The 112,432-nt window shown below is 66.5% G+C and carries 105 protein-coding genes (1 of these 105 cut by a window edge); 51 read left to right on the top strand and 54 right to left on the bottom strand.

The annotated features are described in order from the left end of the window. Window positions 1-275 precede the first annotated feature (275 nt). The 3 genes from zupT to AC5P7R_RS17860 form a co-directional block, all read right to left on the bottom strand. Window positions 276-1,085: a zinc transporter ZupT gene (zupT, locus tag AC5P7R_RS17850; RefSeq protein ID WP_019660453.1), complete on the bottom strand. Its 810-nt coding sequence runs from the start codon at window positions 1,083-1,085 to the stop codon at window positions 276-278. 86 nt (window positions 1,086-1,171) lie between these two features. After that, the gene (locus tag AC5P7R_RS17855; protein WP_019660452.1) at window positions 1,172-1,588 is read right to left on the bottom strand and encodes an energy transducer TonB; all 417 of its coding nucleotides are present in this window, start codon (window positions 1,586-1,588) and stop codon (window positions 1,172-1,174) included. Then, entirely contained in the window at window positions 1,585-1,935 is a 351-nt protein-coding gene (locus tag AC5P7R_RS17860; protein ID WP_021203009.1) for a 4a-hydroxytetrahydrobiopterin dehydratase, read from the bottom strand. The genes AC5P7R_RS17855 and AC5P7R_RS17860 overlap by 4 nt, the downstream gene beginning before the upstream one ends. Before the next feature lie 90 nt (window positions 1,936-2,025). On the opposite strand from AC5P7R_RS17860, the gene AC5P7R_RS17865 reads away from it, so the two are divergent. Then, window positions 2,026-2,625 (top strand): NfuA family Fe-S biogenesis protein, encoded by a 600-nt coding sequence (locus AC5P7R_RS17865; RefSeq protein WP_021203010.1) that lies wholly within the window; start codon window positions 2,026-2,028, stop codon window positions 2,623-2,625. A 10-nt stretch (window positions 2,626-2,635) separates the two neighbouring features. Beyond that, window positions 2,636-4,402 carry a hypothetical protein gene (locus AC5P7R_RS17870; RefSeq protein ID WP_021203011.1) on the top strand — a complete coding sequence of 589 codons (1,767 nt, stop codon included), beginning with the start codon at window positions 2,636-2,638 and terminating at the stop codon, window positions 4,400-4,402. 102 nt (window positions 4,403-4,504) lie between these two features. Here the strand turns inward: AC5P7R_RS17870 and AC5P7R_RS17875 are convergent, their stop codons facing one another. Further along, a complete protein-coding gene (locus AC5P7R_RS17875) occupies window positions 4,505-4,918 on the bottom strand; it encodes a barstar family protein (RefSeq protein ID WP_021203012.1) in 414 nt (137 codons plus the stop codon). Further along, window positions 4,918-5,370, bottom strand: coding sequence for a guanyl-specific ribonuclease (locus tag AC5P7R_RS17880; RefSeq protein ID WP_188249599.1), 453 nt, complete (start codon window positions 5,368-5,370; stop codon window positions 4,918-4,920). The genes AC5P7R_RS17875 and AC5P7R_RS17880 overlap by 1 nt, the downstream gene beginning before the upstream one ends. A gap of 221 nt (window positions 5,371-5,591) precedes the next feature. On the opposite strand from AC5P7R_RS17880, the gene AC5P7R_RS17885 reads away from it, so the two are divergent. Further along, on the top strand, window positions 5,592-6,203 hold the full coding sequence (locus tag AC5P7R_RS17885) for a superoxide dismutase (RefSeq protein WP_005410310.1): 612 nt from the start codon (window positions 5,592-5,594) through the stop codon (window positions 6,201-6,203). Window positions 6,204-6,334: 131 nt separating this feature from the next. Here AC5P7R_RS17885 and AC5P7R_RS17890 read toward each other — a convergent pair whose 3' ends face one another. Next, the gene (locus AC5P7R_RS17890; protein WP_021203014.1) at window positions 6,335-7,183 is read right to left on the bottom strand and encodes an endonuclease/exonuclease/phosphatase family protein; all 849 of its coding nucleotides are present in this window, start codon (window positions 7,181-7,183) and stop codon (window positions 6,335-6,337) included. A 163-nt stretch (window positions 7,184-7,346) separates the two neighbouring features. Here AC5P7R_RS17890 and AC5P7R_RS17895 point away from each other — a divergent pair, with 163 nt between their 5' ends. Together AC5P7R_RS17895 and AC5P7R_RS17900 are read left to right on the top strand one after the other, a co-directional pair. Further along, window positions 7,347-8,912: a POT-type proton-dependent oligopeptide transporter gene (locus AC5P7R_RS17895; RefSeq protein WP_478435928.1), complete on the top strand. Its 1,566-nt coding sequence runs from the start codon at window positions 7,347-7,349 to the stop codon at window positions 8,910-8,912. A 7-nt stretch (window positions 8,913-8,919) separates the two neighbouring features. Further along, window positions 8,920-9,546, top strand: a complete 627-nt coding sequence (locus AC5P7R_RS17900; protein WP_478435927.1) for a rhomboid family intramembrane serine protease — start codon at window positions 8,920-8,922, stop codon at window positions 9,544-9,546. A 41-nt stretch (window positions 9,547-9,587) separates the two neighbouring features. Here AC5P7R_RS17900 and AC5P7R_RS17905 read toward each other — a convergent pair whose 3' ends face one another. After that, the gene (locus AC5P7R_RS17905) at window positions 9,588-9,749 is read right to left on the bottom strand and encodes a hypothetical protein (protein WP_167692790.1); all 162 of its coding nucleotides are present in this window, start codon (window positions 9,747-9,749) and stop codon (window positions 9,588-9,590) included. A 209-nt stretch (window positions 9,750-9,958) separates the two neighbouring features. On the opposite strand from AC5P7R_RS17905, the gene AC5P7R_RS17910 reads away from it, so the two are divergent. The 5 genes from AC5P7R_RS17910 to AC5P7R_RS17930 all read left to right on the top strand — a co-directional run bounded on the left by AC5P7R_RS17910 (window position 9,959) and on the right by AC5P7R_RS17930 (window position 13,217). Beyond that, window positions 9,959-10,261, top strand: coding sequence for a GNAT family N-acetyltransferase (locus AC5P7R_RS17910; RefSeq protein WP_019660442.1), 303 nt, complete (start codon window positions 9,959-9,961; stop codon window positions 10,259-10,261). Between the two features lie 37 nt (window positions 10,262-10,298). After that, a complete protein-coding gene (locus tag AC5P7R_RS17915; RefSeq protein ID WP_134732265.1) occupies window positions 10,299-11,180 on the top strand; it encodes a DUF3298 and DUF4163 domain-containing protein in 882 nt (293 codons plus the stop codon). A gap of 19 nt (window positions 11,181-11,199) precedes the next feature. Further along, entirely contained in the window at window positions 11,200-12,315 is a 1,116-nt protein-coding gene (gene cfa / locus AC5P7R_RS17920) for a cyclopropane fatty acyl phospholipid synthase (protein WP_478435926.1), read from the top strand. A 150-nt stretch (window positions 12,316-12,465) separates the two neighbouring features. Then, on the top strand, window positions 12,466-12,873 hold the full coding sequence (locus AC5P7R_RS17925; RefSeq protein WP_227853555.1) for a hypothetical protein: 408 nt from the start codon (window positions 12,466-12,468) through the stop codon (window positions 12,871-12,873). After that, complete coding sequence (locus AC5P7R_RS17930) at window positions 12,849-13,217, top strand: hypothetical protein (protein ID WP_227853556.1); 369 nt, start codon at window positions 12,849-12,851, stop codon at window positions 13,215-13,217. Before AC5P7R_RS17925 ends, AC5P7R_RS17930 begins: the two co-directional genes overlap by 25 nt. 63 nt (window positions 13,218-13,280) lie before the next feature. Here AC5P7R_RS17930 and AC5P7R_RS17935 read toward each other — a convergent pair whose 3' ends face one another. Next, window positions 13,281-15,449, bottom strand: coding sequence for a M3 family metallopeptidase (locus AC5P7R_RS17935; RefSeq protein WP_459390061.1), 2,169 nt, complete (start codon window positions 15,447-15,449; stop codon window positions 13,281-13,283). A gap of 130 nt (window positions 15,450-15,579) precedes the next feature. On the opposite strand from AC5P7R_RS17935, the gene AC5P7R_RS17940 reads away from it, so the two are divergent. Then, the gene (locus tag AC5P7R_RS17940) at window positions 15,580-16,059 is read left to right on the top strand and encodes a glutathione peroxidase (protein WP_111104338.1); all 480 of its coding nucleotides are present in this window, start codon (window positions 15,580-15,582) and stop codon (window positions 16,057-16,059) included. Between the two features lie 34 nt (window positions 16,060-16,093). On the opposite strand, the gene AC5P7R_RS17945 is transcribed toward AC5P7R_RS17940, so the two are convergent. The 5 genes from AC5P7R_RS17945 to AC5P7R_RS17965 all read right to left on the bottom strand — a co-directional run bounded on the left by AC5P7R_RS17945 (window position 16,094) and on the right by AC5P7R_RS17965 (window position 21,244). Next, window positions 16,094-16,651, bottom strand: a complete 558-nt coding sequence (locus AC5P7R_RS17945) for a TlpA disulfide reductase family protein (RefSeq protein ID WP_227852243.1) — start codon at window positions 16,649-16,651, stop codon at window positions 16,094-16,096. Window positions 16,652-16,761: 110 nt separating this feature from the next. After that, entirely contained in the window at window positions 16,762-17,541 is a 780-nt protein-coding gene (locus tag AC5P7R_RS17950) for a ferredoxin--NADP reductase (protein ID WP_478405367.1), read from the bottom strand. Between the two features lie 80 nt (window positions 17,542-17,621). Beyond that, window positions 17,622-19,493, bottom strand: a complete 1,872-nt coding sequence (locus AC5P7R_RS17955) for an ABC transporter ATP-binding protein (RefSeq protein ID WP_188249598.1) — start codon at window positions 19,491-19,493, stop codon at window positions 17,622-17,624. 368 nt (window positions 19,494-19,861) lie between these two features. After that, on the bottom strand, window positions 19,862-20,311 hold the full coding sequence (locus AC5P7R_RS17960) for a carboxymuconolactone decarboxylase family protein (protein WP_019660434.1): 450 nt from the start codon (window positions 20,309-20,311) through the stop codon (window positions 19,862-19,864). 36 nt (window positions 20,312-20,347) lie between these two features. Next, entirely contained in the window at window positions 20,348-21,244 is an 897-nt protein-coding gene (locus AC5P7R_RS17965) for an RNA polymerase sigma-70 factor (protein ID WP_478435923.1), read from the bottom strand. 148 nt (window positions 21,245-21,392) lie between these two features. Here AC5P7R_RS17965 and AC5P7R_RS17970 point away from each other — a divergent pair, with 148 nt between their 5' ends. The 4 genes from AC5P7R_RS17970 (at window position 21,393) to AC5P7R_RS17985 (ending at window position 24,525) form a co-directional block, all read left to right on the top strand. Further along, the gene (locus AC5P7R_RS17970) at window positions 21,393-22,910 is read left to right on the top strand and encodes a fumarate hydratase (protein WP_134732275.1); all 1,518 of its coding nucleotides are present in this window, start codon (window positions 21,393-21,395) and stop codon (window positions 22,908-22,910) included. 117 nt (window positions 22,911-23,027) lie between these two features. Beyond that, window positions 23,028-23,423, top strand: coding sequence for a hypothetical protein (locus AC5P7R_RS17975; protein ID WP_111099277.1), 396 nt, complete (start codon window positions 23,028-23,030; stop codon window positions 23,421-23,423). A 74-nt stretch (window positions 23,424-23,497) separates the two neighbouring features. Further along, window positions 23,498-23,833, top strand: a complete 336-nt coding sequence (locus AC5P7R_RS17980) for a hypothetical protein (RefSeq protein ID WP_019660430.1) — start codon at window positions 23,498-23,500, stop codon at window positions 23,831-23,833. 56 nt (window positions 23,834-23,889) lie between these two features. Then, complete coding sequence (locus tag AC5P7R_RS17985; protein WP_478435921.1) at window positions 23,890-24,525, top strand: glutathione S-transferase family protein; 636 nt, start codon at window positions 23,890-23,892, stop codon at window positions 24,523-24,525. Between the two features lie 111 nt (window positions 24,526-24,636). On the opposite strand, the gene arsC is transcribed toward AC5P7R_RS17985, so the two are convergent. The 3 genes from arsC to AC5P7R_RS18000 form a co-directional block, all read right to left on the bottom strand. Continuing rightward, a complete protein-coding gene (arsC, locus tag AC5P7R_RS17990) occupies window positions 24,637-24,978 on the bottom strand; it encodes an arsenate reductase (glutaredoxin) (RefSeq protein ID WP_019660428.1) in 342 nt (113 codons plus the stop codon). After that, window positions 24,978-26,132, bottom strand: coding sequence for a phospholipase A (locus tag AC5P7R_RS17995; RefSeq protein ID WP_019660427.1), 1,155 nt, complete (start codon window positions 26,130-26,132; stop codon window positions 24,978-24,980). The genes arsC and AC5P7R_RS17995 overlap by 1 nt, the downstream gene beginning before the upstream one ends. A 119-nt stretch (window positions 26,133-26,251) precedes the next feature. Next, entirely contained in the window at window positions 26,252-26,737 is a 486-nt protein-coding gene (locus AC5P7R_RS18000; RefSeq protein ID WP_478435920.1) for a DUF456 domain-containing protein, read from the bottom strand. A gap of 236 nt (window positions 26,738-26,973) precedes the next feature. Here AC5P7R_RS18000 and AC5P7R_RS18005 point away from each other — a divergent pair, with 236 nt between their 5' ends. Continuing rightward, window positions 26,974-27,183 (top strand): cold-shock protein, encoded by a 210-nt coding sequence (locus AC5P7R_RS18005; RefSeq protein ID WP_005410290.1) that lies wholly within the window; start codon window positions 26,974-26,976, stop codon window positions 27,181-27,183. Window positions 27,184-27,256: 73 nt separating this feature from the next. Here the strand turns inward: AC5P7R_RS18005 and AC5P7R_RS18010 are convergent, their stop codons facing one another. Together AC5P7R_RS18010 and AC5P7R_RS18015 are read right to left on the bottom strand one after the other, a co-directional pair. Next, complete coding sequence (locus AC5P7R_RS18010) at window positions 27,257-27,733, bottom strand: glycine zipper 2TM domain-containing protein (RefSeq protein WP_478435919.1); 477 nt, start codon at window positions 27,731-27,733, stop codon at window positions 27,257-27,259. A gap of 136 nt (window positions 27,734-27,869) precedes the next feature. Beyond that, window positions 27,870-28,304 (bottom strand): cytochrome c, encoded by a 435-nt coding sequence (locus tag AC5P7R_RS18015; protein WP_459390064.1) that lies wholly within the window; start codon window positions 28,302-28,304, stop codon window positions 27,870-27,872. Window positions 28,305-28,383: 79 nt separating this feature from the next. On the opposite strand from AC5P7R_RS18015, the gene AC5P7R_RS18020 reads away from it, so the two are divergent. Beyond that, a complete protein-coding gene (locus tag AC5P7R_RS18020) occupies window positions 28,384-29,211 on the top strand; it encodes a tRNA threonylcarbamoyladenosine dehydratase (RefSeq protein ID WP_019660424.1) in 828 nt (275 codons plus the stop codon). 110 nt (window positions 29,212-29,321) lie between these two features. Here the strand turns inward: AC5P7R_RS18020 and AC5P7R_RS18025 are convergent, their stop codons facing one another. Together AC5P7R_RS18025 and AC5P7R_RS18030 are read right to left on the bottom strand one after the other, a co-directional pair. Next, complete coding sequence (locus AC5P7R_RS18025; protein ID WP_019660423.1) at window positions 29,322-30,095, bottom strand: TatD family hydrolase; 774 nt, start codon at window positions 30,093-30,095, stop codon at window positions 29,322-29,324. Beyond that, window positions 30,092-30,310 carry a DUF6116 family protein gene (locus AC5P7R_RS18030; RefSeq protein ID WP_019660422.1) on the bottom strand — a complete coding sequence of 73 codons (219 nt, stop codon included), beginning with the start codon at window positions 30,308-30,310 and terminating at the stop codon, window positions 30,092-30,094. The genes AC5P7R_RS18025 and AC5P7R_RS18030 overlap by 4 nt, the downstream gene beginning before the upstream one ends. Before the next feature lie 163 nt (window positions 30,311-30,473). Between AC5P7R_RS18030 and AC5P7R_RS18035 the strand changes: the two genes are divergently transcribed. The 9 genes from AC5P7R_RS18035 (at window position 30,474) to AC5P7R_RS18075 (ending at window position 40,095) form a co-directional block, all read left to right on the top strand. Further along, complete coding sequence (locus AC5P7R_RS18035) at window positions 30,474-31,316, top strand: glycine zipper 2TM domain-containing protein (RefSeq protein ID WP_026347069.1); 843 nt, start codon at window positions 30,474-30,476, stop codon at window positions 31,314-31,316. 123 nt (window positions 31,317-31,439) lie between these two features. Further along, window positions 31,440-31,982, top strand: a complete 543-nt coding sequence (locus AC5P7R_RS18040; RefSeq protein WP_019660420.1) for a GNAT family N-acetyltransferase — start codon at window positions 31,440-31,442, stop codon at window positions 31,980-31,982. A 176-nt stretch (window positions 31,983-32,158) separates the two neighbouring features. Further along, window positions 32,159-32,815, top strand: a complete 657-nt coding sequence (locus AC5P7R_RS18045) for a glutathione S-transferase family protein (protein WP_031269994.1) — start codon at window positions 32,159-32,161, stop codon at window positions 32,813-32,815. Window positions 32,816-32,877: 62 nt separating this feature from the next. Then, complete coding sequence (locus AC5P7R_RS18050) at window positions 32,878-35,157, top strand: thiamine pyrophosphate-dependent enzyme (protein WP_134732283.1); 2,280 nt, start codon at window positions 32,878-32,880, stop codon at window positions 35,155-35,157. A gap of 3 nt (window positions 35,158-35,160) precedes the next feature. Continuing rightward, window positions 35,161-37,104 (top strand): asparagine synthase (glutamine-hydrolyzing), encoded by a 1,944-nt coding sequence (gene asnB, locus AC5P7R_RS18055; protein WP_021203034.1) that lies wholly within the window; start codon window positions 35,161-35,163, stop codon window positions 37,102-37,104. A gap of 66 nt (window positions 37,105-37,170) precedes the next feature. After that, the gene (locus AC5P7R_RS18060) at window positions 37,171-37,731 is read left to right on the top strand and encodes an NADPH-dependent FMN reductase (RefSeq protein ID WP_021203035.1); all 561 of its coding nucleotides are present in this window, start codon (window positions 37,171-37,173) and stop codon (window positions 37,729-37,731) included. A 212-nt stretch (window positions 37,732-37,943) separates the two neighbouring features. Beyond that, the gene (locus AC5P7R_RS18065) at window positions 37,944-39,374 is read left to right on the top strand and encodes a replicative DNA helicase (RefSeq protein ID WP_019660415.1); all 1,431 of its coding nucleotides are present in this window, start codon (window positions 37,944-37,946) and stop codon (window positions 39,372-39,374) included. 263 nt (window positions 39,375-39,637) lie between these two features. Further along, window positions 39,638-39,850, top strand: coding sequence for a hypothetical protein (locus tag AC5P7R_RS18070; RefSeq protein WP_021203037.1), 213 nt, complete (start codon window positions 39,638-39,640; stop codon window positions 39,848-39,850). Then, window positions 39,847-40,095, top strand: coding sequence for a hypothetical protein (locus AC5P7R_RS18075; protein WP_031269996.1), 249 nt, complete (start codon window positions 39,847-39,849; stop codon window positions 40,093-40,095). Before AC5P7R_RS18070 ends, AC5P7R_RS18075 begins: the two co-directional genes overlap by 4 nt. 145 nt (window positions 40,096-40,240) lie before the next feature. Here AC5P7R_RS18075 and lpdA read toward each other — a convergent pair whose 3' ends face one another. The 6 genes from lpdA to purB form a co-directional block, all read right to left on the bottom strand. Next, window positions 40,241-41,677, bottom strand: a complete 1,437-nt coding sequence (gene lpdA, locus AC5P7R_RS18080) for a dihydrolipoyl dehydrogenase (protein ID WP_019660412.1) — start codon at window positions 41,675-41,677, stop codon at window positions 40,241-40,243. A 63-nt stretch (window positions 41,678-41,740) separates the two neighbouring features. Then, on the bottom strand, window positions 41,741-42,940 hold the full coding sequence (sucB, locus tag AC5P7R_RS18085; RefSeq protein WP_019660411.1) for a dihydrolipoyllysine-residue succinyltransferase: 1,200 nt from the start codon (window positions 42,938-42,940) through the stop codon (window positions 41,741-41,743). A 41-nt stretch (window positions 42,941-42,981) separates the two neighbouring features. Next, window positions 42,982-45,813, bottom strand: a complete 2,832-nt coding sequence (locus tag AC5P7R_RS18090) for a 2-oxoglutarate dehydrogenase E1 component (protein WP_478435918.1) — start codon at window positions 45,811-45,813, stop codon at window positions 42,982-42,984. A 187-nt stretch (window positions 45,814-46,000) separates the two neighbouring features. After that, window positions 46,001-46,897, bottom strand: a complete 897-nt coding sequence (locus AC5P7R_RS18095) for a GNAT family N-acetyltransferase (RefSeq protein ID WP_021203039.1) — start codon at window positions 46,895-46,897, stop codon at window positions 46,001-46,003. Between the two features lie 11 nt (window positions 46,898-46,908). Next, on the bottom strand, window positions 46,909-48,324 hold the full coding sequence (locus tag AC5P7R_RS18100; RefSeq protein ID WP_019660408.1) for a ribosomal protein uL16 3-hydroxylase: 1,416 nt from the start codon (window positions 48,322-48,324) through the stop codon (window positions 46,909-46,911). Between the two features lie 758 nt (window positions 48,325-49,082). Continuing rightward, entirely contained in the window at window positions 49,083-50,450 is a 1,368-nt protein-coding gene (purB, locus tag AC5P7R_RS18105; protein ID WP_111101755.1) for an adenylosuccinate lyase, read from the bottom strand. A 292-nt stretch (window positions 50,451-50,742) separates the two neighbouring features. Between purB and AC5P7R_RS18110 the strand changes: the two genes are divergently transcribed. Beyond that, entirely contained in the window at window positions 50,743-52,170 is a 1,428-nt protein-coding gene (locus tag AC5P7R_RS18110; RefSeq protein ID WP_021202710.1) for a class II fumarate hydratase, read from the top strand. 105 nt (window positions 52,171-52,275) lie between these two features. Here AC5P7R_RS18110 and AC5P7R_RS18115 read toward each other — a convergent pair whose 3' ends face one another. The 7 genes from AC5P7R_RS18115 to AC5P7R_RS18145 all read right to left on the bottom strand — a co-directional run bounded on the left by AC5P7R_RS18115 (window position 52,276) and on the right by AC5P7R_RS18145 (window position 56,864). After that, the gene (locus AC5P7R_RS18115) at window positions 52,276-52,701 is read right to left on the bottom strand and encodes a hypothetical protein (protein WP_134732531.1); all 426 of its coding nucleotides are present in this window, start codon (window positions 52,699-52,701) and stop codon (window positions 52,276-52,278) included. Between the two features lie 106 nt (window positions 52,702-52,807). Then, window positions 52,808-53,413, bottom strand: coding sequence for a YggN family protein (locus AC5P7R_RS18120; protein ID WP_021202712.1), 606 nt, complete (start codon window positions 53,411-53,413; stop codon window positions 52,808-52,810). 30 nt (window positions 53,414-53,443) lie between these two features. Then, window positions 53,444-54,331, bottom strand: a complete 888-nt coding sequence (locus AC5P7R_RS18125) for a DUF4097 family beta strand repeat-containing protein (protein ID WP_021202713.1) — start codon at window positions 54,329-54,331, stop codon at window positions 53,444-53,446. A gap of 25 nt (window positions 54,332-54,356) precedes the next feature. After that, a complete protein-coding gene (locus tag AC5P7R_RS18130; protein ID WP_019660402.1) occupies window positions 54,357-55,385 on the bottom strand; it encodes an ABC-2 transporter permease in 1,029 nt (342 codons plus the stop codon). After that, complete coding sequence (locus AC5P7R_RS18135; RefSeq protein WP_019660401.1) at window positions 55,382-56,257, bottom strand: ABC transporter ATP-binding protein; 876 nt, start codon at window positions 56,255-56,257, stop codon at window positions 55,382-55,384. Before AC5P7R_RS18135 ends, AC5P7R_RS18130 begins: the two co-directional genes overlap by 4 nt. Then, window positions 56,257-56,616: a GntR family transcriptional regulator gene (locus tag AC5P7R_RS18140; protein ID WP_006453095.1), complete on the bottom strand. Its 360-nt coding sequence runs from the start codon at window positions 56,614-56,616 to the stop codon at window positions 56,257-56,259. Before AC5P7R_RS18140 ends, AC5P7R_RS18135 begins: the two co-directional genes overlap by 1 nt. A gap of 2 nt (window positions 56,617-56,618) precedes the next feature. Continuing rightward, entirely contained in the window at window positions 56,619-56,864 is a 246-nt protein-coding gene (locus tag AC5P7R_RS18145; RefSeq protein ID WP_032955307.1) for a hypothetical protein, read from the bottom strand. A gap of 365 nt (window positions 56,865-57,229) precedes the next feature. Here AC5P7R_RS18145 and AC5P7R_RS18150 point away from each other — a divergent pair, with 365 nt between their 5' ends. The 6 genes from AC5P7R_RS18150 (at window position 57,230) to AC5P7R_RS18175 (ending at window position 63,314) form a co-directional block, all read left to right on the top strand. Continuing rightward, window positions 57,230-57,817, top strand: coding sequence for a glutathione peroxidase (locus tag AC5P7R_RS18150; RefSeq protein ID WP_019660400.1), 588 nt, complete (start codon window positions 57,230-57,232; stop codon window positions 57,815-57,817). Window positions 57,818-57,913: 96 nt separating this feature from the next. Beyond that, window positions 57,914-58,891, top strand: a complete 978-nt coding sequence (locus tag AC5P7R_RS18155) for an FKBP-type peptidyl-prolyl cis-trans isomerase (protein WP_019660399.1) — start codon at window positions 57,914-57,916, stop codon at window positions 58,889-58,891. Between the two features lie 23 nt (window positions 58,892-58,914). Then, window positions 58,915-60,264: a UDP-glucose dehydrogenase family protein gene (locus tag AC5P7R_RS18160; RefSeq protein ID WP_019660398.1), complete on the top strand. Its 1,350-nt coding sequence runs from the start codon at window positions 58,915-58,917 to the stop codon at window positions 60,262-60,264. Next, complete coding sequence (locus tag AC5P7R_RS18165; RefSeq protein WP_019660397.1) at window positions 60,257-60,496, top strand: SlyX family protein; 240 nt, start codon at window positions 60,257-60,259, stop codon at window positions 60,494-60,496. Before AC5P7R_RS18160 ends, AC5P7R_RS18165 begins: the two co-directional genes overlap by 8 nt. 10 nt (window positions 60,497-60,506) lie before the next feature. Next, window positions 60,507-61,193: a DUF2058 domain-containing protein gene (locus AC5P7R_RS18170; protein ID WP_021202714.1), complete on the top strand. Its 687-nt coding sequence runs from the start codon at window positions 60,507-60,509 to the stop codon at window positions 61,191-61,193. Between the two features lie 48 nt (window positions 61,194-61,241). Then, window positions 61,242-63,314, top strand: coding sequence for an acyltransferase family protein (locus tag AC5P7R_RS18175; RefSeq protein WP_134730879.1), 2,073 nt, complete (start codon window positions 61,242-61,244; stop codon window positions 63,312-63,314). A gap of 12 nt (window positions 63,315-63,326) precedes the next feature. Here AC5P7R_RS18175 and AC5P7R_RS18180 read toward each other — a convergent pair whose 3' ends face one another. From AC5P7R_RS18180 to AC5P7R_RS18195, 4 genes are all read right to left on the bottom strand, one after another. Continuing rightward, window positions 63,327-64,511: an MFS transporter gene (locus AC5P7R_RS18180; RefSeq protein ID WP_478418770.1), complete on the bottom strand. Its 1,185-nt coding sequence runs from the start codon at window positions 64,509-64,511 to the stop codon at window positions 63,327-63,329. 79 nt (window positions 64,512-64,590) lie between these two features. Next, on the bottom strand, window positions 64,591-67,275 hold the full coding sequence (metH, locus tag AC5P7R_RS18185; RefSeq protein WP_134735626.1) for a methionine synthase: 2,685 nt from the start codon (window positions 67,273-67,275) through the stop codon (window positions 64,591-64,593). After that, on the bottom strand, window positions 67,272-68,366 hold the full coding sequence (locus tag AC5P7R_RS18190) for a homocysteine S-methyltransferase family protein (RefSeq protein ID WP_495214125.1): 1,095 nt from the start codon (window positions 68,364-68,366) through the stop codon (window positions 67,272-67,274). The genes metH and AC5P7R_RS18190 overlap by 4 nt, the downstream gene beginning before the upstream one ends. Window positions 68,367-68,379: 13 nt before the next feature. Next, the gene (locus tag AC5P7R_RS18195) at window positions 68,380-69,309 is read right to left on the bottom strand and encodes an ArsR/SmtB family transcription factor (protein WP_019660391.1); all 930 of its coding nucleotides are present in this window, start codon (window positions 69,307-69,309) and stop codon (window positions 68,380-68,382) included. A gap of 153 nt (window positions 69,310-69,462) precedes the next feature. Between AC5P7R_RS18195 and AC5P7R_RS18200 the strand changes: the two genes are divergently transcribed. Beyond that, window positions 69,463-70,611, top strand: coding sequence for an acyl-CoA dehydrogenase family protein (locus tag AC5P7R_RS18200; protein WP_021202719.1), 1,149 nt, complete (start codon window positions 69,463-69,465; stop codon window positions 70,609-70,611). 45 nt (window positions 70,612-70,656) lie between these two features. On the opposite strand, the gene AC5P7R_RS18205 is transcribed toward AC5P7R_RS18200, so the two are convergent. Then, the gene (locus tag AC5P7R_RS18205; protein WP_021202720.1) at window positions 70,657-71,574 is read right to left on the bottom strand and encodes a hypothetical protein; all 918 of its coding nucleotides are present in this window, start codon (window positions 71,572-71,574) and stop codon (window positions 70,657-70,659) included. 289 nt (window positions 71,575-71,863) lie between these two features. Between AC5P7R_RS18205 and AC5P7R_RS18210 the strand changes: the two genes are divergently transcribed. Next, window positions 71,864-72,157 carry a hypothetical protein gene (locus AC5P7R_RS18210; protein WP_019660388.1) on the top strand — a complete coding sequence of 98 codons (294 nt, stop codon included), beginning with the start codon at window positions 71,864-71,866 and terminating at the stop codon, window positions 72,155-72,157. 152 nt (window positions 72,158-72,309) lie between these two features. On the opposite strand, the gene AC5P7R_RS18215 is transcribed toward AC5P7R_RS18210, so the two are convergent. Genes AC5P7R_RS18215 through AC5P7R_RS18225 form a run of 3 tightly spaced genes read right to left on the bottom strand, consistent with a single transcriptional unit; the run spans window position 72,310 to window position 77,423 of the window. Further along, window positions 72,310-75,483 (bottom strand): multidrug efflux RND transporter permease subunit, encoded by a 3,174-nt coding sequence (locus AC5P7R_RS18215; RefSeq protein ID WP_021202721.1) that lies wholly within the window; start codon window positions 75,481-75,483, stop codon window positions 72,310-72,312. Window positions 75,484-75,498: 15 nt separating this feature from the next. After that, the gene (locus AC5P7R_RS18220; protein ID WP_021202722.1) at window positions 75,499-76,767 is read right to left on the bottom strand and encodes an efflux RND transporter periplasmic adaptor subunit; all 1,269 of its coding nucleotides are present in this window, start codon (window positions 76,765-76,767) and stop codon (window positions 75,499-75,501) included. Next, window positions 76,767-77,423 (bottom strand): TetR/AcrR family transcriptional regulator, encoded by a 657-nt coding sequence (locus AC5P7R_RS18225; protein ID WP_019660385.1) that lies wholly within the window; start codon window positions 77,421-77,423, stop codon window positions 76,767-76,769. Before AC5P7R_RS18225 ends, AC5P7R_RS18220 begins: the two co-directional genes overlap by 1 nt. A gap of 251 nt (window positions 77,424-77,674) precedes the next feature. Between AC5P7R_RS18225 and AC5P7R_RS18230 the strand changes: the two genes are divergently transcribed. The 3 genes from AC5P7R_RS18230 to AC5P7R_RS18240 all read left to right on the top strand — a co-directional run bounded on the left by AC5P7R_RS18230 (window position 77,675) and on the right by AC5P7R_RS18240 (window position 84,611). Further along, window positions 77,675-82,651, top strand: coding sequence for an NAD-glutamate dehydrogenase (locus AC5P7R_RS18230; protein ID WP_021202723.1), 4,977 nt, complete (start codon window positions 77,675-77,677; stop codon window positions 82,649-82,651). Window positions 82,652-82,845: 194 nt separating this feature from the next. After that, window positions 82,846-83,619, top strand: a complete 774-nt coding sequence (locus tag AC5P7R_RS18235; RefSeq protein ID WP_134730874.1) for an NAD kinase — start codon at window positions 82,846-82,848, stop codon at window positions 83,617-83,619. 47 nt (window positions 83,620-83,666) lie between these two features. After that, on the top strand, window positions 83,667-84,611 hold the full coding sequence (locus AC5P7R_RS18240) for a 5'-nucleotidase (protein ID WP_021202725.1): 945 nt from the start codon (window positions 83,667-83,669) through the stop codon (window positions 84,609-84,611). 61 nt (window positions 84,612-84,672) lie between these two features. Here AC5P7R_RS18240 and AC5P7R_RS18245 read toward each other — a convergent pair whose 3' ends face one another. From AC5P7R_RS18245 to asnS, 12 genes are all read right to left on the bottom strand, one after another. Then, window positions 84,673-85,224 (bottom strand): DUF2939 domain-containing protein, encoded by a 552-nt coding sequence (locus tag AC5P7R_RS18245; RefSeq protein ID WP_111098202.1) that lies wholly within the window; start codon window positions 85,222-85,224, stop codon window positions 84,673-84,675. Window positions 85,225-85,266: 42 nt separating this feature from the next. Next, window positions 85,267-86,247: an aldo/keto reductase gene (locus AC5P7R_RS18250; protein WP_134730872.1), complete on the bottom strand. Its 981-nt coding sequence runs from the start codon at window positions 86,245-86,247 to the stop codon at window positions 85,267-85,269. Next, window positions 86,247-86,933: a DUF2461 domain-containing protein gene (locus AC5P7R_RS18255; RefSeq protein WP_134730870.1), complete on the bottom strand. Its 687-nt coding sequence runs from the start codon at window positions 86,931-86,933 to the stop codon at window positions 86,247-86,249. Before AC5P7R_RS18255 ends, AC5P7R_RS18250 begins: the two co-directional genes overlap by 1 nt. Further along, window positions 86,930-88,369: an exodeoxyribonuclease I gene (gene sbcB / locus AC5P7R_RS18260; RefSeq protein WP_111098200.1), complete on the bottom strand. Its 1,440-nt coding sequence runs from the start codon at window positions 88,367-88,369 to the stop codon at window positions 86,930-86,932. Before sbcB ends, AC5P7R_RS18255 begins: the two co-directional genes overlap by 4 nt. Then, the gene (locus tag AC5P7R_RS18265) at window positions 88,369-89,736 is read right to left on the bottom strand and encodes an FAD-dependent oxidoreductase (protein WP_021202730.1); all 1,368 of its coding nucleotides are present in this window, start codon (window positions 89,734-89,736) and stop codon (window positions 88,369-88,371) included. Before AC5P7R_RS18265 ends, sbcB begins: the two co-directional genes overlap by 1 nt. Window positions 89,737-89,767: 31 nt before the next feature. After that, window positions 89,768-91,042 (bottom strand): kynureninase, encoded by a 1,275-nt coding sequence (gene kynU / locus AC5P7R_RS18270; protein WP_019660376.1) that lies wholly within the window; start codon window positions 91,040-91,042, stop codon window positions 89,768-89,770. A gap of 167 nt (window positions 91,043-91,209) precedes the next feature. After that, the gene (locus AC5P7R_RS18275) at window positions 91,210-91,731 is read right to left on the bottom strand and encodes a 3-hydroxyanthranilate 3,4-dioxygenase (protein WP_026347065.1); all 522 of its coding nucleotides are present in this window, start codon (window positions 91,729-91,731) and stop codon (window positions 91,210-91,212) included. Window positions 91,732-91,750: 19 nt separating this feature from the next. After that, window positions 91,751-92,413 (bottom strand): carbonate dehydratase, encoded by a 663-nt coding sequence (can, locus tag AC5P7R_RS18280; protein ID WP_005417406.1) that lies wholly within the window; start codon window positions 92,411-92,413, stop codon window positions 91,751-91,753. A gap of 72 nt (window positions 92,414-92,485) precedes the next feature. Further along, the gene (locus AC5P7R_RS18285) at window positions 92,486-93,124 is read right to left on the bottom strand and encodes an FMN-binding negative transcriptional regulator (protein ID WP_021202731.1); all 639 of its coding nucleotides are present in this window, start codon (window positions 93,122-93,124) and stop codon (window positions 92,486-92,488) included. Between the two features lie 7 nt (window positions 93,125-93,131). After that, the gene (locus AC5P7R_RS18290; RefSeq protein ID WP_019660373.1) at window positions 93,132-93,446 is read right to left on the bottom strand and encodes a hypothetical protein; all 315 of its coding nucleotides are present in this window, start codon (window positions 93,444-93,446) and stop codon (window positions 93,132-93,134) included. 7 nt (window positions 93,447-93,453) lie between these two features. Beyond that, the gene (locus tag AC5P7R_RS18295; RefSeq protein WP_005417403.1) at window positions 93,454-93,753 is read right to left on the bottom strand and encodes a hypothetical protein; all 300 of its coding nucleotides are present in this window, start codon (window positions 93,751-93,753) and stop codon (window positions 93,454-93,456) included. Between the two features lie 30 nt (window positions 93,754-93,783). Next, complete coding sequence (gene asnS / locus AC5P7R_RS18300) at window positions 93,784-95,178, bottom strand: asparagine--tRNA ligase (RefSeq protein WP_134730866.1); 1,395 nt, start codon at window positions 95,176-95,178, stop codon at window positions 93,784-93,786. Window positions 95,179-95,306: 128 nt separating this feature from the next. On the opposite strand from asnS, the gene AC5P7R_RS18305 reads away from it, so the two are divergent. The 6 genes from AC5P7R_RS18305 (at window position 95,307) to zipA (ending at window position 101,648) form a co-directional block, all read left to right on the top strand. Next, window positions 95,307-95,645 carry a HesB/IscA family protein gene (locus AC5P7R_RS18305; RefSeq protein WP_019660371.1) on the top strand — a complete coding sequence of 113 codons (339 nt, stop codon included), beginning with the start codon at window positions 95,307-95,309 and terminating at the stop codon, window positions 95,643-95,645. A 221-nt stretch (window positions 95,646-95,866) separates the two neighbouring features. Beyond that, entirely contained in the window at window positions 95,867-96,304 is a 438-nt protein-coding gene (gene rpsF / locus AC5P7R_RS18310; protein WP_005410228.1) for a 30S ribosomal protein S6, read from the top strand. An 11-nt stretch (window positions 96,305-96,315) separates the two neighbouring features. Then, complete coding sequence (gene rpsR, locus AC5P7R_RS18315; protein ID WP_002804494.1) at window positions 96,316-96,546, top strand: 30S ribosomal protein S18; 231 nt, start codon at window positions 96,316-96,318, stop codon at window positions 96,544-96,546. A 104-nt stretch (window positions 96,547-96,650) separates the two neighbouring features. Beyond that, complete coding sequence (gene rplI / locus AC5P7R_RS18320) at window positions 96,651-97,100, top strand: 50S ribosomal protein L9 (protein WP_021202733.1); 450 nt, start codon at window positions 96,651-96,653, stop codon at window positions 97,098-97,100. A gap of 260 nt (window positions 97,101-97,360) precedes the next feature. Beyond that, entirely contained in the window at window positions 97,361-100,864 is a 3,504-nt protein-coding gene (smc, locus tag AC5P7R_RS18325; RefSeq protein ID WP_495214128.1) for a chromosome segregation protein SMC, read from the top strand. Between the two features lie 46 nt (window positions 100,865-100,910). Beyond that, window positions 100,911-101,648: a cell division protein ZipA gene (gene zipA, locus AC5P7R_RS18330; protein WP_019660368.1), complete on the top strand. Its 738-nt coding sequence runs from the start codon at window positions 100,911-100,913 to the stop codon at window positions 101,646-101,648. 95 nt (window positions 101,649-101,743) lie between these two features. Here zipA and AC5P7R_RS18335 read toward each other — a convergent pair whose 3' ends face one another. Continuing rightward, the gene (locus AC5P7R_RS18335; RefSeq protein ID WP_021202734.1) at window positions 101,744-102,868 is read right to left on the bottom strand and encodes a pyridoxal phosphate-dependent aminotransferase; all 1,125 of its coding nucleotides are present in this window, start codon (window positions 102,866-102,868) and stop codon (window positions 101,744-101,746) included. Between the two features lie 280 nt (window positions 102,869-103,148). Between AC5P7R_RS18335 and ligA the strand changes: the two genes are divergently transcribed. From ligA to AC5P7R_RS18370, 7 genes are all read left to right on the top strand, one after another. Then, window positions 103,149-105,620: an NAD-dependent DNA ligase LigA gene (ligA, locus tag AC5P7R_RS18340; protein WP_180832425.1), complete on the top strand. Its 2,472-nt coding sequence runs from the start codon at window positions 103,149-103,151 to the stop codon at window positions 105,618-105,620. A 47-nt stretch (window positions 105,621-105,667) separates the two neighbouring features. Further along, on the top strand, window positions 105,668-106,153 hold the full coding sequence (locus AC5P7R_RS18345; protein WP_019660365.1) for a GNAT family N-acetyltransferase: 486 nt from the start codon (window positions 105,668-105,670) through the stop codon (window positions 106,151-106,153). Then, entirely contained in the window at window positions 106,150-107,106 is a 957-nt protein-coding gene (gene epmA, locus AC5P7R_RS18350) for an EF-P lysine aminoacylase EpmA (protein ID WP_021202737.1), read from the top strand. The genes AC5P7R_RS18345 and epmA overlap by 4 nt, the downstream gene beginning before the upstream one ends. Window positions 107,107-107,247: 141 nt before the next feature. Continuing rightward, on the top strand, window positions 107,248-107,976 hold the full coding sequence (locus AC5P7R_RS18355) for a DUF3011 domain-containing protein (RefSeq protein WP_021202738.1): 729 nt from the start codon (window positions 107,248-107,250) through the stop codon (window positions 107,974-107,976). 47 nt (window positions 107,977-108,023) lie between these two features. Continuing rightward, the gene (mtnA, locus tag AC5P7R_RS18360; RefSeq protein ID WP_111102642.1) at window positions 108,024-109,088 is read left to right on the top strand and encodes an S-methyl-5-thioribose-1-phosphate isomerase; all 1,065 of its coding nucleotides are present in this window, start codon (window positions 108,024-108,026) and stop codon (window positions 109,086-109,088) included. A 261-nt stretch (window positions 109,089-109,349) separates the two neighbouring features. Further along, window positions 109,350-112,064: a DNA gyrase subunit A gene (gyrA, locus tag AC5P7R_RS18365; protein ID WP_478435916.1), complete on the top strand. Its 2,715-nt coding sequence runs from the start codon at window positions 109,350-109,352 to the stop codon at window positions 112,062-112,064. Between the two features lie 131 nt (window positions 112,065-112,195). Further along, window positions 112,196-112,432: the beginning of a membrane-bound PQQ-dependent dehydrogenase, glucose/quinate/shikimate family gene (locus AC5P7R_RS18370; protein ID WP_495214131.1), read on the top strand. It continues 2,292 nt past the right edge of the window; 237 of the gene's 2,529 nt are visible here — the first part of the coding sequence; the start codon lies at window positions 112,196-112,198; the stop codon falls past the right edge of the window.

The raw sequence follows: 112,432 nt of genomic DNA on the forward strand, positions 1-112,432 counted from the left end.
GCCCGAGCGACTCGGCCAACTCCACGGCTTGGTGCTTGAACTCATCGGTATAGCTACGACGGGTGATACGGGACATAAGGGACCTCCAGGTGCGATCAAAGTATCGCTTCTTGGCGTCCGCTGACGGGGGGCCAGATCAGTAAGCGCCATGGATGGCGCGCCCAAGCCCCCAAGGATGGGTTTACGGCGTCCCCCGCAAACCCACCTCGGCCGGCCCAACCCGGAATGTCGCTCCGCCAGCCGCGAGGGGGCTCAGCCCGTTGGCCGGGAACCCCTCACCACTTGAACAGCACCAGGCTGATCGCCAGGGTGCCCATGCCGGCCACCAGGCCATACACGGTTTCGTGGCCCTTGGCATAACGCTTGGCCGCCGGCAGCAGCTCATCCAGCGCAAGGAACACCATCACGCCGGCGATCAGTCCGAACACCCAGCCAAACGTGGCGTGCGACAGCGATCCTGACAGCAGCCAGTAGCCCAGCGCCGCGCCCACCGGCTCGGCCAGGCCGGACAGCAGGCTGGCACTGAATGCATAGGCCTTGTTCTGGGTGGCGAAGTACACAGGCACCGCGATCGCGATGCCCTCGGGGATGTTGTGGATGGCAATGGCAAAGGCCAGCGGCATGCCCACCGACGGGCTTTCCAGCGTGGCGAAGAAGGTCGCCAGCCCTTCCGGGAAATTGTGCGCTGTGATCGCGACCGAGGTCAGCAGCGCGACCCGCTTCAGGTACTCGCGGCTGTTTTCGCGGAACGCGGGGTCCTGCTTGTCCAGGCTGTCATGCGGATTGGGAATGAAGTGATCGATCAGCACGATGACGATCACGCCCAGCAGGAACGCCAGGGTGCCGTAGGTGAAGCCGCTGCGCTCGCCATAGGCCAGGGCGAACGATGCGATGGACTTGTTGAGGATTTCCGAGAGCGACACATAGACCATCGCACCGCCGGCGAAGGCCAGGCCAAAGGCCAGCAGGCGCGGGTTAGGGCGGCGCGAGAACAGCACCAGCAGGCTGCCGATGGCGGTGGCCAGGCCGGCCGCGAGGGTGACCGCCAGCGCGATCCAGACGTTTTCAGGGGGAATCTGCAGCATTTGCCGACGCGGTCCTGGTCAACAGACAACCGCCCCGGATGAGCCCGGGGCGGGTAGGGCGAGGCGGGCCTTGTCGGGGCGCGCGATCAGCCGCCGCGGCGCAGGCGCTCTTCGATCGCGAAACACTGGTCCGGCTTCGGCTGCGGCGGGTTGAAGCTGACCGGCACCTGGATGGTGGCCGGCACGGCAGCGCCGTTACGGGTGGCAGCCTTGAACTGCCAGCCCTGCACGGCCGTTTTGGCCAGTTCGTCCAGCTGCGGGTTGCCGGCGCCGGTCAACAGGGCGACCTCGCTTGGCTTGCCGTCGGTGCCGATGGTCACCTTGAACGTGCTGGTGCCACCCACGCCCATGCAGGCCAGTTCAAGCGGGTACTGCGGCGGCGGCGTCTTCACCGCGGCCACCTCGGTCGGCGCGGTCGCTGGCGGCGCCGGCGGCTCGGAGGCACCACAACCGGCCAGGCCGGTCGCAGCAATCAGGGACAGGCTCAGCAAACGTACGTTCATGGCAGTTGCTCCGTCAGGGCCGAAGTCTTTGCCGCGCAGATGAAGTCGTTCTCGCTCAGGCCGCCCACATCGTGGGTGGAAAAGCGCACCACAGCGCGGTCGTAGTGCACGCCCAAGTCCGGATGGTGGTCCTCGCGGTGGGCAATCCAGGCCAGCGCGTTCACGAAGGCCATGGTGGCGTAGTAATCCTTGAAGCGGAAGGTGCGCGTCAGGGCCTGCCCGCCCTCGCTCAGCTCCCAGCCGGGAACCTGCGGCAGCAGTTCGGCCAGGCGGGCCTCGCCAAGCTTGTGGTCGCTGCCTTTGCGCGGCACGCAACGGGCCTGGGCCAGTGGAATCAGGTCGGCCATGGGAATCTCCACCTCGTGTTGACTGAACAATGCGCCGGACGGTGTATAAACCGAATGAGCGGCTGACGCGTACTTGGCTAGAATAGCCTGATGATCCAGATCTCCGACACTGCCCAGACCCACTTCCGCAAGCTGATCGAACGCGAGGGCGTGCCCGGCATGGGCGTGCGCCTTAGCGCGGTCGACCCCGGTACCCCGCGCGCCGACGCCCGGCTGGAGTTCGCCGAACCGACCGACCTGCTCGGCGATGAGTGGGCGGTGGACTGCGAAGGATTCACCCTGTACGTCGATGCCGGCAGCGTCGGCTGGCTGGACGGGGCCGAGATCGACATCGTCGCCGGTACCGCCGGCACCCAGCAGCTGACCATCAAGGCGCCGCGCATCAAGGGTGAAGCGCCCGGTGATGCGGCCTCGCTGGTCGAGCGCGTGCACTGGGTGGTGGAGAACGAAGTCAATCCGCAGCTGGCCTCGCATGGCGGCAAGGTGGCCGTGCAGGAAGTCTCGGCCGACGGCGTGGTACTGCTGCGCTTCGGCGGTGGCTGCCAGGGCTGTGGCATGGCCGATGTGACACTGAAGCAGGGCATCGAAAAGACCCTGATGGGCCGCGTGCCGGGCGTGACCGCCGTGCGCGACGCGACCGACCACGACAGCGGCCACGCGCCGTACATACCGCGCGACAACGTCGCCTGATCGCTGACGCGTGCCTCTGACCCGGGCCGAGCAACTCATCGATCTACTGCTGGCGCGCCAGCAGCCCCGCGCCGTCCTCGAGAAGACCACGCGCCTGCCTTATGGCTGGGCGCTGTGGCTGCGCTCGCTGGGGCCGCTGCCGCGGCCGTACCACGCGCGCGACGTGATCGCGGTATTGCTGCCCCGACCGTTGCCGGGGCCACCCGGTCAATCGCCGCAGCTGTCGCCGTGGCAGGCGCTGCGCCGCTTGTTCTGGCAGGACTGGGACGCCGCGCCGCGCGACCAGCGCTGGATGCGTTGGGTCTCGGCCTTGGCCAGCGCGCTGCTGCATCTGCTGTTCTTCATGCTGCTGCTGTGGGTGGCGGTGATCCGCACCACGGCACCGGAAGCGGAGGGCGCCGAAGGCGAGCGCTTGCAGGTGGAGTTCGTCGGTCGCGCTACCCAGGAAGGCGGCGGCGATCAGCCAGGTGCGGAAGCGGCGGCCGCTGCACCGCCGGGCCAGGTTGCAGCTGGCCAGAACGCAGGGGCCGCAACGGCGCCTGAGCCGCGTCCGGCGTCCGCGTCGGCAGCTGCGTCCGCACCCGCTCCGGCTGCAGTGGCCAGCGTGCCGCCGCCGCCCACCGAATCCGAGCCGGCGCCGGTCGCGGCACCGCCGCCGTCTCCGGTGCAGGCCACCGAAGTAGCCGAGGCCAGTGCGGATTTCGTGGTGCCGCCGGTGAGCGTGCCGCGTACCGAGGTCAGCATCGTGCCGCGTGACACCACGCCCACGGTGCGCGAGCGCAGTGTGCAGCCGGTGCAGGTGCCGCCGGCCCCGGCCGCACTGCGTGCGCCGGAGATCGCGGTGCGGACGCCGCAGCTGCGTGACATCCCGGTGCAGGAGCGTGAAATCAGTACGGTCGATGCACCGGCGATATCGCAGCCGCTGCGCACGGCCGATGTACAGGTCCGTGTGCCGCAGCGCGATGTGCAGGTGCGCGAGCGCGAAGTGCAGGCCGTGGTCGATCCGCAGGTGCGGATGGCTGCTGTGGCCGGGCGCGAGCCGACCGTGCGAGCGCCGGCAGGCCGTGACCTGCAGGTGCGCGAGCGCGAAGTTGCGTCGGCACCCGCGGCGGCGCCTTCAACGTCCAGCGGCAGCGCGCCAGCGACAACGGCCGCGCCTGCGGCCAGTGGCAGTGCGCGCCAGGCCGAAAGCAGCACGCCACGGCCGTCCGCCTCCAGCACGAAACCGGCCCAGGCTGGAGCGCGCCCGGCCCCCGATCCGGGCAACTGGGCCACGCCCGCCAAGGGCGATGACTGGGGGGCGTCGAGCCGCAAACAGGACGGCGCCGACAAGGGCGCCCGCCAGGCCAGCGCCACCGGCAAGGGCAGTGGCCTGTTCAACGCCGATGGCAGCGTCCGCGTGCCGGGCCAGGAAGGCGATGGACGTGCCGAGCGCGGTGCGCCCGGTGGTGCCAACGATGGCTGGAGCAAGGAACGCATCGCGCAATCGGGCACCTGGTTGAAGCGACCGCCTTACGACTACACGCCCACGTCATTCGACAAATACTGGGTCCCGCAGGAATCGCTGCTGGCCGAGTGGGTGCGCAAGGGAATAAAGGCAATGGAGATTCCGTTGCCGGGTACCAATACGAAGATTTCCTGCGTGATCTCGATCCTGCAGGCCGGTGGTGGCTGTGGCCTTACCAATCCGAACATGCAGGACCAGCCGGCCGTGGCGCGGCCACCGCCGGACATTCCGTTCAAGAAAGAACTGCAGGAAGATAACGGGAGCCGGTAGGCTAGGGAGCGCGCCACGCCCTGGCAGGCTCGCTTGGGTAGGTGTCAATCTTGGTTGGCACAGAAGCGCCTACCAAGGTCGGCATCCACCACGGCAGTGACCTTACGCGCTCTGCGACAGGAACACCCAGAACGGGACGTCGCGGCCAAGCCAGTCGCGGCTGGTCTCGTCCATCACGTCCAGCAGGGTGTCGAAGTCCTTCTGCGCGGTGGCGCGCAGCGCGTCCACGTCGCACAGGAACAGTGCATAGCCGTTGGCTGGCAGCCATTGCAGGTCGCGTAGATTGTCCGACAGCGCATCCCAGTTGCCGCCGAAACCGGCCGGAAAATCCAGCTGCGCGGCCAGCCGTGCGAGCAGGGTGCGCTTGTCGGCCACCCCTTCCAGATCGATGCGGATCACCTTCAGCCCGGCATCGCGCATTGCGGCGGCCAGGGCGCCGATGTCGTCGCTGTCGATGGTGTAGACACCGGCATTGTTGATGTCGTGCAGGCCGAGGCCGAAATCGTCATGGCTCATCACTGCGCTCCCTGGGCCGGTACGGTGAAGCTGCGGAATGATTCGTAATGGTCGTCGGTGTAGTACCACGCCTCCGGCGGATCGCCGCCGGTGACGATGCGGCGCGTGCCACGGGTGCGCGCTCCGGGGGTGTCCACGGTGTATTCGCGGTAGTAGCCGCGCGGACGCTGCGGTAACTGCTGTTCGCGGTTGCCGAACGTGCTGCCATCCTGGCGGTGCGGGAACGGCCCGCCGCGCTGGATCAGCGCGATCGTCTGCCGGGCTTCGGCGGGCAGGAAGGCGGGCAGACCGTTGCCCTTGCCGGGCGTGGCCGTGGCCGGTGCGCGCGCGGCAGGCGCACCCTGCAGGTCCGGCGCGAACTGCGGCGCCGGCGGGCGCTGCATGAAATGGTTGACTATCAGGCCGAGCAGCAGCAGGGCGATGGCGGTGATCAGCAGCCGGGGGTTGCGCATGGGCAAGGGAGCGGGCGAGGGTGGTGCTCGCACTGTAGCGCCTGCGCGCTGCACGGCGCATGAGGAAGGGGCTGCGTCACCGCCGCGTAACAATTGCCGTCGTGCTCACCGGCGGGACGCAATTTCCTTTACATCCCCCTTGGTAATCTGCCGTTCTGTCCCCATCATTCACCGCGCACCGCCCGACAACGTCGGGTGCCCTCGCAATCAGGAGATGCACCATGGCCTATACCCTGCCCAAGCTGTCCTACGCCTACGACGCGCTGGAACCGCATATCGATGCGGCGACGATGGAAATCCATCACACCAAGCATCACCAGACCTACATCAACAACGTCAACGCGGCGCTGGAAGGCACCGAGTACGCTGACCTGCCGGTCGAAGAACTGGTGAAGAAGCTCAAGTCGCTGCCGGAGAACCTGCAGGGTCCGGTGCGCAACAACGGTGGTGGCCATGCCAACCACTCGCTGTTCTGGACCGTGATGGCTCCCAATGCTGGCGGCAACCCGGTGGGCGACGTGGCCAAGGCCATCGACAAGGACCTGGGCGGCTTCGACAAGTTCAAGGACGCCTTCACCAAGGCGGCGCTGACCCGTTTCGGCAGCGGCTGGGCGTGGCTGAGCGTGACCCCGGACAAGAAGGTGGTGGTCGAAAGCACCGGCAACCAGGACAGCCCGCTGATGGAAGGCAACACCCCCATCCTCGGCCTGGACGTGTGGGAGCACGCGTACTACCTGAAGTACCAGAACCGTCGCCCGGAATACATCGGCGCGTTCTTCAACGTCATCGACTGGAACGAAGTCGAGCGCCGTTACCAGGAAGCGATCGCCTGATCGCGGTGATGGGATGAATGGAGAAGGCCGGGGAAAACCCGGCCTTTTCTGTTGCAGCAATCATTCGGTAGTGCCGGCCGCTGGCCGGCAATCGTGTGATCCCCGGGGAGCCGGCCCGCGGCCGGTACTCCCTATTCGGCGGTGGCCGTATTGCCTTGCAGGCGCAACGTGGCCATCACGCCCAAGCGCAGGCCGGGCAGGTCGCCGTCGGCCGGCAGCAGGATCGGCTGCTGGCGGATGCCATCGAAATGCTTGACCTGGAAGAGCACATCCAGACCATGGCCAGTGCTGCCCCCGCCACTGGCCGCAGGCGCCTCGGCGCGGCCGCCGGGATTGCGCCGCGCCGGCTGGAAGCCCGGCGTGCTGCGCACCAGTTCCATCGTGTTGGCCGAGAAGTCGCCGGCGATCAGGCTGGGCATGCCCTCGGCGGTGGCACCAATCCAGGTCATCAGGTCGCTGGTCTGGTGCTGGCGCGCGGCGGCCTCGTCCGGGTCGGGGCGGAGCCGTGCCACATAGATGTTGACCAGCGCCTCGCCCAGCTTCAGCCGCATCATGCCGGCCGCGCTGAAGGTGCCGGGAGGATGCAGCAGGGTCACGCCGTCCTCGCTGACCGGCAGCCGGGTCAGCATCGCGTTGCCATGCCGCAATGTCTGGCTGGGTGGATCGGCGGTAACGAAGTCGCAGCTGTAACGCAGCCGGCTGGCCAGCCAGCAGGCCGGGTTGCGGCCCTGCTGCTGCAGCACCTGCTGCACCGAGATCACGTCCGGCTGCAGGTCGGTCAGCAACTGCGCGACCTGCTCGCGGCGCAACTTCCATTGCGCATCATCGTGGCTGGGCAGCTCCAGCGCGGCCACCGTCAGCTGGCGGGAGCCGCTTTCGCTGGCCGCCGTGGCCGGTGCCTGCGGCCGCGCCTGTGCCTGCAACGCCATCAGCAGCATCAGGCAACTGAGCAGGAGACGGGCGGGGGGGAGGGGGCGCATAACGATAAGTTTACGCTTTTGTCGTGCAGGTGCCGTGACTTCCGGCACGGAGCGCGGTTGCCTGCCATGGATGGGCACCGTTGTCATGCAGCCCTGCAGCGTGCTTCGCAAGGCCCGGTTCCGGTAACCTTGCGCCTTTCGCTTTGCAGGAATGCCTTACAGGATGAGCCACGACGCAGTTGCCCCCATCGCCGGCCAGGGAAAGATGCCGCGCCAGATCCCGTACATCATCGGCAATGAGGCCTGCGAGCGGTTCAGTTTCTACGGGATGCGCAACATCCTGGTGCAGTTCCTGATCACCTCGCTGCTGTTGCAGGAAATCACAGCCGAAGGCCGTGCCGGTGAAGCCAAGGACATCATGCACAGCTTCATGATCGGCGTGTATTTCTTCCCGCTGCTCGGAGGTTGGCTGGCCGACAGGTTCTTCGGCAAGTACCACACCATCCTCTGGTTCAGCCTGGTCTACTGCGCCGGCCATCTGTGCCTTGCCCTGTTCGAGAACAGCCGCGAGGGCTTCTTCCTCGGCCTGGGCCTGATCGCCCTGGGTGCCGGTGGCATCAAGCCGCTGGTGGCCTCCTTCATGGGCGACCAGTTCGACCAGAGCAACAAGCACCTGGCCAAGATCGTCTTCGACGCCTTCTACTGGATCATCAACTTCGGCTCGCTGTTCGCCTCGCTGCTGATCCCGCTGGCGCTGAAGAACTGGGGCCCGCAGTGGGCGTTCGGCATCCCGGGCATCCTGATGTTCATCGCCACCTTCGTGTTCTGGCTGGGCCGCAAGCGTTACGTGCTGGTGCCGCTGCCACCGAAGGACCCGCACTCGTTCGCCAACGTGGTGCGCACTGCGCTGACCGCACGCGCGGCCGGCCAGGGCCGCCCGGGCCTGGTGATCGCCGTGCTCGGCCTGGTGCTGGCAGCGGCGTCGTTCGGCCTGGTCGGTTCGCTGGGCATCGTGATCTGCCTGTGCCTGGCGCTGGTGGCCATTCTCGCCGGCATCGGTGGCGGCACCTGGTTGCAGCTGGACCGGGCCCGTGGCCAGCATCCAGCCGAAGCCGTGGAAGGCGTGCGCTCGGTGCTGCGCGTGCTGGTGATCTTCGCGCTGACCACGCCGTTCTTCTCGCTGTTCGACCAGAAGGCCTCGACCTGGGTCCTGCAGGGCCAGCAGATGCAGATGCCGAGCTGGTTCAGCGCCTCGCAGATGCAGGCGCTGAACCCGCTGCTGGTGATGATCCTGATTCCGTTCAATAACCTGGTGCTGTACCCGGCCCTGCGCCGCTTCGGCTTCGAACCGACCGCGCTGCGCCGCATGACCGCCGGCATCGCCTTCAGTGGCCTGGCCTGGATCGTGGTCGGCGGCATCCAGGTGGTGATGGACGGCGGCAACGCTTTGTCGATCTTCTGGCAGATCCTGCCGTATGCATTGCTGACCTTCGGTGAGGTGCTGGTCTCGGCCACCGGCCTGGAGTTCGCCTACAGCCAGGCGCCGCAGGCGATGAAGGGCGTGGTGATGAGCTTCTGGAACCTGACCACCACCATCGGCAACCTGTGGGTGCTGCTGTCGAACGCTGCCGTGCGCAACGACGCGGTGACCCACAAGATCGCCAGTACAGGCCTCAGCGAGGCGGCATTCCTGATGTTCTTCTTTGCCGGTTTCGCCTTCGTCGCGGCGTTGGCCTTCGGTTGGTACGCGAAACGCTATCGTATGGTCGACAACTACCGTAGCGCCTGAGCCTGACATGACCCCCGTCAATCTGCTGTTGATCGCTATTACCGCCATCGTGTCGTGGATGGCGTTCAACAATCGCAAGCTGGCCGACCGCCTGATCCTGTGGCCGCCGGCCATCGACCGTCACCGCCAGTACGACCGGCTGGTGACCTATGGCTTCATCCACGCCGACTGGTCGCACCTGATCTTCAACATGATCACCCTGTTCTTCTTCGGGGGATTCATCGAGAGCGTGATGGTGCAGCTGACCGGCAGCTACCTGACCTACCCGGCGTTCTACATCGGCGCGCTGCTGGTCTCGATCCTGCCCAGCTACCTGAAGAACCAGAAGAACCCGAACTACCTCAGCCTTGGCGCGTCCGGGGCGGTATCGGCGGTGCTGTTCGCCTTCATCCTGATCAAGCCGTGGTCGATCATCCTGGTGTTCTTCATCCCGGCACCGGCGATCATCTATGCCGCGTTCTATGTCGGCTACAGCATCTGGATGGACAAGCGCGGCGGCGACCGCATCAACCACAGCGCGCATCTGGCCGGTGCGGCGTTCGGCGTGATCTTCATGCTGGCCATGCAGCCGAGCATCTTCAACCACTTCCTGCGCGAACTGTCCAACCCGACCTTCCGCCTCGGCGGCGGTTGAAGCGGGTAGCGGGGCGAATCGGTGACGATTCGCCCCGGTTTTCAGAGCGTGTGCTGCTGGCCGTAGGTATCCAGCAGGCGGGCGAACACTTCCTCGCCGATGCGCTGGAAATCCTGGTCTTCGGTCTGCCCTTCCACCGCAAGTTGCAGCAGGCCCTCCAGCAGGGCGCGGTCAGTATCTGAATGGGAATCGCTGGGGTGCATCGGAGCCTCCGCGGGGGTGCGCATGGTCAACGGTCGCAAGGGGCGTGCCAAGCTGGCCGTACCCCTCCACAGGCGATAGCGGCCGTCAGCGCTCCAGCTTGAGGGTCGCAAACTGACGTGAATGGATCAGACTTGCCCCTGTTCAGGCTTCACGCGATCATGGCGCCCGGCTGCGCACCATCCACGCAGTCGCCGCAGGAGACAGTTCCATGGCTTCGGTCACGCCCCCCGGTCTGGCCTATGAGGTCGAACACGACCTGGCCAACCATCGCTTCACCGCCCGTGTGCGTGGACAGCTGGCGGTGCTGGACTACCAGATCAAGCGCAAACGCATGGTCATCACCCACACCGAGGTGCCTGAGCCGATCGCCGGCCGTGGCATCGCCGGTGAGCTGACCCGCGTGGCACTGCGTTTCGCCCGCGAGCAGAAGTACAAGGTGGTGCCGGCCTGTTCCTACGCCGAGGCGTTCCTGCAGCGGCATGAGGAGTATCACGACCTGCTCGCTGGCTGAACGCCGGCGGGCCACGCTTCAGCCATGGCAGGCAATGATGTACAAACATGAACAGGGGATCCCGATGAAGATTGGAAACAACCGGCCACTGCGCGGCAGTGCGTTGGCCGGCGTGGTGGGCGTGCTGTTGCTGGCCGGTTGCCAGCGTGAAAGCGAGCCGGCACCGGCGGCTGAGGCGGCTCCCGCCGTCGAGGCCACCGCCGCAGCCGAAACGCCGGCCACGGAAGCGCCGCTGGACCTGCGCGACGTGATCGAGAACAACGAGCGCGAAGTGGTGGGCATCAGCTACCCGGCCGGCATCGACCGTTATCCGGGGTTGGCCCGTGCGCTGCAGAACTATGCGACGAGTGCGCGCAGTGACCTGCAACAGGCGTTGGACGGGCTCGGCAACGACAAGCCGACCATGCCCTACGAGCTGTCGCTGAGTTTCGAGAAACTGCTGGAAACCCCGCAGCTGGTGGTGGTCAGTGCTGATGGCAGCCGCTACACCGGTGGCGCCCACGGCGAACCGCTGGTGGCGCGCTTCGTATGGCTGCCGCAGCAGCAGCAGATGCTCAGTGCCGACAAGCTGGTGACCGATGCCAAGGGCTGGAAGGTGATCAGTGAGTTCGTCGCCGACCAGCTGCGCGAACGCGTGGCCACGCGGCTCAGCGGCGAGGACATGGACCCGGCCCAACTGCAGGAATCGCTGCGCAACGCATCGCGCATGATCGCCGACGGGACTGGCCCGCAGGCCGACAATTTCAGCCAGTTCCAGCCACTGACCGACGACAAGGGGCAGATCACCGCGCTGCGCTTTGTTTTCCCTCCGTACCAGGTGGGTCCATACTCGGACGGCACCCAGACCGCCGATGTACCGGCGGCGGTGCTGTTGCCGCACGTGGCCAGGGACTACGTGGAGCTGTTCGCACGCGGTTGACCGCAGTGGAGGAGGTGGCGTGGATACAGGGTTGCAGGAGCGGGTCGCCGGCCTGCTTCACGAAGCCGGGGTCCGCATCGGCGGTACCCAGCCGCAGGACATCCAGGTGCATGACCCGCGCTTTTTCGCGCGGGTCATGGGCCAAGGCTCGCTCGGCCTGGGCGAGAGCTACATGGAAGGGTGGTGGGATGCGAACGTCCTGGACGAATTCCTCGTCCACCTGATGCAGGCGCACCTGGATGAACGGGTGCACGGCTGGCGCGAAGTGGCCGATGCGCTGAAGGCGCGCCTGTTCAACCTGCAGGCGGGGCAGGGCAGCTACGAGGTCGGGCGCCGTCATTACGACCTGGGCAACGATCTCTACCAGGCCATGCTGGGCCAGCGCCTGGTCTACAGCTGCGGCTATTGGCGCAACGCCGATGATCTCGACGCCGCACAGGAAGCCAAGCTCGACCTGGTCTGCCGCAAGCTGGGCCTGCGCCCGGGCCAGCGCGTGCTGGACATTGGCTGCGGTTGGGGCGAAGCGCTGAAGTTCGCCGCTGAGCGCTACGGTGTGAGTGGCGTCGGCGTGACGATTTCGCAGGAGCAGGCCGGGTTCGCGCGGAACCTGTGCGCGGGCCTGCCGATCGAGATCCGATTGCAGGACTACCGCGAGCTGGACGAACCGTTCGATGCGATTTTCTCGATCGGCATGTTCGAGCACGTCGGTGACAAGAACTACGCGGGCTTCTTCGAGGTGGCCAAGCGTTGCCTGTCGCCGCGCGGCCTGCTGCTGTTGCACACCATCGGCACCAACATCTCCCGGCATCGCACCGATCCGTGGATCGCGCGCTACATCTTTCCCAACTCGATGCTGCCGTCGGCGGCGCAGATCACCCGGGCGTTCGAAGGCCGTTTCGTGCTGGAAGACTGGCACAACTTCGGCACCGACTACGACCTGACCCTGCAGGCCTGGCGGCGCAACGTGGAAGCGGCGTGGCCACGGCTGGATGCGCGCTATGACGAGCACTTCCGCCGCATGTGGCGCTTCTACCTGGCCGGGTCGATGGCCACCTTCCGCTGCCGCCATGCGCAGTTGTGGCAGCTGGTGCTGTCGCCGGAAGGCGTGCCGGGCGGGTACGTGGCGCCACGGTAGTGTTGCGTCGGGAGAGAGGGATAGATCAGGCCTGATACGACACTCATTGACGCCAAATCCGTGTGTTACACGGTCTGCTCTGCGCGTGGGCGTCGTCGACGCTAAGCTGTTGGGTCGGCGGGATTACCGCATTCCTGAAGGCGTTGCAGCATGGGTTGGGACATCACCTACCATCCAGTCGCGGACTCGGAAATCCGTGGCCTCTATTTCCGTGCGCTGGAGGACGCGACGCTGGTTGAGCCGCTGCAGCAGCAATTCCGGATCGAGCCGTTCTACATGGAGCAGCTGCAGGAACGCATCGACGAGGCTCGCTCGATCAGCGCAGACGTGCCCTTCGAGAAGGGGCATGCTTTGTACCTGGCGATCGTGGCCGGTCACCTGCGCCGGTATCACTATCTTCGCGGGAGCGCCCTTTCGTTCTTCATCGACGATCCGGTGGTTGCCCGCTATTTCGCGGACTGGCGGCAACTGGTGCCGCCACAGTGGGCGGACGCCGCTGCAGGCAACCACCTGCGCGAAAACTACGGTGGTGGGTGTTCATCACGCATGACCGGCTGAAGCAGATGCGCGCGGACTACGCCGGGGACAATGACCTGCGCGCGCGTCTGCACGAGCTGTTCTCCGATGGTCGACTGGCCGTGTTCTGGAGCGTTGTCGATGATGCCATCGGCAATGGATGCGGATTGCTGGAAGCAAGCGAGGTGGTCGAGCCGAATCCGATGGACCTCAACGCATCGACCAGCATGAGCAATCTGCTCAACTGCGCCCCCGATGGCGCGTTGCTGTACGCAGAGGCCGTCGCGGCGGAGCTGGCGCAGTTCGTGCCGGAAACCCTGGATACGGATACGGCTCCGGCGGCAAACACGCAGAAACGATGGTGGGAACGATTGTTCCGGCGATGACCTCAACGAAAAAAACCGCCCGGTCTCCCGGGCGGTTTTCGTTTCACGCTAGCGCGCAGGCGATCAGTTGCCGGCGCCGGTCAGGCCACGCTTTTCCAGCAGCGGTTCGATCTGCGGCTCGTGGCCGGCGAAATCGCGGAACAGCTGCATCGCGTCGACGCTGCCACCCTTGGACAGCAGGGTGGCGCGGAAGTGGTCGCCGTTCTTGCGGCTCAGGCCACCGTTGTCCTTGAACCACTTCTGGGTGTTGGCGTCGAGCACTTCCGACCAGATGTAGGCGTAGTAGCCGGCCGAGTAGCCACCCATGATGTGGCTGAAGTACGGGGTCTTGTAGCGCGGCGGCACCGGCGCGTAGTAGATGCCGTCCTTCTCCAGCGCGGCGCGCTCGAAGGCCATCACGTCCTTGGCGGCCGGCACCTGGTCGGCACCGATCTGGTGCCAGCGCTGGTCCAGCATCGCTGCACCCAGGTACTCGGTGGTGGCGAAGCCCTGGTTGAACTTGGCCGCCGCCAGCACCTTGTCCAGCAGCGCCTGCGGCATCGCCGAACCGTTCTGGTAGTGCTTGGCGTAGTTCTTCAGGATGACCGGGTTGTCGGCCCACATCTCGTTCACCTGCGAGGGGAACTCGACGAAGTCACGCGGCACCGAGGTGCCCGAGAAATACGGGTACTTCACATTGGAGAACATGCCGTGCAGGGCGTGGCCGAACTCGTGGAAGGTGGTGTTCACCTCGTCCCAGGTCAGCAGGGTCGGCTGGCCGGCCGGCGGCTTCGGGATGTTCAGGTGATTGGCGACCACCGGCTTGAAGCCGGTCAGCTTCGACTGCGAGACGTAGGAGTTCATCCACGCGCCGCCGCGCTTGGAGGCGCGTGCGTACGGGTCGAAGATGAAGATTGCCAGCTGGCTGCCGTCGGCGTCGAACACGTCGTAGACGGTCACGTCGTCGTGGTAGACCGGCAGGTCTGTGCGCTGCTTGAAGGTCAGGCCGAATTCCAGGTTGGCGGCATGGAACACGCCGTTCTCCAGCACGTTCTTCATTTCGAAGTACGGCTTCAGCTGCGACTCGTCGAAGTTGTACTTGGCCTGGCGCACCTTCTCGCTGTAGAAGGCCCAGTCCCACGGTTCCAGCTTGAAGGTCGGCTTGCCTGCGGCCTTCTGTTCCTGGTCGATCATCGCCTGCAGGTCGGCGGCTTCGCGCTTGGCGTTGGCCACCGCGGCCGGGGCCAGCTTGCCCAGCATCGCGTTGACCGCTTCCGGCGTCTTGGCGGTCTGGTTGGTCAGGTTGTAGGCGGCGAAGTTCGGGAAGCCCATCAGCTTGGCCTTGTCGGCACGCAGCTGCATGATGCGCGAAACCAGCGCGGTGTTGTCGAACTCACTGCCGCGGCTGCCGCGGCTGACCGACGCTTCGTAGATCTTCTGGCGCAGGGCGCGGTTGGCCAGGTTGGTCAGCGGCGGCTGGCCGGTGGTGTTGAGCAGGGTGATTACATACTTGCCTTCCAGGCCCCGGGCCTTGGCGGCTTCGGCGGCGGCGGCGATCTGCTCCTTGGACAGCCCGTCCAGTTCCTTGACGTCGTCGACGGTGATCGCCGAGGCGTTCACTTCCGACTGCACGTTCTGGCTGAACCTGGTGCCCAGGCTGGCCAGTTCGGCGTTCATCTCCTTCAGCTTGGCCTTGTCGGCCTCGGACAGCTTGGCGCCGGCGCGCACGTAGTTGTCGTAGTACTTCTCGACCAGGCGCACGCCTTCGGCGTCCAGGCCCAGCTGGCTGCGGGTGTCATACAGCGCCTGGATGCGGGCGAACAGCTTGCCGTTCAGCGCGATCGCATCGCTGTGCGCGGCGAACTTCGCCGAGTAGTCGGCCTGCAGCTTCTTGCGGGTGTCATTGGTGTCGGCGCCGACCAGGCTGAAGAACACGGTGGTCGCACGGTCGAGGATGTCACCGCTCTTCTCCAGGGCGATGATGGTGTTGTCGAAGGTCGGCTTGGCCTTGTTGTTGGCGATCGCTTCCACTTCCTTCAGCTGCTGCGCCATGCCGGCGTCGAAGGCCGGGGCGAAGTCGCTGTCCTTGATCCTGTCGAACTGTGGGAAGTGCAGCGGCAACGGGCTTTCGGCAAAGAACGGATTGGCCTGCTGGGCGGCGGTGCTGGCGGCCGGGGTAGCGGCGCCGGCCGAGAAGGCGGGCAGGGCAAGGCCGAGGGACATGGCCACGGCAAGGGCAAGGCGAGTGGTCAAGGTAGGAACTCCGGTAAGGCAAACAAGGGCCCGAGGGTAACCCGGCCGGCGGCGCTGGCACTTGTGTCAAAAGGCATGTTGCCGGGGCCGGGCGCGGGTACCATGCATCCACCGCCCACGGCCCGCCATCATGACCAGCGCCTACGATTTCAGCTTCCGTGACCTCGACGGCCAGCCGCAGGCGCTGGATCAGTACCGGGGCCGTCCCTTGTTGCTGGTCAATGTCGCCAGCCGTTGTGGCTTCACCCCGCAGTACACCGGGCTGGAACAGTTGTGGCAGAACTACCGTGAGCGTGGCCTGGTGGTGATCGGCTTCCCATGCAACCAGTTCGGCGCGCAGGAGCCCGGCGACGCCGCGCAGATCCGCCAGTTCTGTTCGCTGGATTATCCGGTCAGCTTCCCGCTGTCGGAGAAGATCGAGGTCAACGGCGAGGGGGCTGATCCGTTGTGGGCCTGGCTGTCACGCGAGAAGCGCGGCCTGCTGGGTAGCGCCCGCATCAAGTGGAATTTCAGCAAGTTCCTGGTCGATCGCCAGGGGCGGGTGGTGTCGCGGCATGCGCCCACCACCAGGCCGGAGCAGCTGCGCGACGAGATCGAAGCGCTGCTGTAACACGCCTTGTTCGCGCAGGAGGCGATGTATGTAGTCAGTGCCCCAGCGCTGCTGCGCCTGCCTCGCGGTTGCGCACTTCTTCCGGCAGTGCATCGATCACCTGTTGCATGATCTGCGGCAGGCTGGCCTCGCTGTAGCCGCGGTGGGCATGGGCGACGGTGCCGTCGCGGCCGACGATGAACATGTGGGGTACTGCGACGATGCCGAATTGCTCGGCCAGCGCGCCGCCGGGATCATGCAGGTACTCCAGCTTCGGCCAGTCGCGCTGACGGATCAGACGGCTGACTTCCAGTCGGGGTTCGCCCCAGTTGACCGCGTAGACCTTCAACGCGTCCTCGCCGACCACCTGTTGCAGATGGGCCAGGATCGGAAGTTCCTTGCGGCAGGGGCCGCACCAAGAGGCCCAGAAGGTCACGATCACGACCTTGCCGCGCTGCTCGGCCAGATTGACCGGATTGCCCTTGCGGTCGTTGCCCAGTGCCTGCGGCGGCACGTCGCCACGGGCGGGCGGCGCAGCCCACGCCGGAGCCGCCGCCAGCAGAAGACCGGCAATCGCCCACGCCCGCATCCGGTGCGGGATCCATGTGTCCATCATCCGTGTATTCCCCAAGAGGGCCATCGGCCCGTGTGTGGCGGACCATGCCGGCAATGCGCAGGGTATGCAACAGGTCGGGTGCAGAGGCGGGGTCGGTGCCCTGCGCTTTACTTCTCGACGAACGCGCGCTCGAAGACATAGTGGCCCGACTGGCCGATGCGCGGCGAAACCTGGAAGCCACGCGCGTCGAGCACGGTGCGCAGATCAGCCAGCATCTGCGGACTGCCGCAGATCATCGCACGGTCGTTTTCCGGGCTCAGTTCCGGCAGGCCGAGGGTGCGCTGCATCTGGCCGCTTTCCATCAGCGAGGTCAGGCGGCCCTGGTTGGCGAAGGGCTCGCGGGTGACAGCCGGGTAGTACAGCAGCTTGTCGCCGATCATGTCGCCGAGGAACTCGTGCTCACGCAGTTCCTTCTCGAAGTAATCGCGATAGGCCAGGTCCTTCTCGTAGCGCACGCCGTGGCACAGGATCACCTTCTCGAAGCGCTCGTAGGTTTCCGGGTCCTTGATCACTGACAGCCACGGCGCCAGGCCGGTGCCGGTGCCCAGCAGGTACAGGTTCCTGCCGGGGTGCAGGTCGCTGATCAGCAGGGTGCCGGTGGGCTTCTTCCCGACCAGCACCTTGTCGCCCGGCTTGATGTGCTGCAGGCGCGAGGTCAGCGGGCCGTCCTGCACCTTGATGCTGAAGAACTCCAGCTGCTCTTCCCAGTTGGCACTGGCGATGGAGTAGGCACGCAGCAACGGGCGCGCCTCGGTTTCCAGGCCGATCATCACGAACTGGCCGTTCTCGAAGCGGAAGCCGCTGTCGCGGGTGGTGGTGAAACTGAAGTAGGCGTCGGTCCAGTGGCGGACCTCAAGCACCGTTTCGGCGCCAAAAGCGGTGGACATGGGCGTATCTATCAAAAGTCGTCGGGGGTGATTCTATCTCAAATGAGACAGGTTCTCATTGGGCAGAACGAGAGGCGTTCTCAGCGATAACCCGCCGCCTGCAGCTCGAACAGCTCGGCGTAGCGGCCACCCTGTGCCATCAGCTGCGCGTGGGTGCCGCTGGCCTCGATCCGGCCGTCGGCCAGGACCAGGATGCGGTCGGCCATGCGTACGGAGGAAAAGCGGTGGGAAATCAGCACTGCGGTGCGATTATCCGCCAGTTCCCTGAACCGCTGGAACACCTCGAACTCGCTGCGCGCATCCAGCGCTGCGGTTGGCTCATCCAGGATCATCACCTGCGCATTGCGCATCCACGCGCGGGCAATGGCGATCTTCTGCCATTGGCCACCGGACAGGTCCACGCCCTGCTTGAAGCGGCGGCCGATCAGCTGGTCGTAACCGCCGGGCAGGTCGTCGATCACGTCCTCGGCCATGCCGCGCCGCGCGGCGTCGGCGATGCGTGCCTGGTCGTCCATCGCCTCGACCTGGCCGACGCCGATGTTCTCGCCGGCGCTGAGGTTGTAGCGCACGAAGTCCTGGAAGATCACCCCGAGGTTGGCGCGCAGGTCGTCCAGGTCGTAGTCGCGCAGGTCACGGCCATCGAGCAGGATGCGGCCCTCGTCCGGCTCGTACAGCCGCGCCAGCAGCTTCACCAGCGTGGTCTTGCCCGCTCCGTTCTCGCCGACCAGGGCCAGCACTTCGCCGGCGTGCAGCTGGAAATCCAGATGGCGCACCGCCCACTGCTCGGCATCGGGATAGCGGAAGCCGACGTTCTCGAACACGAAGCCCTGGCGGATCGGCTGCGGCACGCGCACGGCGCCTTCACGCGAGTGGATTTCCGGCTGGATCTGGAAGAACGAGAACAGGTCATCCAGGTACAGCGCCTGGCTGGCCACCTGCGAGAACCCGATCAGCAGGCCTTCCAGCAGCTGGCGCAGGCGCAGGAAGCTGCCGGCAAGGAAGGTCAGGTCGCCGATCGAGAAGTCGCCGCGCACCGTGCGCCAGGCGATGTAGGCATAGGCGGTGTAGTAGCCCAGCGTGCCCAGCGCGGCCAGCAGCGTGCCCCAGAACGCACGCCGCCGGGCGAGCGCCCGGTTGGCCTGGAACAGCGCCACCGACAGGCGCCGGTAGCGTTCCACCAGGAAGCGGTGCAGGTTGTAGATCTTCACTTCCTTGGCCGTTTCCACGCTGGCACCGAGCTGGCGCAGGTAGTCGAGCTGGCGGCGCTCGGGCGTCCACTGGAAATTGAGGCTGTAGCCGGCCGCGTTGAAGTGCGATTCGCCGATGAAGGCCGGCACCAGCGCCAGCGCCAGCAGCAGGATCAGCCACGGCGCGTAGACCAGCAGGCCGACGGCGAGGCTGGCCACGGTGATCGTGTCCTGCACCTGGCCGAACAGCTGGCTCATCAGGTTCATCCGGCCCATGGTCTGGCGCCGCGCACGGTCCAGCTTGTCCTGCAGGTCCGGATCCTCGAAGTCCTCCAGATCCAGCGTTGCCGCGTGTTCCATCAGCCGGATGCTGGTGACGTTGGCGAACAGCTCCGAGAGCAGGGCATCGGCGTAGCTGACCAGGCGGCCGAGCAGGTCCGAGCCGATGGCCAGGCCGAATTCCAGCGCCAGCAGGCCCAGCAGTGGGTTGAGCAGACCACTGGACAGCGCTTCGCCCAGCGGCGGGAAGCCGGCATCGTGCTGGCTCAGGTGCAGGGCGCTGTCGATGATCAGCTTGCCGACGTACAGCATTGCCACCGGCAGCAGCGCACGGATCAGGCGCAGCCCAAGGCTGGCGAGGGTCAGGACGGGACTGGTCTGCCAGACCATGCGCAGGAAAGGCGGCAGGTTGCGCATCGCCCTGAAGCGCTGGCGCAGGCTGGGTTTCTTCGCGGCGTCAGCGCCAGCGGTGGGGGTAGCAGGCATGCGCGTATTGTGCGCGTCGGACGCGTGCAGATGGGGTCAGTGCAGCCGTGTGGCCGGCACCGGGATCAGATCCCTTTGCAAAGGGATCTGATCCAGCCCCCCGTATCCACGCATGGCGTGGATCTACCGTGTCGACCAAGGTCGACACCTGCCAACAGCAGTAGAAGTCTGTCGAGGGCGGGGTGGGTCAGGTCGCAGGGGCGTGAGCCGCACGGATGCGGCGACCGAGCTTACATGGACGTACTTGCAGCGTCCCCTGCGACCTGACCCACCCTGCCAACCCGCAGAAGAGCCAGCTTCTGCCGTTGCTCCAGCTGTTGCTCTGGCCTCTGCGGGTGCCGGGCGGCAGCCCGGCCAACAGGCCCCTTTTACGGCAGCGGCGGCAGCAACCCTGCACCCAGCCGGTTCCACGCATTGATCACCGCAATGCCCATGCTCAGGTCACTGATGCCCTTCTCATCGAAGTGCGGTGCCAGTGCATCGAACGCCGCCTGCGACGGCGCACCGTCGGTCAGCCGGGTCAGCGCCTCGGCCCAGCCCAGCGCCGCACGTTCACGGGCATCAAAGAAGCGGCTTTCGTGCCAGGCGGGCAGCGTATCGAGCTTGCGCGGCTCGATGCCGCCCTTGCGCAGCGCAGTGCCGTGCATGTCCATGCAGTAGCCGCAGCCGTTGAGCTGCGACACGCGCAGGAACACCAGTTCCATCAGGGTCGGATCGACCGAGCTGTCATGCACCGCCTGGCTGGTGGCCAGCAGGCCCTTGAAGGCCTCGGCGGCCAGGCGGGTGTAGGGGACGCGGGGAGAGGCATGGTTCGACATCGTGGGCTCCACGGCGGCCACAGTGGCCGCCTTTCACTACCAGGACGCCGTACCGTCGCCGCGCGTGACAACGTCCGGCAGCTTCTCCGGATTCAACACGCTGTACACGTTGGCGATGCGGCCATCGACCACTTCGATGGTGGTGATCGAGTGCAGGTGGTCGCCCTGGAAGCGCAGAATCGCCGGCTCGCCATTGACGCAGCCCAGGTGGGCCGGATGCACCGCGCCACGGCGGGCGATGGCCCAGAACAGGCGGCCGATGCGCTCGGCACCCAGCAGTGGGCGGATCGCTGCGGTAACCACGCCGCCACCGTCGGAGACCAGTTGCGCGTTGGCGTGCAGCAGGGCTTGGATCGCCTCGCTGTCGCCGCGCTGCGAGGCGTCCATGAAGCGCGCCAGCAGCTGCCGGTGCTGGCTGGCATCGGCGTTGAAGCGCGGCCGCCGGGCCAGCAGGCGTTGCCGGGCACGGTGCACCATCTGCCGGCAGTTGGCCTCGCTGTGACCGATCAGCTCGGCGATCTCGCGATAGTCGTGGTCGAACGCCTCTTTCAGCAGGAAGGCGGCGCGTTCTTCGGGGCCGAGTTGTTCGAGCAAGGTCAGGAAGGCCACCGAGACATCGTCGGCCAGCGCATGCAGCTGGGCCGGGCCGGGCGCCGGGTCAGGCTCCAGCGTGACGGCCAGCGGCTCGGCCAGCCACGGCCCGACATACTGCGCGCGCTCGCGCTTGGCCGCACGCAGCCGGTCCAGGCCGAGCCGGGTGGTGGTGGTGACCAGCCAGGCCTCGGGGTCGCGGACGCCGGCCGGATCGGCGCCGGACCAGCGCAGCCAGGCATCCTGGACCACGTCTTCGGCGTCGGCGCGGCTGCCGAGCAGGCGATAGGCCAGGGCCATCAGGCGCGGGCGGTGGGTCTGGAAAGCGGTTTCGGCGTTCATGTGGGCAAGGACGCGCCAACGGGGCGGGGCGTGACAGGGCTTCTGGATCTGATCTTGCCGGCCAGCGCCCAGCACGACCACCCCGGGGCCGGGGGAGGGGGTAAAATGGGCGGATTACCCCCGCCAGCCTCGAGCAAGCGAGCAAGCCGTGACATCGATCAAGCAGGAAGACCTCATCCAGTCCATCGCCGACGCGCTGCAGTACATCTCGTACTACCACCCGGTCGACTACATCAAGAACCTCGCCGCTGCCTACGAGCGCGAGGAGTCGCCGGCCGCGAAGGAAGCGATGGCCCAGATCCTGATCAATTCGCGCATGTGCGCCGAGGGCCACCGCCCGATCTGCCAGGACACCGGCATCGTCACCGTGTTCTTGGAAATCGGCATGGACGTGCGCTGGGACGACGCCACCATGGGCGTGGAAGAGATGGCCAATGAGGGCGTTCGCCGCGCCTACATGCACCCGGACAACAAGCTGCGCGCCTCTGTGCTGGCTGATCCGGCCGGCAAGCGCATCAATACCAAGGACAACACTCCGGGCGTGGTCAACGTCAAGGTGGTGCCGGGCAACACCGTCGACGTGATCGTCGCCGCCAAGGGCGGTGGTTCGGAAGCGAAGACCAAGTTCGCCATGCTCAACCCGTCCGACTCCATCGTCGACTGGGTGCTGAAGACCGTGCCGACCATGGGCGCCGGCTGGTGCCCGCCGGGCATGCTCGGCATCGGCATCGGTGGCACCGCCGAGAAGGCGATGCTGCTGGCCAAGGAAGCGTTGATGGAGCCGATCGACATCACCGAACTGCAGGCCCGGGGCGCGTCCAACCGCATTGAAGAGCTGCGCCTGGAGCTGTACGAGAAGGTCAACGCGCTTGGCATTGGTGCGCAGGGCCTGGGGGGCCTGACCACCGTGCTCGACATCAAGATCAAGGATTACCCGACCCACGCGGCCAACCTGCCGGTGGCCATGATCCCGAACTGCGCGGCCACCCGCCATGCGCACTTCACCCTGGATGGCAGCGGCCCGGTGATGCTGGACCCGCCGTCGCTGGAAGACTGGCCGAAGCTGACCTATGACGCGTCCAAGGGCACCCGCGTGGACCTGGACACGATCACCCCGGAAGACGTGGCCAGCTGGAAGCCGGGCCAGACCCTGCTGCTCAACGGCAAGCTGCTGACCGGCCGCGACGCCGCGCACAAGCGCATGGTCGACATGCTCAACAAGGGCGAGGAACTGCCGGTGGATCTGAAGGGCCGCTTCATCTACTACGTCGGCCCGGTAGATCCTGTGCGCGACGAAGTGGTGGGCCCGGCCGGCCCGACCACGGCGACCCGCATGGACAAGTTCACCGAGCAGGTGCTGGCGCAGACCGGCCTGCTGGGCATGGTCGGCAAGGCCGAGCGCGGCCCGGCCGCCATCGAAGCGATCAAGAAGCACAAGTCGGCCTACCTGATGGCCGTTGGTGGTTCGGCCTACCTGGTGTCCAAGGCGATCAAGGCGGCCAAGGTGGTCGGTTTCGGCGACCTGGGCATGGAAGCGATCTACGAGTTCACCGTGCAGGACATGCCCGTGACCGTGGCCGTCGATTCCACCGGCGAATCGGTGCACAAGACCGGCCCGCGCGAATGGCAGGCCCGTATCGGCAAGATTCCGGTGGTGGTGGAGTAATCCTTCCGCCCAGTGTTCAGACAACGGCGCCCGTGTGGCGCCGTTGTTGTGTGCAGCCTGCCTGCGCGTGGCCTGCTCTGCTAACGTACTGGCTGGCGTTCTGGAAGGGAGTCCATCGTGCTGCAGTTGCCGCGTGTTTTCGTGTTGCTGGTCGCTGCGCTGGCGTGCAGCGCCTGCGGGCCACGTTACTTCGTCGAGCCTCCCACCCACGAAGCGGGGAAGATCTGCGCGTCGGTCTGCGAGAACCGGAAGGCAACGTGCGACTTCCACAACCGCGCCCTTGCCGAGTCGGATCAGCGCAGCTGCGAAAGCGAGAAGAGCCGGGTCATCAGCCGTTGCAGTGATATCGCCGATGACAAGCAGCGGCACAACTGCGAAGGGGGCAACGGTGCCGGCAACTACTGCGGTCCCCCGGTGCTTCCTTCATGCGGCGCTCCGTACGCCCAATGCCTGCTCTCCTGCGGCGGCACCGTGAATGACGTTCGCACCGACACCGGTGTTCCCGTGTACTGATCGGGGCGCGCGTCGGGCCTGCACGAGCAACCGTAGTCTGCTAGGGTCGGCACATCCCTGCACTGGATGTGCCCATGCGCCTGCATCGATCCGTCGCGACTGTGTTCCTGCTGGTCCTGGCCGGCTGCAGCACAACGTCCTCCTATGAAGGTGCGGATTTCTCCGCCTCCTCGCAGTGCCGCGTGCAATGCCAGGCCGATTATCGGAGCTGCATGGCGCGGGGGAGTATCGGCAGCAACGACTTCAGCTGCGAACAACAGATGGTGCCGGCGCCGGACAAACGCTGCAAGGACGTTGCCAATCCCGAACTGCGCCGTTCCTGTGAACTGAAGACACACGACTGCGCGATACGCACGCCGATCATGTCCTGTAGCGAAGGCCGCGATACCTGCATGAGCCGCTGCGGTTGAGCAACGATTGCCCGTGCAGGGCATAATCGGCCGATTCATCCACCCGGGACTTGCGCATGAGCACCACGCTGTATGGTTCGACCAGCACCGCCGCCCTGGTGGTGCACTGGCTGCTGATCGAACTCGGCATCGAGCACGAACTGGTGCTGCTGGATTTCGACGCACGCGAGCACAAGTCGGCCGAGTACCTGGCACTGAATCCGGCCGGCGTGGTGCCGACGTTGCTGATCGATGGCCTGGTATTGACCGAGGCGGCGGCCATTGCACTGTACCTGGCCGATCGTCATCCGGAGGCCCGCCTGCTGCCCCCGGTGGGTACGCCGCAGCGCGCCGATGCCTACCGTTGGATGTTCTGGTGTGCCAATACGCTGCAGCCGGCCTATCGAGCATGGTTCTATCCACACGAAATGGCGGGCGAGGCGAATATCGAGGCCAGCCGCGGGATGGCACGGCAGCGCCTGGAAGCGGCCTGGCAGCATGTGGCCGCGCACCTGCATGCACATGGCCCCTACCTGCTGGGCGCCACGCCCTGCGTGGCCGACTACATGCTGGTGATGCTGATGCGCTGGTCGCGCAACATGCCGAGGCCCAGCGACACCTGGCCGGCGCTGAAGGCGCATGCCACGTCGATGAAGGCGCGCCCGGCGTTCGCTGAGGTGTATCGCCGCGAGGGCATCACCGACTGGCAGTAGCCCGTTCTGCAGCGCCGAGCCACGCTCGGCTGCATTCACGGGTGGCACGCGAGCAGCAGCCGGGCAGCAGCCGGGCAGCAGCCGGCCAGGGCTCGGCTCTGGCAGTGCGGGTTACAGGATCTCCAGCACCGTTTCCGGCGGCCGGCACAGCCGTGTACCCTTGGGCGTGCGCACCACGGGGCGGTTGATCAGCCGCGGGTGTTCGGCCATCGCGGCCAGCAGCGTGGCCTCGTCCGCATCCTCCAGGCCAAGTTCGGTGAACTGCGCCTCCTTGTTGCGCACCAGCGCCCGCGCGTCCAGTCCGGATTCGGCCAGCACCTGGCGCAGCGTGGCCGCATCGGGTGGGTTGCCCAGGTATTCGATCACCTCCGGATCGAAGCCTGCATCGCGGATCAGCTTCAGTGCGCCGCGCGAGTTGCTGCAGGCCGGGTTGTGCCAGATCGTCACGTCCATCAGAACCACTCCAGCAGGGACACACCCACGCCCACGTAGGTGGCCTTGTGGTTGTAATCGATCAGGCTTTCGCCGTAGCCGTCGAAGACCTGCACATGGCCGCGCAGCAGGTTGCTGATCGGGAAGCCGTAATCCAGCTGCAGGGCGCCGTGCGAGCGGCTGCCGGTGCGCAGCGAATGGCGTGCCATCAACGAGACTTCGTGGCCGTTGCGGTTCCAGGTCAGGGTCGCGTCACCGCGGCCCATGTAATCCTCGATGTCCGGGTTGTTGTCATCGCTGCGGGTTTCCGGGATGCGGTACCAGGGGCGCAGCACCAGCGCCCAGTTCTCGCGGTCCAGGCCGATGTTGAGCATGACCCGGTTCCAGCTGCGCGACAGTGGGTCGGCCCGGCCATTGGACTGGTGGTTCAGCGCGATGCCGGTCATGCGCCCGCGCCAGCCACCGATCGAGTAGCCGTTGCGGAAGACCATCATCACTTCCGGTTCGTAATTGGTTTCGCGGAAGGGGCGCGAATCCTCGCTGTTGTAGGCCTGCCAGCGCGAGCTCTGGGTGTAGCCGGCCCAGATGTCGCCGTTGTCGCCGAACAGGTTTTCGGCGATCTTGGTCTTGAAACTGATCTGGAACTTCAGCTCGGCACTGTCCAGCACCTGCGGCGTGGTGACCGTGTTGGCCGGATTCGGCGAATGCGGTGTGGTGTTGCGGTCGCTGGTCCAGAACGCAGGCAGCAGGTACACCGGCTTGTAGGCGCGCAGCTGGAACGGGCCGAGCTTGGAGTCCTCGGCCAGTTCCCAGCGGCTGTCCAGCAGTGAGCCCCGGCCAGCGTTTGCCAGCGCGCTGTCGGGCTCTGCTGGGCGGAGCAGATCACTGACCCGCTCGCGCAGTTTCTCTTCGCCCTGGCTTACGCGTGCAGTCTGTCGTTCTTCGCGACGGGCCTGTGCTGCTGCCTCGGCGGCAGCGTCGGCCTCGGCGGTGGACTGCGCGGAGCGCCCGAACTGCCGGTCATAACAGGCCAGGCGGGCAGCGTCTGTGGTAATCGCCGCACATGCGGCCGGCGAGGCTTCGGCGCTGGGCGCGAACTCCTGCGCAGCGAGCGGAGCACTGGCCAAGGCCAGCGCCAGCGGTGCGAGGCGGGGAAGCAGCGGGGGGAGGGTCATTCCAGCAGGCCCTTCGGTGAATACGGGAGTCGCACAGTGTGGCGGCTGTACCGGGTCGCGGCCAGCCCCCACGGTTTATGCACGCCCACCGCGTGCGTGCGGCGTGAAGGCGGTGCCGATTACAGGAACCACGCGAAGGCGAACAGGCCAAGCATCGCGATCACTACGGCCAGTTTCAGCGCCAGGCCGAGCAGGATGCCGAGCCAAGTGGCCAGTCCCACCCTGGTCGAGCGGCCCAGCTCGCGGGTGTGCCAGTACTCGCCGAGCAGGGCGCCGAGCAGTGGGCCCGCAAACAGGCCGATGGGCATGAAGAACAGCCCCACGATGCTGCCGGCGAAGGTGCCCCACAGCGCCTTGCGGCTGGCACCCACCCGCTGTGCACCCACTACGGTGGCCAGCACGTCCGCCAGCAGCGAGAGCACGGTCAGTACGCCCAGCGCAACCAGGGTCGGCCAGCCGACGTGGACGAAGCCGTCCGCCCAGGCCGCCAGCAGCAGTCCGATGAACACCAGCGGGATGCCGGGCAGGGCCGGGAGGATGACGCCCGCGATGCCGGCGAGGACAAAAATGACCGCTAGCAGATACAAGATGAATGAGAGTCCCATGCTGTCCCGTATGGTGGCCTTTTTGGGGTTGACAGTGAAAGATTTTGCCAGTTGCTTTTTCGTTTTGGGCGGGTTAAGTTGCAGTCGCTGAGCTTGGCAAGGTCACCGTGGATCGTGGCCTGATGAAGCAAGATCTTCCCGATCCGCTGCATCGATGCACCTCGCTTCCCCCTTGCTTGTCAGCCGCCCACCAGGCGTTTCCAACAACAAGAGAGAGTCACCAGGGAGTTAGTGAGATGTCTGATCGCGAGACCGGTACCGTCAAGTGGTTCAACGATGCGAAGGGCTTCGGCTTCATCAGCCGTGAAAACGGCGAAGACGTGTTCGTGCACTTCCGCGCCATCCAGACCCAGGGCTTCAAGAGCCTGAAGGAAGGCCAGAAGGTCACCTTCACCGTCGTGCAGGGCCAGAAAGGCCTGCAGGCCGACGCCGTGCAGCCGACCTGATCGCGCTGCAAGCCGTCGCATGAAAAAGGCCCGCGCAAGCGGGCCTTTTTCTTTGCGATCGGCCCGGTGCAGATCAGCGCAGGATGACCTTGCCGTTGACTACGCGCACGTAGGTGTTTTCGCGGATGCCGCCGAGGTCGCGCTGGTTGACCACGATGGTGCGGCCATCGTCCATGCGCACGCTGATGTCGTAGGTATCGCTGGTGACGTTCTTCTGGATCTGGTTGCCCGCCAGCGCGCCGCCGACCGCGCCAGCAGCGGCGGCGATGTTCTTGTTGCCACGGCTGCCGCCGGTGTGGTCGGAGATCTCGTGGCCAGCCACCGCGCCGACGATGCCGCCGAGGATCGCGCCGGTCGCGCTGGGCGCAGTGCGGCCCGAGGGCACGGTGTTGATGCGGGTGACGATGCCGCAGTCGGCACAACGGCCCTGGTTGTAGCCGCCGTTGTTGTAGCCGTTGTTGTAGCCGCCACCGCCATAGCCGGGGGAGGTGGCACAGCCAGCCAGGGCGAGGGTAGCGATGGCGCTGGCGGCGATGAGCTGGATCTTCATGGGGCGTCTCCTGGCCGTGAAGGCGGGTGCGTTGGGTGGTACTGCGTCGTGCAGCAGGGTGGACGAATCGTCCCCTTTTGAACGTGAACAAGGCGCCAACCGCGCAGCCCTTGCCCGGCTGCAGGATGAATGCGGCTCAGCGGAAGTCCTGGTGGCAGGCGCGGCAATCGGCCTGCACCGTTTCCACCACCTGCGCCAGGGCCGTGCAGTCGTTGGGCGGCGCGGCCAAGGCGGCATTGAGGCTGCCGCGCAGCTGGCTGGCATGCTGCTGGAACTGCGCGCTGTCCTTCAGCCCGGGGAAGGCAAGATCCAGGTCGTTGGACAGCAAGCGCATTGCCTGCAACCGCGGCACGCTGTCGGCCAGGCTGCAGCGGTTCTGCTGCTGGGCCTGCAGCAGCAGCTGCGACTGCCGTTGCATCACCTGCATCAGGCTGTCGGGGAACGGGTCGCGGCGGGACTGCAGGGCACGGCCGACCATCACCGTGGCGACCAGCCCGATCAGCAGGCCCAGGCCGAGCACGAACAGGTAACGGTAGGCAGGGGACGGGCGGCGGGGCGGGCTGGCGTTCATGGCAGGCTCTCCGGCGTGCAACGGTGGGTCCGATGCCGGCGCGCAGCAGGTGCCGGCAGGTGCACGTTAAAATAGCGGCATGAACGAACTGGTCAAACAACGCTTCGCCGGCATCGAACGGCTGTATGGCGTGGGCGCACTCGAGCGCCTGCAGGGCAGCCGCGTGGCGGTGGTGGGCATGGGCGGCGTCGGCTCGTGGGTGGTGGAGGCATTGGCCCGCTCTGCGGTCGGCCACCTGACCCTGATCGATGCCGATGACATCTGCGTGTCCAACACCAACCGGCAGCTGCCGGCGATGGAAGGCAACTACGGCCGCAACAAGGCCGAGGCGATGGCCGAGCGTTGCCGCGCGATCAACCCGGACATCGAGGTCGATGCCGTGCAGGCATTCCTGACCGTGTCGAACATGGCCGAGTTGCTGGACCGTGGCTTCGACTTGGTGATCGATGCCTGCGACAGCTTCCGGGTCAAGGTCGAGACGATCGCCTGGTGCCGTCGCCGCAAGCTGCCGCTGCTGACCGTGGGGGCTGCCGGTGGTCGCACCGATCCGACCCTGGTGCGCATCCGCGATGTCTCGCGCACCGAGCACGATGCCATGCTGGCACTGATCCGCAAGAAGCTGCGCAGCGAGTTCAACTTCCCTAGGAATGCCAAGCGCTACTTTGGCGTGCCGGCGGTGTATTCGCTGGAGAACGTGAAGTACCCGCAGGCCGATGGCAGTGTCTGCGGCATCCGGCCGAACCTGGGCGCCGATGCGGCATTGAAGCTCGATTGTGGTGCAGGCCTGGGGGCAGCGACCCACATCACCGGTGCGTTTGCCTTCGCCGCAGTGGGCAAGGCGCTGGAAATGCTGCTGGAGCCGAAGAAGGTGAAGGCCGACGTGGCTGAAGCCCACGCCGACGCATGACGGTAGACGCCGGCCGCTGGCCGGCATTGCCGTTGATCGTCGCCGATTCGATCAACACGCAAGTGCAGCCGGTAGCGCCGGGCCCTGCCCGGTGGCGGGTCCGCCGCCCGTTACAACGCTGGCAGAGCGAACAGCCGTCGCGCGTTCTCCGTCGTGGCATGTGCAACGGCTTCAACGTCCATTCCGCGCAGTGCCGCGACATGGCGGGCGATGACCGCCAGCCGTGCCGGTTCGTTGCGCTGGCCGCGGATGCCGGCGTCAGGCTGGTCGGGCGCGTCGGTCTCCAGCAGCAGCTGTTCCAGCGGCATCCCGCGCACCAGGCGCTGCAGCCGTTGCGCGCGTTCGTAGGTCAGCGGACCACCGAGACCGAGCAGGAAGCCCTGCCGGTGCAGCTGCGCAGCCTGTTCGGGGCTGCCGGAAAAGCTGTGCACCACGCCGCGCAGGCCGCCGATACGGCGGATCGCGGCGATCACCGCGTCCACCGCGCGTCGCGCGTGCACGATTACCGGCAGCTCGAACTCGCGGGCCAGTTGCAGCTGACCGATGAAATACGCCTGTTGCGCCTCCTCATCCAGCCCCTCGACGAAGAAATCCAGCCCGCATTCGCCGATCGCACACGGGCGTTCGCGCTCGATCCATTCGCGCAGCAGCGGCAGATGGTCGGGCCGGTGCTCGGCCAGGAACATCGGGTGCAGCCCGTAGGCCGGATGCAGCCCCGGCGCCTGCTGGCAGACCACGCGCAGCTTCGGCCAGCTGGCCGCGGTCACCGCCGGCACCACCTGCAGGCGCACGCCAGCGGCCTGCGCGCGCGCGATCACGGCGCTGCGGTCACTGTCGAACTCGCCGGCATCGAGGTGGCAGTGGCTGTCGACCAGCGGGCTCAACGCTGTTCCAGCGACGGCGCAACCGTGGCAGCGTGGCGGCTTTTCCAGTTGGCCAGCAGCAGGGTGCCGAAGCCGAGCACCAGCTCATCGACGAACGGGATCGGGTCCGGGATGAACAGCGTCAGCACGAACAGGCCCGCTGTAAGCTTGAACAGGGTGGGGTAGCGCAGCCGGCGGGCCCATTGCAGTACCGGCAGCAGCATCGGGTTGGCCATGGCGGAAATCCTCGTGGGGAATATGCAAACGCTACCACGGGCCCAGCATTTCCCGATGCTGAATGGGTTACAGGAATGAGCAGGAAATGTGGAGATTCCGTTCAGGCAGCGCATGCTGCAATCTGGTTCGAGAACGTTGCGGATGGTCCGCAAGGAGCAGGTCATGAAAAGCACAACTACAACTGTCCTGGTCGCAGCGGGCGCGCTGCTGGTCGGTGGCATCGCCACCGCCGCCTTCATGAAGAGTGGCGACAAATCGCCCGATTCCATCAGCGCCACCACCCCCAATGGCGAGTCGCGCCTGGTCGACGGCAGTGCCACCGACGATGGCGCACGTGGTGACAGGCTCGACCCGTCTGCGCCGCGTGGGCTGGAATACGCCGACGTGCTGAAGGTCGACCCGATCACCGAGAAGCAGAAGGCCTACGCCACTGTGATCGGCACCGATCCGGTGCGCGAGACTTCCACCACCCAGACCCCGCACGAGGTGTGCCAGGACGTGACCGTGCAGGAACGCCTGCCGGAGCGTGATGGCAACGTCGGTGGCACCGTGGTCGGCGCCGTGGTCGGCGGCCTGCTCGGCAACCAGGTTGGCGGCGGCAACGGCAAGAAGGCCGCGACCGCCGCAGGCGCGGTGGCCGGTGGCTTCATCGGCAACCAGATCGACAAGCGCCACGTGGGTGGCCGCGTGGTCAACCGCACCGAGCGCCAGTGCCACACCGAGACCGCCACCTCCGAGTCGAGCCGTGTTACCGGCTACAACGTGACCTACCGCAACGAAGACGGCACCACCGGTACCATGCGCATGGCCAGCAAGCCGGGCAACCGCATCGCCATGGGCACCAATGACGTGGTGAAGGGCTACAACGTGACCTACCGCTACGACGGCGCCGAGAAGACCGTGCGCATGGACAACAAGCCGGCCAGCGATCGCCTGCCGGTGGTCGATGGCCAACTGGTCACGCAGACCGCTGCTGCCGGCGCCACTGCGGCCACGCGCCAGTAATCCAGAATACGTGCTGTACCCGACGGGCCGGCGCATGCCGGCCCGTTTCGTTGTGAGCGCGGGCATTCATCCGTGTGGAGGCCGAATCCACCATCATGGTGGCCCCTTCGACATGGAGTCGGCATGAGCATCTTCGACCTGCGCCTGGAAACCGAGCGCCTGATCCTGCGCCCGCTGCGGCGCGAGGACTACGAACCCTATCTGGCGTTCTGCGCCGACGAGGAAACGATGCGCACCCTCGGTGGCGTGCAGCCGCCTTCGGTAGCCTGGCGCGGCTTCTGCAGCCTGGCTGGCGCCTGGCAGCTGTTCGGCTTCTCGATGTTCAGCGTGATCGAAAAATCCAGCGGGGACTGGATCGGGCGGATGGGCCCCTGGCAACCGCAGGACTGGCCGGGTACCGAGGTCGGCTGGGGCATCCGCCGCGCCAGCTGGGGCCGGGGCTATGCGCCGGAAGCGGCGGTCGCGGCGATCGACTGGGCCTTCGACACGCTGGGTTGGCACGAGGTGATCCATACCATCGCCGAGAACAACGACAACTCGCGGGCGGTCGCGCGCAAGCTCGGCAGCAGGTTGCTGCGCATGGGCGAATTGCCGCCGCCGTACAACGACAAACCAATGCAGATCTGGGGCCAGTCGCGCGAGCAGTGGCGGCAACGCGCGCGCTGAGCGTTGCCTGGTAGTGCCGGCCGCTGGCCGGCAACCATGTTGCGGCAGCATTCGTGCAATCGCCGGCCCGCGGCCAGCGTTACCTGGTTGCCATGCTGCATCCGCGCTTGGCATTCCCTGGCGCACTTGCCAGACTGCACGCAGCCGGCCGCCGGCCGGATCCGATGGAGCAGGCAATGGTGGAAGAGCGCGTCCCGCTGACGGTGCATGGCATGTCGGTCTCGGGCAATTGCCACAAGGTCCGGCTGCTGCTTGAGCAGCTCGGGAGCCGTTACCGCTGGGTGGAAGTGGACAGTGCCCATGGCCAGACCCACACGCCCGAATTCCTTGCGCTCAACCCGAATGCCAAGGTGCCGCTGATCGTCCGCGACGACGGCCGCGTGCTGACCGAATCCAACGCGATCCTGTTCTGGCTGGCCGAAGGCACGCCCTACCTGCCCAGCGATGGCTGGGAGCGTGCGCAGGCGTTGAGCTGGATGTTCTTCGAGCAGTACACGCACGAGCCGTGCGTGGCGGTAGCGCGCTTCATCCGGGGCTGGACGGCGCCCGACTCGCCACGCCGCGCCGAGCTGCCACGGTTGCACGAGCGCGCCGCCACCGCGCTGGCGGTGATGGAGCAGCACCTTCGCCAGGCGCAGTGGTTCACCGGCAGCAGCTACGGCATCGCCGATATCGCCCTGTTTGCCTACACCGACGTGGCAGGCGAGGGCGGCATCAGCCTGGAGCCATTCCCCGAGGTGCGCGCCTGGCTGCAGCGCGTGCGTGCGCAGCCGCGCTTCCTGCCGATGCCGGCGGTGACCGCCGAGGTGCGCTCGCGTTTCGAGGCGGCTTGATGCCCACAGGGTAGCGCCCGGTATTGCCGGGCGGAACGCAACAACGACACGGAGGGTGTTCGATGTTCGCTGTGGTTCCGGATCCGATTCCCGCACGCATGCGGGGGCTCAACCGCGCCGAGGTGTGCGACGTCAATTTCCTTGAGGCGGTGCGCGGGTGGCGCGGGACGCCGCGCCCGCGACCCGCGGCAGATGCTCCGATCCTGCCCGGCAGTACGCTCACCGCTGCCGCCTTCGATGAACTGTTCGACTCGCAGCTGGCCAGCCGCCAGCTGGACCTGATGGCGCGCGTGCTGCGCGTGCAGAACAAGGTCTTCTACACCATCGGGTCGTCCGGCCATGAAGGCAACGCGCTGCTGGCGCGGGCCTGCCGGCACACCGATCCTGCCTTCCTGCACTATCGTTCCGGCGCCTTCATGGCCGAGCGTTCGCGCCAGGTGCCGGGCATCGACCCGTTGCGCGATGCTGCGCTTTCCTTCGCTGCCTGCGCCGATGATCCGGCCAGTGGTGGCCGCCACAAAGTGTGGGGCAGCAAGCCGCTGTGGGTGCTGCCGCAGACTTCGACCATCGCCTCGCACCTGCCGAAAGCGCTGGGCACCGCGCTGGCCATCGAGAGTGGCAAGCGGCTGGCGCAGGCGCTGCCGGTTCCCGCCGACAGTATCGTGCTCTGCTCGTTCGGCGACGCCTCGGCCAATCACGCTACCGCGCAGACGGCGTTCAACACCGCGATGTGGGCGGCCTACCAGAAACTGCCGGCGCCAATCCTGTTCGTCTGCGAGGACAACGGCCTGGGCATCTCGGTGAAGACCCCCGATGGCTGGATCGCCGAGCGCTTCAGCCACCAGCCGGGGCTGGACTATTTCTTCGCCGATGGGCTGGACCTGGCCACCGGGCACGCCCAGGTGCAGGCTGCGGTGGAACACTGCCGGCGAACGCGGCGACCGACTTTCCTGCATCTGCGCACCACGCGCCTGATGGGCCACGCCGGCACCGACTTCGAAGTGGAATGGCGGGCGTTGCCGGAGCTGTGCGCGGCCGAGGCGCAGGATCCGCTGCTGCGCTCGGCGCAGATCGCACTGGAGTCGGGCTGGATGGATGCGGCGGCGATCGAGACGGCCTACGAGACGATGCGTGCGCGCTGCATGGCCGCTGCGACCGAGGCTGAAGGCGGGGCGAAGCTGGGGTCGCTGCGGGAGGTGATGGCGCCGCTCGCACCGTACACGCCGGCAGCGGTGCAGGCCGAAGCGCAGCGCGAGGTCGCTGCCGAAGCGCGCGAGGCACTCTATTGTGGTATCGAGGCATTGCCCGAACGACAGGCGCCGCGGCATCTGGCGATCCAGATCAACCACGGCCTGCAGGAATTGCTGGCGAAGTATCCGCAGAGCCTGCTGTTCGGCGAGGACGTGGCCCAGAAGGGCGGTGTGTACACTGTCACAAAGGATCTGCTGCGCCGCTTCGGGCCACGCCGGGTGTTCAACACCCTGCTGGACGAAACCATGATCCTGGGCATGGCGCAGGGCCTGGCCAACATGGGCATGCTGCCGATTCCGGAAATCCAGTACCTGGCCTACCTGCACAATGCCATCGACCAGCTGCGTGGCGAGGCCTGTTCGCTGCAGTTCTTCTCCAACGACCAGTACCGCAACCCGATGCTGCTGCGGGTGGCCGGGCTGGGCTACCAGAAGGGCTTCGGCGGCCACTTCCACAACGACAACTCGATCACCGCCCTGCGCGACATCCCCGGGCTGGTGGTCGGCTGCCCGTCGCGCGGCGACGATGCGGTGATGATGTTGCGCACGCTGGCGGCGCTGGCCCGGGTGGATGGGCGCGTGGCCGTGTTCCTGGAGCCGATCGCGCTGTACATGAGCAAGGACCTGCATGAGCCGGGCGATGGCCAGTGGCTGTTCGACTATCCGGCCCAGGGCCGGGCACTGGTGCCGGGCGAAGGCCGTGTTTACGGGCCGGAGGCGGGCGATCTGGTGGTCTACACGTATGGCAACGGCGTGCCGATGGCGTTGCGTGCAGCGCGAGCCATCGGGCAGCAGCTGGGCTGGCAGGTGCGGGTGGTCGACCTGCGCTGGCTGGTGCCGCTGGATGCCGGTTTCATCGCCGCCCAGGCCGCCAGCGCACGGCGGGTGCTGGTGCTGGACGAGGGCCGGCACAGTGGCGGGGTGGGCGAGGGCGTGGTGACCGCACTGGTCGAGGCCGGTTTCGGCCATCTGCCACTGCGCCGGGTCTGCGGTGCCGATACCTACACCCCGTTGGCGGGGGCAGCAATGTTCGGGCTTCCAAGCGACAATGCGGTGATTGGCGCCGCCCTTGAACTGGCGCAGGAACCTTGATGCATGTGTGGATTGGCGGGAATGTTGTTGCCGGCGCCTGTGGCGTCGGCCGAGCTACTGCAGGCGCAGGTGCTGGCCATGGGCGAAGCGCTGCACCATCGCGGGCCGGATGATGGCGGCAACTGGGTCGATGCCGGTGCAGGCATCGCGCTGGCACACCGTCGCCTGAGCATTCTCGACCTGTCGCCGCTCGGCCACCAGCCGATGGCTTCGGCCGACGGCCGCTATGTGATGGCGTACAACGGCGAGGTCTACAACTTCGCTGCCCTGCGTGCAGAACTGGAGCCATTGGGGCATGTCTTCCGTGGTCACTCCGACACCGAGGTGCTGCTGGCAGCGATCCTGCAATGGGGCATGGAAGACACCCTGCAGCGCTGCAACGGCATGTTCGCCATCGCGCTGTGGGACCGCCAGCAGCAATGCCTGTGGCTGGCCCGCGACCGCGTTGGCAAGAAGCCGTTGTACTACGGCTGGGCCGGGGACACCCTGGTGTTCGGCTCCGAACTGAAGGCGCTGTGGCAGCACCCGGCCTTCGACAACGACATCGACCGTGACGCACTGACCCTGCTGCTGCGGCTGGACTACATTCCAGCCCCGCACAGCATCCACCAGCGCTGCTACAAGCTGATGCCGGGCCGCGTGCTGCGCCTGGATGCCGAAGCCGTGGCGGCGGGCGCTTCGGCGCATCGCCCGGAACAGGCGCAGCGCCCCTACTGGGATGCACGTGCACGCATGCAGGCGGCGCTGGCTGCGCCGTTCCAGGGCCGCATCGAGGAGGCCGAGGAGCAGCTGGACGGGCTGCTGCGCGACGCAGTGGCGCTGCGCATGGTGGCCGACGTGCCGGTGGGCGTGTTCCTGTCCGGGGGTACCGATTCGTCGCTGGTGGCGGCGCTGATGCAGGCGCAGAGCGGGCAGCCGGTGCACAGTTTCAGCATCGGATTTACCGATTCGAGCCACGACGAGGCGCCGCTGGCCAAGGAACTGGCCGCGCACCTGGGCTGTGACCACACCGAACTCTACGTGAGTGGCGCCGATGCACTGGCGGTGGTGCCGCAGTTGCCGGCGATGTTTGACGAACCCTTCGCCGATGCCTCGCAGGTACCGACCGCGCTGGTCGCCCGGCTGGCGCGGCAGGGCGTGACCGTGGCGCTTTCCGGCGATGGTGGCGATGAACTGTTCTTCGGCTACACCCGCTATGTGCGCGCGCTGCGCAACTGGCAGATGCTGGGGCGCGTGCCTGGGCCGCTGCGGCGCTGGATGGGCGCGCGCTCCCAGCAGCAGGGCGAGGCCTCGCGTACCGGCGGCCTGGCCGCGCTGTTGGCCGAGTCCGGCGCGCGTGGCATCGGTGACGTGTACCGCAACCGCATCTCGCGCTGGCGCGACCCGACAGCGGCAGTGCCGGGCGCGCAGGCTGCCGGCAGCTTCTATGATCTGGCCGATCCGTTGCACGGCGCCGGCACACCGGCCGACGCGATGATGCTGGCCGATTACCTGACCTACCTGCCGGATGATCTGCTGTGCAAGGTCGACCGGACCTCGATGGCGGTCAGCCTGGAAGCGCGCGCACCGTTGCTGGATTCACGCGTGGCCGAGTTCGCCTGGTCGCTGCCGCTGGGCTTCAAGCGCAGTGAGACCACCAGCAAGGTGCTGCTCAAGCGCGTGCTGGGCCGTTATGTGCCGCAGTCGATGGTGCACCGTCCCAAGCGCGGTTTCGGCGCACCGGTCAGTGACTGGCTGAAGGGCGACCTGCGGCCGTGGGCCGAAGACCTGTTGCAGCCGGCACGGCTGGAGCGGGAGGGCGTGCTGTCGGCGGCCGCCATACAGCCGCTGTGGCAGCAGTTCCTCGGCGGCCAGCGCAAGTGGCATACCCATCTGTGGAACGTGCTGATGTTCCAGGCCTGGCAGGCGCATTGGCGGCAGGTGCGTGCGGGCGTGACGGGCGGCTGATCTTCACCGGCCTGCAAGGGCCCGGCGACTAGGCTGGTGCTCCCGCACCGTGAGGAGTATGTCCCGATGTCCGTCCCCACCATCGCCGTGTTCGTTGGCAGCCTGCGCAAGGATTCCTGCAACCGCAAGCTGGCCCATGCGCTGGAGAAGCTCGCCGGTGATCGCGCGCGCTTCCAGTATGTGCAGATCGGCGATCTGCCGTTGTACGACCAGGATTTCGACGCCGATTATCCGCCGCAGGGCACCCGGCTGAAGGACCAGGTGCGCGCCGCCGACGCGGTGCTGTTCGTGACACCCGAGTACAACCGGTCGGTGCCCGGCGTGCTCAAGAACGCCATCGATATCGGATCGCGCCCGTATGGTGACAGTGCGTTTGCCGGCAAGCCGGCGGCGGTGATCGGCGCCTCCATCGGCCAGATCGGCACCGCCGTGGCCCAGCAGCATCTGCGCAACAGCCTGGCCTTCCTGGACATGCACGTGCTCGGCCAGCCAGAGGCATTCATTCATTTCAAGGACGGCCTGATCGATGCCGACGGCACGGTCCACAACGAGGGCACGCAGAAATTCCTGCAGGGCTATATGGACCGGTTCCTGGCGCTGATCGCGGTGCACGTCAAGGGCGATTGACGCCAGCGGTCGACACCCCCATCTGCGATAATGCGTGCTCGGGCGCCGCAACGGCGCCCGTCGCAGGCAGTGCGACGCTCCCACGCCAGTCTGGCCAGGTACCGGCGGATATCCCCCGTTTTCCCACGGTTTATCCACAGGCTTGTCCATCGCCGCCGGGGGCGGCACATGCCTACACTCGTCTCGCCCACTTTTGCAGGAAACATCGCAGCATGTCCGCTCGCCCCGGCTTCCGTTCCAACCGCAGAGAGCGCGGTGATGGCTTCGATCGCGAACGCGACGAGTCGCGCATCGACCAGCTGCGGGTACCGCCGCATTCGGTGGAAGCCGAGCAGGCGGTGCTGGGTGGCCTGATGCTGGCCCCGGAGGCCTACGACCGGGTCAATGACCAGCTGACCGAAAGCGACTTCTACCGCCGCGACCACCAGATGATCTATCGCGCAATCCGTGAGCTGTCCGAGCGCGAGCGGCCGTTCGATGCGGTGACCTTGGGCGAGTGGTTCGAATCGCAGGGCAAGATGGAACTGGTGGGTGATGGCGCCTACCTGGTCGAGCTGGCCAGTACCACGCCGTCAGCCGCCAACATCGTGGCCTATGCCGAGATCGTGCGTGACAAGGCGGTGCTGCGGCAGCTGATCCAGGTCGGCACGGATATCGTCAACGACGGCTTCCAGCCCGAAGGGCGTGACAGCAGCGAGCTGCTGGCCTCGGCAGAAAAGAGCGTGTTCGCCATCGCCGAACAGGGCGCACGCGGCCGTACCGATTTCGTGGCGATGCCCGGTGCACTGAAGGATGCCTTCGAAGAGCTGCGCAGTCGTTTCGAGAACGGCGGCAACATTACCGGCCTGCCGACCGGTTATACCGATTTCGACGCAATGACCTCCGGCCTGCAGCCGACCGACCTGATCATCCTTGCCGCGCGCCCGGCCATGGGCAAGACCACCTTCGCACTGAACATCGCCGAGTACGCAGCGATCAAATCGAAGAAAGGCGTGGCCGTGTTCTCGATGGAAATGTCGGCCGCGCAGTTGGCAATGCGCCTGATTTCCTCCAATGGCCGCATCAACGCGCAGCGCCTGCGTACCGGCCAGCTGGAAGACGAGGACTGGAGCCGTGTCACCAGCGCGATCAAGATGCTGAAGGAAACCAAGATCTTCATCGACGACACGCCCGGCGTGTCGCCTGAAGTGCTGCGTTCCAAGTGCCGCCGCCTCAAGCGCGAGCATGACCTGGGCCTGGTGGTGATCGACTACCTGCAGCTGATGAGCGTGCCGGGCAACAGCGAGAACCGCGCGACTGAAATCTCGGAAATCTCGCGTTCGCTGAAGGGCCTGGCCAAGGAACTGAACGTTCCAGTGATCGCGTTGTCGCAGCTCAACCGCTCGCTGGAAACGCGTACCGACAAGCGCCCGGTGATGGCCGACCTTCGCGAATCGGGCGCAATCGAGCAGGACGCGGACATGATCGTCTTCATCTACCGCGACGATTACTACAACAAGGAAAATTCGCCAGACAAGGGCTTGGCCGAGATCATCATCGGCAAGCACCGTGGTGGCCCGACCGGTTCGTGCAAGCTGAAGTTCTTTGGCGAATACACCCGATTCGACAACCTGGCCCACGATTCGGTCGGTTCGTTCGAGTAACGGTCGTGCCGGCCGTTGGCCGGCAACCGCCATCGGGCGCTGTAGAGCCCAAGGCAGCGGCAGGAGCCGCTGTCAGCGCCCCCGTGCAGCGCCGGTTCCATGCGGTCGCCACGAAGCGCAGCCGGGCATGGGCTCGGCGTTGCACCGGCGCTGGGTCGGTTTCATCGCCACCAGCCCGGTTTCGTCGCAAACCGTTTGCGCGCGGCAAGGGCAGGGCGCCAACGTGTCGGCAGGCGGCAAGGTGCCGCCACAAGGAGACCGTGATGAAGACCCTGTTCGCGCTCGGTGTGTGGTGCGTGCTGTTCGTGCTGTGCTGGCCGCTGGCGGTCCTCGCCCTGATCGCGTGGCCGTTTGTCTGGTTGCTGAGCCTGCCGTTCCGCTTGGTCGGCATCACGTTCTCGGCGCTGTTCGCGTTCCTGCGCGCGCTGTTCATGCTGCCCGCGCGCCTGCTCGGCGGCGGCCCGGTGGCGGCATGAGGGCGGTGGTGCTGGTCGCGCTGGCATTGCTTGCGGGGCCGGCACCGGCCACACCGGTGTCACCGTCGTCCGCATGGCTGGAACGACAGCAGGCCGCCGCTGCCGATGAGGCGGATGCTGCAGCGGCCAGGGCGGTCAAGCCCAGGGAGCGCTGCCGGGTGGTGAAGGAGTGGAAGGCGGGTGGAACCGTGGTCCAGCACCGCATCTGTGACGATCCGCCGAAGAAGCCGGCCGGAAAGGTGTAGCGCCGAGCCCAATGCTCGGCGGCCTGTGCAGGGCAGCCGAGCGTGGGCTCGGCACTACAGGGAAATGAGCAACAAAAAACCCCGCCGAAGCGGGGTTCCTTGCATCCGGCCATGCCGGCCAGCGGCCGGCACAACCCGCGAACGATCAGTTCGCCTTGTGGATGGCGCGCTTGCTGACCGCCATCGCCGCGTCGTGGATCACTTCCGACAGCGACGGGTGGGCGTGGCAGATGCGGGCCAGGTCGTCGGCCGAGCCGCTGAATTCCATGGTCAGCACGCCTTCGTGCACCAGCTCGGAGACGTTGGCGCCGACCAGGTGCATGCCGAGGATGCGATCGGTTTCGGCATGGGCCAGGATCTTCACGAAGCCCGCCGGCTCGATCATCGCCACGGCACGGCCGTTGGCGGCGAACGGGAAGCTGCCGGCCTTGTACGGAATGCCCTCGGCCTTCAGCTGGGCTTCGGTCTTGCCGACCCAGGCCAGTTCCGGCTCGGTGTAGATGACCCACGGAATGGTGTCGAAGTTGACGTGGCCCGGCAGGCCGGCGATCAGCTCAGCCACCGCGATGCCTTCCTCGAAGCCCTTGTGCGCCAGCATCGGGCCGCGCACGCAGTCGCCGACCGCCCACACGCCGTCGACGCCGGTGTGGCAGTGCGCATCGACTTCAATCTGGCCGCGCTCGTTGACCTTGACGCCGGTGCCTTCGGCCAGCAGGCCCTTGGTGGCGGCGCGACGGCCCACGGCCACCAGCAGCTTGTCCACGGTCAGGGTCTTTTCGCCTTCGGCGTCGGTGTAGGTGACGATAACTTCCTTCTTCTTGCCCTTGCCGGTGATCTCGGTCTTGGAAACCTTGGCATTGAGCTTGATGTCCAGGCCCTGCTTCTTGAACTCCTTGGCAGCGGTCTTGGCCACTTCGGCGTCAGCAGCGGCCAGGAACTCCGGCATGGCTTCCAGGATGGTCACTTCAGCGCCCAGGCGCTTCCACACGCTGCCCAGTTCCAGGCCGATCACGCCGGCGCCGATCACCGCCAGGCGGTTCGGCACTTCGGTGAAGTCCAGGCCGCCGACGTTGTCGACGATGGTCTCGCCGTCGAACTTGGCGAACGGCAGCTCGATCGAATCCGAACCGGCCGCGATGATGACGTTGGTGCCCTTCAGCTCGACTTCCGAACCGTCGTGCTGCTTCACCTTGACCACGTTGCCTGGCTGCAGCTGGCCGAAGCCGTAATAGGCGGCGACCTTGTTGGCCTTGAACAGCATGCCGATGCCGCCGGTGAACTGCTTGACGATCTTGTCCTTGCGGCCAATCATCGCCTCGACGTCGATCTTGGCATCCTTGAAGCTGATGCCGTGGTCGCCAAAGATGTGGCCCATGTTCCAGAACTGGCGCGAGGAATCCAGCAGCGCCTTGGACGGGATGCAGCCCACGCGCAGGCAGGTGCCGCCGAGGGCCGGCTTGCCGTCCTTGCCCAGCGCTGCGTCGATGCAGGCGGTCTTCAGGCCCAGCTGGGCCGCGCGGATGGCAGCGTGGTAACCGGCCGGGCCGGCACCGATGACGACGACGTCGAATTGTTCAGCCATTGAATTATTCCTTGATGCATTACCAGAACCCCTCCGCGCAGGCGCGGAGGGGCGGGAGGTTTCTTACAGGCCGAACAGCATGCGGCCCGGGTTTTCCAGCTGGTTCTTGATGTCCACCAGGAACTGCACCGAGTCCTTGCCGTCGATGATGCGGTGGTCGTAGGACAGCGCCAGGTACATCATCGGCGCGATCACGACCTGGCCGTTCTGGGCGATCGGACGCTCCTTGATGGCGTGCATGCCCAGGATGGCGCTCTGCGGCGGATTGATGATCGGGGTCGACAGCAGCGAACCGAAGGTGCCGCCGTTGGTCACGGTGAAGGTGCCGCCCTGCAGTTCCTCCAGGCCCAGCTTGCCGTCACGTGCCTTCTTGGCGTAGTCGGCGATGGTCTTCTCGATGTCGGCGAACGACATGCGCTCGACGTTGCGCAGGACCGGCGTGACCAGGCCCTTTTCGGTCGAGACGGCGATCGAGATGTCCGAGTAGCCGTGGTAGATGATGTCGTCGCCGTCGATCGAGGCGTTGACGAGCGGGAAACGCTGCAGCGCGTTGGCGGCGGCCTTCACGAAGAAGCTCATGAAGCCCAGCTTGATGCCGTGGGCCTTGACGAACTCGTCCTGCAGTTCCTTGCGCGCGGCCGAAACCTTGGACAGGTCGACTTCGTTGAAGGTGGTCAGCATGGCGGTGGAGTTCTTCGACTCCATCAGGCGCTCGGCAATGCGCTTGCGGATGCGGGTCATCGGCACGCGCTCTTCCGGACGAGCGCCACCGGCCTTGCCGGCGCCGCCGTTGCGGGCGAAGTTGACGATGTCTTCCTTGGTCACCGCGCCACGACGGCCGGTGCCGTCGACGTCGGCCGGGTTCACGCCTTCGGTGATGGCGGTGAAGCGGGCGCCCGGCGGCAGCGCGTCGGCGGCCGACTTGGCAGCCGGGGCCGGCGCAGCGGCAGCGGCCGGAGCAGCGGCGGCCGGTGCGGCTTCAGCCTTCTTCTCTTCAGCGGCCGGGGCCGGAGCCGCAGCTACGGCGCCTTCTTCGATGATCGCCACGACCTGGCTGGAGGTCACGGTATCGCCTTCCTTGAACTTGATTTCCTTGAGCACGCCGTCAACCGGCGACGGCACTTCCAGGACGACCTTGTCGGTTTCCAGGTCAAGCAGGTTTTCGTCGCGCTTGACGGCGTCGCCCACCTTCTTGTGCCAGGTGGCGATGGTGCCGTCGGCGACGGATTCGGGCAGTACCGGGGCTTTGACTTCGGTGGCCATTGCGGGAGCTTCCTGGTTTGTCTTCTAAATAGGGGGGAGAGTTATTCAGCGACCTGGTCGTTGAACGGGTTGACCAGTGCGTCGGCGATCAGCTGCTGCTGCTCGCGGACATGGTCAGCCATGTGACCGGCAGCCGGCGAGGCCGAACGTGCGCGACCGGCGTAGTGCAGGTTCTGGCCATCGGCCAGGCAGAACTGCAGGTGGTGGCGGATCTGGTACCACGCGCCCTGATTCTGCGGTTCTTCCTGCGTCCACACCACGTCGGTGGCCTTGCCGTACTTCTTCAGCTCGGCAGCCAGCAGCGCACGCGGGAACGGATACAGTTGCTCCACGCGGATGATCGCCACGTCGTCCTGGCCACGCTTGGTCTGGTCCTCCAGCAGGTCGTAGTAGACCTTGCCCGAGCACAGCACCACGCGCTTGACCTTCTTGGCGTCGGCATTGGCGTCGCCGATCAGGTGCTGGAACTCGCCGTTGGCCAGCTCGTCGAGGGTCGACACCGCCAGCTTGTGGCGCAGCAGGGACTTCGGCGACATCACCACCAGCGGCTTGCGGGTGGTCATGTGCAGCTGGCGACGCAGCATGTGGAAGGCCTGGGCCGGAGTCGACGGCACGACCACCAGCATGTTCTCCAGCGCGCACAGCTGCAGGAAGCGCTCCAGGCGCGCCGAGCTGTGTTCGGGGCCTTGCCCTTCATAGCCGTGCGGCAGCAGCAGGGTCAGGCCGGAAATGCGGCCCCACTTGGCTTCACCGGCGGCGATGAACTGGTCGATCACCACCTGGGCGCCGTTGGCGAAGTCGCCGAACTGGCCTTCCCAGATGCACAGCGTGTTCGGATCGGTGGTGGAGAAGCCGTATTCGTAGGCCATCACCGCTTCTTCGCTCAGCAGCGAGTCGATGACGGTGGCCTTCTCCGGCGAATCCACCAGCTGCCGCAGCGGCATGTAGTAGTTGTCGGTCTTCTGGTCGTGCAGGATCGCGTGGCGGTGCGTGAACGTACCGCGGCCGACGTCCTGGCCGACCAGGCGCAGTGCATGGCCTTCGTCGAGCAGGGTGGCGTAGGCCAGGTTCTCGGCAAAGCCCCAGTCGCCCGGAATCTCGCCGGCGGCCATCTTGCGGCGGTCGTCGTAGACCTTGGCCACGCGCGAGTGCAGCTGCACTTCGTCCGGGATGGTGTTGATCAGCCTGGCCAGTTCGACCAGCTTGTTCTTCTCGACCTTGGTCGAGACCGGGTCGGACAGCTTGCCTTCCAGCAGCTTCGGCCAATCGACGAACAGCGGGCTGCTCGGCGGGGTCTTCTCGACCTTGGCCAGTTCGGTGGTCACTTCACCGGCGTCCAGCTTCTCGCGGTAGGCATCGACCATCGCCTTGCCGGCACCGGCGGCGATCACGCCTGCCTTCTCCAGCTGCTCGGCGTACATCTCGCGGGTGGTCGGGTGCTTGCGGATCACCTGGTACATCAGCGGCTGGGTGATTGCCGGTTCGTCGGCCTCGTTGTGGCCCCAACGGCGGTAGCACATCAGGTCGATGACCACGTCCTTGGCGAACTTCTGGCGGAACTCGAAGGCCAGCTGCGCGGCGAACACCACCGCTTCCGGATCATCGCCGTTCACGTGCAGTACCGGCGCGGCGATCATCTTCGCCACGTCGGTGGCATAGCGCGTGGAGCGCGTATCCAGCGGGTTGGAGGTGGTGAAGCCCACCTGGTTGTTGACCACGATGTGCACGGTGCCACCGACGGCGAAGCCGCGGGCCTGCGACATCTGGAACAGCTCCATGACCACGCCCTGGCCGGAGAAGGCCGCGTCGCCGTGGATCAGGATCGGCATCACCTGCTTGCGGGCGGTGTCCTTGCGGCGCTCCTGGCGCGAACGCACGGAACCGGCCACGACCGGGTCGGCGATTTCCAGGTGCGACGGGTTGAACGCCAGCGCCAGGTGCACCGGGCCGCCTTCAGTGGCGACGTCGGCGGAGAAGCCCATGTGGTACTTCACGTCGCCGGCCGAAGCGTGCTCGTCGTGCTCGAACTTGCCCTCGAACTCGTCGAACAGCTTGCGCGGGTTCTTGCCCAGGGTGTTGACCAGCACGTTCAGGCGGCCGCGGTGGGCCATGCCGATCACCACGTCCTTGACGCCATCCTTGCCGGCGCTGCGGATGATGGTGTCCATCATCGGGATCAGCGAGTCGCCGCCTTCCAGCGAGAAGCGCTTCTGGCCGACGTACTTGGTGTGCAGGTAGCGCTCCAGGCCTTCGGCCGCGGTCAGGCGCTCCAGGGTGCGGCGCTGGGTGTCAGCGTCCAGCTGGTAGTTGCCACCGGCCGCTTCCAGCTTCTTGTAGATCCACTGGCGCTGCTCGACCTCGGAGATGTGCATGAACTCCGCACCGATCGAGCCGGTGTAGGTCGCCTTCAGGCGTGCCAGCAGGTCGCGCAGCTTCATGCGCGGCTGGCCGCCGACGCCGCCGGTGCTGAACTCGCTGTTGAGGTCGGCATCGGACAGGCTGTGGAACGGCAGGCCCAGGTCCGGGGTGTCGACCGGTGCGGCCAGGCCCAGCGGGTCCAGGCGGGCGTCGAGGTGGCCGCGGGAGCGGTAGGCGGTGATCAGACGACCGACATTGCGCTCGCGCTCGTCGCCCGCACCGCTGCCGGTGCCAGCTTTCAGCGCATCCTTGGCCGCGTCCGCGATGTGGGAGATGACGGCCGAGTGCGGAATGTCACCTGCTTCACGGCCCTTGAAGCCATCGAAGTAGGTTTTCCATTTGGGATCGACACTATCCGGGGAGACCAGGTACTGCTCGTACAGGTCCTCGACATAGGAGGCGTTGCCGCCGGCGAGTTGCGAAGATTGCGCAAACTGCTTCAGTTGATTGTCCACGATGGAGGGTGTTGATTCGCTTTGTGGGGTATGGCTTCAGAAGGACCCGGCAGGAATGATGAATAGCCCTGCGCGGGCGCGTTCAAACAGCCAAATTGTACCCCCAACGGGCCACGAAGGGGCATTGCCGCAGGCAACCCGCGTCCTCGGGTGCCGGTTCCAGACAGGTTGGGTCGGCGGCGCCGGCTCAGATGCCGAGCGCGCGCAGTTCGCTGCAATCGCGCGAACGGTCCCAGACACGCAGCAATTGCTGCTCGAACGGCTGCGAACGTGCAGGCAGTGCGATGCCGGCCTCGCCGTCGAGGCGATGGCCGATCAGACGAAAGTAGAAGTCGCCCGCATCGTTGAGCAGGCAGGCCGAGGCCAACGCACGGTCGACCGGATCGCTGACCTCGCGGAACCGGACCACGCTGGGCAGGCGCTGGGCCAGCGCCAGCAGTGGGGCGCCGGCAGCGGCGATCGCAGCGGCATCGTGCACGATCACCCGCAGCTGCTTGTCGTGGCGGGCAGTGACGAAGCGGCGCAGCGCGGCCTGCACCGTAGGCGTGTCGAGCAGGCCCTGGTCGAGCTGGCGGCTGTGCAGCCACAGCCGGCGACGGGCGCGGTGAATGACGGCGGTAGTGGCCGCCACGGCCTCGGCGCGGCTGTCGATGGCGCTGGCCGCGCCCAGCCGCCGCCGCATCTGCTGGTGGCCGATGCCGGCCTCCTCGAACACCTCGCCCTCGGGCAGGAAGCCCTGGCGGGCATAGAAGTCGCGGGCGGGCAGCTGGGCGTGCAGGTGCAGTTCGGCCAGGCCGAGCCGGCGCCCGGCCTCCACCAGTGCCTCCAGCAGGGCCTCACCGACGCCCTGGCTGCGATGGTCGGCCAGCACCGCCATGCGACCGATGCGGCCATCGGGGGCCAAGCGGCCGGTGCCGACCGGCAGGCCCTCGGCGTCCAGCGCCAGCACATGGGCGCTGACCGGGTCCAGCGCGTCGCGTTCCAGTTCGGCGGCGATGCCCTGTTCCTGCACGAACACGCGTTGGCGCACGTCGTGGATGGCAACGTGGGCGTCGGCGTGGCTGACCTGCTGGACCCGGACCATGGCGGCAGGGCTCAGGCGCGACCGTCGTCGCTGTCGTCTTCGTCGTGATCCTCGAAGTTGACGATGACCTCGATGCCGTCGTCGTGCACGGTCACGGTGTGGACATCGTCGGACACCGCGTCGGCGTCGATCGCGTCGACACGGTCACGGCCTTCAACCACTTCGCCGAGCACCACGGCGTCTTCGCCGTCATCCTCATCTTCAGCGTCATACACCTCGTTCGGATCGATCAGCTGGAACACGCCACCGGCCAACAGCTGCTGGACCACCGCGCGGCCCTTGTCGGACAGGCCGCGATAGGCGGCGGCATCGAGCTGCTCGGCGCCGGCCAAGCGCTGCGCGTCCTTCACCGGCAGCGCGAAGTCCTGGCCGCTGACGTACAGGCTGGCGCCACGCTTGGCCCGGCGCCAGGCCAGGCGCGCCCAGGGGTGACGCTGCAGCAGCAGGCCCGAGGCCAGGGCCTGGACCACTTCCTCCGGTGCGGGAGCGGCCTGGTGAGCCATCACTTCGCCGGCGGCGCGGTAGGTGGTGATGAAACGGCCGAACCAGTCACCCAGCTTGTCCGGGTCGTTCATGCGGATGGCGTTGAGCGCGGTGATCACCCGCGCCATCGCCACCGTGTCGATCTCGTTCGGGTCGGCCGGCACCTTCAGGTCGGCATCCTGATAGCGGATGTTCTCGTCGGCATCGGCAATCAGGGTGTCCAGGTAGTCGCTGATCAGCTCGGCCGAGGACGGCGCGCGCATGCCGAAGGAGAAGGTCAGGCAGGGGTCTTCGGCGACGCCGTGGTGCGGCACGTTCGGCGGCAGGTAGAGCATGTCGCCCGGCGCCAGCACCCAGTCGTGGGTTGGCTTGAACACCTTCAGCAGCTTCAGCTCCACGTCCGGGCGGAAGCCCAGCGGCGGCTGCCTGCCCTTGATCGATTCGCTGGCATCGATCTGCCAGCGGCGATGGCCGTGGGCCTGCAGCAGGAACACGTCGTACTGGTCGACATGGGCGCCGACCGAGCCGCCGGTGGCGGCGAAGCTGATCATCACGTCATCCATGCGCCAGCGCGGCAGGAAGCTGAAGTGCTCGATCAGGGCGCGCACGTCCGGGTCCCACTTGTCCACGTCCTGCACCAGCAGGGTCCAATCGTGGTCTGGCAGGGCGGGGAACACGTCTTCCTGGAACGGGCCGGTGCGCACGCGCCAGCCGTCCTGGGTCTTGTCGTGCTCGATCAGGCGCGCCAGCACGCCTTCCTCGCAGGCCAGCCCGGCCAGGTCTTCCGGCTGCACCGGGGTCTGGAAATTGGGGAAGGCGTTGCGGATCAGCAGCGGGCGCTTCTGCCAGAAGTCGCGCAGGAAGGTGGCCGGCGCCATGCCCAGCGGCTGGCCGGGGCGGGCGGTGACTTCGATCAGGGGGGCGGAGGACTTGCGGGCGGCCATGGGGGAATCCTTGCAGCGGAAAGCGGGAGGGGCGGCGTGGCGGGCCGCCATGGGTTGCATTGTCCGACGTTCGTGGGGATTGCGCACGTGCGGTGGTTTGTCGCGGGGTGCCGGCCAACGGCGGAGCCCCTCGTGGCGACATCTTGGTAGGGTCGACTGTTAGTCGACCGGCTTCATGGGCTTGGCCGGGCGGGTGGGCCATGCAGGGGACGCTGCAAGTACGTCCCTGTAAGCTCGATGGCGCCATCCATGGCGCCAACGCCCCTGCATGGTCCACCCGCCCGGCCCCTGACAGTTTCCTGCGGGGCCCGCCACGGAATGGAAGAAGAAAATCAAAGGCAAAAGCGGGTCGCGCGCTGCGCTTGCTCATGCCCTTGTAGAGCCGAGCCCACGCTCGGCTTGCTGTTGCCCACGCCCAAAAGCAGCCGAGCACGGGCTCGGCTCTACAAAAGACCCTCAAACAAAGACGGACGCGGCGAAGCCGCGTCCCTCTTTCAAATTCCGCCCCGACAACCCTACGCTCTTCGATCCGTCACCGGAAATCTGTCAGAGGTGGGGCGGGAGGGGTCAGCGGGACCGTTGGCGCCATGGATGGCGCCATCGAGCCCCCATGGATGGGTTTACGGCGTGTCCCGCTGGCCCCTCCCGGCCCGCCCAGTTAGCAGCAATCCAGAGCCGCTCTTGACGTTGCTATTGCCGTTGCCGTTGCCGTTGCCTGCCGCAGGCAGCGCCCGCGGCCGCCGCCGCAAGCAAACCCCTTAGATCTTCTTCGCCAGCGACTCGGCCAGGCCGGTGTAGCTGCCCGGGGTCATCTCCAGCAGGCGCTGCTTCGCATCCGCCGGCAGCTCCAGCCCCTGCACGAACGCACGCATCGACTCGGCGGTGATGCCCTGGCCACGGGTCAGCGCCTTCAGCTGCTCGTACGGGTTCGGCAGGCCATGGCGGCGCATCACCGTCTGCACGGCCTCGGCCAGCACTTCCCAGGCCGCGTCCAGATCGGCATCCAGGCGCTGCGGGTTCACTTCCAGCTTGCCCAGGCCCTTGGCCAGCGAATCCAGCGCCACCTGGCTGTGGCCGAACGCGGTGCCCAGTGCACGCAGCACGGTGGAATCGGTCAGGTCACGCTGCCAGCGGCTGATCGGCAGCTTCGCGCTGAAGTGCTCGAACAGCGCGTTGGCGATGCCGAAGTTGCCTTCGGCATTCTCGAAATCGATCGGGTTGACCTTGTGCGGCATCGTCGACGAGCCGACTTCGCCTTCCTTCAGGCGCTGCTTGAAATAGCCCAGCGAGATGTAGCCCCAGATGTCGCGAGCCAGATCGATCAGGATGATGTTGGCGCGGCGTGCGGCATCGCCGATCTCGGCCACGTTGTCGTGCGGCTCGATCTGCGTGGTGTACGGGTTGAATACCAGGCCCAGGCCGGTCACGAAGCGCTCGGCGAAGGCCGGCCAGTCCACGTCCGGGTAGCTGGCCACGTGGGCGTTGTAGTTGCCGACGGCACCGTTGATCTTGCCGGTCAGTTCGACCGCGGCGATCTGCCCGCGCTGGCGTTCCAGGCGAGCGACCACGTTGGCCAGCTCCTTGCCCAGCGTGGTCGGCGAGGCGGTCTGGCCGTGGGTGCGCGACAGCATCGGCTGGCCGGCCTGGGCGTGGGCCAGGCTGCGCAGGGTGCTGGCGATGCCGTCCAGGGTCGGCAGCAGCACTTCACGGCGGGCCTGTTCCAGCATCAGGCCGTAGCTGAGGTTGTTGATGTCTTCGCTGGTGCAGGCGAAATGCACGAATTCCAGCGCCGGGGCCAGTTCGGCGTCGTCCTTCAGCTGTTCCTTGATGAAGTACTCCACCGCCTTGACGTCATGGTTGGTGGTGCGCTCGATCTCCTTCACGCGCGCGGCCTGGGCCGGGCTGAAGCGGGCGGCCAGGTCGCGCAGGCGGGCGACGGCGGCGTCGGAGAACGGCGCCAGTTCGACGATGCCCGGTTCGGCGGCCAGCGCCAGCAGCCATTCCACCTCGACCGTGATGCGGGCCTTGATCAGGCCGTATTCGGAGAAGATCGGGCGCAGCGCGTCGACCTTGCCGGCATAGCGGCCATCGAGCGGGGACAGGGCGAGCAGGGCGGAATCGGACATGTCGGCAGGGCTGGGACGAGCGGCGGGGCCGATATTCTACGACGTGCCGGCGGGGCGTGCCCTGTAGAGCCGAGCCCACGCTCGGCTGCTTCGGAGAATCCGGCGGCCTGCGGGACGCCGAGCATGGGCTCGGCTCTACAACACGGCCCTGCGGACGGAACGTTCTGGCCCGTCCTCGTCATCCCACGCTGCGGGCAAGGGAGTATCGTTGGCGCAGCCGCCAGCCCGGGAAGCGACACCCTGCCAGCCGCCGCTTCCCTTTCCCCAATTGAAGTAGTGCGGAGTTGATGCAATGAGCAAAGCTGCAAGCAAGGGTTTCAGAATCGAACACGACAGCATGGGCGAGCTGCAGGTGCCTGCGGACGCCCTGTGGGGCGCCCAGACCCAGCGTGCCGTGCAGAATTTCCCGGTGTCGGGCCAGCGCATGCCGCGCGGTTTCATCCGTGCCCTGGGCCTGGTCAAGGGCGCTGCCGCCGGCGTCAACGCCGAGCTGGGCCACCTGCCGAAGAACGTGGCCAAGGCCATCCAGACCGCTGCTGCCGAAGTGGCCGCCGGCAACTGGGACGCGCACTTCCCGATCGACGTCTACCAGACCGGTTCGGGCACGTCGTCGAACATGAATGCCAATGAGGTCATCGCCACCCTGGCCAACCGTGCCGGCAAGGCGGGCAAGACCACCGTGCATCCCAATGACCACGTCAACCAGGGGCAGAGCTCCAACGACGTGATCCCGACCGCGCTGCGCGTGTCGGCGGTGCTGGCGACGCACGAACAGCTGCTGCCGGCGCTGGTGCACCTGCGCAAGACCCTCGACAAGAAGGGCCGCAGCCTGCGCAAGGTGGTCAAGACCGGCCGTACCCACCTGATGGACGCGATGCCACTGACCTTCGAGCAGGAGTTCGGCGCATGGTCGGCGCAGCTGGCCTCTGCGCAGGAGCGCATCGAAGACAGCCTTAAGCGCGTGCGCCGCCTGCCGCTGGGTGGCACCGCCATCGGCACCGGCATCAACGCCGACCCGCGTTTTGGCGCGCAGGTAGCCAAGGAACTGAAGCAACAGACCGGTTTCAAGTTCGACAGCGCCGAGAACAAGTTCGAAGGCCTGGCCGCGCAGGACGATGCAGTGGAGTTGTCCGGCCAGCTCAATGCACTGGCGGTGGCGCTGATCAAGATCGCCAATGATCTTCGCTGGATGAACGCCGGTCCGCTGGCCGGGCTGGGCGAGATCGAACTGCCGGCACTGCAGCCGGGCAGCTCGATCATGCCGGGCAAGGTCAACCCGGTGATTCCGGAAGCAACCGTGATGGCGTGTGCGCAGGTGATTGGCCACCATACCGCGATCACCGTGGCCGGGCAGACCGGCAACTTCCAGCTCAACGTCACCCTGCCGCTGATTGCGGTGAACCTGCTGGATGGCATCGGCCTGCTGGCCAATGTGTCGCGGCTGCTGGCCGACAGCGCGATTGCCGGGCTGAAGGTGCGCCAAGACCGTGTTGCCGAGGCGCTGTCGCGCAATCCCATCCTGGTCACGGCGCTGAACCCGATCATCGGCTACGAGAAGGCAGCGGCCATTGCCAAGCGTGCCTACAAGGAACAGCGCCCGGTGCTGGACGTAGCGCTGGAAGACAGCGGCCTGCAGGAAGCGGAACTGCGCCGCCTGCTGGACCCCACCGCGCTGACCGCAGGTGGCATCCAGGCTGGCGGTGGTGGCGCCGGCGGTTGATCTGCTGTTGTAGAGCCGAGCCCATGCTCGGCTCAGATTCCGGGCAGTAGCCGAGCATGGGCTCGGCTCTACAAGAGGAAACGCCGCCCAGGGGGCGGCGTTTTTTCAGCGACGGTCGGCGACGATGTTGCCGAAGGTGTCGGTGTAGTCCTTGAACTCGGGGATGCGCTGGACCAGGTCGGCCGGGATCACTTCCATGCCTTCCGGCGGCTGGATCTTCACCGGTTGCATGTTGGGATCGGCCGGGGCGGCGACCAGGGTGTTCTGGCGCAGTACCTGCAGCCGGCCGAACATCGTCTGCAGCATCTGCTTCTGCCCTTCGTCGAGCGGGATCTGGATCTCGTCCACCTTCATCGTGCCATCGTCGAGGATGATGATGTTCGGTGCCGGCGGGCGACGCACGGTCACCATCCCTTCGCTGACGGAAATCTTGGGCTTGCCGCGCTCGGCGCGGTGGTTGCGGTAATCCTTGTCACAGCCGACCAGGCCCAGGCAGAGCAGGGCGGCCAGCAGCAGGAACAACTTCTTCATGGCATTCGGTTCGGGGGCGTCCGGGGCCGACATTGTAAGCCGGTCGGCACGTTACGGCCGGCAGCGGGGCGCCGCTGCCGGCCGGGTGCGCTGATCTGTCACAGGCCTAGCGCTGGACCACGGTGTCCTTGCCGCAGTCGTCGACGTCACTCTGGTCCATCGTGGCGTACGGCCTGAACGCGGGCAGCGATGCGGCCAGCGCCTGCTGGCTGGCCAGCATCGCCGGCATGCGGTTGCAGATGCGCTTGGCCTGGGCTTCGATCTTCTCCGCCTCGGCATTGATCCGCTTCTCGATGCCCTCGCTGTCGCCGCTGAAGATGCCCTTCAGGGCCTCTCCGGCAGCACTGGCGCCGAGCTTGGCACCGGCCAGGCCGACATCCATGCCGTCCATTGCAATGGCAACGACGTGGCCGCGGTATTCCAGCAGCTGCCGGCGCTGGGCCTCATCGGCCGGCACTTCCTTGCCGCCGATCAGCAGCCGCCCGTCCGGCGTGATCTCCGCACGCGGCTGCTTGTCGGCCGAGATCTTGATGTTGCCCTGGGCGATGTCCTTGCGGGCATCGTCCATGGCCTCCTTGACCGTCTGGCCGACCCCGCTGGTCGCCTCGGCCACGCTTTTGCCGACGGTGGTATCAGGCGTGGAGGACGTGCCGCCGCAGGCGATCAGCGGCAGGCACAGCAGGGTGGCAGGCAGCAGGCGCAACAGGTTCATGGTGTTCCCCTGGTGGTGTCTGGAAAAGGGTTACTTGCTGCGCGGCAGGGTGACCCGGCCGCTGACGTTGCGATGATCGACGTCACCGCTGCCGCTGCGATCGACGGTCAGGGTGCCGCGCACCCCGTCGACGTGGATGTCGCCCGAACCGTGGCTGCGGACATGCACATTGCCGCCGATATCGGCCAGATCGACCCCGCCGGAGCCGACCACGCCCACTTCAACGCTGCCCTGCACACGCTTGAACTCGATGTCACCCGAGCCCACGGTATCCAGCCGCGCGTTGCCACGCACATCGGTGATCTTCAGGTCACCGGAGCCGACGGTACCGGTGCTGGCGTCGCCGGTGATGTTGCGTACTGTGACGTCGCCGGAACCCAGCGAGAGCAGGTTCAGGGAGCCGCCGCCATCGATGTTGAGGTCGCCCGAACCCACTGCGGCGTGAATGCTGCCACGGGTTCCGCGGGCCACGGCGTCACCGGAACCGACGTCCACGCTGAGTGACTGCGCGTTTTCCACGCTGGCATCGCCGGAGCCGACCTTGAGCTGCAGCGGCAGGTTGTCCGGCACGCTGCCGCGGATGTCCAGCCAGGCATAGCTGTTGCCCAGGCTGATGCCGCTTTGACGGCCATCGCGGCGCAGGCTGACCACCAGCTTGTCGCCTTCCTTCCGCTGATCCAGCACCAGCTGGTCCAACCATTCCTGGCTGGAGGCGCAGGCGCGACCATCCAGCTGGCCACCGCCCTTGCTGGCGACCACCTTCAGGTCATGCTGGTTCACCTCGAACACCACCGCCTTGGCGCCGGATGTCTCCAGCTTCAACGTACGGGCAGCGGTGAACTTGCAGTTAGGGGCATCGGCGGCCAGCGCCGACAGCGGCAACAGCAACAACGCAGAACAGGCGAGCAGGGAACGCATGGGTGGTGCCTCCGGATGGGTGGAGTCAGATCTCGCCGGCGCGCTTGCGCAGGCGGATGGCGAGGAAGATGAACACTGCACCGACGGCCGCACCGATCCACAGTTCCGGCATCGCCAGCGACTTCAGCTGCGAGGCAGGGGACATCAGGCTGACCACCGAGTCCAGATCGCGGCGCGACCCTTCACCTGCGCCGAGGCGATACAGCAGGTCCATGCCGGGTACGCCGCCCAGCAGCAGGCGGCCGACGATGTTCTGCCAGAACCAGCCGGTGGTCAGACCGAACAGCGGCATGATCTTGGTGGTGCTGACGATGACGCCGGCAAACAGCGGCAGCATCACCGCCCACAGGAACGGCTTGCTCTTGGCCCAGGCCGAGCACAGCAGCAGCCAGCCGGCGGTGGGCAGGGCCCACAGCGCGTAGACCGGAATCCAGCTCAGGTGGCCGGCAGCCAGGGTCAACGGGCTGGCCGGGCCCCAGATCAGGGTCATCGGGCTGCCACCGTGCATCAGCGCGACGATGCTGATGACCAGCATGAAGCCGAGCATGGTGATGATGCCAGCGATCACCGCGATCAGCGGGGCCACGATCAGCGCACTGATCAGCTTGGACAGCACCGTCTGGGTGTCCGACAGCGGCAGCGACTTCCAGAACAGGATGCTGCGGTCGCGGCGGTCATCGTACAGGGCGCCCAGGCAGTAGAAGAACACCACGAAGGCCAGGACCAGGAATGGCCACGCCGAGCTGAGCACGAGGGTCAGGTCGAGGCCGTTACCGAGATCGGCCAGGTCCTTGGCACTGATGTCGCGGGTGAGCAGCGCCAGGTCCAGGCCATTGATGTTCACATCTTCGCCGTCGATGTGCAGGCCGCCGTCGCGCGCGGCACGATGCAGCGCGAACAGGCCGAACGCGATGCCGATGGTGCTCATCACCAGCGAGATCAGTCCGGCGATCAACGGTGCATAGAGGAAGCCGCCGCGGTTCTCCCAATACTCGCGCTTGAGCAGCCAGCGCAGGGTGCCGATCGGGCTGACGGGGTGGTTGACGGCGTTCATGCGTAGGTCCCCTTCATGATGGCGACGAACAGGTCGGCCAGGCCCGGGATGCGGGTCTCGCCGAGGGAGGAAAGCTGGGCGCGCGGCACGCCATCGAACAGCATCACCGTCTTGCCGAACGCCAGGCTGCGCTCGTCGATCGGCTTCAATGCGCGGGCGGTGTCCAGCTGTTCGGCATTGACCAGCAGCTCGGTATAGCGCTGGCCGACGTCGTCCATTTCAGCGTCGAGCACGATGCGGCCATCACGGATGAACATGACGTCGCTGAGGATATGCTCGATTTCCTCCACCTGGTGGGTAGTGACGATGATCGTCTTCTGTTCGTCGAAGTAGTCTTCCAGCAGGCGCTGGTAGAACTCCTTGCGGTACAGGATGTCCAGGCCCAGTGTCGGCTCGTCCAGCACCAGGATGCGGGCATCGATGGCCATCACCAGCGCCAGGTGCAGCTGCACGATCATGCCCTTGGACAGCTCCCGCACGCGCTGCTTCGGCTGCAGCTTGGTGTTGGCCAGGAAGCGTTCGCAACGGGCGCGGTCGAAGCGCGGGTGAACGCCAGCGACGAAGTCGATCGCTTCGCGGACCTTCAACCAGCGCGGCAGCACGGCGACATCAGCGATGAAGCAGATGTCATTCATCAGTTCGTCGCGGTGCAGTCGCGGGTCACGCCCGAGCACGCTCAGGTCCCCCTCCACCGAGGTCAGGCCAAGAATGGCCTTCAGCGCGGTGGTCTTGCCGGCGCCATTGGGCCCGATCAGGCCGACGATGCGCCCGCTTGGGATGCTGAAGCTGGCGTTGTCGAGGGCAACCGTGGTCTTGTAGGCCTTGCGCAGGCCTCGGGCGGTGATGACCGCTTCACTTGCAGTGCTCTTCATCAGACTTTCCCCTGGGGCAGCAATTCGTCGAGGCTCAGGCCCAGGCGCTGGATGCGCTCCAGGACCGCCGGCCATTCTTCGTTGAGGAAACGGTCGCGCTCGCTGCTTCGCAGCTGCGTAGCCGCCTGCTCGGTCATGAACATGCCCAGGCCGCGGCGCTTCTCCACCAGGCCTTCGTCAGCCAGTTCCTGGTAGGCGCGCGAAACGGTGATGGGGTTGAGTTGATAGTCGGCGGCCACCTGGCGCACCGAAGGCAGGGCATCGCCCGGCTTGAGGATTCCGTCGAGCATCATGGCGATCACGCGCTCCTTCAACTGACGGTAGATGGGAGCGCCGTCGCTCCACTGGATGTCGCTCATGTTCAGCTCCGTGGGATCAGCGGCTGGGCGAACGAGAAATACGGCATGGACAGCGCGCTGTGCAGCCGACGCGGGGGAGGGGGGGAGGAGGGGGTGGCATTCCCTGCCGGGGAGAGCGTCGCGTCCTGCGCACTTTCGGCAGCGGCAGAAGCAGGGGCGGTGGGCGTGGCCCACCAGGCCAGCACGAGCAGGGTCGAAACAGCGACGGCCGCGTGTGCGGTGAGGTTGCGACGGATCCGGACGTTCATGGCTTCCCCCTGTCTCAGGTGACTGGTGTTGTATGCAACTATAACACCGGCACGCCGGGGTGCAAGCCCCCACATCACCCAACTGATGGCAGGGGCGGTCAAGAACGCGCCATATCCATCCAGGCAATTGATAATAAAGGAAAAATTGTTTGGTAAAACCGGCTTCCCTGACCGCCTTCCATTCAGTCACGTCAATCCTATGTCAATGACGACGCGCCGCGGCCGTTTCCCACATGCTGTCGCCAAGCCCGGCAAAGCTGTGCCACGGCGGGGCCGACAGGTGCCACAGGGCCCGGTGCTATAGTTCGGCCGATTCCCGGCCGATGCTGGCCGGACCCTTGAAACGGCTATTGCGGAACGTTCCCATGCCCCTGTCGACCGCCTTCCCGCACCGCTTCCGCGGCCTGTCCCTGTTGACTCTGCTGGCCCTCGGCCTGGCAGCCTCGGCCAATGCGCTGGCCGCCGACCTGCTCGACGTCAGCTACCGGCCGCTGGCTGGCAAGCAGCAGGTCAACCTGCAGCAGCGCTACCACGGCCAGGTGCTGCTGGTGGTCAATACCGCCAGCAAGTGTGGCTATACCCCTCAGTACGAAGGCCTGGAGGCGCTGCACAGGCAGTACGCCGGCAAGGGCTTCGCGGTGCTCGGCTTCCCGTCCAACGATTTCAAGGGCCAGGAGCCCGGTGACGAGAAGCAGATCCAGGACTTCTGCACCCTGACCTACGGCGTCAGGTTCCCGATGTTCGAGAAAGTGCATGTGGTCGGTCCGCAGGCCACGCCGCTGTACCAGCGGCTGACCGCAGCGACCGGCGTTGCGCCGGCCTGGAACTTCCACAAGTACCTCGTGGGCCGCGATGGCAAGGTCATCGCCCAGTTCGCCAGCAAGGTGACGCCGGACGATCCGCAGCTGATCGCGGCCATCGACAAGGCGCTGGCGGCCGCCGCCACGCATTGATATCCGGCACGCATGCCTCGACATCGACGGCATGCGTGCGACAATGATCCTTTTCGCGCCGACGTCGGCGCCCAGACACTTCCAGGAATGCAGCGAATGAAGATGGGAATGCGCGGCGCCGCGGCGTCGGTTCTGATTCTGGCGATGGGCACTTCGGGTGTCGCTCTGTCGCAACAACCGGCTGCCCCCGCAGCCGCCAAGGAGACCGCAACCTTGAATTCCCCCAAGCAGAAGCTGGGCTACGCCATCGGCCTGGACGTGGCCAAGTCGTTCACTCCGATCGCCGATGAGATCGACGTGGCCGCGCTGCGCACCGCCGTGGAGCGTTCGTTCGAAGGCCTGCAGCCGCAGATCACCCAGGAACAGGCCAAGGCCACCGACGCGGCCCTGCGCCAGGTCGTGATGGCCCGCAGCGGCCAGCAGGTGCCGGGCGTGGCGCCGGGTTCGCAGCCGCCGAAGGTCGACCGCGTCAAGGTCTCGCAGATGATCGGTTCCTACTCGGTGGGCCCGTCGCTGGCGCAGCTGAAGGATGACATCGACGTCGCCTCGCTGTTTGACGCGATCAGCACCGGCCTGAGCAAGGGACAGCCGAAGATGACGGAAGCTGACGCGACCGCCACCATTCAGGCCTTCATGGGCAGCAAGCAGGCCGAAATGCAGGCCAAGGCCGCCGCCGCTGCGCAGACCAACCGCGAGGAAGGCAATGCGTTCCTGGCCAAGAACAAGACCCAGCCGGGCGTGGTGACCACCGCGTCGGGCCTGCAGTACCAGGTGATCCGCCCGGGTAGCGGCGAGCGTCCGCTGCCGAGCAGCAAGGTGCGCGTGAACTACGAAGGCAAGCTGCTCAACGGCACCGTGTTCGACAGTTCCTACGGCCGCCAGCCGGCTGAGTTCGGCCTGGACCAGGTGATCAAGGGCTGGACCGAAGGCGTTGCGCTGATGCCGGTCGGTTCGAAGTACCGCTTCTGGATTCCGGGCGAACTCGCCTACGGTGAGAACGGCACTCCCGGCGGCCCGATCGGCCCGAACGCGACTTTGACGTTCGACGTCGAGCTGCTGGGCGTCCTGCCGTAAGTCATCGAGGAGCGAATACGGATATGCGCGTTGCGATTTTTGGTACGGGTTACGTTGGACTGGTGACCGGTACCTGCCTGGCCGATGTCGGTCATCAGGTGGTCTGCGTCGATATCGACCAGGCCAAGGTAGATGGCCTCAACCAGGGCGTCATTCCCATCTATGAGCCTGGCCTGGAGCCGATGGTGAAGGCCAACCACGCCGCGTCGCGGCTGGCATTCACTACCGATGCCGCGTCGGCGATCGCGCATGGCCAGGTAGTGTTCATCGCCGTGGGTACCCCGCCGGACGAGGATGGCAGCGCCGATCTGCAGTACGTGCTGGCCGTTGCCCGTACCATCGGCCGGCACATGAGCGTGCCCACCGTGGTGGTCAACAAGTCGACGGTGCCGGTGGGTACCGCCGACAAGGTGCGCGCCGCCATTGCCGAAGAGCTGGCCGCGCGTGGCGCGGACATCACCTTCGACGTGGTGTCCAATCCGGAATTCCTGAAGGAAGGCGACGCAGTCGCCGATTGCATGCGCCCGGACCGCATCATCATCGGTGCGACCAGCGATGAGTCGGTAGCGGTAATGCGCCGCCTGTACGCGCCGTTCAACCGCAACCACGACCGCGTGGTCGAGATGGACGTGCGTTCGGCCGAGCTGACCAAGTACGCCGCCAATGCGATGCTGGCAACCAAGATTTCATTCATGAACGAAATCGCCAACATTGCCGAACGCGTCGGTGCCGACGTCGAGCAGGTCCGCCAGGGTATCGGCTCGGACCCGCGCATCGGCTGGCACTTCATCTACCCGGGCGCCGGCTACGGCGGCTCGTGCTTCCCGAAGGACGTGCAGGCATTGGCCCGTACGGCCCAGCAGCATGGCCTGGAGCCGAAGCTGCTCAATGCAGTGGAAGCGGTCAACGATGCACAGAAGGGCCATCTGTTCGCCCTCATCCAGCGTCATTACGACAAGGGCGAGGACGAAGGGGTGCGCGGCAAGACCTTCGCCGTGTGGGGCCTGGCCTTCAAGCCGAACACTGATGACATGCGTGAAGCCTCCAGCCGTCGCCTGCTGGCGCAGCTGTGGGAAGGCGGTGCCACGGTGCGTGCCTACGATCCGGAAGCAATGCACGAATCGCAGCGCATCTTCGGCGAACGCGATGACCTGGTGTTCTGCAGCAATGCTGACGAAGCGCTGCAGGGCGCGGATGCCCTGGTCGTGGTGACCGAGTGGAAGCAGTTCCGCAGTCCCGATTTCCAGAAGCTGCGCGAGCAGCTGAAGGACGCGGTGGTGTTCGACGGCCGCAACCTCTATGAGCCGGCCGAAGTGGAAGCCGCCGGCCTGGCGTACTACGGCATCGGCCGGGGGCGTTCGCTGCATGTCTGATCTACCGACCGAACGCGAGCAGGCGCTGGAAGCGCGCCTGGTCGAGTTGGAGATGCGCGTGTCCTTCCAGGAACAGGCGCTGGCCGAGTTGAGCGATGCGCTGGCTGATGCCCGCATGCAGGGCATGCGCAATGCCGATGTGCTGCGCGTCCTGCTGGAGGACCTGGGCAAGGTCCGCAACGCACTGAATTCTTCCGATCCGGCGAGCGAACCGCCGCCGCCGCACTACTGATCCGAATCCTATGAGCGATACCCTCCGCGACCAGCTGATGGGCCTGGGCTTCAAGCCCGCGCCCAAGCCCGAGCGCAAGAATGATGGCCCCCGCCGTGACGGCCGCCCGCAGGGCAAGGGTGGCAACGGCAATGCAAAGCCGCAGGGCGCAGGCAAGGGCGAGCACAAGCCCGGCGAGCGTCGCGGGCATGGCCATGGTGGGGCGGGCAAGCCCGGTGGGCAGGCGCGTGGTGGCCAAGGGCAGCAGGGGCCGCGCAAGCCGCGCAGCGCCGAAGAGATGGACCTGGCCAAGGCCTATGCGATCCGTGCGCAGCGGGAGAAGGAAGAGCGCATCGAGGCCGAGCGCCTGAAGCAGGAAGAAGCACGCGTGCGCCGTGAGGCGAAGGCCAAGCTGGAAGCGCTGCTGCAGGGCAAAAGCCTCAATGCCGAGGAGGCGGACATTGCCCGCCACTTCCCGTACGGCGGCAAGATCAAGCGCATCTACGTGACCGCCGAACAGCTGACCGCGCTCAATGCGGGTGAACTGGGCGTGGTCCAGCTCAACGGCCGCTACCTGCTGGTGACCGCCGAGGTGCTGGCACAGTGCGAGGCAGTGTTCGCCCCGTCGGTGGCGCTGAAGGTCGATCCGAATGCGCCGGCCGAGGAAGATCCGTACGCGGACCCGCAGTACCAGGTGCCGGACGACCTGGTCTGGTAAACGCGTGATCGCCGTGGGCGCGTTGCCCCCGCGGCCGCGGGGGAAGGGATGACCGCTGATCCAAGCCGCGGCTACGTGCCGCACATTGACGGCCTGCGCGCGATCGCCGTGCTGGCTGTCATCGTGTTCCATCTGGACCCGGGCTGGTTGCCGGGCGGGTTCACCGGCGTGGACGTGTTCTTCGTCATCTCCGGTTTCGTGGTCAGCGCGTCGGTACATCGGCTGCCGCCGCTGTCGCTGGGGCAGTCGATGCTGCGCTTCTATGCGCGCCGCATCCGTCGTATCGCACCGGCGCTGCTGGCGTGCGTGTTGCTGACCGCTGTGGCGAGCGTGCTGTTCATTCCTGAGTCGTGGCTCAGCGAAGCCAGCGACAAGACGGGGCTGATGGCGTTGTTCGGATTCAGCAACTGGGTGCTGGCGGCGATCGGCAACGATTACTTCGCGCCCAAGGCCGAATTCAATCCCTACACCCATACCTGGTCGCTGGGTGTGGAAGAGCAGTTCTACCTGCTGTTCCCGTTGCTGTTCCTGGCCTGGGCACGTGGCGCGCGCGGGCGCTGGATCAGCCTGGGCCTGTTCACACTGGTCAGCATGGCATCGCTGCTGCACGCTGCGGTGCTGGGTCTGCGCGAGGCGCCGCCATCGTGGGCGTTCTACGCCACCAGCACCCGTCTCTGGCAACTGGGCGTGGGCGTGCTGCTGTTCCAGCTGCTGCACGTGCGGCAATCGCTGGACCCCGCAACCCGTCAGGCACTGAAGCGCGCTGCGCCGGTGTTTTCCCTGCTGGCCATGATGGCGCTGGCCCTGCTGGGGTGGGCTCTATGGTCCTCGCGTGCCGGGCGCTCGCCGTGGCCTGACGGCCTGCTGCCGGCCTTCGCCACCGCAGGCCTGCTTTGGACGCTGCATCATCATCCGCAGGCATGGGTGGCGCGGCTGCTCGCCAGCGCTCCGATGCGCCGCATTGGCCTGCTGTCGTACTCGCTGTATCTGTGGCACTGGCCGGTGTTCGTGCTGATGCGCTGGACCGTGGGCCTGCGGACACCACCGCAGATGATCGCTGCGATGGTGCTGGTGCTGCTGCTGTCCTGGGTATCGTGGCGCTGGGTCGAGCAACCCTTCCGCGGCCCGTTGTCGCAGCGCCTGCGTCCAGGCCGGTGGGTGCTGAGCGGCGCAGTCGTACTGCTGTGCGCCGCCGGCATCCAGGCATTGCTCTACCTGCAGGCACCGCGGCTGTCGCTGAGTACCGTCAGCCGGCATCCAGCCGATTGGTATCCCAATGGCGAGAGTGTGGCGGGTGATTATCCCGATTGTGCTCTGGTGGCCGCGAAGCATCGATTCGAAGGCGGCAGTGCGCGCACCTTTACCCGTGGAAACTGCGACCGTCCGCTGCCGGCCGGTGCGCCGAAGCGGGTGTTTGTTGCCGGCGATTCGCATGCGATGGCCTACATCGAGCTGCTGCAGCGCCTGGCGCTGGAAACCGGCTCTGAGGTCTCCCTCTATGGCCGTGGCGGATGCCCGCAGGTGAGCCTGCAGAAGTGGCGCGGTGCCGGGGCCGGTTGCACCGATTTCGACGCAGCGGTGTTTGCCGACATCGCGCAGCGCGCGCAGCCGGGGGACGCCGTGGTTCTGGTATCGCTGCGGGTGCCGCGCCTGTCCGATCAGTTCGTGCTGTTCGATGCGCAGGCGCAGCTGGCGGGCGAACTGACAGCGGAGGCCACGGCAGGGCGTGAGGCCGAAGCGGCCGAGGCGATCAAGCAGTGGAAGCCTCTGGCCGAGCGCGGTGTGCGCATCGTGCTGGAGGCACCCAAACCGGTGCTGCCGGCGCCCCCCTATCGCTGCTCGGACCGCTTCAATGCGCGCAATGAGGTCTGCCGCAACGGGCTGGACAGCACGCGCGTCGCGATGGAAACGTTGCGGGCACCCATGCTGGGCAGCCTGCGGCAGGTGGTCGATGGACTGCCGGGGGGCGTGCTGTGGGACCCGCTGCCGGTGCTGTGCGACGACGCGCTATGTCCCGCGCAGCGCGATGGCCGCCCGCTGTTCTTCGATGGCGATCATCTCAGCGCGCATGGCAACCGCGTGCTGCTGCCTTCGCTGCAGCAGGTGTTGCTGCAGCGCTGAACCGGAGCGTTGTCAGTGTGCGCCGTGGGTCCGGCGCGCGCGTATCAGCGGCAGGCTCAGCGCGAAGAAGCAGAGCAGGGCGCCGATCAGGGCAAACCCGCTACCCGCCAGGAACGCGGTGCGGCCATCGTCGATCTTCCACAGCTGGCCGGCAATAAGCGCGCCCAGCACCCCGCCGACACCCGACGAGAATCCATAGAGCAGTCCCTGGCCGTGGCCATTGAGACGACCGGGGAAGTAGGTCGCCAGCATCTGCATCGCCGCCGCGAAGAACGCGGCAAAGCCCAGCGCGTGCGCGGTCTGCGCCAGCAGCATTACCGGCAGGTTCTCCGGGAACAATGCGGTCACGGCCCAGCGCAGGCAGGAACTGACCAGTGCGATCAGCAGCATCCAGCTGGCGTCGTAGTGGCGGAAGAAGCGGCCGATGGTGAAGAACACGCCCACTTCGAAGACCACGCCGATGGTCCACAGCAGGCCCAGGGTGGAGGTACGGTAACCGTGATGGTCCATGTAGACCGAGAAGAACGTGTAGTACGGGCCGAACGACAGCTGCTCCATGAACGCGGCCAGGAAGAACGCCAGCACCGGCGGTCGGCGCACGATCTGCCAGAAGCCGCTGGCATCCCCCGCCGTCCTGCCGATGTCGCGCGCGTAGTGGTTGCTGAAGGCCGAGGCAACCAGCAGCACGAACAGGGGCAGCATCATCCAGGGCAACAATCCGGCGTGGCTGCCGGCGCCATCGCCTTCGATCAGCCAGCCGAACAGGGTGACCACGGCGATGAAACCGAGCGAGCCCCAGACCCGGATCAGCCCGTAGCGATGGCTGTCGTTGCCCAGGTGGGTGAGGGTGATCGACTCGAACTGCGGCATCACCGCGTTGTAGAAGAAGCAGAACACGATCATCGCCGGGTACATCCACGGCTGCGGCAGGGGCAGCAGGAAGGCGGCGAAGCTGAGCAGGGTCAGCACGCAGCCGACGCGCAGTAGGCGGATCGGTCGCGGTGATGCGGCCGCCAGCGAGGTCCAGGCACTGGGTGCGATCACGCGGGTGGCGTACCACAGGCCCATCATCACGCTGATCGCGGTCACGCTCATCCCGCGCGCGGTCAGGAACAGGCTCCAGTACGGCGTGAACGCGCCGAGCGCCGCGTAGTAGAACAAGTAGAAACTTGAGAGGCGGGCAACGGGAACGGTCATCGCGGGAATAATGCACGGTAGCGCCGGGCCATGCCCGGCGGACGGGAGATGACGCCGGGCATGGCCCGGCGCTACCGCCTCATTCGGGGTCGTAGTCGAGATTGGAGGCCAGCCAGCGTTCGGCCTGGCCGCGGTCCACGCCCTTGCGCCGGGCATAGTCGGTGACCTGTTCGCGGCTGAGCCGTCCGACAACGAAGTACTGGCTCTGCGGATGGCTGAAGTAGTAGCCGGAGACAGCGGCCGTGGGCAACATCGCGAAGCTCTCGGTCAGTTCCATGCCAGCGTTCTTCTCAGCCTGCAGCAGGTCGAACAGGCGGCGCTTCTCGCTGTGCTCGGGGCAGGCCGGGTAGCCCGGCGCCGGACGGATGCCGCGGTACTGCTCGTCGATCAAGGCTTCGTTGTCCAGCGTCTCGGCGCGGTCGTAGCCCCAGAATTCTGTACGCACGCGCTGGTGCAGGCGCTCGGCCAGTGCCTCGGCGAAGCGGTCGGCGAGGGCCTTCAGCAGGATCGCGTTGTAGTCGTCATGCTCGGCCTCGAAGCGCGCGACGTGGGTGTCGATGCCGATACCGGCAGTGACCGCGAACGCGCCGATCCAGTCCTGCTTTCCGCTGTCGGCCGGTGCAATGAAATCGGCCAGGCAGAAATCCGGGCGTTCGGCTGGCTTGTCCACCTGCTGGCGCAGGAAGTGCAGGGTGGTTTCGCCCTGTGCGTGCTGCACGCGGACATCGTCGCCGATGCTGTTGGCCGGCCACAGGCCGAACACGGCCTTGGCCGTCAGCCACTTCTCGCCGACGATGCGCTCGAGCATCGCACGGGCATCCTTGTACAGCTCGCTGGCCTGGGTGCCGACGATCTCGTCGGTGAGGATCGCCGGGAACTTGCCGGCCAGCTCCCAGGCCTGGAAGAACGGCGTCCAGTCGATGTAGTCGACCAGTTCGGCCAGGGGATAGTCGTCGAACACGTGCAGGCCGGGCTGATTCGGTGCCGGTGGCGTGTAACTGTCCCAGCCGCCCTGGAATTTCTGCCCGCGCGCATGTTCCAGCGTGACCAGGCGCTTGGCGTCGCCCCGGTTGCGGTGGCGCGCGCGGATTTCGGCATAGTCGGCTTCGTTGGCGGCAACGAAGGCCTCGCGCAGATCACGCGAGATCAGCGACTGCGCAACGCCAACCGCGCGCGATGCATCCTTCACCCATACCGTCGGCGCCTTGTAGTGCGGGTCGATCTTCAGCGCGGTGTGCGCACGCGATGTGGTCGCACCCCCGATCAGCAGCGGCAGGTCGAAGCCCTGGCGCTCCATCTCGCGGGCAACGTGGCTCATCTCCTCCAGCGACGGGGTGATCAGCCCGGACAGGCCGATCAGGTCGGCGTTGTGCTCGCGGGCGGCATCGAGGATCTTCTGCGCCGGCACCATCACGCCGAGGTCGACCACGTCGAAGTTGTTGCAGGCCAGTACGACGCCGACGATGTTCTTGCCGATGTCATGCACATCGCCCTTCACCGTAGCCATGATGATCTTGCCGTTGCTCTTGGCGGTGTCACCGCTGCGCGCCTTTTCCGCTTCGATGTAGGGCAGCAGGTAGGCCACGGCCTTCTTCATCACGCGCGCGGATTTCACCACCTGTGGCAGGAACATCTTGCCGGCGCCGAACAGGTCGCCGACGATGTTCATGCCGTCCATCAGCGGGCCTTCGATCACATCCAGCGGGCGGCTGGAGGCCTGCCGGGCCAGTTCGGTGTCTTCCTCGACGAAGGCATCCAGGCCGTGTACCAGGGCATGCGCCAAACGCTGTGCCACCGGCTTTTCGCGCCAGGCCAGGTCTTCGGTCTTCGCCGCGCCCTTCTTGCCCTTGTAGCGCTCGGCGATCTCCAGCAGACGCTCGGTGGCATCGCTTCGGCGGTTGAGGATCACGTCCTCGACGCGCTCGCGCAGGTCCGGCTCCAGGTCGTCGTAGATCGGCATCGCGCCGGCGTTGACGATGCCCATGTCCATGCCGGCGGCGATCGCGTGGTACAGGAACACCGAGTGGATGGCCTGGCGTACCGTTTCGTTGCCGCGGAAGGAGAACGAGACGTTGGAGACGCCGCCGGAGACGTGGCAGTGCGGCAGGGTCTGCTTGATGATGCGGGTGGCTTCGATGAAGTCCACTGCATAGTTGTCGTGCTCTTCGATGCCCGTAGCGACGGCGAAGATGTTCGGGTCGAAGATGATGTCCTGCGGCGGGAAACCGATCTCGTCGACCAGGATGCGGTAGGCACGGGTACAGATTTCGACCTTGCGCGCGCAGGTGTCGGCCTGCCCGTTTTCGTCGAACGCCATCACCACCGCAGCAGCACCGTAGCGCAGCACCTTGCGCGCGTGCTCGCGGAACAGCGCCTCGCCTTCCTTCAGCGAAATCGAGTTGACCACGCTCTTGCCCTGCAGGCATTTCAGGCCGGCCTCGATCACGCTCCACTTGGAGGAGTCGACCATCACCGGGATGCGCGCGATGTCCGGCTCGGACATGATCAGGTTCAGGTAGCGGGTCATCGCCGCTTCCGAGTCGATCAGGCCCTCGTCCATGTTCACATCGAGGATCTGCGCACCGCTGGCCACCTGCTGGCGGGCCACGTCCACCGCTTCTTCGTAGCGGCCTTCCTTGATGAGCTTGCGGAACTGCGCACTGCCGGTGACGTTGGTGCGTTCGCCGACGTTGATGAACAGCAGGTCCGGGGTGATGACCAGCGGTTCCAGGCCGGACAGGCGGGTGAGAGGCGTGCTGCTCATGCGGCGTGCTGCTCCCGTGCGCCCGGCAGGGCACGCGGTGCCAGCCCGGCCACGGCCTGGGCGATCGCGCGGATATGGTCGGGGGTGGAACCACAGCAGCCACCGACCAGGTTCAACAGGCCATCCTCGGCGAAGCCCCGCAGGGTGGTGGCCATCTCTTCAGGGGTTTCGTCGTACTCGCCGAACGCGTTGGGCAGGCCGGCGTTGGGGTGGGCGCTGACGTAACAGTCGGCGACCTGCGAGAGGGTTTCCACATGCGGGCGCATCGCATCGGCACCCAGCGCGCAGTTCAGGCCGATCGACAGCGGTCGCGCATGCGCCAGCGAGGCGTGGAAGGCTTCGGCAGTCTGTCCGGACAAGGTGCGCCCCGACGCGTCGGTGATGGTGCCGGAGATCATCACCGGCAACCGCGCGCCACGTGCATCAAAGGCCTCTTCCAGCGCATACAGCGCGGCCTTGGCATTGAGCGTATCGAAGATGGTCTCGACCATGAGCGTGTCGGCGCCGCCGTCGATCAGGCCTTCGATGGCTTCGCGATAGGTGTCGCGAAGCTCGTCGAAGCTGGTGTTGCGGAAGCCCGGATCGTTCACGTCGGGACTGATCGAGGCGGTGCGGCTGGTCGGGCCGATCACCCCGATCACGAAGCGCGGCTTGCCGGGCGTGGTCGCTTCCGCCGCGTCACAGCAGGCGCGCGCGACGGCCGCACCGGCCTTGTTCAGTTCGTACACCAGGTGCTCGAGGTGGTAGTCAGCTTGGCTGACCGAGGTGGCATTGAAGGTGTTGGTCTCGACCAGATCCGCGCCTGCCTCCAGGTAGGCGGTATGGATGTCGGCGACGATCTGCGGCCGGGTCAGCAGCAGCAGATCGTTGTTGCCCTTCAGATCATGGCCTTCGGGCACGCCGTGGCCACAGCCGGGGCCATGCGCATGGTCGTAGCCATCGGCGAAGCGCTCGCCACGGTAATCGCCTTCCTGCAGGCCATGGCGCTGGATCATCGTGCCCATCGCGCCGTCGATGATCAGGATCCGCTCGCGCAGGGCGTCGAGCAGCGCGTTGGCACGATCGGGATGCAACCAAGGCAGGGCAGGCATGGCGGTCTCGGGCTCAGGGCTTGTTGGCGATCAGCGAAATCACTTCAAAGTGCGGCGGGCGTTTCTCGCGGGTGACCGTCTCCAGGCTGGACACCTGCAGGCCGGCCTTGTCGACGAACCTGCGCAGCTCCTTGTCGCTGAAGCCGAGGTTGACATGGCCATAGGCCTCCACGGCGGCCTTGTGCTCGTGGCGCGCCAGGCTGCACAGCAGCAGCCGGCCACCGGGCCGCAGCACGCGCGCGGCTTCGGTCACCGCCTGCGCCGGCTTGCTGGCGTAGGTCAGCGCGTGCATCAGCACGACCAGATCGAAGCTGGCATCCTTGAACGGCAGTGCATGCATGTCGCCCTCGCGCACTTCCACGTTCGGCAGGCGGCGCAGGCGTTCGCTGGCGGCGGCGACCACGCGCGCGCTGGTGTCGATGCAGATGTAGCGCTTGGCATGTGGGGCTACCAGTTCGGCCAGCACGCCGTCACCGGAAGCGATATCCAGCACGTCGCCGGTCTCCAGCAGCGGCAGCGCGGTACGCGCCAGTGCCTCCCAGGTGCGGCCAGGTGAGTAGTGGCGTTCCATGTCGCCGGCCACGCTGTCGGCCCAGTTCTGGTCCGAGGCGCGGTGCGCCAGCACGGCGGCGACGCGTTCGGCATCCTGGCGCAGCAGCGGGTCATCGCTTCCGTTGCTCAAGGCATGCCACAATGCACGCTGCGCCGGGTCCAGCTGGGCCTCGTCGAAGCGGTAGTACGCCGACACGCCAGCACGGCGGTCGCGGACCAGGCCGGCTTCCTTCAGGCGTGCCAGGTGGGTGGACACGCGCGGCTGCGCCAGCCGGGTGATCGCCGACAGTTCGGCCACGGTCAGTTCCTCCTGCTCCAGCAGCGCCAGCAGGCGGACGCGAGTGGCATCGGCGAACACCTTCAGGCGGGTCGACCAGTCTTCCAGATCCATAAACATCTACCTATCGCGATATAGAGATATATTCGCCGAGAGGGCCTGTCGCGGTCAAGTCGGCAGCGTACGGAAGCAGCCGGCCCCCGGTACAATCGAGGCACCTGGGCGCGCCGTATGCGGCCCATAACTTCATGTACCCGGGAGGGTGTTGTGGATTTCAGCTTTACCGAAGAGCAGTTGATGCTGCAGGACGTGGCGCGGCGTATCGCGCAGGAGAAGATCGCCCCGAGCGCGGAGCATCATGACCGTACCGGCGAGTTCCCGCTGGACAACATTCGCCTGTTGGGCGAGAACGGCCTGATGGGCATCGAAGTGCCGACCGAATACGGCGGCGCGGGCATGGACCCGATCGCGTACGTGCTGGCGATGGTGGAGGTCGCCGCCGCCGACGCAGCCCATTCGACGATCATGTCCGTCAACAACTCGCTGTTCTGCAACGGCATCCTCACTCACGGTTCCGAGCAGCAGAAGCAGAAGTACGTGCGTGCCATCGCCGAGGGCGAGGCCATCGGCGCGTTTGCGCTGACCGAGCCGCAGTCCGGCTCCGACGCCACGGCCATGCGCTGCCGCGCGGTGAAGCAGGCAGACGGCACCTTTGTCATCAATGGCAAGAAGAGCTGGATCACCTCCGGCCCGGTGGCAAAGTACATCGTGCTGTTCGCGATGAGCGAGCCGGACAAGGGCGCACGCGGCATCACCGCCTTCCTCATCGACACCGACAAGGCCGGCTTCGGCCGCGGCAAGACCGAGCCGAAGCTGGGCATCCGCGCCTCGGCTACCTGCGAGATCGAGTTCAACGATTACGTGGCGCGGGCCGAAGACGTGCTGGGCCAGGAAGGCGAGGGCTTCAAGATCGCCATGAGCGTGCTCGATGCCGGCCGCATCGGCATCGCTTCGCAGGCCATCGGCATCGCCCGTGCCGCCTATGAAGCGACTCTGGAATACGTGAAGGAGCGCAAGGCGTTCGGCGCGGCCATCGGCACTTTCCAGATGACCCAGGCCAAGATCGCCGACATGAAGTGCAAGCTGGACGCAGCGCTGCTGCTGACCCTGCGCGCGGCGTGGGTGAAGGGCCAGGGCAAGCGCTTCAGCAATGAGGCTGCCATTGCCAAGCTGACCGCCTCTGAGGCGGCAATGTGGATTACCCACCAGGCCGTGCAGATCCACGGCGGCATGGGGTATTCCAAGGAAATGCCGCTGGAGCGCTACTTCCGTGATGCCAAGATCACCGAGATCTACGAAGGCACCTCGGAAATCCAGCGCCTGGTGATCGCACGCAACGAGACCGGGCTGCGCTGATGGACACGACGGGGCGGCGATTGCCGCCCCGTTTCCTCTGCGCTGTCAACGTGGCAACCGGCAAACGATATCCTTTCCATTCCATTCACAGACGATCTGAAGGGATTCCCGTGGCATTCCCGGATGCATGGTCACGCCGTAGAGCCGGGCGGAGTCAACCCATCGTTCGAGCTCGCCGGCATCGTCAAAGCGATAGTTGCCGATGAAGCTCCGGGCCATCTCCGGATCGGTTGCCGCACCATCCGGAATCTTGTTGCCCTTGGCGTCACGGCTTTCACCTTGCACATAGCGGGCTTGATCAACCGCAGAAGGCGTGATGACCAGCGTGGTTTTTGAACCATCGCGCCATGTGATCCGATAGATGGCGCTGTCAATGCCGACGGTCTTGCTGACGAAGCTCAGGCCGATCGAGGAAAGGAATGTTGCCATGCCGTTCCAGGCGGCCGACGATGTTGTCGCCCCCGTGAAGGCCTTGCCGATGTCACCTTCCAGCCTTGATCGCTCAGTGGCCATCTGAACGACATCGTAGGCGTTGAGGTTCTTGTGCTCTTCCGGGAAGCTTATGCCGTTGGCGTATTGCGGGTCATCAGGATGAACCTCGTACTGGACTCCTCTTCCGGCCCGCTGCCGCGGCGCGAACTGTACGGTTGGCACGTTGTTGTCGAGCATGCCCATGATCCGATTGAAGGATGCGTTGATTGGCCCGGGAATCTGCGCCCTTGTTGCGCGATAGCGCCGTAGCTCGCGATCGTATTCCACATCGAAACCATGGATCCGGCGCTGCTGGAAGTCGGCGACGATGGTCGGCCCCGTACCCGAGGAAAGCGCCAATGCGCGCGGGTCACGACAGTTGTCGCAGACGAGGACGCCTGCCGCGTGGCTGTCCTGGATGCTGCTGGCCGCGAGTAGCGCGCCAAACAGCAGGGCAGGGCAGCTGAAGAATCGTAGTGGTGCTCTTTCCATGATCAGTCTCCTGGAGGGCTTCGGATCGATTGCCGTCGAGACATCTGGATAGCAGCGATCCGGGCGTGCCGCATTTCTGTGTGCCCATGAATCCGGGGTGGGTGGCTTTCTGCGAACACGGTAGACGCCTTGAGCGCTTCGGTGTCGGGTGATGCCTTCCGGCGCAGCGGTCGAGGCTTCTCAATACAGTCCGTATGCGACCGGTCTCCGTGCAGTCGATGTGTCAGCGATCCATTGGCATTCCGGCTCGATGAGCGCAGAATGCTCCGCCGTTCATGGACACCACCACATGCTCATCTATCGAGGCGCGGGGCTGCTGATCCTGCTCACACCGATCGCTGCCGTGCTGCTCATCCTCATCCTGTTCCCGGATCCAGTGGTGGGTCGCGGCAATACTTCACTCGGCCAGGTCCTGCTGGCGTTCGGCCTTGGCTCAGCAATCAATACGGTGCTGGGTTTTGTGCTCAATCGAAAGCCGCGTGCACATGGCCTGCATGCTCCGCATCACTTCTTCTTCCTGCCGATGCAATGGCCTGCGATGGCGGTTGTGGCGGTGTGCGTGGTGGTGGCGCTGCTGCGCTGAGACGTTGCCCGAACAGCGCCAACCAAGGTTGGCGGCTACCGGGCATGCCGTTGCTCCGGTAGATGCCAACCTGGGTTGGCATGGATGCAGAAGCGGCAACAAAAAAGGCCCCGGATCGCTCCGGGGCCTTTTCGTTTCAGCGCACCGCCGGATCAACGATCCGGGCGGTGGGCGGACTCTGCGTCGCGCTGGCGCTCCATGAACTCCTTCGACGGTTCATCCAGCTTGTCGCCCAGCATGCGGCGCACGACCACGAAGAACACCGGGATCATCAGCAGGCCGAGCAGGGTGGCGAACAGCATGCCGCCGATCACGCCGGTGCCGATGGCGTGGCGGGAGTTGGCGCCGGCGCCGGTGGAGATCGCCATCGGGATCACGCCCATGATGAACGCGAACGAGGTCATCAGGATCGGGCGGAAACGCAGGCGGGCCGCTTCGATGGTGGCATCACGCAGGTTCTTGCCTGCTGCGCGCTGCTCCACCGCGAACTCCACGATCAGGATCGCGTTCTTCGCCGCCAGGCCGATCACGGTGATCAGGCCGATCTTGAAGAACAGATCGTTGGGCAGGCCGCGCAGCATCGACAGGCCGAGGGCACCCAGCACGCCCAGCGGCACCACCAGCAGCACCGCCACCGGGATCGACCAGCTTTCATACAGGGCGGCAAGGCACAGGAACACCACCACGATCGACAGCACCAGCAGCAGGGTCGCCGCGTTGCCGGCCAGGATTTCCTGGTAGGACATGCCCGACCAGTCGTAGCCGAAGCCGGCCGGCAGGTCGTCGTTGACGATCGCCTCCATGGTCTGCATCGCTTCACCCGAGCTGGTGCCCGGTGCCTGCGAACCGACGATGTTGATCGCCGAGTAGCCGTTGTAGCGGCTCAGCGACGGCGGTGCCGACACCCATTCGGACTTGACCACCGTGTTGAGCGGGATCATCGCGTTGGTACCGTCGGCATTGGTGGTGAGGCTGGACGGGCTGTAGAAGCTCTTCAGCGACTCCTGGCCGGTGCGGTACGGGCCATCGGCCTGCATGGTCACGCGCTTGATGCGGCCTTCATAGAAGAAGTCATTGACGTACACCGGGGCCAGCATCAGCTGGATGGTGCTGTACACGTCCGACACCGACATGCCCATTGACTGCGCCTGCACGCGATCCACGTGCAGCTGCAGCTGCGGCGCGTTTTCCAGGCCGTTCGGGCGCACACCGACTAGGTGGTCCGGTTTCTGCGCGGCCTGGCCGAGCAGGATGTTGCGGGCCTGGGTCAACTGTTCGTAGCCGGCACCGCTACGGTCCTGCAGCCACATGTCAAAGCCACCGAACTGGCCCAGGCCCTGCACGGTGGGCAGGTTGACCACGAAGATCTGCGCTTCCTTGATGCCGTAGAACGCGCCGTTCATGTTCTGGATGAACTCGGGCGCGGTGAACTTGCGTTCCTCCCACGGCTTCAGGCGGATGAAGCCCATGCCCACGTTCTCGCCGGAACCGACGAAGCTGAAGCCGGCAACCTGCAGCATGCCTTCATAGCCATCCTGCTTTTCCAGGATGCCACGCATCTGCGCGAACACTTCGTTGGTCTGGCCCTTGGTCGAGCCCGGCGGCAGCTGCACGATCGCCAGCGCATAGCCCTGGTCTTCTTCCGGCAGGAAGCTGCCCGGCATGCGGGTGAACAGGAAGCCGCACAGCGCGGTCAGCACCACGAACAGGATCATCCAGCGCGGCGCATGGCGCACCGCAGAGGTGATGTGGCCCACATAGGTGTGGCTGATCTTGTCGTAGTACTTGTTGAAGGTGCGGTAGACGATGTTCGGGTTGTCGTTGTGCGTCGGCTTGAGGAAGGTCGCGCACAGCGCCGGCGTGAAGCCCAGGGCCAGGAACGCCGAGAATGCCATCGAGATGGCGATGGTCAGCGCGAACTGCTTGTAGATCTCACCGGCGGCACCGCCCTGCAGGGCGGAGGGGATGAACACCGCGGCCAGCACGACGGTGATCGCCACCACCGCACCGGTGATCTGGGTCATCGCCTTCTGCGTGGCAGGCTTGGGCGCCAGGCCCTCCTCGGTCATGATGCGTTCGACGTTCTCGATCACCACGATCGCGTCGTCGACCACGATGCCGATCGCCAGCACCATCGCAAACAGCGTCAGCTGGTTGATGGTGAAGCCGATCATCCACATGCCCAGGAAGGTACCGAGCAGGGCGACCGGGATCACCAGGGTCGGGATCAGGGTGGCACGGAAGTTCTGCAGGAAGATCAGCATCACCAGGAACACCAGCAAGACCGCTTCAAACAGGGTCTTGACCACTTCCTGGATCGAGATCTTGACGAACGTGGTGCTGTCGTACGGCGAGAACCAGGTCACCCCGGACGGGAAGCTGGGCTGCAGCTCATCCATCTTGGCGCGCACCGCTTCGGCCACGTTCAGGGCATTGGCGCCCGGCAGCAGCTGGATGGCGAAGGCGCCGGTCGGCTTGCCGTTGTACTGGGTGTCGAAGCCGTAGTTGTTGGCACCGAAGGCGACGCGGGCGATGTCCTTCAGCAGCACGCGCGAACCGTCAGCGTTGGCGCGCAGGATGATGTTCTCGAATTCCTGCGGCGAGCTGAAGCGGCCTTCGGCCGAGACCGTGGCGGTGAAGTGCTGGCCTTCCGGCGACGGGTCCGAACCCAGCGCACCGGCGGCGAACTGCACGTTCTGCGCACGTACCGCGGCCAGTACCTGGCTGGCCGACAGACCATAGCCCTGCATCTTCTCCGGGTTCAGCCAGATGTTCATGGCGTACTCGGAACCGAACTGCTGGGTGCTGCCGACGCCGGGGATGCGCGAGACCTGATCGAGCACGCGCGAACCGACGATGTCGTTCAGGGCGTCACGGTTGATGGTCGGGGTATCGGACTGCAGCGCCACCACCATCAGGAAGCCGGCGTTGGCCTTGGCCACCACCACGCCCTGCTGGGTCACTTCCGAGGGCAGGCGTGGCGTGGCCAGCGAGACCTTGTTCTGCACCTGCACTTGGGCGATGTCCGGATCGGTACCGGTCTCGAAGGTCAGGGTGATCTGCGCACGGCCGTTGGACGCGGACGAGGAACTGAAGTACAGCAGGTGATCGATACCGGTCAGCTGCTGCTCGATCACCTGGGTGACCGATTTTTCCGTGGTGTCGGCACTGGCACCCGGGTAGGTCGCCGAGACGGTGACCTGCGGCGGGGCGATGTTGGGATAGGACTCCACGCCCAGGTTGAGGATCGCGATCACGCCGCTGAGCGAGATCAGGATCGCAACCACCCAGGCGAAGACTGGATGTTCGATGAAAAATTTAGGCATGACGGAAGGTTCCCGTTACTGCTTGTTCGAATCGGTGGCGGCCGGCTTGGCCGCATCGGCCTGCTCGGGCTTGGCAGCGTCGGCCGGTGCCTTGCCTGCGGCCGGTGCCGCGCCCGCCGGAGCGGCGCCGCCTGCGGCAGGCTTGCCGTTGGCGTCTTGCCCCGGGGTCCACGGCTTGGCCACCGCCGGTGCACCTTCCTTGACCTTCTGCACGCCGGCCACGATCACCTTGTCACCGGCGGCCAGGCCGTCGCTGACCAGCCAGTTGCCGTTCTGCGCGCCATCGGTCTTCACGTTCTTGCGCACGACCTTGCCGTCGGCGCCGACCACCATCACGTAGCCGCCGGTGGTATCGCGCAGCAGGGCCTGCTGCGGTACCAGGTAGGCGTTGTTGCGCTCGCCCAGGTTGGCCTGGAAGCTGACGAAGGCACCTGGCAGCAGGATCTGCTGCGGGTTCGGCAGCAGAGCGCGCAATGACACTGCACCGGTGGCCGGGTCGACAGTAGTGGAGGAGAAGTCCAGCGTGCCCGGCTCGCTGTAGGTGCTGCCATCGGCCAGCTTCACTGCCACCGTCGCCTTGCCGTCGCCGGACAGCGCCAGCGCGCCCTTGGCCTGCTGCGCGCGCAGCTGGGTCAGTTCGTCCACGCTCAGCGAGAAGTTCACGTACAGCGGGTCGAGCTGATCGACGGTGGTCAGCAGGGTCACATCGCCCTGGCCGACCAGTGCGCCCTCGGTGACCTGCTGCTTGTTGGCCACGCCACTGATCGGCGCGGTCACTTCGGCGTAACCCAGGTTGATCCGCGAGGAGGTCACGGCGGCTTCGGCCTGCTTGACCGCGGCCAGCGCGGTGCGCTCGGCCGACTCGGCGTTGTCCAGGTCGGACTTGGAGACGAACTGCTGCGGCGCCAGCGAGCGGGCACGGTCGGCGGCCACCTTGGCGTTGGCGTAGGTCGCGCGGGCCGAGGCCAGCTGCGCTTCAGACGCATTGAGCGAGGCACGCAGCGGCGCCGGGTCGATCAGGAACAGGGTCTGGCCCTGCTTGACCTGCGAGCCTTCCTGGTAGACGCGCTTGAGCAGCACGCCCGGCACCCGCGCGCGCACGTCGGCACTGCGGAACGGCGACAGGCGGCCGACCAGCTCACGCTGCAGCGGCAGGGTCTGCGGCTTGGCGTCGATCACGCCCACCTCCGGCGGCGGGGGCGTCTGCTGTTCCGGCTTCTTGCAGGCAGCCAGCGCGACAGCAACGGCGCACGTCAAGGCAAGGGTGCGGAGTGGGGCGGTCATCAGGAGGAACTCCGGGGTTGGTTTGTAGACGGGGCCGCCGACGGCTGTGGCGCGAAGGCGCGCAGGAAGCTGTCGACGGAGAACTCTGCCCAACGCCGACGCAGCAGTGCGTCATCACGGTGGGGGGTATGGAAACGCTGTTTGTCGAAATCCTGACCGGCAATCATGCTCAGCAGCAGTTCGGCCATGAAGTGCGGGTCGTCATGCCGGAGCTGGCCACGCATGCAAACGGTTTCAATCCATTCAGCAAGATGAAGCGTCAGCGCGCCGGCACCGTGCCGGTACAGCGTACGCGCCTCTTCGGGAAACTGGGCCGCATCGGCGGCAATCAGCCGGCAGGCCTGGCCCACGTGCGGTTGGTTGAAGTGCTCCAGGAAGTCAATGGCGAACTGGAGCAGGCTGGCACGCAGGTCGTCAGTGCGGAGTGCACGGACCATGGCGCCGGTGGCGTGGCCGACATGGCGCTGCATCACCCGGCGAAGCAGCTCCTGCTTGCTGCCGTAGCGCGAGTACAGGGTCTGCTTGGAGCAGCCCGCATGCTGGGCCACTGCGTCCATGCTCATCTGCATGCCCTGCTGGGCCAACAGCTGGCGTACGGCTTCGAACACGCGCTCATCGCGTGCGTCGAGGGCAACGGGGAGGTAGGCCGGATTCACGCGGTGGACTATACCGTCCAGTTCAGGATTGTGGAATCGAAACGGCGTTGCCGCGTGTGTCTTCCGGTAACACGCTTTGCCGATCCTGTCGCCAGAGCCGAACCGGGGCGCCATCACCCTACTGGCGCGAACTGAATAGGCGTCTAAACCGCAGCAAACCCGAATCTGCTTATTCCGTCCTGCAGCAAGGCCTTTTCCCGCGGTAGGGCTACAATTTCATTTTCCCAACTGAGCAAGCGCATCGCTCTGCCATGAAACCGCAAAAAACCGCAGCCAAGACCGTGAAAAACAAGACCAAACCAGCAGAAGCGGAGGTCGCAGTGACCGCTGGTTTCTCCCTGGAGCCGGTGTACACGGCCTTGCGCAAGCGCTACCCCGCGGCCGCACAGGCCGAAGCAGTGGCCTTTGCCACTGACTTCTACAAGCGTATGGAGGCGGACGAGTTCCCGCACCACAGCGCTGAAGAGTGGGCCGCTCTCGCGGCTGAGACGCTGGAATTCGCCCGTGCCCGCAAGGCTGGCAAGGCCAACGTCCGCGTGTTCAATCCGACCGCGAAGGCCAACGGTTGGGAATCGCCGCATACCGTGCTGCAGATCGTCAACGACGACATGCCGTTCCTGGTCGACACCGTCACCATGTCGCTGGCCGAGCAGGGCGTGGGTGTCCACGTGCTGGGCCACCCGGTGCTGCGCTTCACCCGCGACAAGGCCGGCAAGCTGGTCAAGGTCGGCGAGGGTGATGCCGAGTCGGTGATGCTGCTGGAGATCGACCGCCAACCGGCCGACGCCATGGCCGCCATCGAACAGGCCATCAACAAGGCGCTGGATGAAGTGCGTGCGATCGTGCGCGACTGGCAGCCGATGAAGGACAAGGCGCTGGCGCTGGCCGACGACCTGGGCAGCCGCCAGCTGCCGGTCGACGACGCGTCGCGCAAGGAAGCACAGGAGTTCCTGCGCTGGGCCGCTGACAACCACTTCACCTTCTTCGGCTACCGCGAGTACCGCGTCGAGAAGCAGGGCAAGGAAGAGGTGCTGGCGCCGCTGAACGACACCGGCCTGGGCCTGATGCGCGGCAAGGACAAGTCCGCCGCCCGTCCGGTCAAGACCCTGGCCGCGCAGGGCCTGAACACCACGTCCGGTTTGAAGGACGCGCTGATCCTGACCAAGACCAATGCCCGTTCGCGCGTGCACCGCGCCGGTTACATGGACTACATCGGCGTGCTGGAGTTCGACGCCAAGGGCAAGATCATCGGCGAGCAGCGTTTCCTCGGCCTGTTCACCTCCAGCGCCTACAACCGTCGCCCGTGGGAAATCCCGCTGGTGCGCCAGCGCCACGAGCACGTGATGAAGCAGTCCGGCCTGGCCCCGGCCAGCCACAGTGGCAAGGCCCTGCGCCATATCCTGGAAACCCTGCCGCGCGAAGAACTGTTCCAGTCCAGCGAGGACGAACTGTTCCGCACCGCGATGGGCGTGCTGGGCCTGCAGGAACGCGTGCGCAGCCGCCTGTTCCTGCGCCGCGACAAGTACAGCCGTTTCATCTCCGCGCTGGTCTACCTGCCGCGCGAGCGCTTCAACACCGACGTGCGCCTGCGCATCGAAGCGATGCTGAAGGACGCGCTGCACGGCGAGTTCGTCGACAGCTCGGTGGTGCTGGGCGAATCGCCGCTGGCCCAGGTGCACCTGATCGTGCGCCCGAAGCCGGGTGAAATGCTCGACGTCGATACCGCCGAACTGGAGCAGAAGCTGGCCCAGGTCCTGCGCAACTGGCAGGACGACCTGCGCGAGGCGCTGGTGGCCCGCCATGGCGAGACCGAAGGCTTGCGCATCGCCGCCCGCATCGGCAAGGCGCTGCCGGCCGGTTACATCGAAGACAACAGCACGGCTGTTGCGGCCAACGATGTCAGCCAGCTCGACGCGCTGACCGGCCCGGACGACCTGCGCCTGAGCCTGCAGGCCGTGCCGCGCGAAAGCGGCGATGGTCTGCGCCTGAAGCTGTATCGCCAGCTGGACGACATCCCGCTGTCGGACGCGCTGCCGATGATGGAAAACATGGGCCTGCGCGTGATCGCCGAGCGTCCGTACCGCCTGTCGGTCGACAACGCCCCGGTATACGTGCAGGACTTCGAGGTCGAGTCCACCGCTGGCGCGATCGATGCCGCCAGTGTCGATGAAGCCTTCGGCGAGACCTTCGCCCGCGTCTGGCACGGCGATGCCGAGAACGATGGCTTCAACCGCCTGGTGCTGGCGGCCGGCCTGCACTGGCGCCAGGTCGCCATGCTGCGTGGCTACTGCAAGTACCTGCTGCAGACCGGCGTGCCGTTCTCGCAGGCCTACGTGGAAGGCACGTTCGCGCGCTACCCGCTGCTGGCCCGTCTGCTGGTCGAGCTGTTCGAAGCCCGCTTCGATCCAGCCACCGGCCACGAGAGCAAGGACGACATCGCCGCCGGCCAGGCCCAGCTGAAGGCCCACTTCGATGTGCTGGCTGCTGGCGACGAGGCCACCCTGAAGGTGCTCAAGACCGTGGTCGACGCCCGCAAGGGCGACCGTGACGCGCAGATGCAGGCCGCGCGCGATGCGCTGCTGAAGCTGATGGACCGCGTGTCCAGCCTGGACGAGGACCGCATCCTGCGCTCGTTCATGGGCGTGATCGACGCGACCCTGCGCACCAGCTACTACCAGACCGATGCCAACGGCCAGCACGGCCATGTCATCAGCTTCAAGTTCGATTCGGCGCTGGTGCCGGACCTGCCGAAGCCGCGCCCGTACCGCGAGATCTTCGTGTACGGCCCGCGCGTGGAAGGTACCCACCTGCGCTTCGGTGCGGTTGCGCGTGGCGGCCTGCGCTGGTCGGATCGTCGCGAAGACTTCCGTACCGAAGTGCTGGGCCTGGTCAAGGCACAGATGGTCAAGAACACCGTCATCGTGCCGGTCGGCGCGAAGGGTGGCTTCTTCGCCAAGACCCCGCCGGTGAACGGCGACCGCGATGCGATCTTCGCCAACGGCGTGGCCTGCTACAAGCTGTTCATCCAGGGCCTGCTGGACATCACCGACAACATCGTCAACAACAAGATCGTGCCGCCGGTGGATGTCGTGCGCCACGACATGGACGATCCGTACCTGGTGGTGGCCGCCGACAAGGGCACCGCGACCTTCTCCGACATCGCCAACGGCCTGGCCGTCGCGCACGGCTTCTGGATGGGCGATGCGTTCGCCTCCGGTGGTTCGGTCGGCTACGACCACAAGGGCATGGGCATCACCGCGCGCGGTGCGTGGGAATCGGTCAAGCGCCACTTCCGTGCGCTGGGCCGTGACAGCCAGAGCCAGGACTTCACTGCGGTCGGCGTCGGCGACATGTCCGGCGACGTGTTCGGCAACGGCATGCTGCTGTCGCGCCACATCCGCCTGGTCGCTGCGTTCGACCACCGCCACATCTTCCTGGACCCCAATCCGGATGCGGCCACGTCGTTCATCGAGCGTGAGCGCCTGTTCACCCTGCCGCGTTCGAGCTGGGCGGACTACGACACCAAGCTGATCAGCAAGGGCGGCGGCGTGTACCCGCGCAGCCTGAAGTCGATCGAGATCACCCCGCAGGTGCGTGAGGCGCTGGGCCTGGACGAGAACGTCAAGGCGCTGTCGCCGAACGATCTGATGAGTGCGATCCTGAAGGCACCGGTCGACCTGCTGTGGAACGGTGGCATCGGTACCTACGTCAAGGCCGCCAGCGAACAGCACAGCGACGTCGGCGACCGTGCCAACAACGCGCTGCGCGTGAACGGTGGCGAGCTGCGCTGCAAGGTGGTGGGCGAGGGCGGCAACCTGGGCATGACCCAGCTGGGCCGCATCGAAGCTGCCCAGGCTGGCGTGCTGCTCAACACCGACTTCATCGACAACTCGGCCGGTGTCGACACCTCCGACCATGAAGTCAACATCAAGATCCTGCTCAACGATGTGGTGCGGGCCAAGAAGCTGACCGTCGAGCAGCGCAACAAGCTGCTGGCCTCGATGACCGATGAAGTCGCCGAGCTGGTGCTCAACGACAACTACCGCCAGAACCAGGCGCTGAGCCTGATGGAGCGGATGGCGGTCAAGCGCCTGGGTTCCAAGCAGCACTTCATCCGCACGCTGGAACAGCAGGGCCTGCTGGATCGCCAGATCGAGTTCCTGCCGTCCGATGCCGAGCTGTCCCAGCGCAAGGCGCGCGGCCAGGGCCTGACCCGCCCGGAACTGTCGGTGCTGCTGTCCTACTCCAAGCTGGTGGCGTTCAACCAGCTGCTGGATTCGGACATCCCGGAAGATCCGTACCTGTCCAAGGAACTGCAGCGCTATTTCCCGACCCCGCTGCAGAAGAAGTACGCCGACGCGATGGAGCGTCACCGCCTGAAGCGCGAAATCATCGCCACGGCCGTGACCAACCAGACCATCAACCGCATGGGCGCCACCTTCCTGATGCGCATGCAGGAAGACACCGGTCGTTCCATCGCCGAGGTTGCCAAGGCGTACACCATCAGCCGTGAAACGCTGGATGCACGCGCGCTGTGGGCGCAGATCGATGCCCTCGACGGCAAGGTGCCGGAGTCGGTGCAGATCGACGCACTGGAAGTGATCTGGAAGCTGCAGCGTTCGTTCGTGCGCTGGCTGCTGTCGCGCCCGGGCGCGATGCCGGGCATCACCGAAGCGGTCAACCGCTACCAGGGACCGTTCAACGACATCCGCGTTGCCTCGGGTGTGCTGCCGGATTCGCAGCGTCCGACCTACGAGGCCCTGGTGGCCGAGTGGAAGGAAAAGGGCCTGCCGTCTGCACTGGCACAGCAGCTGGCCGAACTGCACTTCCTGGAACCGGCGTTCGACATCATCGAACTGGCCCGCACCCGCAAGCTGAAGCCGGTGGACGTGTCCAAGGTCCACTTCCGCCTGGGTGATGCCCTGCAGCTGCCGTGGCTGTTCGAGCAGGTCGATGCGCTGGAGGTCAATGGCCGTTGGCACGCCGTGGCACGTGGCGTGCTGCGTGACGAACTGGCAGCCAACCACCGCAACCTGGCCGGGCAGGTGCTGGGCACCAAGGGCAACAGTGCCGAGGCCAAGGTCGCTGCCTGGATGGGCCGTGATGACAACAGCCTGCGCTTCACCCTGGCGATGCTGGCCGAACTGGCCGAGCAGAAGACCCTGGACTACCCGACCGTCTCGGTCGCGGTGCAGCGCCTGGGCCAGCTAGCTGCCCACGGCGCGTAAGTGACGTAGCGCCGGGCCATGCCCGGCCTGCGTGGAGAAAAGGAGCGGCCCCGCGAAAGCGGGTCCGTTCTGCATTGCCTTGGTAGTGCCGGCCGCTGGCCGGCAACTGCATGAACCGTTATCGGCTGAAGCTGCCGGCCAGCGGCCGGCACTACCGGGTATGCTCTTGCTGGCACACCCACCCGGATCCACCCATGAGCGACACCCCCCGCATCGCTTTCCTGGCCAGCACCGCTGAGCCCGCGCAGATGGCCCGCGCGGCGATGGTCTCGCGTTATGGCGATCACGCGCCTGAGCAGGCCGACGTGCTTTGCCCGCTGGGGGGCGACGGTTTCATGCTGCAGACCCTGCACCGGCACGGGCACCTGGGCAAGCCGGTGTTCGGCATGAAGCTGGGCACCGTGGGCTTCCTGATGAACCAGTACCGCGGCGACGATGACGTGCAGGCGCGCATCGCCCGTGCCGAACCGGCCAACCTGCGCCCGTTGGAGATGGTGGCGCTGACCGAATCGGGCACCAGTACCGGGTCGCTGGCCTACAACGATGTTTCACTGCTGCGCCAGACCCGGCAGGCTGCGCATATCGGCATCGACCTGAACGGCCAGGAGCGCGTGGCCGAACTGATCGGTGACGGCGTGCTGGTCGCCACCCCGGCCGGCAGCACCGCCTACAATTATTCCGCGCACGGCCCGGTGTTGCCGCTGGGGTCGCATACCATCGCGCTGACGCCGCTGGCCCCATATCGGCCGCGACGCTGGCGCGGGGCGATCCTCAAGGCCGATACCGAAGTGCGCTTCCGCGTGCTCGATCCCTACAAGCGTCCGGTCAGCGTCACCGCTGACTCGCACGAGACCCGCGACGTAGTGGAGGTGACCATCCGCGAGTCCAGGGACCGGCGCGTGACCCTGCTGTTCGACCCGGAACACAACCTGGAAGACCGGATCCTGAGCGAACAGTTCGTTTTTTGAGGACAATGGGCGGCCGGCCCTGCCGACCGCTTGAAGGACCCCCACCGATGGGCGACAACTCCCCCCGTTTGCTGACCGTCGCGGTCACCTCGCGCGCGCTGTTCGACCTCGAGGAAAGCCATGCGCTGTTCGAGAGCGATGGCGTGGCGGCCTATGCAGAATTCCAGCGCCAGCATGAGGACGACATCCTCGGACCTGGCGTGGCCTTCCCGGTAGTGCGCAAGCTGTTGGCCCTGAACCAGGGTGCCAGCCCGGAGGACCCGCGGGTCGAGGTGATCCTGCTGTCGCGCAATTCGGCCGACACCGGCCTGCGCATCTTCAATTCGATCCAGCACTATGGCCTGGGCATCATCCGCGCGACGTTCACCGCCGGCGAGCCGACCTGGCCCTACGTGAAGCCGTTCGGCACCGACCTGTTCCTGTCGGCCAACCCCGAATCGGTGCGCAGCGCGCTGCGCCATGGCATCGCGGCGGCGACCATCCTGCCCAAGCCGCCTGGCGAGACCGCAGCCGCAGCGGCCGACCAGATCGACATCGGTCGCCCTGCCGGGCAGCTGCGCATCGCCTTTGACGGTGACGCGGTGATCTTTGGTGACGAGAGTGAACGCATTTCGCGCGAGCAGGGCGTGGAAGCCTTTGGCCGCCATGAGCGCGAACGGGCCCGCGAGCCGCTCAGCGGCGGTCCGTTCCGTGGCTTCCTGTCAGCGCTGCACACGCTGCAGGAAGTATTCCCTGCCGGCGAGAGCGCGCCGATCCGTACCGCACTGGTGACTGCGCGTTCGGCGCCGGCCCATGAGCGGGTGATCCGCACCCTGCGCGAGTGGGGCGTGCGCCTGGACGAAGCGCTGTTCCTCGGCGGCCGGCACAAGGGGCCGTTCCTGCAGGCGTTCGGCGCCGACATCTTCTTCGACGATTCGCAGCACAACATCGACAGCGCCCGCGAGCATGTGGCTGCCGGCCACGTACCGCACGGCGTCGCCAACGAGGGATAGGGCGGATTCGACCGGCAGGTGCCAACCGTTGGTTGGCACTGCCGTCAGGCCACGGGTCCGATCAAGGGCTGCCCGACATCCCCAACTGCAGATCCACCACCTTCCAGCGCAGCCCCTGCGGCTCCAGCACCACCTTCATCGGCGGCTGGCCGGGACCGCGATCGACATCGATCACGAAGCGGTCCAGCGCTTCGAAATGGTGTTCGGCATGCTTCAACGGTCGCGCCGGTTCGGTCGGGCCGAAGGCATCGCCGCCCTGCAGTTCATTGCGGCCGCGCTTCCACAGCACGTGGCCCTGCAGCATCGCGCCGATCCCGGTGGGGGTCACCATGGTGTCCACCGCGGCACCGCCCAGCTGGTCGCCCAGCCCGTACAGCAGGGCACCGAAGGGACTGGCCGCCACGTCCGGGCCGGCCTGGCGCACCAGGTAGTCATTGAGCTGCGCGCGCAGGCTGCTGCGCACGCGCGGGAAATCGACGTAGCGTTCCAGGCGCGCGGTGTCGCGCTGCTCGATGGCCTTGGAAAGGCCATTGACGGTCAGGTAGGGGCCGCCGAACCACCAGGCCGCCAGGGCCAGGACCAGCAGCACAACCAGTGCGGAGAGTTTCTTCATGGCGGACAGACTGCCGCAACGGCGGCAGTGCGGGGTGAAGACTCACTGACTGGGCGAACCACGGCCATCACCGAAGGCATCGACCAGCTGTTGCCGTTCCGCCGGGGTCAGCGCCTCAAGGCGCGTCGCCAGCACTTCGTCCAGGCTGCCGGTGCGGGTGGTGCCCAGAATGCCGCTGGCGACGCCGCGATGGCCCAGGGCGTAGGCAAACGCGGTCTGGGCGGGGCGCTGGCTGTGGATGGCGGCGATGGTGTGGCGCATCCGGCGTGCGCTGTGCATCAGGGAGCGGCTGCTTGGCTTGAGCCAGGCTCTGGCCAGGTACCAGGCGTCGGCCGGGCGCGGCAGGCGGGCCCGTGATGGCAGCAGGTGGCCCTGCGCCAGCACGGTGCCGGCCAGCACGCCGATACCGGCCGCGTGCAGCCGGTCGATGAGGGGTTCACGATCCTGCTGCAGGGCGTTGTAGTCCAGAAGCACCACGTCGAACAGCGTGGGATGGTCGATCATCCAGCACAGGGTCGACGCCGTGTGCGTATTGATGCCGGTGTGCCGGATCAGCCCGCGTTCGCGCAGTCGCTGCAGTGCGGCCAGCAGGTCATCGTTGATGTCGTTCTGGCTGGCACCGTGCAGCTGGTAGATATCGAGGTAATCCAGGCCGAGGTTGCGCAGCGAGGCTTCGCAGCTGGCGGTGATGGCCGCTGGCGAAAAATTGCGCTGCTCGGCGCCGCTGACGCCGGCCTGGCCGGTCAGCGTGCCGCCCTTGCTGGAGATCACCAGCGAATCGCGCGGGTATTGCTTGAGCAAGGAGCGCAGGATGCGGCCCAGCCGCGGCTCGGCGTGGAAACCGGAGTAGTTGTGACCGGTGTCCAACAGGTTCACGCCCTGTGCCAGTGCATGCTCGACGACGTGCGCGGCCGACTGCTCCGGGAAGCGCCGATGCCCCCAGAAGCCGGAGCACCCAAGGCCGACCGGCGAAACCGCCAGGCCGGTGCGGCCCAGCGTGCGCCGTTGGTGCGCCAACGGCATCAGAATTCCAGGTCCAGCGCTGCGCACAGATAGTCGACGAACGGGCCGAGCGCGGCCAGATCCTTGCCCAGCGTGGACAGCAGGCGTGGGCCGGTCATGGTGGCGTCATCCAGCGGGCGCCACATCACCCAGTTGCGGTGCTTGAGGTCGTCGATGAACTCGAAGTCGGCCGGGAAGCCGCGCGGCGGACGCACCAGCTTTTCGCTCTCCTCGAACTCGAAGCGCCTGCGCAGCGCAGGTGCATGGGCCGCGGCCTTCCAGCTGCCCGGATTGTCGAGGATGAAGTGGCGCACGCGGCGCTGGGTTTCCGGTTCCGGGTGCCACAGGCCGGCACCGACAAAGCTCTCGCCTGGCTGCAGGTGCAGATAGAACGAGGGCGCGGCCACTTCGCGACGGCGCTCATGGAACAGGCGCGCACCCTGCCAGGTCTTGTAAGGCGATTTGTCGTTGGAGAAACGCGCGTCGCGGTGGATGCGGAACAGTGAGCCGCCGACGCCGCGGGTATCGGCGCGGAAGTGTTCGCTGACCTCGGCAAGGGCTGGCTGAAGATCACCCAACAGGCGCAGGAACGGCTGTCGCACATGCTCTTCGTACTGCTGGCGGTGGTCGTTGAACCACGCCTTTTCGTTGTGGCGCGCCAGGCTGCGCAGGAACTTGAAGCTGGCGTCCGAGAAATAGGTACTCACAAGGTCTCCTGCAGGTGCTGGCCCCAGTCGCGCAACGATTGCAGCAGGGCCTGGCGCCGCGCGTCGTCGGGCGACTCGGCGGCCAGCGCATCGAGCTGCTGCTGGTACTGGGGCAGGTTGAGTTCGCCCAGGCCGCCGTCTCCCAGCAGGCGCTGGCGCCGGTAATCCTGCCAGCGCTGGCGTTCAGCCGGCGCGAGGCTGTCCGGATGATTGCGCGCACGGTAGCGGAACAGCAGCTCCGGCAGGCGCGGGTCGCGGAAGCGGCCTTCCAGCGCGGCCAACTGCTCCGGTGCGGTGGTGCGGGCCAGCGCCAGCAGCGGTTTGTCGCCGTTGCCGAGGAAGCCGTCGTACAGGGAGGCATCGACGTCGGCCACGGTGGCCGCGCGCGGCTGGTTGTAGACCTGGCGCGCCTTCTCGGCAAGCTGAGGGGCGAACCCGCGCAGCCGTTGAACCTTGGCCTCGATCGCGGCCACGTCCAGGCCCAGGCGCGCGTGGTCGTCGCCACGAAGGTGGTTCCAGGCGACCAGGGCGGGCACCTTGTTCAGGTGCACTTCCTTCAGCGGCACCCGTGCCACGCCCTCGGGCAGTTCACTGGCGCGCAGGTACAGGCGCTGTGCGATCACCTCGGCCGGCAGGGCCAGCAGGTCGTCGATGTCGCCGTCCAGGTCGAACACGATCACCCGGTTGCTGATCGTCGGGTGCACGGACAACGGCAGCACCGGCGCCGCGCACAGACGGCTGGCGGGGTAGCGCATGGAAATGTGCAGCACCGGCGTCATCGCGGTGACATCCAGCAGGCTGCCGACGAAACGCTTGTCGCGCAGCTTCAGGGCGTAGTCCCACAGGCGCGGCTGCGACTGCTTGAACAGCCGTGCCATGCCGATCGTGGCTCGCACGTCGGATAGCGCTTCGTGCGCATCACCCTCGCGCACGTTGTTGGCTTCGGCCAGGTGCTCGAGTTTGAACGAGGTGGCACCGTCCTCGCGCAGCGGCCACTGGATGCCATCCGGGCGCATCGCGCGCATCAGCCGCAGCATGTCCAGCAGGTCCCAGCGCGAATTGCCGTTGCGCCACTCGCGTTCGTATGGGTCATGGAAGTTGCGGAACAGGCCGTAGCGGACGAATTCATCGTCGAAGCGCAGCGTGTTGTAGCCCAGGGCGCAGGTGCCGGGTCGCGACATCAGTTCGTTGATGCGGTCGAAGGCTTGGGACTCGCTGATGCCTTCGGCCAAGGCCTGCTGCGGGGTGATGCCGGTGACCAGGGTGGCCATCGGCGAGGGCAGCAGGTCATCGGCCGGGCGCACGAAGAAGCTGACCGGTGTGTCGATCTCGTTGAGGCCGGCGTCGGTGCGGATGGCGGCGAACTGCGAGATGCGGGTGCGCCGTGGATCCTGGCCGAAGGTTTCCAGGTCGTAGAACAGGAAGCTGTCAGCCATCAGTGCGCACCCTCCAGGACCGGTAGCTGCGCGTGGATCTGCGCTTCCAGCGCCGCCCAGTCGATGTTGTCCAGCGACTCGTGGCCGACCGTGGCCGCCACCAGCAAATCGCGCTGCAGTTCGGTACGGCGCAGCGCTTCGGCGTACGGCGTGTGCAGGAAGGTGACCATCGTGTAGTGCGGTACGAAGCGGGTCGGCCAGCGCCGCTGCAGTTCCCGCTCCAGTTCGCGCTGCAGCAGGAACGAGGGATCGGCCACGCGGTCGCGCATTTCCAGGTAGTTCTCCAGCGCCATCTGCTGGATCGCGCGTGCATTGGGTTTGCGCTCGGCCTCGAACGCAGCGAACGCACTTTCCAGGTCATCCGCCTCCATCAGGTGACGGGCCAGCGCAACGCAATCCTCGAACGCGCAGTTCATGCCCTGGCCGTGGAACGGCACCATTGCATGCGCGGCGTCGCCGATCAGTACGGCGCGACCCTGCTGGTGCCAGCGCTCCAGGGTGAGCGTGCCGAGCAGGCCCGGCGGGTGCTGTTCCCAATCCACGCGCAGGTTCGGGATCAGCGGCAGCGCGTCCGCGAACTCGCGAGCGAACAGCGCCTCGGCCTGCGCACCGGTATTGATCGTGGCAAAGCTGGGATCGCCCTGGTTGGGCAGGAACAGGGTGACGGTGAAGGTGCCTTCATGATTGGGCAGGGCGATGCACATGTAGTGGCCGCGTGGCCAGATGTGCAGCGCGTTGCGCTCGATGCGGAAGCCCCCGTCTTCGGCCGGCGGAATCTCCAGCTCCTTGTAGGAGTGATCGAGGAAGGCGATGTCCTCGCCCAGCGGCGCGCGCCGGTTCATTGCCGCACGCAGCGCCGAACCGGCACCGTCTGCACCGATCAGGGTGTCGAAGCGGATGTCGTGCGGGCTGTCATCGCGGTCATCGATGAAGCGGGCGTAGCCGGCATCGAAATCAACGGTGTGCAGGCGGCGATGGAAATGCACGGTGGCCCCTGCCTGTTCGGCCAGTTCCAGCAGCGTGGTGTTCAGGTCGCTGCGGTGGATCGACCAGATCACTTCGCTGTCATCACGGCCATAGCGCTGCAGCTGCGGTTCGCCGTCGCGTGGATGCACCATGCGTCCGCGCATCATCACCGCGCGCGCCATCACCTCGTCTTCCACACCGGCTTGGCGCAGGGCGTTGCGCCCACGCTCGGCCAGCGCCAGGTTGATCGAGCGGCCGCTCTCGTAGTCGGCCACGCGCGGATCGCCGCGGCGTTCGTACAAGGTGATGCGCCAGCCCTGGCGTGACAGCAGGATGGCCAGCAGGGAGCCGGCGAGGCCGGCACCGATAATGCTCAACGAGCGGGAGGCGTGTGCGATCAACGAACTGTCCAGCAGTAGGGGAGGGTCCGGCTCAAAGGCCGGCCCAGGCTTCCACTTCCTCGACGAAGTGGTGCACGTCCAGGTAGCGGTTGTAGAGCGGGGTGGGCGAGATGCGGATCACGTCGGGCTCGCGCCAGTCGCCGAGCACGCCGATGCTGCGCAGGTGCTCGAACAGGGCGCGCCCGCGCTCGCGGCCGCCGATCACGCGCAGCGACAACTGGCAGCCGCGGCGCTGCGGGTCTGCCGGGGTGATGATCTCCAGCACCTGCGGCAGGCGTGCGCGCACCAGTGCTTCGAGCATGCCGGTCAGCGCCAGCGATTTGCTGCGCAGCGCGTCCATGCCGGCTCGCTCGAACAGGTCCAGCGAGGCGCGCAACGGTGCCAGCCCCAGAATGGGCGGATTGCTCAGCTGCCACCCTTCGGCACCGATGGCCGGGGTGAACTGCGGTGCCATCTGGAAACGGGTGGCTTCCTCATGGCCCCACCAGCCAGCGAATCGGGGCAGGGTGGTGTCGCGATGGTGGCGCTCGTGCACGAAGGCGCCGGCAACCGCGCCCGGGCCGCTGTTGAGGTATTTGTAATGGCACCACACCGCAAAGTCCGGCGCCACGTCATGCAGGCGCAGCGGCAGGTTGCCCACCGAATGCGCCAGGTCGAAACCGATGCGCGCCCCCTGCAGGCGTGCGGCGCGGGTGATTGCATCGAGGTCGAAGGCCTGACCGGTGCGGTACTGCACGCCGGGCCACAGCACCAGCGCCAGGCGCGGGCCGTGCTCGGCGATGGCGCGTTCGATCGCGGTCAGCGAGATCGTGCCGTTGGCTTCGTCCGGCTGCACTTCCACCAGGCACTGGGCCGGGTCGAAGCCATGGAAGCGGATCTGTGCTTCGACCGCGTGGCGGTCGGTCGGGAATGCGCCGGCTTCCATCAGGATCACCGGGCGCTGCGTGGTCGGCCGGTAGAAGCTGACCATCATCAGATGCAGGTTCACGCTCAGCGTGTTCATCGCCACCACTTCGCTGGGCAGCGCACCGACCACGCGGGCCAGCTGCGCGCTCACCAGGCGGTGGTAGGACAGCCACTGGGTGGGGCCGGTGAAGTGGCCTTCCACCGCCAGCTCGCCCCACTGCTTCATCACTTCCTGCACCGCGGCCTGAGCGCCACGCGGCTGCAGGCCCAGCGAGTTGCCGACGAAGTAGGTCTGCTCGCCGCCGCCATGGCGCGGAATCAGGAATTCGTTACGCATCGGACGCAGCGGATCGGCGGCGTCCAGGGCAATGGCGTGGGTGCGGCTGAGCAGGTCGGACATGGTCGGGCAACAGGCTGCAACGGGACCGCCAGTGTAGCGCTTGGCGGCGTGCCTGCCGCGCGGCGCGCTCGCCGGGCATGGCCCGGCGCTACCTGGGGATCACGCGCATCGGTAGCGCCGGGCCGTGCCCGGCGGAGGTAACAGCAATCGCCATGCCCACCGGCCTTTCAGCCCGCCGCCGGCACCGGCAGCGGATCCACGTGCCCGCACTGGCTGCAGGTGCGCAGTTCCAGGCTGGCGTGGTAGCGCGCGAACACCTTGGGCAGGTCGGTCTCGATGTTCTGCAGCGCGAAGAACTCTTCGTGCAGCTTGTGGTTGCAGCGTTCGCAGTGCCAGATCACCCCGTCCTTCTCGTGCGGCAGGCGCTTGCGCTCGACCACCAGGCCGATGCCCCCGGGCGGGCGGCGCGGCGAGTGCGGCACCTTCGCCGGCAGCAGGAAGACCTCGCCGGCGCGGATCGGGATGTCACGTACCGCACCGTCCTCCTGCACCTTCAGCACCATCTCGCCCTCGAGCTGGTAGAACCACTCCGGGCCTTCGTCGTAGTGATAGTCGGTGCGCGAATTCGGCCCGCCGACCACCATCACGATGAAATCGCCGTTGTCGATCATCTTGTTGCCCACCGGCGGCTTCAGCAGGTGGCGGTTCTCTTCGATCCAGGCGTGCAGGTTGATCGGCGAAGCGAGCATGGTGGTCATCCGTGGGGGATCAGTCGCGACGGCCCTTGCGCGGCACGAAGGATAGTGCCTTCTCATATGCCGGCTGCAGCTCTTCCAGCGAGCCTACGTCGATGCCCATTTCACGCACGCGACCGTCCTTCAGGCTGTACACCCAGCCATGCACCATCAGCTTCTGGCCGCGGGCCCAGGCGTCCAGCACGATGGTCGAGCGACAGAGGTTGGCGACCTGCTCGATCACGTTCAGCTCGCAAAGGCGGGCGTGCTTGAGTTCATCGTCTTCGATCGCATCGAGGATGCCCTGGTGCTTCTGAACGACGTCGCCGACGTGGCGCAGCCAGTTGTCGGCCAGGCCGACGCGGGTATTGTGCAGGCAGGCGTGCACGCCGCCGCAGCCGTAATGGCCGACGATCAGAATGTGCTTGACCTTCAGCTGGTCCACCGCGTACTGCACCACGCTCAGGCAGTTCAGGTCGGTGTGGGCGACCACGTTGGCAACGTTGCGGTGCACGAACACTTCGCCGGGTGCCATGCCGATGATCTGGTTGGCCGGAACTCGTGAATCGGAGCAGCCGATCCACAGGTACTCGGGATGCTGCTGCTTGGCCAGCTGGTGGAAGAAGTCCGGGTCTTCCTTCTCGATGCGGTCGGCCCAGTCGCGGTTGTTCTGCAGCAGCTTGTGGATGTCTTTCATGTTCGGATGCCTGGCGTCGGGTGGGGGCGCGCCGCAGCCGTCCGGCTGCGTCGTCGCGGGAATCGGGGGCGTTCAGCCGCTGGGGGTGGCCTGTTCGCGGTGCCAGCGCATCCACTGCGCCAACTCGGTGGAGGAAGGGGTGCCCAGCTGTTCCAGTTCGGCGATCACGGCACGCTGGTTCGCATCGGGGTGGTTCTGGCTCAGCTTCAGCTTCAGCTGCACGTGTTCAACCTGGAAGCGGAAGCCGACGATGGCGCGCAGCTCCGCGCCGTGTTCGGCGCGCGCGGCATCGAAGCGCCAGGCCTGGCCGACGCTGGCTTCGAAACGGTCGCTGATCGCGCCGACCAGTTCGGCCAGCGCATCGGTGTCGTCGAAGGTGTGCAGCTGGCCGCGCAGCTCGGCGGCCGCATAGTTCCAGGTCGGCACCCGCGCGGCGGGCTCCTTGTCCGGATACCAGCTGGCCGAGACGTAGCCGTGCGGGCCATCGACCAGTACCTTGGCCGCACCGCTGTGGCGCGACTGCGGGTTGGCGCGGGCCCAGTGCCCGCGCAGCTCAATGCGCTCGCCCTCGCGCCGGTACAACACCGGCATCCGCGTCAGCTCCGGCAGGCCATCGCTGCCCGGGGTGAGCACGCTGACGAACGGATCGCGCGCCAGCAGGCGGTCCAGCCAGAGCAGGTCGGTCTCGGCGAAGGCGCGCGGGGTGAACATGCCAGGGTCAGGCGCGCCCGCCCAGCGACTGGATCATGCGGCCACGCAGGCCCTCGTCGCTGTCGGCCTGCGGCGGCTGCACTTCGTGCAGGCTGAAGCCGCGCACCAGCGCGTCCTCCTCGTCCAGGCCGTCATACTCGACGAATTCAGCGTCGAACAGCTGCGAACGGGCGGTGTCTTCACTGTCATAGCTCAGCGTGTTGCCGTCGCTGTCGAGCACTTCGGCGGTGCCGGCAGGGCGCACCCGCAGGCGTGCCCAGATCAGGGTGTTGCCGAGGCTGGCCAGCCACCAGCTGTCGCGCGAAGTGGTGATGTCATTCATGGATGTGTTACCAGAGCGAGGCCAGCCAGAGCAGGGCAGCCATGCCCAGTCCGGCCAGCAGGGTCAGCAGCGATACCCAGGCCGGCGTCGCCAGCCCGGACAATGATCGGTCCGGCTGCTGGCGATAGTCGCGGCGCAGCAGCCAGGCCAGGGCATCGGGCTTGAGGAAGGCGCCGCTGCCGAAGCGCTCGGCGAGCGCCGGATGGCGGTCGCGCACGTGCACCAGGGTCAGCGGCCAGAAGATCACGAAGGCACTGAACCCGGCCACTGCAACGCCAACGAAACAGAGGGCGAAGAACAGGGTCATGGGGGCAGCACCTCCGTGGTCGTTTGGGGCTTAGAAGTCCGCGCTGCCCGGGGCGCGCGGGTAGGGGATCGCATCGCGGATGTTGGACAGCCCGCAGACGTAGACCACCAGGCGCTCGAAGCCCAGGCCGAAGCCGGCGTGCGGCACCGAACCATAGCGGCGGAAATCGCGGTACCAGCTGTAGTGCTCGCGATCCAGGCCGAACTGGGCCATGCGCGCATCCAGCACGTCCAGGCGCTCTTCGCGCTGGCTGCCGCCGATGATCTCGCCGATGCCCGGGGCCAGCACGTCCATCGCGGCAACGGTCTTGCCGTCGTCGTTCAGGCGCATGTAGAAGGCCTTGATGTGCTCCGGGTAGTTGGTCACCACCACCGGGCGGCCGACGTGTTCCTCGGTCAGCCAGCGCTCGTGCTCGGTCTGCAGGTCCAGGCCCCATTCCACCGGGAAGTCGAACTTCCTGCCGGACTTCTGCAGCAGGCTGACCGCATCGGTGTAGTCGATGCGCTCGAACGGTGCGTTGATGAAATCTTCCAGCTTGGTGATCGCGTTCTTGTCCACGCGCTCGGCGATGAAGGCCAGGTCGTCGCTGCGCTCGTTCAGCACCGCGCGGAACAGGTACTTCAGGAACTCTTCGGCCAGGCGTGCGTCTTCGGCCAGGTCGGCGAAGGCGATTTCCGGCTCGATCATCCAGAACTCCGCCAGGTGGCGGGTGGTGTGGCTGTTCTCGGCGCGGAAGGTCGGGCCGAAGGTGTAGACCTTGCTCAGCGCCAGGCAATAGGCCTCGACGTTCAGCTGGCCAGACACGGTCAGGAAGGTTTCCTTGCCGAAGAAGTCGCGGCTGAAATCGATCGCGCCCTTCTCGTCGCGCGGCAGGTTCACCATGTCCAGGGTGGACACGCGGAACATCTGGCCGGCGCCTTCGGCGTCGGAGGTGGTGATGATCGGGGTGCTGATCCAGTTGAAGCCGTTCTCGTGGAAGAAGCGGTGCACGGCCTGGGCCAGGCAGTTGCGGATGCGGGTGACCGCCCCGAACAGGTTGGTGCGCGGGCGCAGGTGCGCCACTTCGCGCAGGAACTCCGGCGACATCGGCTTGGGCTGGATCGGATAGGTGAGCGGGTCTTCGACCCAGCCGACCACTTCAAGCGTGCTGGCCTGGATCTCGAACGACTGGCCCTTGCCCTGCGACTTCACCAAGGTACCGGTGCCGATGACCGAGCAGCCGCTGGTCAGTCGCTTGATCTCGTCGAAGTTGCCCAGGGTGTCGTTGGCCACGACCTGGATCGGGGCGAAGCAGGAGCCGTCGCTCACATTCACGAAGGCCAGATTCGCTGAACCGCGCACCGTGCGCACCCATCCGCGTACCGTGACTTCGCCGCCTTCCGGGATCTTCCCGGCAAGCGCATGTTCAACGCTGACCACCGTCATGACTTGAATCCTCTGCTGATCGACTCGATCTGTGAACACGGGAGTTTACCGGTTGCAGCGTTCTGCTTGCGAGGCATTTTTCGCAGCCACAGCTCCTTATAATGTCCCCGTACCTCTGGAGTAGCCCCATGGCCGTCAGCCTGACCCCCGTTGCCTTCGAGCGCGTGCAGCGCTTTGTCGCCCAGACCCCCGGCGCGCTGGGCCTGCGTTTCGGCGTGACCAGGACCGGCTGCTCCGGCTGGGGCCACATCACCGACCTGGCCCGCGATGAGCGCGAGGGCGATACCGTGTTCGAGCAGGACGGCGTGAAGATCTATGTCGACGCCAAGAGCCTGGCGCTGGTGGACGGCACCGTGATCGACTTCGGCAAGCACGGCCTGAGCGAGACCTTCACGTTCAGCAACCCGAACGCCACCGCCGAGTGTGGCTGCGGCGAGAGCTTCACCACTGACGCCGACAAGGCCTGACGGCCGGCCGGGGCCTGATCGTTCTGGTAGCGCCCAACCCGGGTTGGCTGGGCGCTCGCCCCCGGTTCAGGGTGTCAGGTGGCCCACCGGTTGCCCGGCCACCCCATCTGCGCCATAATGCGCGGCTTCCTGCCTCCCTGGCGGGAACCCTTGCCCCACCGCGGTCTCAACGGCGGGGGGCTGTCCGGCCGCAAGGCCACATCCGAAAGGTAGAAAGAAACATGAGTCGTCATTACGAAATCGTGTTCATGGTCCACCCGGACCAGAGCGAGCAGGTCCCGGCCATGATCGAGCGCTACAAGTCGCTGGTCGAGAACGGCAACGGCACCATCCACCGTCTGGAAGACTGGGGCCGCCGCCAGCTGGCGTACCCGATCCAGAACCTGGTGAAGGCCCACTACGTGCTGATGAACATCGAAGCCGACCAGGCCGTTCTGAACGAACTGACCGAGAGCTTCCGCTTCAACGACGCCGTGCTGCGCAACCTGGTCATCAAGCGTGACGAGGCTGACACCGAGCAGTCGCTGATCATGAAGAGCAAGGACGAGAAGGGTGACAAGCCGGAGCGCGGTGAGCGCCGTCGTCGTGACGACGAAGAAGGCGAGTCCAACAACACCGCTGACAACGAAGCCGGCGACGACGCCGCTTCCGCCGCCTAAGGAGCCTTCCCATGTCCAAGTTCTTCCGTCGCCGCAAGTTCTGCAAGTTCACTGCTGAAGGTGTGAAGGAGATCGACTACAAGGATCTCAACACCCTGCGCCAGTACCTGACCGAGAACGGCAAGATCGTGCCGAGCCGCGTCACCGGTACCAAGTCGAAGTACCAGCGCCAGCTGGCGACCGCCGTCAAGCGCGCTCGCTTCCTGGCCCTGATCCCGTACACCGACAACCACGACGTCTGATGCAGGCGGGGCGGCCCGACGCCGCCCCCGCTGTGCCAGCTATTCGGACAGCCTTTGTTGCGGGGCGTTGCCTCGCTAACGAATAACTTATCTGGAGCAATACCATGCAGTTGATCCTCCTGCAGAAAGTCACCAACCTCGGCAACCTGGGCGACCTGGTTGATGTGAAGCCGGGCTACGGCCGCAACTTCCTCGTGCCGCAGGGCAAGGCCGTGCCGGCCACCGAGAGCAACAAGGCCGAGTTCGAAGCCAAGCGCGCCGAATACGAAGCCAAGGCCCAGGCCATCCACGCCGACGCTGAAGGCCGCAAGGCCAAGCTGGAAGGCGCGAGCGTGACCATCGCCGCCAACGCTTCGACCGAAGGCAAGCTGTACGGCTCGGTTGGCCCGCGCGACATCGCCGAGGCCTTCACCGCCGCCGGCCTGCCGCTGGAAAAGAGCGAAGTCATCCTGGGCGAAGGCGCCTTCCGCAACATCGGCGAATACGACGTGCTGATCCACCTGCACGCCGACGTCGAGACCACCGTCAAGGTCGTCGTCGTCGCCGAAGCCTGATCCCACGCCGCAAGGCCTGGCATCACCGCAGAACGGGCGCCCGCAAGGGTGCCCGTTTTGTTTTATGGCTCCCGCTCCAGGGTGTCGAGGCCGGCCGGGCCGACGGGGCAGGGCTGGACAATGTTCCACGTCCATTCGTAGAACACGGCCACATCGGTATACTCAGGGCGTCACACCCGTTCCACGGTCATCGATCCCAACAGGATCAATGACTTGGAGGGTAAACGCAGGCCGCTTGCCGGCCCCAGTCCGGAACCCCTATGCGTCTTTCCACGATCAAGCTGTCCGGCTTCAAATCGTTCGTCGATCCGACCACCCTGCACCTGCCGACCAACATGACCGGCGTGGTGGGGCCCAATGGTTGCGGCAAGTCGAACATCATCGACGCCGTGCGCTGGGTCATGGGCGAGAGCTCGGCCAGCCGCCTGCGTGGCGACTCGCTGACCGACGTGATCTTCTCCGGGTCCAATGCCCGCAAGCCGGTGTCACAGGCCACCGTCGAGCTGATCTTCGACAACTCCGACCACACGATCTCGGGCGAGTACGCCTCGTTCAACGAAATCTCGGTCAAGCGCACGGTCAGCCGCGACGGCACCAGCAACTACTACCTCAACGGCACCAAGTGCCGTCGCCGCGACATCACCGATCTGTTCCTCGGCACCGGCCTGGGGCCGCGCAGCTACTCGATCATCGAGCAGGGCATGATCAGCCAGATCATCGAGGCACGCCCGGAAGACCTGCGCGTGTACCTGGAAGAGGCGGCCGGCATCTCCAAGTACAAGGAGCGCCGCAAGGAGACCGAGACCCGCATCCGCCACACCCGCGAGAACCTGGACCGGCTGGGCGACCTGCGCGACGAGATCAGCAAGCAGCTGGAGCACCTCAAGCGCCAGGCCAAGCAGGCCGAGCAGTACCAGGCCCTGCAGGAAGAGCGCCGGGTCAAGGACGCCGAGTGGAAGGCGCTGGAATTCCGCGGCCTCGACGGACGCCTGTCCAAGCTGCGCGAAGGATTGTCGCAGGAAGAAACGCGGCTGCAGCAGCTGATCGCCGACCAGCGTGATGCCGAAGCCCGCATCGAAACCTCGCGCGCGCGGCGCGAAGAGGCTGCCGACGCGCTCAACACCGCACAGGCGGCGGTCTACCAGGTTGGCAGTACGCTGGCGCGCCTGGAACAGCAGATCCAGCACCAGCGCGAGTTGTCGCAGCGCCTGCACAAGGCACGCGATGAAACCCAGCAGGCCCTGGCCGAACTGGGGCAGCACATCAGCGGTGATGAGGCCAGGCTGAGGGTGCTGCGTGAGGCGGTGGAGGCCGCCACTCCGCAGCTGGAAGCACTGCAGGAAGAAAACGAGATCAAGCAGGAAAGCCTGCGCGAGGCCGAAGAGCGGCTGGCCAGCTGGCAGCAGCGCTGGGAACAGCACACCTCGCAGAGTTCGGAAGCCTCGCGCGCCGGCGATGTCGAGCGCACGCGCGTGGACTATCTGGACAAGCAGATCCTCGATGCCGACCGGCGTCGTGAGGCCCTGGCCGCCGAGCGCGCCGGGCTGGATGTGGATGCGCTGGAAGAGGCCTTCGAGCAGCTGCACCTGCAACACGACACGCAGAAGGCTGCGCTGGATGAGCTGAGCGAAGACGTCGAGCTGCGCAAGCAGGGCGTGGCGGCGGTGCAGGAACAGCAGCGCAATGGCCAGAACGAACTGGCCGAACTGCGCAAGCAGGCCAACGGCCTGCGTGGCCGCCTGGCCTCGCTGGAGGCCCTGCAGCAGGCCGCGCTGGGCCAGGAGCAGGGCGCGGCAGTCGCGTGGCTGAAGGCGCGGGGGCTGGATTCTGCGGCGCGTGTCGGCGAGCGCCTCGACGTGGATGCCGGCTGGGAAAACGCGGTGGAAAGCGCGCTCGGCCACTTGATCGAAGGTGTGCTGGTCGATGACCCGGCCAGCCTGGTCGATGCCCTGGGTGAGCTCGGCGATGGTCACCTTGCGCTGGTCGCCAACGGCGATGACGAGCTGAAGGTCGCCCCGACCTCGCTGGCCGCGCGCGTGCGTGGCCCGGTGACGATCCGTCGCCTGCTGGCACACCTGCATGCTGCCAAGGACCTTTCCGAAGCGAAGGCGTTGCAGGGCAGCCTGCCGGAAGGTGATTCGGTCATCACCCAGGGTGGCGAGCGCCTGGGCCAGGGCTGGCTGCGCGTATCGCGCTCCGGCGCGGCCCAGCAGGGTGCGCTGCTGCGCGAACGCGAGATCCAGGAACTTCGCGAGCAGATCGAACAGCTGCAGGACCGCGAGGCCGAGCTGGAAGAACAGCTGGCCGGTTTCCGTGAGCAGCTGCACGCTGCCGAACAGCAGCGTGAAGACGCGCAGCGCGCGCTGTACCAGGCCCATCGTGCGGTCTCCGAACTGGCCGGCCAGTTGCAGGGCCAGCAGGGCAAGGTGGAGGCGGCGCGCACGCGCATCGACCGCATCGAAGGCGAGCTGAAGCAGCTGCAGGAAACCATTGAAGCCAACAACGAGCAGGCGCGTGAAGCACGCTCGCGGTTGGAGAGTGCGGTCAGCAGCATGGGCGACCTGGAGTCGACCCGGCAGCGGCTGGAGGGCGAACGCCGCCAGCTGACCGAAGCCCGCGACCTGGCCCGCGATGCCGCCCGCGCGGTACGCGAGCGCGCGCATTCGTTGGCCCTGACTTTGGAATCGCAGCGGGCGCAGCTGGCCTCGTTGAGCCAGGCGCTGGAACGCATGGGCACCCAACGTGGACAGTTGGATTCGCGGCTGGGCGAACTGCATTCGCAGCTGGACGAAGGTGATTCGCCGATCGAAGCACTGCAGGCTGAGCACCAGAATGCGCTGGAAGAGCGTGTGCGCGCCGATCGCGTGCTGACCGAGGCGCGAACGCTGCTGGACGGCATCGACGCTGAGCTGCGCAATTACGAGCAGACCCGCCACCAGCGCGACGAGCAGGCGTTGGTCCAGCGCGAGCGCATTTCGCAGCGCAAGCTCGACCAGCAGGCGCTGGTGCTCAGTGCCGACACCCTGCAAGCGGCGGTGGAAAAGGCCGGCTTCGTGCTGCAGGACGTGCTCAACGCACTGCCCGAGGATGCCCGCCTGGGCGACTGGGAGCAGGCGGTCCACCAGATCGATGCTCGAATGCGCCGGCTGGAGCCGGTCAATCTGGCGGCCATCCACGAGTATGGCGAGGCGTCGCAGCGCTCGGACTACCTGGATTCGCAGCACGCCGACCTGACCACAGCGCTGGAAACCCTGGAAGACGCGATCCGCAAGATCGATCGCGAGACCCGCGGCCGCTTCAAGGACACCTTCGACCGCGTCAACGCCGGCGTGCAGGCGCTGTACCCGCGCCTGTTCGGCGGCGGCCATGCTTACCTGGAGCTGACCGGTGAAGACCTGCTCGATACCGGCGTGACCATCATGGCGCGCCCGCCGGGCAAGCGCGTGTCCAGCATCTCGCTGCTGTCCGGCGGTGAGAAAGCGATGACCGCGGTGGCGCTGGTGTTCGCCATCTTCCAGCTGAATCCGGCGCCGTTCTGCCTGTTGGATGAGGTGGACGCACCGCTGGACGAAGCCAACGTCGGCCGCCTGGCCAACATGGTCAAGGAAATGAGCGAGAAGGTGCAGTTCCTGTTCGTCAGCCACAACAAGGCGACGATGGAGGCCGCGCACCAGCTGTCCGGCGTGACCATGCGTGAGCCAGGCGTCAGCCGCCTGGTCAGCGTGGACCTGGAAGAGGCCGCGCGATTGGCGGGCGCGGCCTGACGTGCCATCCTAGTTACCTGAATGAACTAGCCGGAGAACCTATCGAATGTCCGACACGGCACTGTTGCGCATCGGCATCCTGGCCGCCGGCCTGCTGTTGATCGCCGCGATCTTCCTGTTTGGCCGTCCGAAGAAAAAGCCCCAGGGGCGCCGCGTGGAAAGCGCGGAGCCCACCAGTGGCGAGCGCCGTGAGCCGGTGCTGGGCGACGACGGCGTCGCCGTGGCCGAGGGTCGCGTCGAACCGGGCATGGGCACGGAGGGCGAGCAGGCCGAACTCGGCCTGACCGATACCGACCCGGGCGCCAGCGACCTCGGCAAGCGCGCCACCCAGGATTTCGACAAGATCGTCTCGCTGTTCGTGGCCGCCCGGGCCGGCGAGCAGCTGCGTGGCGAGGACATCGTGGTGGCCGCAGAGAAGACCGGCCTGGTGTTCGGCCACATGAACGTGTTCCACCGCCTGGTGGAAGGCCACCCCGAACGCGGGCCGATCTTCTCGATGGCCAGCATCATGAAGCCGGGCAGCTTCGACATGGCCAACATCCGCGCCATGGAAACCCCGGCCATCGCATTCTTCCTGACGCTGCCGGCGCCGCTGACCGCGCTGGACGCCTGGGAGAAGATGCTGCCGACCGTGCAGCGCATGGCCGAGCTGCTCGATGGCGTGGTGCTGGATGACAGCCGCAACGCCCTGGGGCGCCAACGCATCGCGCACATCCGTGACGAGCTGCGCGCCTACGACCGCCAGCACCAGGCACCGCCGCTGACCAAGACCCCTCGCTGGTAAGCGCCATGGTGTGCCGACCAACGGTCGGCACCCACAACAGTAGATCCACGCCATGCGTGGATGGGGCGAACCAAGGTTCGCCCCTACCAACAGGGTCAGGCCGGTACGCCGGCCACCTTGGCGAACGCACGGCGGAATGCGGCCATCTCCTCTTCGGTGCCGACCGTTACGCGCACGCGCTGCGGCCAGATCGGCCAGCTGCGCCCGATCACCACGCCGTTCTCCGCCATTGCCTTGGCGAACGCGCTGCCATCGCGCTGCACGTCGACTATGAAGCAGTTCGCCTCCGAGGGTACGCAGCTGAACCCGCGCTTGCCGAGCCAGGCGATGGTGGCCTGCCGCATCGTGGCGTTCTGCAGGCGCCGCTGGGGGATCAGCTGCGGGTCGCGCAGGCTGGCCAGTGCCGCCGCCAGCGCCGGAACCGGCAGCGGGTTGTCGCCCAGGCTGGCCAGTTCGCGCAGACGGTCGGGATGTGCGGCCGCCACGCCCAGGCGCAGGCCGGCCATGCCGTACAGCTTGGAAAACGTGCGCAGCACGATCAGGTCATCGCGCTGCGTCACCTGGGTGATCAGGCTGGGCTGATCGCTGTACTGCAGGTAGGCCTCGTCGACCAGTACGCGGGTCGATGCGGGCTTGTGGGCCAGCAGCCAGGCAAGCTCATCTGGCGGGCTGATCGACCCAGTCGGATTGTTCGGGTTGCACACATACAGCAGCCCGGTCGGGCGCGCGTGCGCGGCAGCGACCATCGCACGCAGGTCATGCGCACCGTCCTCGCGCAGCGGCACCTTCTGCACATGCGCACCGTGGGCGGCGGCGACCTCGCCGAGCGTCTCGAAGGTCGGGTCGGCGACTACAAGTCCCGCCTGCGGCCCGGTCCACAGCACGGCGGCACGGTTCAGCGGTTCGCTGGAACCCGGATAGAGGCGCACGTGATCAGCCGGGATGCGCGCCTGCTCGATGAAGGCATCGCGCACTTGGCCTGCCAGCGCGAAGCGGTAGCGACCGCATCCGGCGATGCTGTCGCGTGCTGCCTGCTGGGCTGCAGGCGAGGGGCCGTAGGGACATTCGTTGAAATTCAGCAGCACCGCACCTTCGGCGGGGGCGGGAGCGGCGGCTGTCGCCGGTTGGGTATGGCCAAGCTGCGGCAGCCCGCTGCCAGCGACGGCGAGGCCAGCACCGGCCAGTTGCAGGAAGCGTCGACGGGAAGCAGGCAGGGTCACGGGCACGATTCCGAAGGGCAGACCGTCGCACGCTAGCGCTGGTCGCGGTGGGCGGCAAGCCCGCTTTTTGTAGTGCCGAGCCATGCTCGGCTGCAGGTGTGCCAACCAAGGTTGGCACCTGCCGGGGCGGGGAGAAGGTCGGCACCTGCCGGGAGGGGAGAAGGTTGGCCACCAGGGCAGGGGAGCGGCCGTCGAGCATGGCTCGACGCTGCGAAGGCAGGGCGTTACAGGGCCTGACGGCCGGGCGCGGTAGAATCCCCGGCCATCCCAGAACCACCGGATCCCGATGAGTCCCAGCCCCGCCGAACGCGCCGACGACCTCCGCCGGCAGATCGCCCAGGCCAACCGCGCCTACCATGAGCTGGACGCGCCGGAGATCCCCGACGTCGATTACGACCGGTTGGTGCGCGAACTGGAAGCACTGGAGCGCGAACATCCTGAACTGGCCCGCGCCGACAGCCCGACCCAGCAGGTCGGTGCGCGTCCTTCCGGCCGCTTCGCCGAGGTGCGCCATGCTGTGCCGATGCTGTCGCTGTCCAATGCGTTCAGCGACGAGGAGGTGGCTGATTTCGTGCGCCGCATTGACGAGCGGCTGGGGCGTCGCAGCCTGCGGTTTTCGGCCGAGCCGAAGATGGACGGGCTGGCGATCAGCCTGCGCTACGAGGACGGTCATTTCGTGCTCGGCGCGACCCGTGGCGATGGCACGACCGGCGAGGACGTGACGGCCAATCTGCGCGAGATCGGCGACATTCCCAAGCGCCTGCACGGCAAGGACTGGCCGGATGTGCTGGAGGTGCGCGGCGAGGTGTACATGGCCCGCGCCGACTTCGAGGCCTACAACGAGCGTGCGCGCCTGCACGGCGGCAAGGTGCTGGCCAATCCGCGCAACGCGGCGGCCGGTTCGCTGCGCCAGCTCGACCCGAAGATCAGTGCGCAGCGCAGGTTGAGCTTCTTTGCCTACGGTACCGGTGAAGTGCAGGGCGGCGAGCTGCCCGATACCCATTCGGGCACCCTGGCCCAGCTCGGCGCCTGGGGCTTCCCGGTCAGCGAGCTGTGCAAGGTGGTGGAGGGCACTGATGGCCTGCTCGGCTACTACCGCGATATCGGTGAGCGCCGCGATCGCCTGCCGTTCGACATCGACGGCGTGGTCTACAAGCTGGATGACCGCGCCGGCCAGCAGGCCATGGGCTTCGTTTCGCGCGCGCCGCGCTGGGCCATCGCGCACAAGTTCCCGGCGCAGGAACAGAGCACGACGGTAGAGGCCATCGAGATCCAGATCGGCCGCACCGGTGCCGCAACACCGGTCGCGCGACTGGCACCGGTGGCCGTGGCCGGCGTGATCGTGTCCAACGCCACCCTGCACAACGCCGACCAGATCGCACGCCTGGATGTGCGCGTGGGCGACAGCGTGATCGTGCGCCGTGCCGGCGACGTGATCCCGGAAGTGGTCAGCGTCATCCTCGATCGCCGCCCACAGGGCACTATGCCGTGGCAGATGCCGACGCGCTGCCCGGTGTGCGGCTCGGAGATCGTGCGCGAGGAAGGGGCAGCGGCATGGCGCTGCTCGGGCGAACTGTCCTGCCCGGCGCAGCGCAAGGAAGCCATTGCCCATTTCGCCTCGCGTCGCGCGATGGACATCGATGGCCTGGGCGACAAGTACATCGAAACCCTGGTCGACGCCGGCATCGTCAGGAGCGTGGCCGACCTGTACCGGCTCAGTCGTGACCAGCTGCTGCACCTGAAGCTGGTGCTGGATGCGGAAGACCCGTCCGCACTGGCCGCTGCGCTGAAACCGCATCTGCCCGCCGAGGGCAGTGGCGCGGTACTCAACGCCGTGCTGAAGCTGGACGGCAGCGATCCGGGCTGGCGCGCGCAGGCGCTGGCACAGCCCGCCAGCTTCGAATGGAACACGAAGAAGATCGCCACCAAGTGGGCCGACAACCTGATCGCAGCAATCGACGCCAGTCGTGCCGCCACGCTGGAACGCCTGCTGTTCGCGCTCGGCATCGAACACGTTGGCGAGAGCACCGCCAAGGCCCTGGCGCAGTGGTTCGGTGACCTGGAACTGATCCGCCATCTGCCGTGGCCGCTGTTCAAGCGCGTGCCGGACATCGGTGGCGAAGTGGCGCGCTCGCTCGGTCACTTCTTCGAACAGCAGGGCAACCAGCAGGCCATCGATGACCTGCTGCAGGTCGGCCAGGTGCACATCAGCGATGTACATGCCCCCAGTGCCAAGCTGCGCGAGGGACTGGACCTGGCGCAGCTGCTGGTCGAATCGGAGATCCCCGGCATCACCCGTCTGCGCGCCGAAAAACTGGTGGCAGCGCTCCCGGGGGCACAGGCGGTGCTCGATGCCGAGCATGGCCAGTTCGTCAATGCCGGCTTGCCCGATGACACCGCGCGCGGACTGGCGGAGTGGCTCGATGCCGATGGCCATGGCGAGATGTTGCTGGCGGCCGAGAAGGCGATGCAGCAGATCCTGGCCAAGGCGCCGGCGCTGGCCGAGATCGTCGCGGGCCCGCTGGACGGGCAGACCGTTGTGCTCACTGGCACCCTGGCCCAGCTCACCCGCGATGTCGCCAAGGAGCGCCTGGAGGCGCTGGGCGCCAAGGTTTCCGGCAGCGTGTCGAAGAAAACCAGCTTCGTGGTCGCCGGCACCGAGGCCGGCTCCAAGCTGGACAAGGCGCAGTCGCTGGGCGTGCCGGTGTGGGACGAGGAACGCCTGCTGGCCTACCTTGCCGAACACGAATGACGATCCCGCCGGGTGCCGCGCCTGGCATGCAGCACAAAGGAACACAGATGCAGACCGCCCCACTGGATTTCCGCCTGGCCACCCGTGCCGACGAGGAATTGTTGATCACCTTGATGCGCGAGTTCTACGCCGAAGACAGGATCGACTTCGATGACGCGCGCGTGCGTCGCGGCGTGGACGCGCTGCTGGCCGATCCGCGCAATGGCGAAGTGCTGTTGTGGCTGGACGAGGCGGGCGAGGTGGTCGGCTACGCGGTGATCGCGATGGGCTTCAGCCTGGAGCAGGGCGGCCACTTCATGCTGCTGGACGAGCTGTACCTGAGCCATCGCGCGCGCGGTCGTGGCCGCGGCAAGCAGGCGCTGGCCATCTGCGAACAGCGCGCTCGCGGTCGTGGCGTCAGCCGCCTGCGCCTGGAAGTGAACCACCACAACGAACTGGCACGCCGCCTGTACCTGGCCAGCGGCTACATCGACGATACGCGCGATCTGCTGACCCTGCCGCTCGACCATCCGCGCCCGGAGGGCATCCTGTGAGCGAGGCCCTGCTGCGCGCGCTGCAGCAGCGCGCCGCGCTCAATGCGCTGGTGCGCCGCTTCTTTGCAGAGCGCGATGTGCTCGAGGTGGAGACGCCGATCCTGTCGGTCGCGGGCAACACCGAGCCGAACATCGACAGCTTCCATACCGACTTCACCGGCCATGTCGATGCCGGCGGACGCCGCCGATGGCTGCGCACCTCGCCGGAGTATCCGCTCAAGCGCCTGCTCGCTGCCGGCGTGGGCGACTGTTATGAACTGGGCCGGGTGTTCCGCAATGGCGAGGCCGGCGGCCGCCACAACCCGGAGTTCACCATGCTTGAGTGGTACCGGGTCGGCTGGGACCACCACCGGCTGGTGCAGGAAACCGCCGAGCTGGTAGGCCAGGCGTTGGCCCTGGTCGGGCGCCATGCGACGCTGCATGTGCTCAGTTACCGGGAGCTGTTCCAGCAGTACGTGGGCGTGGATCCGTTCGAGGCCGATGAGGCCGCGCTGCGTGCCGCGCTGGGCGAGGTGCACATTGACCCGGTCGGGCTGACCCGCGATGACTGGCTGGATCTGCTGATGACCCACCGTATCCAGCCGCGCTTCGATGGCGATGTCATGACCGTGGTCCACGACTGGCCGGCCAGCCAGGCAGCATTGGCCCGCGTCCGCCCGGGCACGCCCCCGCTGGCCGAACGTTTCGAGCTGTACCTGGGCGCGGTGGAACTGGCCAACGGCTACCACGAACTGAACGACGCCGACGAGCAGCGCGCGCGCTTCCAGCGCGATCTGCAGCGCCGCCACGAGCGCGGCCAGGTGCTACCGGCCGTGGACGAGGCGCTGCTGTTGGCGCTGCCGTCGATGCCCGCCTGCGCCGGGGTGGCGGTGGGTGTCGACCGCCTGTTGATGGCGATGAACCGCACGCCGCGGATTGCTGATGTGCTGGCCTACGACTTTGCCCACGCGTGAGTGCGGCGCACGTTCCTGAACGATGAAGACTGAACGGATTGCCGCGTTTCCGCGCTTGCTTCGGTAAGCGGGATGATGCTCTTATCACGGCAGATGCGGGACACTGGCATCGGAATTCGTCCACTCCTGTTGGGGAAGGCATTGGTCAAGTGGTTTGCGGTCGTGGCGGCACCGGTGTACTCCATCGCGCTTTGGGGTACCTGGCTGCCGTCATCGGCGTCGGCCCAGCAGGCAGGCTATGACGGCGAAGTGGTGACCTGCGAATCGCGCGACATGGGCTGGGTGCACTGCGATATCGATGTGGACAACGGCGTCGATCTGGTGCGCCAGCTGTCGAGCAACAGCTGCATCCGCGGCAGCGAGTGGGGCACCGACCGCAGCGGCGTGTGGGTCACCCTTGGCTGCCGCGCCGAATTCCGGGCGCGCCGTGCGCAGGGTGCGGCGCCTGCGGCAACGGAAGGCAAGCGCCTGGTGCGCCGCGTGGTGCGCTGCGAATCCAATGGCCGTCCGCAGAGTTGCCCGGTACGCCTGGATGGCGCGCCGGTGCGCCTGCTTCGCCAGTTGTCGGTGCTGCCGTGCCGCGAAGGCCAGGGATGGGGCTACAAGCGCAATGAAGTCTGGACCAGCCGTGGCTGCCAGGGCGATTTCGAGGTGGCCGACGAGGAGGGCCGCTTCGTCGATGTGCCGCGCCGCCTGACCTGCGAATCGAAGTCGAAGAAGCGCCGCTTCTGCGGCGCCAGCATTTCGGTGGGTGCTGTGGTCTCCGAGCAGCTGTCCAGCACGCCCTGCGAGGAAGGCAGCACCTGGGGCTGGAACCGCAACGGGATCTGGGTGGACGGCGGCTGCCGCGCCGAATTCTCGGTGAATTGAGCCGGGGCAGGCTCCAACCACGCGGGGCGTGGCCCTACAATGGGCCCATGAACACTGCCTCCGACATCGACTACGCCCGTTACGACCACATCCGCCCGATCCTGTGGACCGGCGATGCCTTGCAACTGCTGGACCAGCGCAAGCTGCCGTTCGTGGTCGAGCACGTGGTCTGCCATGACAGTGACGAGGTTGCCAGCGCCATCCACGCGCTGACCGTGCGTGGCGCGCCGGCGATCGGTATTGCCGCCGCGTGGGGCGTGGTGCTGGCGGCACGCGAGGTGCAGGCCGCCGATGGCGCGCATGCGCTGCAGCAGCTGGAGCCGGCCCTGCAGCGTCTCAATGCGTCGCGCCCGACGGCGGTCAACCTGGCCTGGGCGCTGGCGCGCATGCGCCGTTGCCTGAACGCCGCCGGCGCAGACTGGAAGGCGTTGCTGGAGGCGGAAGCGCAGGCGATTGCCAATGAAGACCTGGCCGCCAACCGCCACATGGGGGCGCTGGGTGCTGGCCTGATCGAGGCCGGCAGCGGCGTGCTGACCCATTGCAATACCGGCTCGCTGGCCACCGCAGGCTTCGGCACGGCGCTGGGCGTGATCCGCGCTGGCATGGCCCAGCACCGCATCGCCCGCGTGTTTGCCGGCGAGACCCGGCCCTGGCTGCAGGGCGCCCGCCTGACCGTGTGGGAACTGCAGCAGGATGGCATCGACGCTACCCTGATCGCCGATTCGGCTGCCTCGCACCTGATGAAGACCGGCGCCGTGCAGTGGGTGATCGTCGGCGCAGACCGCATCTGCGCCAATGGCGATACCGCCAACAAGATCGGCACCTACCAGCTGGCCATCGCGGCCCGCCATCACGGCGTGAAGTTCATGGTCGTAGCGCCGTCCTCGACGGTGGACATGGACACCGTGGACGGCAGCCAGATCGAGATCGAGCAGCGCGATCCGGGCGAACTGTACGGCGTGGGCGGGACCCGCACCGTGGCCGAGGGCATCGCCGCCTGGAACCCGGTGTTCGACGTCACCCCGGGCGAGTTGATCGACGCCATCGTGACCGAGCGCGGGGTGATCCTGAACCCGACCGCCCACAACATGCGCACCGCCTTCGACGGCTGAGGCGGGACAGGATCGAGGATGTCTGTAGAGCCGAGCCCATGCTCGGCTCAGCCAGCGAATCCGCCGCAGCCGAGCATGGGTTCGGCTTTACAGGGCGGTATGGGGCCCTAAGTTCCTGATTTGTGCCGGTAAAATCCCCATGAAGGGAGGCGGAAAACGGCCTGTTGTGGTAGTATCCACAGGTTGAATCGAGGTTCCGGCGCGACCCCCTCCCGCAGAGGGCTGCGCCGGACTGGACCGCTACCAGACAACGGAACCCGAATGGCAGAAACCGCCAAGGAAATCATCCAGGTCAACCTGGAAGACGAGATGCGCAAGAGCTACCTCGATTACGCCATGAGCGTGATCGTGGGCCGCGCGCTCCCGGATGCGCGCGACGGCCTCAAGCCGGTGCATCGTCGCGTGCTGTTCGCGATGAACGAGTTGAACGCGCACAGCAACAAGCCTTACTTCAAGTCGGCGCGTATCGTCGGTGATGTCATCGGTAAGTACCACCCGCATGGCGATCAGTCGGTATACGACACGCTGGTGCGCCTGGCTCAGCCGTTCTCGCTGCGCTACATGCTGGTCGACGGCCAGGGTAACTTCGGTTCGATCGACGGCGACTCCGCTGCGGCGATGCGATACACCGAGGCGCGCATGTCGCGCCTGGCGCATGAGCTGATGGCGGACATCGACAAGGAAACCGTCGATTTCCAGCCCAACTACGATGAAAAGGAACTGGAGCCGACGGTCATGCCGACCCGGTTCCCGAACCTGCTGGTCAACGGTTCGGCCGGTATCGCGGTGGGCATGGCGACCAACATCCCGCCGCACAACCTGAGCGAATCGATCAACGCCTGCATCGCGCTGATCGACAACCCGGACATCGATGTCGACGGCCTGATGGAATACATCCCGGGCCCGGATTTCCCGACTGCCGGCATCATCAACGGCACTGCCGGCATCGTCGCCGGCTACCGCACCGGCCGTGGCCGCGTGCGCATCCGTGCCAAGGCCGATATCGAAGTGGCCGACAACGGCCGCGAATCGATCATCGTCACCGAAATTCCTTACCAGGTGAACAAGGCGCGTCTGATCGAGAAGATCGCCGAGCTGGTCAAGGAAAAGAAGATCGAAGGCATCAGCGAGCTGCGCGATGAGTCCGACAAGGACGGCATGCGCATCTACATCGAGATCAAGCGCGGCGAATCTGCCGAGGTTGTGCTGAACAACCTGTACCAGCAGACGCAGATGGAATCGGTGTTCGGCATCAACATGGTGGCGCTGGTCGATGGCCGCCCGCAGTTGATGAACCTCAAGCAGATGCTGGAGGCGTTCGTCCGCCACCGTCGCGAAGTGGTCACCCGCCGCACCGTGTTCGAGCTGCGCAAGGCGCGCGCCCGTGCCCATGTGCTGGAAGGCCTGACCGTCGCACTGGCCAACATCGACGAGATGATCGAACTAATCAAGACCTCGCCGAACCCGAATGAAGCCCGCGAGCGCATGCTGGCACGCGTGTGGGAGCCGGGCCTGGTCGGTGCGATGCTGGGTGCCGCCGGTGCCGAAGCATCGCGTCCTGAAGACCTGCCCAAGGGCGTCGGCCTGGTCGAGGGCGGCTACCAGCTGACCGAGATCCAGGCCACCCAGATCCTGGAAATGCGCCTGCACCGCCTGACCGGGCTGGAGCAGGACCGCCTGACCGACGAGTACAAGCAGCTGCTGGAAGTGATCTCCGGGCTGATCCACATCCTGGAAGATCCCGATCGCCTGCTGCAGGTCATCCGCGAGGAGCTGGTCAACGTCAAGGCCGAGTTCGGCGACGAACGTCGCACCGAAATCCGCCACAGCGAAGAAGACCTGGACATCCTGGACCTGATCGCGCCGGAAGACGTGGTGGTCACCGTGTCCCACGCCGGCTACGTGAAGCGCCAGCCGGTCAGCGTGTACCGCGCGCAGCGCCGCGGCGGCCGTGGTCGCAGTGCGGCGGCGACCAAGGAAGAGGATTTCATCGAACAGCTGTGGCTGGTCAACACGCACGATACGCTGCTGACCTTCACCAGTTCGGGCAAGGTGTTCTGGCTGCCGGTCTACCAACTGCCGGAAGCGGGTTCCAACGCCCGTGGCCGTCCGATCATCAACTGGATTCCGCTGGAACCGGGCGAACGCGTGCAGGCCGTGCTGCCGGTGCGCGAGTACGCCGATGGCCAGTTCGTGTTCTTTGCCACGAAGAACGGTACGGTCAAGAAGACCCCGCTGGGCGAGTTCGCCTTCCGCCTGGCCCGCGGCAAGATCGCGATCAATCTCGATGAGGGCGATGCCCTGGTCGGCGTCGGCCTGACCGACGGCCAGCGCGACATCCTGCTGTTCGCCTCCAATGGCAAGACCGTGCGCTTCGGCGAGGACAAAGTCCGCTCGATGGGCCGTACCGCAACCGGCGTGCGTGGCATCAAGATGCCGGCCGGCGAGGAAGTGGTCAGCCTGATCGTGGCCGAAAGTGCCGGTGGCATCGAGGACGAGAACGACGACGACAACGGTGTCGAGGAAGCCACCGCCAATGGCGATGCGGTGATCGATAGTGCCGATGACGCCAGCGTGCAGTACATCCTGACCGCCACCGAGAACGGCTATGGCAAGCGCACCCCGCTGCCGGACTACCCGCGCAAGGGCCGTGGCACCCAGGGCGTGATCGGCATCCAGACCACCGAGCGCAACGGCAAGCTGGTCGCTGCGGTGCTGATGGGCTCGAATGACGAAGTCCTGCTGATCTCCGATGGCGGCACCCTGGTGCGTACGCGTGGCTCGGAAATCAGCCGCGTCGGCCGCAACACCCAGGGCGTCACCCTGATCCGTCTGTCCAAGGATGAGAAGCTGCAGGCGGTGGAGCGCTTGGATGCCTCGATCGATGAGGACGAGGACGAGGTGGCGGCTGCCGCCCCGGCCACGACCGACGGCGCCCCGGCTGCGGCCAGCAGCGAGGACGCCGCGCAGGAGTGATTCTGCCGCGAGCCTGAAGTACCCGACGACGCCGGCCCTGGGCCGGCGTCGTCGTAACCGGACGCCACACATACGCGCGCGCTTCACGCCGGCGGTGGGATAAGGGCGCATGCTGCCCCCGGAGATCGACGATGTCCGTCACGCCGCCGTCCGATCCTGCTCCTGTCCGAACCCCGCGCCATCCGCTGGTGACCGTGCTGTCGCTGTTGCTGGTCGTGCTCGGCCTGGTCATCGGTGGGCTCGGCGCATGGCTGCTCAGCCTTGGCGGCTCGGCGTACTACGCCATCGCCGGGCTCGGCCTGCTGGCCAGCGGCCTCCTGCTGTTCGGCAACCGTCGCAGCGGCGCGCTGCTGTACGCGCTGGTGTTC

The organism is Stenotrophomonas sp. YJH_SMC_27 (genome assembly GCF_059369815.1).

Excerpts from the sequence above, each read along its gene's own strand:
- zupT (WP_019660453.1), bottom strand. The coding sequence starts at position 1,085 with ATGCTGCAGATTCCCCCTGAAAACGTCTGGATCGCGCTGGCGGTCACC.
- AC5P7R_RS17875 (WP_021203012.1), bottom strand. The coding sequence starts at position 4,918 with ATGAGCCATGACGATTTCGGCCTCGGCCTGCACGACATCAACAATGCC.
- AC5P7R_RS17865 (WP_021203010.1), top strand. The coding sequence starts at position 2,026 with ATGATCCAGATCTCCGACACTGCCCAGACCCACTTCCGCAAGCTGATC.
- arsC (WP_019660428.1), bottom strand. The coding sequence starts at position 24,978 with ATGGACGTGACGATCTGGCACAACCCGGCCTGCAGCAACTCGCGCGGC.
- AC5P7R_RS18115 (WP_134732531.1), bottom strand. The coding sequence starts at position 52,701 with ATGAAGAAGTTGTTCCTGCTGCTGGCCGCCCTGCTCTGCCTGGGCCTG.
- AC5P7R_RS18075 (WP_031269996.1), top strand. The coding sequence starts at position 39,847 with ATGAGGGCGGTGGTGCTGGTCGCGCTGGCATTGCTTGCGGGGCCGGCA.
- rpsF (WP_005410228.1), top strand. The coding sequence starts at position 95,867 with ATGAGTCGTCATTACGAAATCGTGTTCATGGTCCACCCGGACCAGAGC.
- metH (WP_134735626.1), bottom strand. The coding sequence starts at position 67,275 with ATGAGCAGCACGCCTCTCACCCGCCTGTCCGGCCTGGAACCGCTGGTC.
- AC5P7R_RS17985 (WP_478435921.1), top strand. The coding sequence starts at position 23,890 with ATGAGCACCACGCTGTATGGTTCGACCAGCACCGCCGCCCTGGTGGTG.
- AC5P7R_RS17965 (WP_478435923.1), bottom strand. The coding sequence starts at position 21,244 with ATGAACGCCGAAACCGCTTTCCAGACCCACCGCCCGCGCCTGATGGCC.
- AC5P7R_RS17880 (WP_188249599.1), bottom strand. The coding sequence starts at position 5,370 with ATGCGCAACCCCCGGCTGCTGATCACCGCCATCGCCCTGCTGCTGCTC.
- sucB (WP_019660411.1), bottom strand. The coding sequence starts at position 42,940 with ATGGCCACCGAAGTCAAAGCCCCGGTACTGCCCGAATCCGTCGCCGAC.
- AC5P7R_RS18180 (WP_478418770.1), bottom strand. The coding sequence starts at position 64,511 with ATGACCGTTCCCGTTGCCCGCCTCTCAAGTTTCTACTTGTTCTACTAC.
- AC5P7R_RS17900 (WP_478435927.1), top strand. The coding sequence starts at position 8,920 with ATGACCCCCGTCAATCTGCTGTTGATCGCTATTACCGCCATCGTGTCG.
- AC5P7R_RS18130 (WP_019660402.1), bottom strand. The coding sequence starts at position 55,385 with ATGAACGCCGTCAACCACCCCGTCAGCCCGATCGGCACCCTGCGCTGG.
- smc (WP_495214128.1), top strand. The coding sequence starts at position 97,361 with ATGCGTCTTTCCACGATCAAGCTGTCCGGCTTCAAATCGTTCGTCGAT.
- AC5P7R_RS17915 (WP_134732265.1), top strand. The coding sequence starts at position 10,299 with ATGTACAAACATGAACAGGGGATCCCGATGAAGATTGGAAACAACCGG.
- AC5P7R_RS17910 (WP_019660442.1), top strand. The coding sequence starts at position 9,959 with ATGGCTTCGGTCACGCCCCCCGGTCTGGCCTATGAGGTCGAACACGAC.
- gyrA (WP_478435916.1), top strand. The coding sequence starts at position 109,350 with ATGGCAGAAACCGCCAAGGAAATCATCCAGGTCAACCTGGAAGACGAG.
- AC5P7R_RS18220 (WP_021202722.1), bottom strand. The coding sequence starts at position 76,767 with ATGACCGCCCCACTCCGCACCCTTGCCTTGACGTGCGCCGTTGCTGTC.
- AC5P7R_RS17940 (WP_111104338.1), top strand. The coding sequence starts at position 15,580 with ATGACCAGCGCCTACGATTTCAGCTTCCGTGACCTCGACGGCCAGCCG.
- AC5P7R_RS18305 (WP_019660371.1), top strand. The coding sequence starts at position 95,307 with ATGGCCGTCAGCCTGACCCCCGTTGCCTTCGAGCGCGTGCAGCGCTTT.
- AC5P7R_RS17995 (WP_019660427.1), bottom strand. The coding sequence starts at position 26,132 with ATGACCCTCCCCCCGCTGCTTCCCCGCCTCGCACCGCTGGCGCTGGCC.
- AC5P7R_RS17855 (WP_019660452.1), bottom strand. The coding sequence starts at position 1,588 with ATGAACGTACGTTTGCTGAGCCTGTCCCTGATTGCTGCGACCGGCCTG.
- AC5P7R_RS18000 (WP_478435920.1), bottom strand. The coding sequence starts at position 26,737 with ATGGGACTCTCATTCATCTTGTATCTGCTAGCGGTCATTTTTGTCCTC.
- AC5P7R_RS18210 (WP_019660388.1), top strand. The coding sequence starts at position 71,864 with ATGCTCATCTATCGAGGCGCGGGGCTGCTGATCCTGCTCACACCGATC.
- AC5P7R_RS18050 (WP_134732283.1), top strand. The coding sequence starts at position 32,878 with ATGTTCGCTGTGGTTCCGGATCCGATTCCCGCACGCATGCGGGGGCTC.
- rpsR (WP_002804494.1), top strand. The coding sequence starts at position 96,316 with ATGTCCAAGTTCTTCCGTCGCCGCAAGTTCTGCAAGTTCACTGCTGAA.
- AC5P7R_RS18150 (WP_019660400.1), top strand. The coding sequence starts at position 57,230 with ATGCCCCTGTCGACCGCCTTCCCGCACCGCTTCCGCGGCCTGTCCCTG.
- AC5P7R_RS18145 (WP_032955307.1), bottom strand. The coding sequence starts at position 56,864 with ATGAACGTCCGGATCCGTCGCAACCTCACCGCACACGCGGCCGTCGCT.
- AC5P7R_RS18040 (WP_019660420.1), top strand. The coding sequence starts at position 31,440 with ATGAGCATCTTCGACCTGCGCCTGGAAACCGAGCGCCTGATCCTGCGC.
- AC5P7R_RS18170 (WP_021202714.1), top strand. The coding sequence starts at position 60,507 with ATGAGCGATACCCTCCGCGACCAGCTGATGGGCCTGGGCTTCAAGCCC.
- AC5P7R_RS17895 (WP_478435928.1), top strand. The coding sequence starts at position 7,347 with ATGAGCCACGACGCAGTTGCCCCCATCGCCGGCCAGGGAAAGATGCCG.
- AC5P7R_RS17860 (WP_021203009.1), bottom strand. The coding sequence starts at position 1,935 with ATGGCCGACCTGATTCCACTGGCCCAGGCCCGTTGCGTGCCGCGCAAA.
- AC5P7R_RS18250 (WP_134730872.1), bottom strand. The coding sequence starts at position 86,247 with ATGCCGTTGGCGCACCAACGGCGCACGCTGGGCCGCACCGGCCTGGCG.
- AC5P7R_RS17955 (WP_188249598.1), bottom strand. The coding sequence starts at position 19,493 with ATGCCTGCTACCCCCACCGCTGGCGCTGACGCCGCGAAGAAACCCAGC.
- AC5P7R_RS18110 (WP_021202710.1), top strand. The coding sequence starts at position 50,743 with ATGAGCAAAGCTGCAAGCAAGGGTTTCAGAATCGAACACGACAGCATG.
- AC5P7R_RS17885 (WP_005410310.1), top strand. The coding sequence starts at position 5,592 with ATGGCCTATACCCTGCCCAAGCTGTCCTACGCCTACGACGCGCTGGAA.
- AC5P7R_RS18215 (WP_021202721.1), bottom strand. The coding sequence starts at position 75,483 with ATGCCTAAATTTTTCATCGAACATCCAGTCTTCGCCTGGGTGGTTGCG.
- AC5P7R_RS18070 (WP_021203037.1), top strand. The coding sequence starts at position 39,638 with ATGAAGACCCTGTTCGCGCTCGGTGTGTGGTGCGTGCTGTTCGTGCTG.
- AC5P7R_RS18065 (WP_019660415.1), top strand. The coding sequence starts at position 37,944 with ATGTCCGCTCGCCCCGGCTTCCGTTCCAACCGCAGAGAGCGCGGTGAT.
- mtnA (WP_111102642.1), top strand. The coding sequence starts at position 108,024 with ATGAACACTGCCTCCGACATCGACTACGCCCGTTACGACCACATCCGC.
- AC5P7R_RS18195 (WP_019660391.1), bottom strand. The coding sequence starts at position 69,309 with ATGGATCTGGAAGACTGGTCGACCCGCCTGAAGGTGTTCGCCGATGCC.
- zipA (WP_019660368.1), top strand. The coding sequence starts at position 100,911 with ATGTCCGACACGGCACTGTTGCGCATCGGCATCCTGGCCGCCGGCCTG.
- AC5P7R_RS18160 (WP_019660398.1), top strand. The coding sequence starts at position 58,915 with ATGCGCGTTGCGATTTTTGGTACGGGTTACGTTGGACTGGTGACCGGT.
- AC5P7R_RS18230 (WP_021202723.1), top strand. The coding sequence starts at position 77,675 with ATGAAACCGCAAAAAACCGCAGCCAAGACCGTGAAAAACAAGACCAAA.
- AC5P7R_RS18345 (WP_019660365.1), top strand. The coding sequence starts at position 105,668 with ATGCAGACCGCCCCACTGGATTTCCGCCTGGCCACCCGTGCCGACGAG.
- AC5P7R_RS17950 (WP_478405367.1), bottom strand. The coding sequence starts at position 17,541 with ATGTCCACCGCTTTTGGCGCCGAAACGGTGCTTGAGGTCCGCCACTGG.
- sbcB (WP_111098200.1), bottom strand. The coding sequence starts at position 88,369 with ATGGCTGACAGCTTCCTGTTCTACGACCTGGAAACCTTCGGCCAGGAT.
- AC5P7R_RS18100 (WP_019660408.1), bottom strand. The coding sequence starts at position 48,324 with ATGGCCGCCCGCAAGTCCTCCGCCCCCCTGATCGAAGTCACCGCCCGC.
- AC5P7R_RS18030 (WP_019660422.1), bottom strand. The coding sequence starts at position 30,310 with ATGGCCAACCCGATGCTGCTGCCGGTACTGCAATGGGCCCGCCGGCTG.
- can (WP_005417406.1), bottom strand. The coding sequence starts at position 92,413 with ATGAAAGACATCCACAAGCTGCTGCAGAACAACCGCGACTGGGCCGAC.
- AC5P7R_RS18015 (WP_459390064.1), bottom strand. The coding sequence starts at position 28,304 with ATGAACGCCAGCCCGCCCCGCCGCCCGTCCCCTGCCTACCGTTACCTG.
- AC5P7R_RS18155 (WP_019660399.1), top strand. The coding sequence starts at position 57,914 with ATGAAGATGGGAATGCGCGGCGCCGCGGCGTCGGTTCTGATTCTGGCG.
- AC5P7R_RS18235 (WP_134730874.1), top strand. The coding sequence starts at position 82,846 with ATGAGCGACACCCCCCGCATCGCTTTCCTGGCCAGCACCGCTGAGCCC.
- AC5P7R_RS18205 (WP_021202720.1), bottom strand. The coding sequence starts at position 71,574 with ATGGAAAGAGCACCACTACGATTCTTCAGCTGCCCTGCCCTGCTGTTT.
- AC5P7R_RS17905 (WP_167692790.1), bottom strand. The coding sequence starts at position 9,749 with ATGCACCCCAGCGATTCCCATTCAGATACTGACCGCGCCCTGCTGGAG.
- AC5P7R_RS18020 (WP_019660424.1), top strand. The coding sequence starts at position 28,384 with ATGAACGAACTGGTCAAACAACGCTTCGCCGGCATCGAACGGCTGTAT.
- AC5P7R_RS18275 (WP_026347065.1), bottom strand. The coding sequence starts at position 91,731 with ATGCTCGCTTCGCCGATCAACCTGCACGCCTGGATCGAAGAGAACCGC.
- AC5P7R_RS18035 (WP_026347069.1), top strand. The coding sequence starts at position 30,474 with ATGAAAAGCACAACTACAACTGTCCTGGTCGCAGCGGGCGCGCTGCTG.
- AC5P7R_RS18140 (WP_006453095.1), bottom strand. The coding sequence starts at position 56,616 with ATGAGCGACATCCAGTGGAGCGACGGCGCTCCCATCTACCGTCAGTTG.
- AC5P7R_RS18290 (WP_019660373.1), bottom strand. The coding sequence starts at position 93,446 with ATGAATGACATCACCACTTCGCGCGACAGCTGGTGGCTGGCCAGCCTC.
- AC5P7R_RS18120 (WP_021202712.1), bottom strand. The coding sequence starts at position 53,413 with ATGAACCTGTTGCGCCTGCTGCCTGCCACCCTGCTGTGCCTGCCGCTG.
- AC5P7R_RS18045 (WP_031269994.1), top strand. The coding sequence starts at position 32,159 with ATGGTGGAAGAGCGCGTCCCGCTGACGGTGCATGGCATGTCGGTCTCG.
- AC5P7R_RS18005 (WP_005410290.1), top strand. The coding sequence starts at position 26,974 with ATGTCTGATCGCGAGACCGGTACCGTCAAGTGGTTCAACGATGCGAAG.
- asnB (WP_021203034.1), top strand. The coding sequence starts at position 35,161 with ATGTGTGGATTGGCGGGAATGTTGTTGCCGGCGCCTGTGGCGTCGGCC.
- AC5P7R_RS17980 (WP_019660430.1), top strand. The coding sequence starts at position 23,498 with ATGCGCCTGCATCGATCCGTCGCGACTGTGTTCCTGCTGGTCCTGGCC.
- AC5P7R_RS17945 (WP_227852243.1), bottom strand. The coding sequence starts at position 16,651 with ATGGACACATGGATCCCGCACCGGATGCGGGCGTGGGCGATTGCCGGT.
- asnS (WP_134730866.1), bottom strand. The coding sequence starts at position 95,178 with ATGACGGTGGTCAGCGTTGAACATGCGCTTGCCGGGAAGATCCCGGAA.
- purB (WP_111101755.1), bottom strand. The coding sequence starts at position 50,450 with ATGTCCGATTCCGCCCTGCTCGCCCTGTCCCCGCTCGATGGCCGCTAT.
- AC5P7R_RS18095 (WP_021203039.1), bottom strand. The coding sequence starts at position 46,897 with ATGGTCCGGGTCCAGCAGGTCAGCCACGCCGACGCCCACGTTGCCATC.
- AC5P7R_RS17960 (WP_019660434.1), bottom strand. The coding sequence starts at position 20,311 with ATGTCGAACCATGCCTCTCCCCGCGTCCCCTACACCCGCCTGGCCGCC.
- AC5P7R_RS18165 (WP_019660397.1), top strand. The coding sequence starts at position 60,257 with ATGTCTGATCTACCGACCGAACGCGAGCAGGCGCTGGAAGCGCGCCTG.
- AC5P7R_RS18135 (WP_019660401.1), bottom strand. The coding sequence starts at position 56,257 with ATGAAGAGCACTGCAAGTGAAGCGGTCATCACCGCCCGAGGCCTGCGC.
- AC5P7R_RS17925 (WP_227853555.1), top strand. The coding sequence starts at position 12,466 with ATGGGTTGGGACATCACCTACCATCCAGTCGCGGACTCGGAAATCCGT.
- AC5P7R_RS18010 (WP_478435919.1), bottom strand. The coding sequence starts at position 27,733 with ATGAAGATCCAGCTCATCGCCGCCAGCGCCATCGCTACCCTCGCCCTG.
- lpdA (WP_019660412.1), bottom strand. The coding sequence starts at position 41,677 with ATGGCTGAACAATTCGACGTCGTCGTCATCGGTGCCGGCCCGGCCGGT.
- AC5P7R_RS18285 (WP_021202731.1), bottom strand. The coding sequence starts at position 93,124 with ATGTTCACCCCGCGCGCCTTCGCCGAGACCGACCTGCTCTGGCTGGAC.
- AC5P7R_RS18245 (WP_111098202.1), bottom strand. The coding sequence starts at position 85,224 with ATGAAGAAACTCTCCGCACTGGTTGTGCTGCTGGTCCTGGCCCTGGCG.
- AC5P7R_RS18295 (WP_005417403.1), bottom strand. The coding sequence starts at position 93,753 with ATGACCCTGTTCTTCGCCCTCTGTTTCGTTGGCGTTGCAGTGGCCGGG.
- AC5P7R_RS18060 (WP_021203035.1), top strand. The coding sequence starts at position 37,171 with ATGTCCGTCCCCACCATCGCCGTGTTCGTTGGCAGCCTGCGCAAGGAT.
- AC5P7R_RS18175 (WP_134730879.1), top strand. The coding sequence starts at position 61,242 with ATGACCGCTGATCCAAGCCGCGGCTACGTGCCGCACATTGACGGCCTG.
- rplI (WP_021202733.1), top strand. The coding sequence starts at position 96,651 with ATGCAGTTGATCCTCCTGCAGAAAGTCACCAACCTCGGCAACCTGGGC.
- AC5P7R_RS17890 (WP_021203014.1), bottom strand. The coding sequence starts at position 7,183 with ATGCGCCCCCTCCCCCCCGCCCGTCTCCTGCTCAGTTGCCTGATGCTG.
- AC5P7R_RS18190 (WP_495214125.1), bottom strand. The coding sequence starts at position 68,366 with ATGCCTGCCCTGCCTTGGTTGCATCCCGATCGTGCCAACGCGCTGCTC.
- AC5P7R_RS18125 (WP_021202713.1), bottom strand. The coding sequence starts at position 54,331 with ATGCGTTCCCTGCTCGCCTGTTCTGCGTTGTTGCTGTTGCCGCTGTCG.
- kynU (WP_019660376.1), bottom strand. The coding sequence starts at position 91,042 with ATGTCCGACCTGCTCAGCCGCACCCACGCCATTGCCCTGGACGCCGCC.
- AC5P7R_RS18240 (WP_021202725.1), top strand. The coding sequence starts at position 83,667 with ATGGGCGACAACTCCCCCCGTTTGCTGACCGTCGCGGTCACCTCGCGC.